The organism is Paraburkholderia strydomiana, from assembly GCF_046030495.1.
Lineage (GTDB): Bacteria > Pseudomonadota > Gammaproteobacteria > Burkholderiales > Burkholderiaceae > Paraburkholderia > Paraburkholderia strydomiana_A.
In genome coordinates, this window is sequence record NZ_JAQQCJ010000002.1 from 287,696 (window position 1) to 403,038 (window position 115,343).

The following is a 115,343-nucleotide window of genomic DNA, read 5'->3' on the forward strand; positions in this document are numbered from 1 at the left end:
GGGAAGTCAGCGGGCGCGGCGTTCAGGTCCTCGCCCAGGGTGCGTCCGGTCACGGTGAGCGCGTCGAGATGCAGCAGACGGCGCATGCGCCGCATCACAGTTGGCAGGCCGCCCGAGCATCGCCTAATGAGCAAGATTGCCGAATCGTTGTATGCAGCACCATTGAATTTTGCTTTATTTCTAAGTGATTACCCTCGTAAACATCGATAAAATGCGCGCTAATGCTTGATGATCCAATTTGTCTGTATACAATTGACTCGTGCAAGTTACTGAATTCCACTCATGACCCAGCGCCGCTCAATACCGGTTCCCCCGCCTGACCTCGATGCAGATGCAGCCATCGGCGACGCCGCGGCAAGAGAATCTGCCGGCGAGGATGGGCCGGACGAGGCGAACGCACATCGCGCCCGAGCGCCCGGCACCGCGTCGCAAACGGAACGCGCGCTGCTCGGCTTGCGCGAACTGATCGTCGAAGGTCACCTGCTCGCTGGTGCGCGGATTTCCGAACTGTGGGTGGTCGACCGTCTTGGCGTGTCGCGCACGCCGGTGCGCGCCGCATTGAATCGGCTGGAAGAAGAAGGCCTGCTCGAACCGATCGCGTCGGGCGGCTTCGCGGTTCGTTCGTTCACGGTCGACGACATCGGCGATTCGATCGAATTGCGCGGGACGCTGGAAGGCCTGGCCGCGCGGCTCGCGGCCGAACGCGGCGTGGACGCCGCCCACCTGCAAGAACTGCATGCCTGTATCGATGAAATCGACGTGATCCTCGCCGGCGAACTCACCGACGACGCGTTCTCGGCCTACGTCGATGCGAACCGGCGCCTGCACGCGCTACTCGCCGCGGCGAGCAACAGCAGCGTGATCGAACGTCAGATCGAGCGCGTGATGACGATGCCGTTCGCCTCGCCGAGCGCATTCGTCATGGCGCAATCGATCGATGCCGGCGCGCGCGACATGCTGCGAATCGCGCAGTCGCAGCATCGCGCGGTCGTCGAATCGATCGAACGGCGTGAGGGCGCCCGTGCCGAGGCGCTCATGCGCGAGCATGCCCGCATTGCACAGCGCAACCTGCATGCGGCGCTGGAAAACCAGAATGTGATGACACAGGTTCCTGGCGGGAAGTTGATCCGCCTGCCGATCGCGCGTTAAGACGGTCCGCCGGAACACGCCGGATAGATTGCATGTCCGGATCATGAAATCAGTATAACTAAGGAGATAAGAATGTTTTTGAAGAACGCGTGGTACGTTGCCTGCACGCCTGATGAAATCGACGGCAAGCCGCTGGGCCGCACGATCTGCAACGAGAAAATGGTGCTGTTCCGCGGCGACGAAGGCAAGGTCGCGGCACTCGAAGACTTCTGCCCGCATCGCGGCGCGGCGCTGTCGCTGGGGTTTCTGCGCGACGGCCAGCTCGTGTGCGGCTACCACGGTCTCGTGATGGGCACCGATGGCAAATGCAAAGCGATGACCGCGCAGCGTGTGGGTGGCATTCCGGCGATTCGCCGCTATCCGGCCGTCGAGCGCTACGGCTTCATCTGGGTTTGGCCGGGCGACGAGGCGCTCGCCGATCCGGCGAAGATCCATCATCTCGAATGGGCCGACAATCCCGAGTGGGCCTATGGCGGCGGCCTGTATCACATCAACTGCGATTACCGGCTGATGATCGATAACCTGATGGACCTGACGCACGAAACCTATGTGCACGCGAGCAGCATCGGTCAGCCCGAGATCGAGGAAGCGCCGCCCGCCACACGCGTGGAAGGCGATATGGTCATCACCGGACGCCACATGAACAACATCATGCCGCCGCCGTTCTGGGCTGCGGCTCTACGCGGCAACGGTCTCGCGGACAACGTGCCGTGCGACCGCTGGCAGATCTGCCGCTTCACACCGCCGAGTCATGTGCTGATCGAAGTCGGCGTCGCGCACGCGGGGCACGGCGGTTACGATGCGCCGGCCGAGTATCGCGCCGGCAGTATCGTCGTCGATTTCATCACGCCGGAAACCGACACGTCGATCTGGTATTTCTGGGGTATGGCGCGCAACTTCGCGCCACAGGACGCAACGCTCACCGATACGATTCGCGAAGGGCAGGGCAAGATTTTCTCGGAAGACCTCGCCGTGCTCGAAGCGCAGCAGCGCAATCTGCTTGCCAATCCGCATCGAAAGATTCTCAGTCTGAACATCGACGCGGGTGGCGTGCAGTCGCGCAAGATCATCGAACGTTTGCTGAAAGAAGAGCGTGACGCCACTCAGGAGGTGACCGCGTCATGAAGGTTCAGCTTATTCGCAAGACTGAAGTGGCGCGCGACATCCTGTCGTTCGAATTCGCCGATCCCGCCGGCGCGGCCTTGCCCGCGTTTTCGGCCGGCGCGCACATTGACGTGATGCCTGCCGATGGCATCGTGCGCCAGTATTCGCTGTGCAACGATCCGCGCGAAACGCACCGCTACGTGTTGGGCGTGCTGCATGAACCGTCCTCGCGTGGCGGCTCCACGGCGATGCATGCATTGCGCGAAGGCGCGCTCCTCGATATCAGCGAGCCCAGAAACCACTTCCCGCTCGCGCACGATGCCGCCCATTCGATTCTGCTGGCGGGCGGCATCGGCGTGACGCCGATTCTGTGCATGGCCGAGCGGCTCGCGCATGCGGGCGCTTCGTTCGAGCTGCACTACTGCACGCGCGAGCCTGAACGAGCGGCGTTTCGCGAGCGTTTCGCCGCACCACATCTGAAGCCGCACAGCCGGTTGTACTTCGATACTGCGTCGGCCGACGGACGGCTCGATCTCAAACGCGTGCTGGCGGCGCCCGCCGCCGACCGGCATGTCTACGTGTGCGGTCCTGCGGGGTTCATCGACTTCGTGCTCGATGCGGCGCGCCAGCTTGGCTGGCACAGCGAGAACGTGCATCGCGAGTATTTCGGCGCGCCGGCGGCGAATGCGGTGGCGCACGACAGCGACGGTCCGTTTCAGGTGCGGCTTGCTAGCAGCGGCCGTATCGTCGATGTGGCCGCGACACAAACCATCGCGGCGGCGTTGGAGAAGGCCGGCGTCGCCATCGCGACTTCGTGCGAGCAGGGTGTCTGCGGCACGTGTCTGACACGCGTGCTGGCGGGCGAGCCGGATCATCGCGACGTGTATCTGACCGACGAAGAACGCGCCGCGAACGATCAACTGCTGCCCTGCTGTTCGCGTTCGAAGTCGCCGTTGCTGGTGCTCGACCTGTAACGCCGCTTCAACGTATGGCGGCCCCACGGCCGCCAACCGTCACGCTTCGCGCGCAGTCCGGCCCGCACGTTTCGTATTGCGCAGCGGCTCGTGCTGCTGCGGCCCATTGATCAGTTCGCTCATGGTGCCGCGCATCCAGCGGTTCGCCGGCTCATGATGAAAGCGCGAATGCCAGTGCAGATGCAGGTCATATCGCGGCCCGGGAAACGGCAGCGGCAATAGCTTGATATTGACGAACTCGGCAAAGCGCCGGCCGACGGCCAGCGGCACGGTCGCGATCGTGTCCGAGCCGGCGACGATGAACGGAATGCCCATGAAACGCGGCAGGTTGAAGCGCACGTTCACGCGAATCCCGAGGCGCTCATGCGCGCGCTCGAGGATGTCCTGCGCGCGTCCTTCCGGATGCACCATCGCATGAGGCGCCTCAAGGTACTGGTCAAGCGATAGCGTGTCGTGGATGGTCGGATGATCCTCACGCACGATGCACACGAACGAATGCTGGTAGAGCGCCTTGCGCCGCAGCGCCGCGCCCTCGAGACCCGGAAAATAGCCGACCGCCACATCCACGTCCCCCGATGTCAGCGCCTCTTCGAGCTCCGGTGTGCTGAGCGCGACCGTCTTGATCTTCACGTTCGGCGCATGCGCGTCGAGATGCTTCAGCAGGCGCGGCAGGAACACCATCTCACCAATATCGGACATGCACAGGACAAACGTGCGTGTGGATTCGCCCGGCCGGAATTCCGGCATCGGCAGAATTTCGTTCTGCACCAGTTCGAGCATGCGCGCGACCGGCTCGCTCAACGCCTGCGCGCGCGGCGTCGGCTCCATACCGCGGCCGGTACGCACGAACAGCGGATCTTCAAATAACTCACGTAGTTTCGCGAGCGCGTAACTCATCGCAGGCTGACTGAGCCCGATACTGATGCCGGCCTGGGTAACGTGGCGTTTTTTCAATAACGCGTCGAACACTTTCAGCAGATTGAGGTCAACCTGGCGGATATCCATGGATTGGATGATGCCTATCTACGTTGCATGATTGACGGATTTTAGTCCCGTTTTTACCATCAGTTGCATTAAAAAAAGGAGTGAGACGAATGTCCGAAGGACGCAAACCGCAACGCCCGTTGCGCAGCAATCTTCCTCGCGGTTCCTATCTCGGCGCTGTGCGCGCCGCCCAGTGGCTCAATCTCGGCATCGCCGAAGACGATCTCGACAAACCGAAGATCGCGATCGTCAATTCATCGTCCGAACTGGCGAGCTGCTTCAGCCATCTCGATGGCATCGCGGCCGAACTGAAGCAGGCGATTCGCGCGGCCGGCGCGCTGCCGTTCGAGATTCGCACGGCGGCGCCCAGCGACTTCATCACCGGTGTGGGCGCGCGTGGTGCATATATGCTGGCGGCGCGCGATCTCGTGACCAATGACATCGAAGTCGCGGTCGAAGGCGCGCAGCTCGACGGCATGGTGTGCCTCGCATCGTGCGACAAGACGGTGCCCGGCCAGTTGATGGCGGCCGCGCGCCTGAACATTCCGACGATCGTCGTTGCGTGCGGGTATCAGCCGAGCGGCGAGTATCGCGGCGAACATGTCGATATCGAAGACGTGTTCGTCGGCGCGATGCATACGCTGACGGGCAAGCTGCCTGTCGACGATCTGATCGGGATGAGCCGTAACGCGATCCGCGGGCCCGGCGTGTGTTCCGGACTCGGCACCGCGAACTCGATGCACATGGTGAGCGAGGCACTCGGCATGTCGTTGCCGGGCAGCACGCCGATCGCCGCCAACAGCGACAGAATGTTCGCCTATGTACGCGCGGCGGGCAAACGGATCGTACAGATGGTGCTCGACGATCTGAAGCCGCGCGACATCCTCACGCCCGACGCTTTCGCGAACGCGGTGATGACGGTGCTCGCGGTCGGAGGCTCGATCAATACCGTCAAGCATATGCAGGCGGTGGCGACGGAAGGGCAGATCGACGTCGACGTATATGGGCTTTTCGAGCGTTACGCGTCGCAGATTCCGGTGTTGACCGCGGTGCGCCCGGTGGGCCACGACACGATCGAGCAACTCGAAGCCGCAGGGGGCGGCCGCGCGGTGATGAAGCGGCTGGAGCCCTGGCTCAAACCCGGTGCATTGACGGTGACGGGCGCCAGCGTGGCGGACAATCTGCGCGACGCGCTCGTCACGGACGACGAGGTGGTGCGCACGCCGGAGCGCGCATTCGCGCGGCAGCCGGCCATCGTGCTGGTGCGCGGCAATCTCGCACCGCAAGCGGGCATCGTCAAGTTCGGCATTGCGCCCGACAAGCAGCGATCGTTCAGCGGGCGCGCGCTGTGCTATTCGACCTCCGACGCCGCGATCAAGGCGATCCAGGACGGCACGATTCAACCGGGCGCGGTGGTCGTTATGCGAGGCGCGGGCGTGTGCGGCGGCCCGGCAATGGGCGGCGGCGCGTCTCGCGTGGTGTTTGCGCTGGACGGCGCCGGTCTGTCCGACAAAGTCGCGATGCTGACCGACGGTCATCTGTCCGGACTCGTCTGCAAGGGCATCGTGGTGGCGGAAGTGGCGCCGGAGGCGGCCACCGGCGGACCGCTCGCGCTCGTCGAGGACGGTGACACGATCGAGATCGACCTCGATCGCCGCACCTGCGACCTGCACGTCGACGAAGCCGAACGGCAGCGCCGTCGCGCCGTGTGGCAGCGCCCCGCGCCTGTCAACGACACCGGCTGGCTGAAGATCTACCGTGCGAATGTCGGCTCCATGCCGCAAGGCGCCGTGCTGACCGGGGACAAGGCATCGGCTGCGCCCGGCACGGCCGAGGACGGCAGTCCATCGTCCAGCGCGCGCTCGATCCATGGCGGGGAGGCTTGAGATGAACTCCCCGGCAATCATCGACATCGGCGAGGTGATCGAACGCCAGAAGGGCGGCCGCTTCGCGACGCTGCTGATCGTGGCGATGGGCGTGATGATGCTCACCGAGGGCTACGATCTCGGCGCGATGGCCTTCGCCGCACCGGCGCTCGGCCGCGCGTGGCATATGGGGCGCGGCGCGCTCGGTCCCGTGTTCGGCGCGTTCGTGTTCGGCACGATGGTCGGCGCGTTCGTGCTCGGGTATCTCGGCGATGTGATCGGTCGCAAGCGCACGATCGTGATCGGCAGTCTCGTGCTGTCGCTCTTCTCGTTCGCCGCGGCCGGCGCAACGCGGCTCGATCATCTGCTGATCCTGCGATTCTGCGCGGGCATCGGCATCGGCGGCGTGGTGCCGAACGCCATCACGTACATGAGCGAGTTCGCGCCGCGCCGCTGGCGCGCCACGTGGATCACGCTGATGTACACCGGCTACACGATCGGCACGGGCCTGGGCGGCGTGGTGTCGGCGTGGCTGATTCCTTCGTTCGGCTGGCAGGTCGTGTTCGTGATCGGCGGCATCGCGCCGCTCGTGACCGGGCTGATGCTGCTTGTCGGCGCGCCGGAATCGATCCGTTTCCTGACGCTCAAGGGGAACCGCAACGCGGAGATCGCACGCATCGTGCGGCGGCTCGCGCCCGATATCGTCCTGACACCGGACACGACGTTCGTCATCGGCAACAGCCGCGAGGCGGCGCCGCATGCGCGTCAGAACGCGCCGCTGCGGCTGCTGTTCGCGGGCCGTCTTCGAATGGTCACGCCGGTGCTGTGGGCCGTGTACATCGCCAACTCGATGGCGCTCTTCTTTCTCAACAGCTGGCTGCCGATGTTGATCGAAAGCATTGGCTTGCCGGCGCAGCGAGCGGCGCTCGTGTCAGCGATGTTCCAGGTCGGCGGCACGCTCGGCGGCCTTGCGCTGATGCGCCTGGTCGATACGCGCGGCGCCGTGATCATCACCGTGCTGCCATTGCTCGGTACGCCGCTGGTCGCGTTGCTCGGCATCGGTCTGCCGGAACCGATGCTGATCGCCGTGGTGTTTCTGATCGGCTTCGCGGTGGTCGGCACGCAGTTTGGCCTGAATGCGGTCGCGCCGCTCGTGTACCCGACGGCGTTGCGCGCGAAGGGAACCGGCGCGGCCGTCGGCATTCAGAAGATCGGCGCGATCGCCGGACCCGTGATCGGCGGCATGCTGCTTGCCGGGCATCTGCCGGTGCGGGAGCTTTTCTATCTCGGCGCGGTACCCGTCGCGGTCGTCGCGCTGCTGGCTTTCGTGCTCGGCCGTCTGCATCGTCGCGACGATGAAGCCGGCGACGACGCGAACGACCGTGCCGACGAAAGCGCCAACCACGCCACGACCCACGCCGTCATCCAGGCGGCCGCGCAGACCAACACCGGAAAAGGAGCCGCCCATGCCGCTTGAAGTCACTCCCTTTGATCCCAGCCACCCCGATTTCGTCGGGCTCGCGAGCGGGATCGCGCTTGCCGCGCCGCTCGCGCCCGACACCGCGCGTGCAATCGATGAAGCGATGAACCAGTACGCAGTCCTCGTTTTTCGCGGACAACCGCTCACGCAGGACGAGCAGCTCGCGTTCGCGCGTGCGCTCGGTCCGCTCGATCTCGGCTTCAAGCGTGTCGCCCGTCCGCACGCGCGGCTTGCCTATCAGGAACTGGCCGATATTTCGAACGTCGACGAAAGCGGACAGATCGCGGATCGGGCGCACCGGCGCATCGTCGGCAATCTGGCCAATCAGCTATGGCATAGCGACAGTTCGTTTCAGCAGCCGTCCGCCCGTTATTCGATGCTGCACGCGGTCGTCGTGCCCGAGTGGGGCGGCGCCACCGAATTCGCCGACATGCGCGCGGCCTGGGACGCGCTGCCGGCGCGCGATAAGCAGGATCTCGAAGGCTTGCACGCGGAGCACTACGCGCTTTATTCGCGCTTCCTGCTCGGCGACACCGACTACAACGAAGACCAGCGCAACGCGTTGCCGCCGGTGCAGTGGCCCGTCGTCCGCACGCATGCGGGGTCGGGGCGCCGGCATCTGTTCATCGGCGCCCACGCGACGCATGTGGTCGAGCAGACGGTCGCCGAGGGCCGCATGTTGCTGATGGACCTGCTCGAGCATGCGACCCAGCGCGCGTTCGTCTACTCGCACGAGTGGCAGCCGGGCGACCTCGTGATCTGGGACAACCGCTGCACGTTGCATCGCGGCCGGCGCCACGATCTGTCGGCGCGGCGCGAATTGCGGCGCGCGACCACGCTCGACATCGACGCGGCCGACGCATTCGTCGAAGAGCCGGTGCGGGGAGCGGCATGACGATGCGACTGAACGACGACGAACAGGCGATGCTCGACGGCCGCGACGGCCCCGCCGTGCAACGCGCGATGGATCTGCTGGTGCGCTACGGCACAGCGCTGGGCGCGCAGCGGATGGTCGACACAAACAACGTGTGCGGGACGGTGGGCGCGACGATGCCGTTCCTGCGCGATTACGCGACACGCAAGGACGGCGGTCTCGACGCGGTCTTTTCCGAATTCAACCTCGACAGCCCGGACGTCCTGGCGATTCCGAAGGTGAAGGCGTATAGCAGTCATCTGCAGCAGGGGCTCGATCCAGAACATGCGGAACGGCAGAACGTCGGCAGCGAGATCGTGAAGATCTACCGGGCGGGCGCGGCGTACACGGCGAAGCTGGGCATCCAGCCGCTGAACACCTGCGCGCCCTATCAGGTCGGCAACGTGCCCGTGAAGGGCGAGCATTGCGCATGGATGGAATCGTCGGCGGTGATCTACATCAACTCGGTGCTCGGCGCGCGCACGAATGCGGAAGGCCGCGAGAGCGCGGGCGCGGCGATGCTGACCGGCAAGATCCCCTACTGGGGTCTGCACCTCGACGAGAATCGCGGCGGCACACACCGCATCGAACTCGAGATCGACGTCGTGAGCGTCGCCGATTGGGGGCTGCTCGGCTACTACGTCGGCGAAGCGGTGCAGGACCGGATTCCCGTCATCGACGGTCTGCACAGCGTGCCGAACCTGCCGAAGCTCAAGCATTTCGGCGCGGCTGCGGCTTCGTCGGGTGGCGTCGAGATGTACCACATCGTCGGACAGACGCCCGAAGCGCCGACCTACGAAGCGGCGATGCGCGGCCGCCGGCCGGTCGAAACGATCCGCTACGGCGCGGCCGAACGGCGTCTTGCGTACGAGCGGGTCAACACGACCGCGAAGGACGCCCAGGTCGATTTCGTGATGCTCGGCTGCCCGCATTACTCGATCGAGCAGATCTGGGAAGTCTGCCAGTTGCTCGATCAGCAGCGCCTGAGCGCAAACACCGAATTGTGGATCTTCACCGCGAAAGCAACCAAGCAACTCGCCGACCAGGCGGGCTACACGAAGATCATCGAAGACGCGGGCGGTGTGCTGATGACCGACACCTGCTCGTCGGTTGGGCGCGTGATGCCGAAAGGCACGCGCGTGGCGGCCGTCGATTCCGCGAAACAGGCGCACTACCTGCCCGCGATCATGAACGTGCAGGCATGGTTCGGGACCACGGCTGAATGCATCGCCGCCGCTGTGACAGGCCGCTGGAACGGAGGCTACGCATGACGAGCACGACAGCCATGAACAGCGCAGAGAAAAAAATCATCGTGCTGCGCGGCCGGAAAGTGGTGGGCGGGCTCGCCCAAGGGGAAGCGCTCGTCACGCGCGATCGCATCTCTGGCTGGGGCGGTATCGATCCGCGCACCGGCACGATCATCGAAACGCGGCACGAACTGCGCGGACAGAGCTTCGCGAACAAGGTGCTGGTGTTTCCGGGAGCCAAGGGATCGTCGGGGTGGTCGAGCCAGTTTCACATCGCGCGGCTCGCCGGCAGCGCGCCCGCCGCGATGCTCTTCAACGAGATGACCACGAAGATTGCCCTCGGCGCAGTGGTTGTACACGCGCCGGCCTTGACCGACTTCGATGCCGATCCGCTCGACATCATCGAAAGCGGCGACTGGGTCAAGGTCGATGCCGAGCGCGGCATCGTCGAAATCACCAAGGCCCGCGACCGGACGTGAACCACGAAGCGCCGCGCAAATCAGCGTGGCGCGCGGTACCCGGCGATGGCCGCCGGATCATCATCGATTCGCTCGTTGTCACTTTTTACGGAGAACTGTTTTGGAAACCAGCACCCGCACCGTTCGTCGCGACGTCAGCACGACCGGCTGGAAACTCGATGCCGACATCTGCATCGTCGGCGCCGGCATCGCCGGTACTTCGGCTGCTCTCGAAGCGGCCGCCCTCGGCCGCAAGGTGGTTCTGGTGGACAGCATGCCCGCGCTCGGCGGCCAGGCGGTCAATTCGATCATCGGCACTTTCTGTGGTTTGTTTTCGAACGGCCCGAAGCGCTATCAGGTGACACACGGCATCGCCGACGGCATTCTGCGCGATCTCGGCGCCAAAGGGGCATTGCACTACAAGGAAGGTCCGTTGACAACCGTCGTGCTGTACGACGAAGTCGCGCTGGCCCGCTGGATCGAACAGAAGATTCTCGAGGCTGGAATCACCGTGGTGCTCGGCGCGGTATTGCGCGACGTGGTGCGCGAAGGCCGCCAGTTGCGCGAACTCGAAGTCGCCACGCGCTACGGCGATGTGCGTATTGCGGCGGACGGCTTCGTCGACGCAAGCGGTGACGCGGCGCTCACGTGGCTGGCTGGGCTGGAATGCCAGGAGCCGCTCAAGCCGGTGCAGGGCACGCAGATGATCGTGCTCGAGAATCTCGACGAAACCGACATTCCGACACCGCCGGTGTTTCGCGAGCGCGTCGAGGCCAAGGCGGCGGACTACGGCATCGAGCGCAAGGACGGCCTCGTTTTCTACTTTCGAGGCCGCAATATTGGCATCGTGAACATGACGCATATTGAAACGCCGCTGGAGCCGATGGCGGCCTCGCGTGTCGCGCTCGCCGGCCGCGATCAGGCCGATCGCGCATTCGACTTTCTGCGCGGCGAGTATCCGCACATCTACCGCAACGCGCGCATCCGCAGCTACGGCTTGCCGGGCATCCGGCAGACACGCTGGATTGTCGGCACCCATCATTTGCGCTCGGAGGAAGTGATCGCCGCGACGAAGTTCTCGGATGCGGTGCTGCGCACGTCGTGGCCGATCGAACTGCATGACCGCGCGGAAGGCTACGAATGGAAGCCGTTCGGCGACGACCATCTGCATACGGTGCCGCTCGGCAGCCTGCTCGCGAAGGGCGCGGACAATCTGATCGCGGTGGGCCGCTGCATCGACGGCGATGCGACCGCGCTGTCGAGCGTGCGCGTGATGGGACCTTGCATCGCAATGGGTGCCGCGGCCGCGCATGCGTTCGATCTCGCCGATGGTGGCAACGTTCACGAGATCGACCGCGCGATGCTGCGCGAACGTTTGTACGACAACATCGAGCGGATCGATCCGCCGCATCTGCCGCAATAGCCTTTCGCCGTGCAAAGCAGCGCTCGCGCCAGCGGCCCGTTCAAAGAGGCTCGCGGCGCGCAGCCACCGCGTTGAACCCGTTGCCCGTCACAGGTAACGGTCGAACCGTCGCCGCGCTGCGTCAAGCGCACGTGCGACGGACATAAGGAGGAGACATGCTTGATCAGAAGGTTCTCAGCGGCGAGCCGATCGACGTATCGCGTCTGATCGACGGACAGAAGGTCGGCTGGTTCGCCGTCGTGCTGATTTTTTCGACGTGGCTCGTGATGCTCACCGACGGCTACGAGCTCAGTGCGCTCGCGTTCGCCGCACCTGCGCTCATCAAGGCGTGGCACATCGAACGCGGCGCGCTGGGGCCGGTGTTCGGCGCGAACATCTTCGGCATCATGGTCGGCTCGATTCTGTTCGGCTATATCGGCGACCGCATCGGGCGCAAGCGCGCGATCCTGTTCGGCGCCTGTTGGTATGGGCTGCTGACGCTCGCGACGATTTGGACCACGCAGGTCCATGAACTGCTGTGGCTGCGCTTCGCGGCGGGCATCGGCATTGGTGGCGCGGTGCCGAATGCGTTCGTGCTCGTCTCCGAGTTCGCGCCGAAACGGCTGCGCGCGACCTGGGTCACGGTGATGTTCACCGGCTATACGCTCGGCGCGGGCTTCGGCGGCGCGGTCGCCGTCTGGCTCGTTCCGCACTTCGGCTGGCCGGCAGTGTTCGTCGTGGGCGGGCTAGCGCCGCTCGTCGTCGCGGCGTCGCTGGCGGTGGTGATGCCGGAATCTCTGCGCTTTCAGGTGCTCAGGCAGTGGCCGCAATGCGGCATCGTCGCGACCGCGCGGCGCCTGCGGCCCGAGCTCTCGCTCGAAGCGAATGTCTCGTTCACCGTCGCCGACGAGCGCGCGTTCCGCACTTTCACGCCGCGCCTGCTGTTCGCGGGACGCCTGCGCTACATCACGCCGGCGTTGTGGCTCGCGTACATCGCCAACTCGATGGCGCTGTTCTTTCTGCAGAACTGGCTGCCGGTGCTGATCGAAGCTGTCGGCGTGCCGCCGCGCCAGGCCGCATTGATGGGCACGCTCTTCTCGATCGGCGGCACCGCGGGCGGCCTCGCGCTGATGCGTTTCGTCGACCGGCGCGGCGTGCTGCTGATCACGTGCCTGCCGGTGCTCGGCTTTCCGCTCGTCGCGGCGCTCGGCATGGGTCTCGAGGCCGGCTGGCTGATGGCGGCGGTGTTCGGCGTCGGCTTTTGCGTGGCCGGTACGCAGTCCGGCCTGAATGCGGTCGCGTCGATGGTCTATCCGACGAGCTATCGCTCGAAAGGAACCGGCACCGCGATCGGCATTGCGAAGATCGGCTCGATCTCCGGGCCGGTGATCGGCGGCATGCTGTTGGGCGCGCATCTGCCGGTGCCCGAGCTCTTTCGCGTCGCGTCGATTCCGGTGATCGCGGTCGCGGTGCTGTCGTTCATTCTCGGCAAGGTGTACCGGCCGAACGTTGACAGCATGGATGAGAGCGTCCGCGAGACGACACCGTTTTCCCGCGCCGGACCCGCCACTGAACATTGAAGCAGTGGCCGCGCCGGCGGCCTATACAAGGCTGCGTGCGGACACCGGCGACGAAGTGCGTGCCGCACCGCAGCCGTCATAACAACCACATCAATCCAGCCTGGAGAAGACAAATGAGGACAGCAGTCTGCGCTGCTGCGGTTTTGTGCGCCTGTCTCGCACCCGCCGCTCACGCACAGAGTTCGATCACGCTTTATGGGATCATCGATAACGGTATCGCCTATACCAATTCGGTGGCTTCGTCGATTCACGCAAAGGGCGCTTCGCGTTGGTCGATGGCGACAGGCTTCGGCAGCGGCGATCGCTGGGGTTTCTATGGCCGCGAAGACCTGGGCGGCGGGATGGCGGCGGTCTTCCGCCTCGAAAGCGGTTTTAGCGGCATCAACGGCACGTCGTCGCAAGGTGGGCGGCTGTTCGGCCGGCAAGCCTACGTCGGACTTTCCAGCGACCGGTACGGCACGGTGACGTTGGGGCGTCAGTATGATTTCACGTTCGACTATGTCGCGGTGCTGATGTCGTGGTTGCAGTTCGGCAGCATCTACGGCGCGCATATCGGCGATGTCGACGATTCGTTCCAAACCTTTCGCCTGAATAACACAGTCAAATACGAAGTCTCGCCGTTCAGCGGATTGAAGCTCGGTGCGTTGTACGGGTTCAGCAATCAGGCGGCGGGCGAGAACGGCGCGGGTTTTGCGAACAACCGCGCGTATGCGTTCGGGCTCGACTATCTACGTGGGCCGATGCATATCGTGGCGAGCTATCTCGAACTGAGCAATCCGTCCGCGGGACTGGCGACGTCGACGAATCCGGGAGGCACCGTCGGCGACGAATACAGCGGGTCGACCAGCATCTTCTACAACGCGGGCTTCGTCGAACGTCAGCGCATCTACGCGCTCGGCGGCGGCTATGCGTTCGGCCCCGCGACGCTGAATGTGATCGTAACCGACACCCATCTCGACTATCGCGGCGCGCATCATCTGCGTGTCGACAACTACGAAATCAACGGACGCTATCAGGTGACGCCGGCGCTGACCGCCGGCCTCGGCTATATCTTCACGAATGGTGACGGTTATACCGGCAGCGGCGCGGCGTCGTTCGCGACGGGTGACCATCCGAAGTGGCACCAGGTGAATGCGGGCGTTTCGTACCTGCTGTCGAAGCGTACCGATCTGCATTTTTCAGCGGTCTATCAGCGCCTGGCCGGCGATGCCAGCGTAGTTGCGATTAACGTGTTCGGGCCGGCGGGAGAGGGAAGAAATAGCCAGCTCGCGCTGCTCGCTGGGTTCAGGCATCGCTTCTGATGCGTTAAAAGAACTTGCAACGATGACGTGCCGTTGTCTGCCGCCACCGGTCACTTCGTCTCTGTACTCGACAAGTCTGCTTGCGACCCGTGAGGTGTCGCTCTCCTCGTATGGCGTCGCTCTTCTTGCGCGACGCTGTCGGTCTTTTTTCATTCCTGCCACGATGCGATAGGTGCGCTGATAGCCGGCGTATCCAACATGGGAATCAACATCGGTCGTTCACAGACTCACCTGCCGCATGGCGATGCGCAGCGCCTGCGCGAGCGCGTGGCACTGGTAGAGAGTAAGCGCGAATTGCAGGTCGAACGGCTGCGCCCAGTTCGGTCCGTGCTCATGGGAACGGCGTTCGGATCGACCGGGCGCGCCGACCGCGTAGAGGTCATCGGTCCATGGGGACACCGCGTGGCCGCTGGTGAACCGGAATCCGGATCAAAGTAACCGGTTGGCCGGGAGGTCAAGTCAGAAATGCGCTTCCAGCCGCGAGCGTGATCGTGCATTCGACCGTGTGCTGTTCTGGCGCACGAGGGTAAACTCCACGCCACACCATGTCATGCGCTGCCGATTCACGCCCCTGCGCGTCAAGTTCGGCGTTCTCCCGAACTGCACACATGGCGTTAACCCTATCAAGACAAGGCGCCTTTTCGCGCCTATTCTTTGGATACAGAGTTCGGAACACGAAATTCAGAGGTCGGCGTGCAGCAATGAACAGCCTGACCGGGCGTCCCTATCAATCACTGGAGGAAACCAGACATGAGCGTCAAGTCAGAGAAGATGGATGAGCAGAAGCGCACGGGTGGCTCCGCCCCGGTTGCGAAAAAGCTGATTCCTTTTGGCGGGTACTACACGAACAAGGTACCGGACCACGACCCCGAACTGACCGAGACGGGTCCCGGTACGCCGATGGGCGAATTCATGCGCCGCTTCTGGCATCCCGTGTGCATGTCGCTGGAACTGACCGATACGCCGCGTTTCCTCAAGATTCTGAACGAGGAACTCGTCGCGTTCCGCGACAAGAGCGGCAACGTCGGGGTGCTGCATGCCCACTGCGTGCACCGTGGCGCTTCGCTCGAATATGGCGCCATCCAGGAGCACGGCATCATGTGCTGCTACCACGGTATGGTTTTCGACGTCGACGGCACGTGTCTGCACGTTCCTTTCCCGAAAGGCGAGGAGAAGGAAGCCGAAAAATTCGCCTGCTCGATTCGTCAGGGTGCATACAAGGCGGTCGAGCGCAACGGACTGGTGTTCGCCTACATGGGCCCACCCGACGACGAGCCGCCGTTCCCCGAATGGGAAGGCGACTTCACGGTGGCCCAGGGAGACGAACTCGTTCCATACAGCAACTTCCAGCACTGCAACTGGCTGCAGGTTCAGGACAACGCCGCCGATAACTATCATCCGACAGCGCTGCATGCGGGCAAGAACGTCGTGGATGGGCACTATCAAGGTACGACGTTCGACGAAGTCGGCGCCGCGTCGATGGAAGTCGCGCCTGACATGAATTTCGTGCCGGTGCAGGGCGGCCGCAGCCTGGCTTGCGCAGGCGCCCGCCGGGTCGACAAGGACAAGCTCTTTGTGCGCGTCCAGCATCAAGTGCTGCCGAACCTGAGCCTGCATGCCTACACATCCGAAGACGGCTCGAAGAAAAAGCTGTTCAGCCGGTTTCACATCATCCGCTGGACAGTTCCGGTCGACGACGAAAACAGCAAGATGATCGGCTGGCGCGTGATGGGCCCGGGCATAGACACGCGCGGCATCGGCAATAAAGAACTGGTCGGCTACGAGTCCATCGACTTTCTGGAAGGGCAGGTCGCGATGCGCCGCCCCGAGCGCTTCGGCCAGTACAAGCTGGAAGACTTGCCGCCCATTCCGCCGAATCACCGTGAGCGCGCGAACTATAAGGCAGCGCAATATGCGCCGGGCGACTATGAAGCCATCATCAGCCAGCGTCCGATCGCCGTCCATGCGCTAGAAAATCCGACCCGGTTCGACGCGGGTCTCTATCAGTTCCGCAAGATGTTGCGCGACGCGGTTCGCGGCACGAATGCAGCTGCCTCCGCGCAGGGCTTCGCCGAATGGCTCCGCGAACTGGGAGGCGCGCCCAACAGCTATTGCACCGGCAACGTGTTCGAGATTGCCGAGGGAGAAACGCTCGAGGATGAAGTCGCCCGCCGCCGGAAAGTCTTGAAGACCGTCGTCGCGATTCTCACCGAGAGTGACCCTCTCAAGGGCAGTGCGCGTGCGGAGTTCGTTCGCGAGAAGTTCGACGAACTCGAGCAGTCGCTCAAGCGCTGAAATCGTTCGTCATATTGACCAGATTGCGTAGATATCAGCCGGGCCGGCCACTGCGTCGACGAGTGGCCGGCGACGAGCGAGGAAGGGAGATAACGATGGAAACCTCACTGGAAACGGACACGGAAGAGGCCATTCAGGATATCGAAGCCGGCACGCTGGATGTCCGCGTGAAGCAGGTGCGGTATGAAGGCAAAGGTATCAACTCGTATGAGCTGACCAGCCCGGCAGGTGCAGCGCTGCCGCCTTTCGAAGCCGGCTCGCACATCGACATCCACCTGAAAAACGGCGTGATTCGTCAGTATTCGCTGTGCAATCCGCCGGCCGAGCGTCACCGCTACGTCATCGCGGTCCTGAAGGATGAAGCCGGTCGCGGCGGCTCGCGCTCCATGCATGACGACGTGGCGGCGGGCGACGTCGTCACCATCAGCAGGCCGCGCAATCACTTCGCGCTGGACGGCAATGCGAAGAAAGTCATTCTCATCGCCGGCGGCATCGGCGTCACGCCGCTGAAGGCGATGGCGCATGAACTTGAAGCGCATCACGTCGACTTCGACATGCATTATTGCGCGCGCAGTCGCGAAGCGGCGGCATTCAGCGAGCAACTCGCGAACATGGAGCGCGCCGGCAAGTTGCACTATCACTTCGACGATGGTGACGAAAGCAACCGGCTGGATCTGACGAAGCTGCTGGCGCATCCCTCTGCCGGAACGCATGTCTACTACTGCGGCCCCGCCGGTTTCATGAAGGCGTGTGCCGACGCGGCCAGCCACTGGCCAAAGGGTACGGTGCACTTCGAGCACTTCAAGGCGCCCGAGCAGCCGAAGCGCGCGCCTGCCAGCGTGGAATCCGCGCACGGATGCGACGTGACCATCGCCAGCACGGGACAGGTCGTGCATGTCGGCGCGGATCAGAACTTCGCAGAAGTACTCAATGCCGCGGGCGTCGAACTCCCGACGTCGTGCTGCGCGGGTTTGTGCGCAACCTGCAAGGTCCGTTACCGCGACGGTGAAGTCGAGCACAACGACTTCATCCTTGGCGAGGAAGAGCGGCAGGAGTATCTGACCGCGTGCGTGTCTCGCCCGGTAAGCACGACGCTGGTTCTCGAGTTGTGAGAGAGACGGTCGAATCGCTTTGGTCGACCGCACGCGGAAAAGGGCCCCTAACGAAGCCGGCGCTGGATATCACCAGGATATGTCCACGCCGTCGACAAGGACGCTGAAACCATGACATCGAAGCTGCTCAAACTTCAACCGCGCCCGGATTACGTCGAAGAGGTCTATGAGGTCCTTCTCGACGCAATCTGTGATGGTTCGCTCGCACCGGGAACACGCCTGACGCAGGAAGACATTGCGGAGCAACTCTGCGTGTCGCGCTCGCCGGTGCTGCAGGCGCTGCGACTGCTCAAGAAGGACGGGCTTGTCCGGGACGCGCCGGGGCGTGGGCTGCTCGTCGCGCCGCTGGAACCAGCAGCGCTCGCCGACCTCTACGAAATACGCGGTGCGCTCGATGTGCTCGCGGCGAAGCTGGCTGCCGCAACCAGAGCAAAACTCGACCCGAAACTCATCGAGCGCGGCCGGAAAGCGGCGCAGACAGGCAACGTCCACGCCATGATCGACGCGGATATGACGTTCCATTTCGCCGTCTACACAGCGTCGGGAAACCGTCTGATTGCGCAAACGGCGCATGGTCATTGGGTGCATATCCGGCGTGTGATGGGTGCCGTCCTTCAGGCGCCGGATCAGCGTCCTTCGATCTGGGACGAACACGCAGCAATCGCCCACGCGATAGAGCAGGGCGATGGCGCGCTCGCAGCACGTCTCGCGGAGGCTCACTCTAAACGCGCAAGTCAGTTGGTCGTCGGCCGGATCGGTGCGTTGCCCGGTGTGCTCGATCCGTGCGCCGAGCCCGCTACCTCGGTCGCCTGATCAGCGAATTGCAGGTCATGCCGGCGGTGATGACTTCATTGCCGGAATCAAAGGTGCAGTGTCGGCAGCAGCGCGACTGTTGCCGACGTACTTCGTCAGTTCCCATTCAATACGTAGGAGATCGAACATGTCTACTGCAGTTGCCGAATCCAGAACAGAATCCATCGTCAAACCGGGGAAGGTTTCGATTTATCAGCCAGACCAGGAAGGGTTGATTTTCCCCGAGGTTCCCGAGTTCACTTCGGCGCAAGCGCACCGTCAGCATCTCAAGGAACGACTGGTCGCGGCATGCCGTGCGTTTGCATTGCAGGGCTTTGACTACGGATTCGCGGGTCACCTGACCATTCGCGACCCCGAACATCCCAGCCTCTACTGGACGAATCCGATGTGCGTGCATTTTGCGCAGGTCAAGCTCTCGAATCTCATCTGCGCCGACCACAAGGGGAATGTCGTCGAGGGCAATTACGCGATCAATCGTGCCGGCTTCGTGTTGCACGCGGCGGTCCACGAGCAGCATCAGGACATCGTTGCGATGTGCCATGCGCATACCACGTACGGTACCGCCTTCTCTTCGCTAGGCAGGCCGCTCGCGCCCATCTCGCAGGACGCCGCGGCGTTCTACGAGGACCACGTCGTCATCGGCGACGAGGCTGGCAAGGTGGCAGTGGAAGTGAAGGGCGGCAACAAGGTTGCCAATGCTTTCGCAGGGGTCAAGGCGGCGATTCACCAGAACCACGGCCTGCTGACGGCGAGCCGTCACAGCATCGATTCGGCGGCGTTCTGGTTCATCGCACTCGAGCGCTGCTGCCAGCAGCAACTGATGATCGAGGCCACGGGCATTACGCCGAAGGAAGTGACGCCCGAGCGTGCGCGCTATAGCCGTGAGCACGTCGGTAGCGACTACATCGGCTGGTTGCACTTCCAGACCATCTGGAATGACCTCGTTGCCACGCAGCCGGACATGTTCGACTAAACGCAACGGCGAACGCAGGCTCGCGGCGGGGCTTCTTCGGCTGCCGTCGCGAGTCACTACCGGTGGGCATAAGAAAGAGAGCAACCACCGTCATCGGAAGGCCCCTCAGGAGACAACAATGAGTTCCCACAGTCCGGCCGTATATCTGGAAGAGAGCGAATCATCCGCGTTTGCGAAAGCCGCGTGGCGCCTTATTCCATTTCTTTTTCTCTGCTATCTGTCTGCTTACCTCGACCGAATCAACGTTGCATTTGCCAAACTGCAGATGCTCAACGACCTCGGTTTCAGCGAGGCGGTTTATGGATTTGGTGCGAGTGTGTTTTTTGTCGGTTACCTGCTTTTCGAGGTGCCAAGCAACCTGATTCTGCTACGCGTGGGTCCCCGCCGCTGGATTGCCCGGATCATGGTCACATGGGGCATCGTTTCGGTCGGCATGATGTTCGTGAGGACGCCGACGACGTTCTACATCATGCGCTTCCTGCTCGGTGTCGCAGAGGCGGGGTTCTTCCCCGCCATCGTCCTGTACCTCACGTACTGGTTTCCGTCTTCCCGGCGTTCGAAAATGACAGCGCTTTTCATGACGGGTATCCCGATGTCCGGCGTGATCGGCGGGCCCCTGTCAGGCTGGCTGATGACGGCGCTCAGCGGCGCACATGGATGGGCCGGCTGGCAATGGCTGTTCCTCGTCGAGGGCGTGCCCACGGTCTTGCTCGGTGTGATCGCCTATTTCTATCTGGACGACAAGGTGCAGGACGCGAAGTGGCTGACCGACGAACAGAAAGCCGTCATCGAGCGCAAGCTCGTCGAGGAGAAGCCTGATGGCCTGCTGCACTCGGTCAAGGACGGTCTTCTCAATCCAAAGATTCTCCTCGTCAGCGCCATTTATTTTTTCTACACGATGGGCCTTTACGGCGTGAGCTTCTGGCTGCCCTCGCTCATCAAATCGAGCGGCGTAGCCGATCCGCTTCACGTGGGTCTGCTGACTGCCATTCCGTACGCGGTCGGCGCGCTCGCCATGGTCGTGGTCAGCGTGAGTTCGGACCGGATGGGCGAGCGGCGTTGGCACCTGATCGTGCCGGGCCTCGTCGGCGCGTTCGGGCTCGCGATGAGCGTCTGGTTCTCTGACTCGACCGTGCCGGCGATGATTGCGTTGACCATCGGAACAATGGGCGTGATGACGACCATCTCGCAGTTCTGGGTGCTGCCACCGGCATTCCTCGGCGGTGCCGCAGCCGCAGCGGGTCTCGCCTTCGCGAATTCTGTCGGCAGTATCTCGGGCGTGGTCAGCCCGTCACTGATCGGTCTCGTCAAGACCGCGACGGGCTCGGCTGGCGCCGGCGTAATCGTGCTCTCGGTTAGCCTCGTCATAGCGGGTCTGCTGGTGCTATGCGTGCCGCCGGCTCTCGTCAACCGCCGCCGCTAGTTGTCTGCCTATGACGCAATCGCCGCCGCGGGCCATGGGTCCGCGCGGCGGCTATCGCTTCGGAAGTCAATTGAAAATGCGCCTAGCGTGCGGAGCGAGCGGGGGTATCTGTTTCCGCCATCGCCTGGCTCATGTGGCGCACCAGGTTTTCGCGGGCGACTTCGGTGTGTTGCAGGCTGAGCTTCGCGGCGAGCTCCTCATCGCCCTGTGCGATCGCGTCTGCAATCGCCGCATGTTCGTCCCACACGGATTTGCGCTGGCCCACTACCTGATGAACCGCTCCCATCACTCGCCGCAGATGCATCCAGTGCAAGCGCGCGCTGTCGACGATGAGCGGGTTGCCCGCAGCCGTGTAAATGGCGGTGTGAAACGCCATGTCGGCCTCGATCATCGCCTTGATGTCATCGCCCTTCGAAAGTTTGCGCCCGGTCGCCACGAGCGCTTTGTCCAGCTTCACTTTCTTCCTTGCGGCCAGACGCGCGGCCTGGCTGTCCAGCGCGCCGCGAAGCTCGTAGAGGTGACCGATGCGTGTTCCATCGAGTGGCGTGACCTGCAATCCCCGGCCGGGCGCATCTTCCACCAGTCCATCTTTTTTCAGCAGCCGGAAGGCCTGCAGGACGGGCGAGCGCGAGACGGCCAACTGCTCGGCGATTTCTTCCTGGACGATTCGAGTCCCTGGGGCAATTGAGCCCTCGCTGATCGCATCGAGCAGGACTCGATAGACCTCGTCGACGTAGTCTGTACGCGCCTGGATTTTCAGGAGTTTTGCTGGCATGGCTGCAGTCGCTGTGGATACAGAATACTAGTAGCTTACCAGCATTGATTAAGGCTGTTCAGGTGGATATGCGCTCGATTTGATGTGATGCAAGCCGTTGATGGAGTGGGACGAGGGCGATGCCGGGATAGTCAGCTTTTGCCCGACAGACTGGCGATCCAGACAGGGGGGCTGGACCGCCTGCTGAGATAGAGCCGGTTCAGTTCAGGGACGTCTGTCCCAAAGGTCTTTTCCAACGCTTTGCGCCCGATTTCTGCCTCCTTGTCGGTCGCTGCCTGCACGAGAATGACGACGGTCTCTGCGGCGAAGCGCTGCGCCGCCTCAGTCGCGAACTGTGCATCGTCTGCAAGGCGGCCTGCAGTGCAATCGCGGGCATCGCGAATCGCAACGGAAACTAGCCCGGATGAAGCACGCGCAAGAATCCAGCCCGCGAAGAGAGGGCGTTGCTTATGTGACCCGGTTGGCACGCCGACAAGACCCACGATATCCACAAATTGCGGGTTTTTCGCGAGTACGTCGCGGGCGCCGGCAGGCAGACCCGTGCCGCTCGTCCAGGTATCCATGACTGATGGCGGTCTGTCCGAGCCGCTGAACGAAAACCCCGTTTCGCCAAGTACGAAACGCTGTGATTTGCCGTCGCTTGCGGGGCGCGCTATCAGGAAGTCCGCTTCTTTCATGCCGTCTCCGTTCTTCATCGTGGGGAGAGCCTGGCTTATCCGCTGGCGGTTTTTTTGGGGTATTGTGTTCGCGGAACTCAGAACTCTGTATACAAATAGAGTAGTGGGTGCGACGTTGGCGGCCTATCAGTGGAAGTACTGAGCCGAGCCCGTCGTTCAGGAGGCGACACCGCATGCCTTACCTGCGTGTTGACGGATTCCATATCTCTGACTAAAGTCAGAGATATGGAATCCGACATTCTTCAGATCCGTCGCTTTAACCGCATAGTCGCCGAAAGCATTGGCGCTATCGATGACCATTTCCTCGGACGTGGCCGCCCGATGGGCGAATCACGCCTGCTATGGGAGATCGGCGTCGAAGGTGCGGATATTCGTACGCTTCGCGCGCGGCTAAATCTTGATTCAGGCTATGTCAGCCGTACGTTGGCGTCTCTTGAACGGCAAAAGCTTGTCGCTGTCCTCGCTCATTCGGGCGACCGGCGGGTACGCCGGGCTTGCCTGACTCAGAAAGGCCTCACGGAAAGGGCCGAACTCGAACGGCTCTCTGATGAGGTTGCTTTGCGCGCGCTCGAACCGCTCGGCGATGAGCAGCGTCGGAGACTGCTCGCCGCCATGTCTGAGGTTGAGCGTTTGCTACAGGCATCCCTCGTGAATTTCGCGCTGGAGGATCCAGATGCTGACGACGCGCGATGGTGCTTTGAACAATATTTTGGCGAGCTTGATCAGCGCTTTAAAGGAGGATTCGACCCGTCCAGCAGTCTGCCGGCGGATGCGCATGAACTGAAGGCACCGGCGGGCGCGTTGATCGTCGCGAGACTGCATGGAAGCCCGATCGGCTGCGTCGCATTGAAATTTCATAAGAAGTCCCCGGCCGAGCTCAAAAGAATGTGGGTGAGCCCTTCCGCTCGCGGTATGGGTGTAGGCCGCCGGTTGATTGTCGAGGCGGAGAAACGTGCCCGGCAGGCCAAAGTGCGCATTATTCACCTTGAGACAAATCGAACGCTGGTCGAGGCGATTTCGCTATACCGGCAATCGGGATACGTGGAAGTCGATGCGTTCAGCGCGGAACCGTATGCCCACCACTGGTTTGAAAAGCGGCTGGTCTGAACAGCCGAAACTCGCTGCTCTGCGGACGTTCGACTGTCGCTGATGTTCGTCTCATGTGGCGCTTTCCCCCGCTGTCCAAGTTCGCTCGTCACGCCTCTTGAAGCAGTCGAGTCATCGTGCGCGGCGGTTTCGCCCGTGTGCGTGCTTCGATCGGGGCGTCTGCACTCACATCACAATTCGCACCTCCTATCTCCGGGCCGCGCAAAAAGGCGGGCGTGGCTTGAAGCGTCCTATTTTCAGACATCCTCGCGACGCCCTCCAGCGCAAAACGTCCGATTTTGCGACAGCGAACGGGAACGGCCACGGGCTCGCCGGGCCTTATCGCGCTAGCGCTTCATGCCTGCATGCCGACTGAGCCAGGTGTGTTCGTTTCCGCTTTCTTGGCATAAGCATTGCTTTATCAGCGTTCGCCGCGCGCAAAGGCGCCGCTCGTACGGTACGTGTATTTCGCGGCCATATCTGAACGGAGGAGACAAAAGTGAAAGCTGCTGTGCTGCACCAGTACGACGAGTCGTTGACTCGAGAAGAATTCGTGCGCTATGAAGACGTCGACGATCCGAGGATCGAGCGACCCACCGATGTGATCGTCCGGATTGGTGGCGCCGGTGTGTGCCGCACCGATCTGCATGTAGTGGAAGGCATCTGGCGCAGCAAGGTCGATGTGGCGTTGCCCTACATCATGGGCCACGAAAACGCCGGCTGGGTCGAGGCGGTGGGCCGCGGTGTCGAGAGCGTCAAGGTGGGTGATCCTGTCATCTGCCATCCGCTCGTGACAAGTGGACATTGCCTTGCCTGTCGGCGCGGCGACGATATGCACGCGACGGACAGCCGGTTTCCCGGCATCAACGCCAACGGCGGCTACGCTCAATATCTGCTGACCGGCGAACGCTCACTGATCCAGTTGCCGAAATCGCTCGCGCCGAAGGATGTTGCTCCTTACACCGACGCGGGCCTTACCGCGTATCGCGCTGCAAAAAAGGCTTCGCGTCATTTGCTCCCCGGTCAGTTTGCCGTCGTGATTGGTGCCGGTGGCCTCGGGCACATAGGCATTCAAGTCCTGAATGCGCTCTGCGCGGCGGAAATCATCGTCGTTGACCGCGCTGATGTTGCGTTGCAACTTGCAAAGGAATGCGGCGCACATCACACGGTCAAGGGCGACGGCAACGAGGTAGAGCGGGTGCTCGAACTGACGGGCGGCAACGGCGCAGAAGCGGTGATCGATTTTGTCGGTGAAGGTGACGCAATCGCAAAGGGTCTCGCAATGACGCGCAACGCGGGCTTTTACTACATCGTCGGCTATGGCGGAAAGATCGAGTTACCGACCATCGACATGATCACTAGCGAGAAGACCATCGTCGGCAATCTCGTGGGCACCTATCCGGAACTGGTCGAACTCATGGCGCTCGCCGACCGTGGTCTCGTTCATCTGGCGACACGGGAATACCGTCTTGGCGAGGCGAACCAGGCGCTCAAGGACCTGCATCACGGGAAGGTCAAGGGCCGGGCGGTGTTGATTCCGTAGACGCCAGGACGGGCGGGTCTGAACAGGGAGATCGCCATGACTGTGGAGCGTGACGCAGCCTCAGCCTCAGAGCGCATGCGTCTGGTTATCGCATTGACTGAAGTCAACTCCCGTCACTTGCGAGGTGAAAGCAGACGCGCCGGCGCGGAGATCGAACTGGCGTGCGCATTGGCTTGCGAGGAGCGCGACGGCGTCTCGCAAACAGGAACGGCAGATGTCGAACAGTTACGCGAGCGCCTCAGCGAGGCCGAGCGCACTTTACTGGCGATCGAATCCGAACAGCAGGGACTCGTGGACGAACTTGCCCGTTTGGACAGTAGCGCGTCAACCGGTTCACAGGGAGACTGGCAATGAATCGGATCCCGGTTACGGTGCTCACGGGCTTTCTTGGCGCAGGCAAAACCACGCTGCTCAATCGAATTCTGGGCGAGCAGCATGGGCGGCGCTATGCGGTGGTCGTGAACGAATACGGCGCGATCGGCATTGACGGTGGCCTCGTCGTTGGCGCGCAAGACGAGGTTATCGAGTTGAACAACGGCTGCGTATGCTGCAAGGTGCGTGGCGATCTGATTCGAGTCGTGTCTGCGCTAGTGAAGCGTAAGGATGGTTTCGACGGGATACTGATCGAAACTTCCGGCCTGGCCGACCCCGCACCGGTGGTGCAGACCTTCTTCATCGATGACGAGATCCGGCAACGCACGCGGCTCGATAGCGTGATCTGCGTGGCCGATGCGGTGCATTTGCCGGCGCGTCTCGCGGATAGCCGCGAGGCGGCGGAGCAACTCGCGCAAGCCGACATCGTGCTGATCAACAAGACCGACCTCGTCGATCCGGCCGCCCTCGCTTCGGTTCAGGATGCCGTGCGACGCATCAACCCGACAGCGGAATGGCTGACCAGTGTGCGATGCGAAACTCCGCTTGCCGCGTTGCTCGATCGCGGCGCGTTCGATCTCAAGCGCATGAAGCTGGCCACGTCGCCGTGTGAGAACGGCGAATTATCGCGCGGTGCGCGGACGTACCGCTATGTATCTGCTGGGACGGGCGCACGAGTCGATCAGGGACGTCATAGTCACGGAATAGATAGCGTGTCGTTGTGCGTCCGGCGTCCGCTCGAGCGCACGCGCTTCCTCTCGTGGTTGCAGCAACTGATAGTCGAACAAGGTCAGGATCTACTGCGCACAAAAGGTATCGTCGATCTCGCTGGATCGGCGCATCGCTTTGTTTTTCAGGGTGTGCACATGACGATGGATACGGATTTCGACCGACCATGGAGAGCCGGCGAACACCGCGAAAGCCGCCTTGTGTTTATCGGCCGCAACCTCCATCGGCGGGAATTGCGGGAGAGCGTCAGGCATTGCGAGATCGACTCATGAACGCGCCACCCGCTCTCGTGGAGCTGCTTGGAGCCCGGTGGGTCGCCGAGGCGTCCGTCATCGAAGTCGTTTGGGATACATCGGGTCAATGGGCTGGCTTCGCGCTCGGTGACGGTACGCTTGCGCTCGCTACCGGTGTCTGGGACGGCGGCCCCCGACTCAAATTGCGCGAGGGTGGCAGCGTCGAATTCCAGCAGGCACAGGCGCCGCCGGCGCCACTTGCTCGCTTCAGCGTGCATGAAAACACGTGTCTGGCTCTTGCCACCGACCCTGCAGGGGGATTTCTCAGCGCTGGCGACGATGGCCGTCTCGTTCATCTGCGCCTCGACGGTTCGAGCGAACTGATTGCGCACGAAGACGGCGCATGGATCGACCGCGTGGCTGCCAGTCCTGCGGGTGGGCGAGCCTATGCGTGCGGCCGAAAAGTTCATTGGCTGGGGCCGAAGCCAGCCTGCCTGATGCTGTCCGGCTCGGCGACATCGCTGGTATTCGACCCGTCCGGTACCCAACTGGCGATCTCGCATCACGGCGGTGTGACTATCTGGGCGGCCGATACGCTCAGAGAGCGTCAGCTTACGTGGCCGGGCTATCACCGTGACGTCGCGTGGAGCCCTGACGGCCGCTATCTCGTGAGCGGGATGGAGGAGAACGCGTTGCACGGCTGGCGGCTCCCGGACGGCGGTGACATCGAGATGGGCGGGTATCCCGGTCAGCCGCGCTCACTATCGTTTTCCGCTGATGGCCGTTTTATTGCGACGAGCGGCGGCATGCGCGCGGTGTGCTGGAGCTTTGATTCACTCGGGCCCAATGACGGGCCGCACGAATGCGGCATTGCCGGCAAGTCGCCGGTGAGCCGGGTGGCGTGTCATCCGGCTCACTCACTGATCGCGGTGGGATATCACGGCGGCGCGGTGTTGTTATGCCAGCCGGGCAGCAGCGACATATTACTCATCCAAGGTTCCGGCAACAGCGCTGTAACCGCGATGGCCTGGTCGCCGGATGGCCGCCGGCTCGCGCTAGGAACGGATGCTGGCGAACTGGCAATCGTATTTCTCCCTAACGAATTGTTCCGCTTCGGAGCTCGCAGGTAAGTCGGCCATGTGGCCACCCCAATTCAAATCGGAGGCGACTATGAGTAATGGAAGCACACCCAAGGAGCAGTTCTTCGAGCGCCTGGGCGCCGTAGCAGACGAGATGATCGAAGCGTACGGCAAGGACTTTGCGGTGGGCGCGCTGATTCTCACTGCCCGCTTCGTTGCCGAAGGGAAGACGCCTGATGATGCAGCCCACGGCGTGATCCTTACGCGCGAAAGCCACGGCAGTGTGGCGACGTAGAAAGCGTCACGCGGGTTCGTGATTGTTTGCTCGATAAATAGGGCGCGGAAGCGCTAGTGTTGACCAGTCCGGCATCTTCGCTCTGACTCAAATGTCCCAATATCGGACAAGCCTGCGAATCGGAGTTGTCGCAGAACACGACATGGTGTAGTGAGCGTTTTTTAACAGAAGGCTGTGCGCCTTGGCAGGCTTGACGTAGGAAAAATTAGCATTTCTGGCACGCTTATCGCTCTATCGGTACAGGTCAATCGGGAGCGTCGACGTCACGAAGTACAAAGTGAATACGACAGGAAACTCGATCGTCAAGACTGGTTAATCCAGTCTGCAACGCGATTCGGTATCCTAAGTTATTAAAATTCTGATGAGACGAATCGCCCCATGTTTTTGACTCCGGTCCTGGCACTGGCCGGCCCGCCCGAAGCGTCGCCTTGCGACGGTAATCGAAACGGAACTAGGAGATCTCAATGTCTGATGGATTAACGCTTAACAAGATCACGTCCCAGCGCGGGATCAGTATCGGCGAAGCGGCACGCCGCGTTGCCGATCTCGGCTGGACTCCCAGCTACGTCCAGGAGGCGATGACCTTCCCGACGGACTACAAGATCAGCAAGGCGCCGCGTGACCCGATGAAACAGGTGCTGCGCTCCTATTTCCCGATGCAGGAGGAAAAGGACAATCGAGTCTACGGCGCACTCGACGCGGCATTGCGCGGCGACATGTTCCGCAACGTCGAGCCTCGCTGGGTGGAATGGATGAAGCTATTCCTCGCGATCATTCCGTTCCCGGAAATCTCGGCAGCGCGCTCGATGGCGATGCTTGGCCGCCTCGCCCCCGGTGAAGAGTTGCGTACCGGCTTTACGATGCAGATGGTCGACGAGTTCCGGCACTCCACGATCCAGATGAATCTGAAAAAGTGGTATATGGAAAACTATATCGATCCAGCCGGATTCGATATCACCGAAGCCGCGTTTGGCAAGTGCTATGCGACCACGATCGGCCGTCAGTTTGCCGAGGGCTTTCTCACCGGCGATGCAGTGACTGCCGCGAACGTGTTCCTGCAGGTGGTGGCTGAAACGGCTTTCACCAACACGTTGTTTGTCGCGATGCCGTCGGAAGCCGCCCGCAATGGTGACTACGCCCTACCGACAGTCTTCCTTTCCGTGCAGTCGGATGAGAGCCGCCATATCGGCAACGGCCACTCGCTTGTGATGTCGATCATCAACGATCCGGACAATCATCTTTTGCTGGAGCGTGACCTACGCTACGCGTTCTGGCAGAACCACGCGATCGTCGACGCGGCGATCGGTACCTTCATTGAATACGGCACCACGGACCGCGACAAGAACAAGGAGTCATATGCGGAACTCTGGCACCGTTGGATCTACGAGGATTACTACCGGACCTACATGCTGCCGCTGGAGAAGTACGGCATCAAGATTCACCACGACGACATCGCCGCCGCGTGGGACCGCATTGTCAAGCAAAACTATGTCCATAAGGTCGCACAGTTCTTCTCGGTAGGCTGGCCCGTCAACTTCTGGCGCATCGAAGCGCAGACCGAGAAAGACTTCGAGTGGTTCGAGCACAAATATCCTGGCTGGTACGCCGAGTTCGGTGACTTCTGGAAGTGGTATGCGAAAAAGAGCGTGCCTGGCGAAACCAACATGCTGTTCGATCAGGAAAACGGCTACGTGTATCCGCATCGTTGCTGGAGCTGTCTCGTGCCCTGTCTGATTCGTGAAGACTTCGTCGTGGACGAGGTTGACGGCCAACTGTACACGTATTGCTCGGAGCTATGCCGCTGGACGCATAAGGTGGCGTTCGCACCGGAATACGAAGGCCGGCCAACTCCGGCAATGGGGCGCTTCAGCGGACGCCGTCAGTGGGAAGAGTGCTACCACGGCTGGGACCTGGCCGATTGCATCAAGGATCTCGGCTTCGTGCGCAGCGACGGCAAGACACTTGTGCCGCAACCGCATCTGCGCTTTGACGACAGGCAGATGTGGACGCTCGACCACGTGCGCGGTTACAAGATTCAAAGCCCGATTGTGCTGTTGCGCGGCATGACACCGGAACAGCGCGAGAAACACATTGCTGAGTATCGCGCCGGCTTCAAGATCAATCCGGTGACTTGACCAGGTTATCGGAACCGGCGGCGCCGATACCGCCGCCGGATGCGATCGGGAGCAAGAGATGAGCGACACGCAAGAGACGAGGCGCGCGATGGCGGACAAACGTGACGACAAGGTATTCCATACAGTGTACTTCGAGCCGGTCGGTGTGCAGATGTCGGTGGCGGAGGGCGAGACGGTGCTCGACGCCGCGTTTCGCCAGGGTATTGCGGTGATGCACGGGTGCAAGGAGGGGCAATGCAGCAGCTGCAAGTCGCTGCTGATCGAAGGCGATGTGGAACTCAAGAAGTATTCGACGTTCGCGCTGCCCGACTACGAACGCGAGTCCGGCCATATTCTGCTATGCCGCACGCTTGCCTATAGCGATTTGACCGTCGAGTTGTTGAACTATGACGAAGACCTGATGCGCCGATCGATCGCAGTGAGCGAATATGACGCGACGCTCACGAAGATCACCGCGCTGACACACGACATCAGGCTACTGGAAGTGAAGTTGTCGAGGCCGCTGCGATTTTGGGCCGGGCAGTACGTGGACCTGACAATTCCGGGTGTTGGCATCACGAGATCGTTCTCGATGGCGAATACCCCTGTCGGCGAATCGACGCTGCAGTTCATCATCAAGAAGTATCCCAACGGCGCGTTCTCTTCGCAGCTGGATGGCGGACTCAAACCCGGCGACAGGCTGATCGCGAAGGGGCCGTATGGTACGTGCTTTCGGCGCGAGGACCAGCCTGGGCCGATGGTGCTGGTCGGCGGCGGGTCAGGCATGTCACCGCTGTGGTCGATCCTCAACGATCACGTGCAAAGCGGTGAAGAGCGACCGGTCCGGTTTTTCTATGGCGCACGTAGTCGTCGCGACCTGTTCTATCTGGACGAATTCGAAGAGCTGGAAGAAAAGCTGCCGGATTTCCGCTTTATTCCGGCGCTCTCGAACGCCGAACCGGACGACGGCTGGACGGGCGAAACCGGCCTGATCCACGAGGTGCTTGGCCGACGCTTGCGCGAGGAATCGCTCGCAGGCGAGATCGATGGCTACGCGTGCGGGCCCACTCCGATGATCGAGGCGGTGATGCCGGTGCTTCAGGTGGCGGGTGTTGCGCCGGAGCGGCTCTATTTCGACAAGTTTACGCAGGCGGTTCGCTAACCGGATCTGGCAAAGCGCCTATTCGAAGTGCCTATAACCGAAACAGGAAGGAGGACTAACATGAGCACATTGGCAGAGCAGTCGCCGGCTAAGTCGTCGGGCGCGGCGGGCGCGGCCCAGTTCGCCGGCTGGGACAGCCGCAAGTACAACTACTTCGAGCCGAAGGGGCGCAAGGCTAGCCACTACGAGGACATGACGGTGGATGTCCAGCCCGACCCGAACCGTTATCTGCTGCAGGATTGGATTCTGTCGTTTGCTGACGGCACGCCGACGTATTCGCAAACCTGGACGGCGGCCAAAAGCTCGGACTGGCATCAGTTCCGCGCGGTCGATGAGGAATGGGAGCGCACCCATTATCAGCGTCAATCGACCATCGTCGGCATGGTTACCGGCGCGATCCAGAACGGACGGCGCTCGGGTGCTGTGAAGCGCTTCGATAAGACCTGGATAAAGGTTCTGGAACAGCATCTCGGCGCATACAAGCATGCGGAGTTCGGTTTGGGCACGGCCACGATGCACGCGCAGCGATACGGCTACACCCAGATGATCAATAGCGCCATCCTCACCAATGCATCGTACAAACTGCGCTTCGCTCAGGACTTGACCCTCTACCTTGGCGAGATCGCGCTTGACTTGCCCAATCTCGACCTCGATGCGGGCAAAGCCCACTGGCTGACCGATCCGATCTGGCAGGACACACGTCGGGCGATAGAGACGATTGGCGGCGCCACGGACTTTCTCGAGAAGTACTTTGCCGTGAATGTCGTATTCGAGCCGCTCGTGGCGGATCTGTTTCGCAGCGGTTTCATCATGCAGATCGCCGCCGCGCAAAACGATTTTCTGACGCCGACGGTGGTGTCCGCGGCAGAAGGCGATTATGAGCGCAACCTGGCCAACGCGGTCGAGTTGTTTCATATGCTCGCGAACGACCCGCAGCACGGCGAAGCCAACCGTCAACTGTTCGGCGAATGGCTGGAAAAGCACGGTGCGCTGGCTTCGGCCGCGGCAAAGCAGCTGCAGCCGATCTGGTCGATTCCGCATGTGAAGACTGCCCAGTTCAACGATTGCCTGAACAGCGCGGTCGAGCGCGCGGAGATGATCGCCAAAGAGATCGGCGTCGCCTTTCCCTCGTCGATCCGCGCCTGAACGCGTCTCGATTCATTCGAACCAACTGCAAGAGGAGTACGCAATGTCAGTGCATACCGACAATATTTTCAAATCGATGAAGGATGTTCGCTTCGAACAGACCATCTCGCACCAATGTGGCGTCACGATGAACGACAGTGTCGAGGCTCGGGCGATTGCCGAATTGATGTCCACCAAGCCCGGTATTACGGTGACCTATCTGCCCGCAATGATCCGCATTGATGGGCAAGGCAAGATCGAGTTCAAGATGGGCGAGATCAGCGAAGTGCTCGGCCGTGAAATGACGCCGCATCTGTTCGAGATATCCACCTCGACCCACTATGGACGGATGGTGATGATCGACGACGAGACAGTGGTGCTGTTCGGCAATATGGACGATGCGATGGCTTACGAGTGAGCGGAAAACCCCAGCAGCCAATCGGGCGTCCCGCTGGCCACGAGGAGGACGGGCCGCTCATGCAACCAAGGAGACGAAAGCCATGTATCGAACCACGGACGGCGAGGAAATCTTCATCATCGACGGGCACGTTCATCTATGGGATGGCAGCAAGGCCAATCTGAAGAACGTGCACGGCCAGCAGTTTATCGATTGCTTCTACGCGTATCACTCGAACCTGAGCCCCAAGGAATATCTGTGGCCCAAGGAAAAGTTCGACAAGTACGGTGAAGAGGCGATGTATCGCGACCTGTTTGTCACCGGTTACGACGACATGGCGATCTGTCAGCCGACCTATCTGACGGACTTCTACAAGAACGGCTTCAACACGACCGAGGGCAACTACGTGCTGAAGCAGAAGTACCCGCACCGGTTTATCGTCAATGGCGCGTTCGATCCGCGCGATGGGGAGGCGGGGCTCGATCGTCTCGAGGAGTTGGCGTCACTCTACAAGATTCAGGGGGTCAAGCTCTACACGGCGGAATGGCGCGGCGACAGCAAGGGATACAAGCTATCGGACCCCGGCGTGCAGCGTTATCTCGAGCGTTGCGAGAAGCTCGGTATCAGGAACATCCATGTCCACAAGGGACCGACTATCCTGCCTCTGAATCGCGACGCCTTCGACGTGGCCGATGTCGACGATGTCGCCACAAGCTTCCAGAACCTGAACTTCATCGTCGAGCACTGCGGTTTGCCGCGTCTTGACGACTTTTGCTGGATCGCCACGCAGGAAACGAATGTCTACGGTGGTCTCGCCGTGGTGCTTCCATTTATCCATACACGTCCTGAGTACTTCGCGCATGTGATCTCGGAACTGCTGTTCTGGATCGGAGAGGACAAAATCCTTTACGGCAGTGACTACGGCATATGGTCGCCGAAATGGTTGATCGAGAAGTTTATGGCTTTTGAACTGCCCGAATCGATCAGCAAGGAAACCGGCGTGCAGTTGTCGCTCACGGCCAAGAAAAAGATCCTCGGGCTCAATGCCGCGCGGCTGTATGGAATCGATATCGAGGCGCAAAAGGCTCTGCTGGAGGACGTTCGGCAGCCGGCGGCGGCTGGCGCATGAGCACCGTGCCTGTTTTTAAGGCGCTAGCCGCCATCGCGTCGAGGATCGCTTCGGAGCGTGTCGCTGAGGTCTGGGCCCGGCTCGAGACGGTCGCTGACCCGGAACTCGACGAGTCGGTGACAGAGCTTGGTTTCGTCTCCGGTCTGGAAGTCGACGGCGGTTGCGTGTCGATCGGCTTTCGCCTGCCGACTTACTGGTGCGCGGCCAACTTCGCCTACCTGATGGCGGACGACATGAGGCGGTCGATCGCGGACTTGTCATGGGTGACCAGCGTCACGATCACACTCGACGAGCACATGTATGCCACTGAAATCAATCGGGGCATGGCCGCTGGACTATCGTTCCAGGGGACCTTTGGCAATGATGCCAACGGCGACGTGGAGGACGTACGCCGCATTTTTCAGGTCAAGGCTTTTCAGCGGCGGCAGGAAGCGCTTCTAACCTGGTTGCTCGCACAAGGCAACGAGCCCTCCCTGCTGGTGCGATGGCGCATGGCGGAACTATCGGCGGTTGCAATCACGTGCACGGATGATGCCAATGCTCAGAGGCTGATCGCGCGATATTGCGAGCGGCGTTTTGTGGTGGGGCGGAGCGTCGACGAAGCGGATCATGGCGGCGAGCTCGCTTTCGTCGACACGGACGGTACGCCGCTGAATCCCGATGAGTTGGAGGCATATGTGCGTGCATTGCGAAGAGTCGGCATCAATGCCGAATTCAACGGTGCGCTATGCCGCGGTCTTCTTGCTGCCCGCTATGGCAAGACCGGTGACGCCGCGCCAAATGTCGAGATCAAACCGGTGCATTTCGTCCGTACTGGCGGGCCGAAGCCAGGAAGCGCGTTCGCGTTATCGCGAGGAGCGTGCGGAGCAGCAGAGTAAAAAAATCAGCAATTCGAACTAACCGGATCAGGAGAAGCAGGATCATGCCAAACATCATGTTGCATGACGACGACGCCCGCATGGCACTTGGTCGAGGCGTTGCGAAACTGGCCAAGGCGGTGCGGGGTACGCTCGGCCCGCGCGGAATGAATGCAATCATCGATCGACCGATCGGCACGCCAATCATCTCGCGCGACGGGGTCAGCATCGCCAATGAAATCGAACTCGAAGACCCGTTCGAGAATATCGGCGCGCAAGTCGTTCGCGAAGTGTCCAGGCAGACCAACGAAGTCGCCGGCGACGGCACGACCACGGCCACCGTTCTGGCCGATGCGCTAGTTCAGGACGGTCTCGCCTGCCTCGCGCAAGGGGCTAACCCCGTTGAACTCGTGCAAGGTCTGGAAATGGCCGTCAACGAGGCGATCGACGTGCTCAAGCGTCATGCTACGCCTCTACGCCGTGGCGACGAGGTCCGCGCCGTGGCGGTGGTGGCGGCCAATGACGAATTCACAGGGAAGCTGGTGGCCGAAGCCTTGGAGCGGGTGGGCGCGGACGGGATTGTCGATGTGGAATATGGCACCACGGTTGAGACTCGCCTGGAGGTGGTCGATGGCATGGCTTTCGACCGTGGATACCTGTCGCATCACATGGTGACCGACATCGAGAGAATGCAGGTGGTACTGGACAATCCGCTTATTCTGATGACAGACCAGCGGCTGCAATCTCTGGAGGAGGTCACAGCGCTTCAGACGCTGGCCGCTCGCAGCAAACGTCCACTGCTGATCATTGCCGAGGAGGTAGCGCCTGCCTGTGTGATTGCGCTCCTCGCATGGCGCGACAATGGCGGCCTGCCTGTGGCCGCTATTCACCCGCCAGAGTATGGACATTGGCGTAAGGCGATGCTCGAGGATATCGCGATCGCCACGGGCGGTAAGGTGGTCGCCCGCGATCTGGGCGGGAAGCTGGAAGCCACTGAATTGCGCGACCTCGGCAGCGCGCGGCAAGTCCGCATCTCGTCGAACCAGACGATCATCACGGCCGGAGGCGGCGATCCGGCGGCCGTGGCAGCGCGCCGTCAGCAAGTGGCCCGGCAGTACGAGATGGCGCCGGAGAACGTCGAGCGGGACAAATTTCAGGTGCGCCTTGCGAAACTGTCCGGCGGCACCGCACTGATTCTCGCGGGCGGGGCGACACCAGTCGAACAGAAGCGCCGACTGCATCTGATCGACGATGCGATTCACGCGGCGCGTGCGGCGATTGCCGAAGGTGTCGTGCCCGGCGGAGGGACGGCGTTGTTGCGGGCGTCATCCGAACTTGAGGGCGTCATTGCCCGCAGCGAGGGAAGCGTGCAGCAAGGCGCGCGGCTCTTGCAGCGTGCTTTGGCGAAGCCGCTCTTTCACATTGCGACGAATTGCGGCCTCGACGGTGCGGCTGTTGTAAGCGAAGCGATGCGGGCGAAACCCGGCATGGGGCTCGACGCGCGCAGCGGCGCCTTCGTCGATCTCGTCGAGGCCGGCATCATCGATCCGGTAAAGGTCAGCTACAGTGCGGTGCGCAACGCCGCGTCGGTAGCTGGGCTGATTCTCACCACCCAGACGCTGATCGCCAAGAAGCCCGAGACGATCGATCCAACCGCCGGGCCGGCGCTTGGGGCGGGCGCGGAACTGCTTGGCCGCCAATAGACACGTGAGACGGACAAAATAGCCGGCCCCTGTAATCGGGGACCGGCATAAAGGCTGATGGCGCAGACCAGGCAGCCGACAGTAAAAGGAGACGAACAATGACTACAGGAACGGCCCGCCGCTTCAACGCAATTGGGAAGACTGCCGAACATCTCGCCGCGATGCCTTCTACGCGACTCATCAAGCTCACCCTGGGCTGGGGCATCACACTGTGTGGGACGCTTGTTCTGGTAAGCCGTGCGAGCGCATCGATCGCTCCTTTTTATCATCATGTTGCCAGTGTGATTACTCAGGCGATGATGTGACTATCACGCCTGCATATCTGGACGGCCGCTTTCTCGATTTCCGTAGGCAAGGGGAACGCAAGCATGGATGATCGCGTTCGGCCGACCGGTTTCACGAATCCGGTAGCGAGCACCGCCCACACTGCGCGCGCAGTGCGTGAGGTACTGGAAGGGCGCCGCCGCGGTGCGTTGATTCTGCTACCGCTTGCCGGTCCGGCGGTCGTCGTATCCGTCGCCTATGTGGACCCCGGCAACTTCGCGACGAATATACAGGCGGGCGCCAGGTATGGTTATGCGCTGCTGTGGGTAGTCCTGTTGGCGAACCTTGTGGCTATGATGTTTCAGGCGCTGTCGGCGAAACTCGGCATCGTGACCGGGCGCAACCTCGCGCAACTGTGCCGGGAGAGGCTACCAAAGCCGCTGGTGTTGGTCATGTTGGGCGTGAGCGAGATCGCAGCGATGGCGACCGATCTGGCCGAGTTCATTGGCGGAGCAATCGGGCTCGCGTTGCTGTTTCACATACCATTGCTGGCCGGTATGACGATCACAGCAGTGATCACGTATGGTGTCCTGTTGTTCGAGAACGCGGGCTTCCGGCCTCTTGAACTGGCTATTGGCGCGCTGGTGGGCATCATTGGCCTTTCTTATCTCGCCGAGCTATTCATTGCCCCCGTGGATTGGCCGCAGGTATTGGTCCACACACTTTCCCCGCGACTGCCGGACTCGGATGCATTGATGATCTCGGTCGGTATCGTAGGTGCGACGGTAATGCCGCATGCACTTTTCCTGCATTCGGGACTCACGCAGGCTCGCGTGTCGGCGCGGACCGGGGAGGAGCGCAGAAAGCTGCTGAAGTTTTCGAATATTGAAGTGGTTATCGCGCTAAGCATCGCCGGATTGATCAATATGGCGATGGTGATCATGGCTGCGGGCGCATTTCATCACGGCCATCCAGAAGTTGCGGAAATCGAAGAGGCGTATCGCACGCTTGCACCGCTTCTCGGCGCGGGCGCCGCCGGCATCTTTCTGTTGTCCCTGATCGCCTCGGGCATATCCAGTTCGGTGGTTGGCACGATGGCGGGCCAGATGATCATGCAGGGGTTCGTCGGTTTTCGAATTCCTCTGTGGTTGCGCAGAGCCGTCACACTGGTCCCGAGTTTCGTGGTGGTGGCGCTTGGCGCCGACACGACGCACGCGCTTATCTTGAGCCAGGTGGTATTGAGTCTCGCGTTACCGTTGCCGATGGCAGCGCTGTTGTGGTTCACGAGTTGCGAAGATGTGATGGGCGGTTACACGAATCGCATGTGGGTGACGGTTGTCGCAACGCTGGCCGCGCTGGTGGTCTTGTCGTTCAACGTCATTCTTGTCCTGCAAACGTTCGGCGTTGCCATTCCCGGCCTGGCGGGGTAACGAATTGTTGACGAAGGGACAACAAAAGGAGACTAACGCGATCTGTCGAGCCGACCGTGTTTTCCCCAAAAGACGTGTTCAGGAAATAGGCCCATACTAGAGCGCGCGTTCGCTGCTGGGTTTGAAAAATCGAAAGAAACAGGCTAAGCCCAGACGTAACATTGTAGCTAGTCAAGACGAAGCCCGCCGCAGAGTTTGGTTCCGCGTTGACCCATCGCCCTGGAGGAGAGCTGTGGCGAGGAGACATCAGATTGGCAGCACGTTGGGTCTAGGTGATCAAGCCGCGATGCGCAGCATTGTGGCCAACGCACAGCGCGCTAATCTCCGTCATTCCGACCGGGGCACGATGCTTGCGTGGGAGCGCTTTCTGGCAGGCGAATCGTCGACGTCTGCACCCCCGGCGCTCATCGATTCATGGCAGCGCAGCCTGCAGTCCGGCGTTAGCCCGACGGCCGTCTCGGCGCCCATCGCGGTCCATGGCGACGCGCTTGCGGCGCTATGCTGGCGCCATCGGGACCTGCTGGCAGCGGCCGAGCGCCTGTTCGCCGTCACGGCTGATCTTTTCGCCGATTCACATTCGGTCCTGCTACTGACGAACCAGGACGGTGTGATCCTTAGAGCGGCCGGCGATCTGCGCACGCAAGAAGCAGGCGAAAAGATCCATTTGTCGATCGGCGGCGACTGGGGAGAAGGCAGGGCAGGCACCAATGGCATCGGCACCGCCATCGCAACCCGTGAGCCGACGTATATCCACGGCTCCGAGCATTTCTGCGAAGGCATCAAGTCGTGGAGTTGCGCGGCCGCACCTATTTGTGAGCCGGGCACCGGCGCGGTGATCGGTGTACTCGATATTTCTGGACCGCCTTCCACGTATCAGATCAACAACCTCACCTTGGCGGTGACGGCTGCGCGCCAGATCGAAATGGTGCTTGCCGAGCAGGCCGCTCGCGAGCACATGCGTTTGTTGGCCTTCTGTTTGCAACGCTTATCGCCGTCGGATGCTTCCGGGATGGTCGCGATAGACCGCACCGGCCGGCTTGTGCACACCACAGGCAGACTCGCATTGCCGGTCGGAATCGGCGAGCGTTTCCCGGGGATGAACGAGGCTTCGGCAGTGGAGGACTGGGTGCAACATTTGCCCACAGGACTGAACGCCGAATGGTTCAATCCCGTCGTTGTCGACGGCAATACGATTGGGGCCATGCTGGTTGTTCCTGCGCGAGCCCGATCCGTCAACGTGCGAGCAGTGGATCGGAGTAGCGAGGCTGATCCGCAGCGCAACTGTTTCGCGCAGATTCAGGGGCAAAGTGAGGCGATGCAGGCCGCCGTCACTCGCGGACGCCAACTTGCCAGCAGGCGCGTTCCAGTACTGATCGAAGGCGAAACCGGCGTGGGCAAGGAACTGTTCGCTCGCGCAATTCATGGTGAAGAGGGCGGAGGCGGCCCATTTATCGCGTATAACTGCGGGGCCGCGTCGAAAGAACTGATTGCCAGCGAGTTGTTTGGCCATGTGCGTGGCGCTTTTACTGGCGCGACGACAGAAGGGCGGCCCGGCCGTTTCGAGTTGGCTCATGGCGGAACGCTTTGCCTCGACGAAATTGGTGAGATGCCGCTGGAGCTTCAACCGGTTTTGTTGCGTGTGTTGGAAGAAGGCGTCATCTACCGTCTCGGAGATACGCAGCCGCGGCGGGTCGATGTGCGCCTGCTGGCGATGACCAACCGCAATCTGCTCGAAGAGGTCGAGTCCAGGCACTTCCGCCGCGACCTGTATTACCGGATCAGTGTTACGCGCATACGCATTCCGCCGCTGCGTGAGCGAGATATAGACATTGATCTGCTCGCCGGGCATTTCAATCAGAAGCTCGCCTTGCGGCACGGGGTGCCCGAGCGGCGACTGAGTGCCGAGATCATCGCGGCGCTGCGCGTCTATTCGTGGCCTGGCAACGTCAGGGAAATGCGCAACCTGATTGAGAATCTGCTTTTGACGTCAAGAGAGCCCGCTGTGTCACTCGACGAATTGCCACGCGAGTTGCTCGACGAAATCGCGACGTCTGGCGCCATGCCCTCGCTGCGCGACGAGGAGCCGAGTCTCGAGAAAACGGAACGTTTAGCCATTGCACGCGCAGTGCACAATGCGCATGGCAATCTTGCGCAGGCCGCGCGCGCTCTCGGTGTGTCGCGGAGTACGCTGTATCGCAAGATTGAACTCTATCAACTGGAAGGCATCGTCAAATCATCAGTCAGGGAATGACGTGTGAGCAGTCGGCACTATCGGTCATCCGCGCGTTGCCACGTTGCTGTGGTGGTCACAGAAAATCGGGGATAAAAAATTATGCTCGCCGCAGCGGATGGTTGGGCGGATTCAACCGGTGGATGCAACACACCGAAGACTGCGCATGCAGTGGGAGTGTTGCAGATGAAACAGCGACGGATGCTGCCGCGACCCATTCGGGCGTAGATGGAGGATACTTCGTAGCAGCAAGCCAACGCGTCCAGCCAGGACTCTGCACATGAAGACACTTTCTCTACTGACTCTTTGCGCAGCGTTGTTCTCGTTCGGCGGTACGGCGTACGCGCAAGTCGACCAATCGGAGCCTCAGCTTCTGATCAAGACCGCGACGCAACAGATACTCGACGAGGTGCGGACCCGAGCGATCGCGCCAGACGATATTCCTCGCATTATTGATATCGTCAACCGGGACATTATTCCCTACACCGATTTTCACCGCACCACGTCACTGGCGATGGGCCGTTACTGGCGCACGGCTACGCCCGCGCAACAGCAGCAACTGGTCGAACAGTTCAAGATGCTCCTGATCCACACTTATTCGGGTGCTATCGGTCAGCTCCGTCCAGACCAACGGATCGACTACCCGCCGATACATATCGCTCCAACCGATACGGACGTGGTGGTGCGCACGGTTGCAACCAGGAACGGCGAACCAGCGGAGATCGACTACCGGCTGTACAGCACGCCGCAGGGCTGGCGGTTGTATGACCTGAATGTGCTCGGCGTCTGGCTAATCCAGACATATCGGCAGCAGTTCAGTGACAAGATCAAGGAAAGCGGCGTTGACGGTCTGATCCAGTTTCTTGCTGAGCGCAACCAGCAGCTCGCTTCCGGCAAGCAGTAGGTGACCGCTGGGTGATGGCGCGGACGCTTACCGGCCGACTACCGACGTTCGCCCACGCTTGCGCGTGGATGCTCGAACGTCGGCTATATTCGGAATATCAGACTTCTGGGTACGGGTTAATCACGGCTTTCGTGGATGACAATGCGCTTGTCGAAGCGAATCGTCGTCCGTTAAACCAGCACGTGGCCACCGTCGACGATGACGACCTGTCCCGTGCTAAAGCCCTGTTGCATCAGGTAAAGATACGCTTGAGCAACGTCGCTTGCCTCCCCGACCCTTCGTACCGGCATTTTTTCCGCAATATAGTCATAAAGACCTTCGCGATCGACTTCGCTCATGTTGTCCCACAAGGCCGTGCGCAGGACGCCGGGCGCCACGGCATTTACACGCAGCGGCGCAAGCTCGACAGCCAATGTGCGAGTCAGAGACTCGATCGCACCAAGGATGCTGGACGGAATCGTCCAGGCAGGTAGAGGACGCGACGATGCCACCCCGCTTGTCAGGGTGATGGAGCCGCCCGTGCGAATGAGGGGAGCCCCATATTTGACGGCCTTGAGCGCGCCCCAGTAGCGCACCTCGAAGGCTCGCTGCGCGGCTTCAATGCTGAGCTCGGCAAGGTTTTGCAGGAGCAGTGTTTCGCCGGCGGTGTAGACGAGATGGTCGAACGCGCCGACGCGCGTGAAAAACGCGCTCACTTGTGCCTCGTCGGTAAAATCAAGCGGCTCGCCGCGAGTACCTTGAGGTAGTCGCTCCAGGGCCGCTGCGACGCGTTCCGGACTGCTCGATGCGATGATGACCTCAGCTCCGGAATGCGCTGCAGCTTCGGCCACTGCGAAGCCAATTCCTGACGTGCCGCCGGCTACGACGACTCTGCTTTGTTCAAGCGTGATACCCGAAAGGTGATTGTTTCCCATGTTTGACGATTTAGTAAGAAAGAAGTCCACACGGTGACGTCGAACGTCAGGCAGCACGTGCTGCCTGACCTGAATCGATGCGCTACCGCGGCTGCGGCAGAGTGTACGTGGTTTGCGGTAATCGAGTCGGAGGCGCTGCACCCGCAAACTTTATGTATCGGGAGATCACCTATGTTGGATCATGGTTACGAACGTTTGAGAGACACGGTGAAATTGACGGATGTCCTGTCTGAGAATTTTGACGACCGACCCGAAGGAACGAACGGCCGCAGCACCTCGGAGGCGGCCATCGACAAACTGTTTGGTCCGATGGCCGCCTTGGGTCCGACAGGCGCCAAGCGCATCGCCTGAACGCTTCATCCGTTGGCGGACACTTACCTGCCACGGCAACGAGCGGCAAGGCGTTACTGCTCTATCAATTCTGAGCAGCGGGTCAGATGCGAGACCTGTGCAAAGGCCCGTCAAGCTGTGCGGTGCCTTTCAGCCTCCCCATATTCGCCCTATGTCGCCATTCGCGTAAGTCCCGATAGTGAGAACCTGTTGCTTGACAGGGTCATAGCGAATAACGCCGCACATCACATCTCCAAACTGCGGCCCATAGGCCAAGTAGGAACTGATGAGAGTAAGTTCGACGTCGGTCGCGGTTGGCGGCACCGGGGCGAGGCTAAATTTCAGCTCTGGATTGTTCTTGAGGAATGAGACGATCTGCTCTGACGTAGAAAAGTACCTCGGTATAACGTCACAATTATCAATCAAGTTAAGGAATGCGAGCTTCACTTCGTAAAGCTTATTGTTAATTGCGTGCAGAATCATAACGACCTCGTGGAGAAAACGATCTGATTGGAGTCGCATCGTTGACTCGCGTACCTCAACTGGGCGAGCGACCCGAGGACTGGTGCTTCAAGATGCGCAACAATTTTCGCGTTCACCAGTATTCAAGATTTCTAGGCGGCTACAAGGAGATTTTCAAGGTCGGCACCACGGTGCTCACAGAGAAGGCAGAGCCTTCCCGGGCAGCGTGGACTGTACGAAGCAAATTTATCGTTACCTGCACGCGTGGAATCTGCTCCCTCAGGCGGTCGCGCCCAGTGGTAGCCGTAGCGACAAAGATCGGGTCGGCTGGGGCAGTTGCGCGCCGCGACACAGCCAAACACTCGCAGGACGGTGACGAACTTCTGAACTCGGCCAGGAGCCGCTGTTCACCATAGCCTCCACGTGGTCGTTTGAGCGGCTCTGCGCGCCCGAAACGGCCCCTCGCTCCAGGGAGCCCTGCGGCTTGCACCGCGAGGCGCAGCGTAGTTCCGGTGATAGGCCGCGAATTAGCTGGTCATTCCATTAACGCCAGCGGGAAAAAGAAATAGCCCGTCTTCAATGAAGTACGGGCCTCATCCAACCAGGAACAGCGTGTTTCTGTCAAAACATAGCGCTCTATAGTCCCGACGGTCGCATGCCGGCTTACAGCTTGCCTTCGGCGACGCTACCTGAAGCGCCGTCAGCGCGCGCCGATTGTGGTCCATGCGGATACGGATGAGAGTCCGGTTGACCTTGTTGGTGCGACGTGCATGCTCAGCCAACTTTTGCAGTTGCGCCCACAGGGCCGCAATGCGCGCATCCCTTCGGCTGATGAATTGCCCGGGAAGCGAAGAGCGAATGGCTGCTGTACTTCGGCGTTTATCGAGCGGAAGCAGCCACGAACGCGCCGGGGAATTGAGTCCATCACCCGTCGCTATTTAGTTCGAAAAACCGCATGCCGTCGTGGTAAGCACAAAACGCGGTTGCTCAACATCGCGAAAATCTGCGCATCGGCCAAAAGTTTGCTGTTTCACGCCACGCGGTCCGCAAGCCGCGCTACGGACCACTATGATCCACCACAGACGACGCAAAACGCGTGGCGAGCATGAGAGCGTGCAATGCACCACATGAAGTATGGTGTTTGGCGCTATGCCGCCGATCTACGACGGCCCAGAATTCAGACCCGCGAGAAAGTGCGAGCGTGATTAATTTCGTTCGTAGATATCTGGCGGCTTCGGCAACTTCCGTTCTTGCGGGGAGAACCAATGACCCACAGGGTGATTTTATTTCGAGGGCGCAGTATGCAATTGATTCGGACTACATTTAATCGACGGTCGGCGCTCAGGGCAATTGGAGAGATGAAGAACGCATGCGCAACACGCGGTGATTTACGGGGCTGTCACTTGGACGGAAAAACCGGACTAATTTCTTACTGAACGCCCGGCTCGGCCGGGGAACTACTGCGCTGATAGAAGGCCCGATAAGTCAACCTTAGACGCTCGATCAAGTTTGTTGCTAAGGGAGATGCCTATCGCAGATGCTTCGAGTCAAATTCCCCCTCATACCAGTTAATCGCCGCCTCGCCCCTTCCGGGCTATTTTATTTAGACATACGAATTGAGTCCGTCGAGGCGTAAAACCGTTGCGTCGTCGTACCGCAGTTGCGTTCGTCTCTCACTCGGTCTACCCAGCACGAATCTCGTGAACCGCAGGTTGCCTGGTCTTGTTTGCATTGCTCCCGCGCCTGCCTTTATGGTCAAACGCTTTCATCCATGAATCGCCGGCCGATATAAGCACGTTCATCGACGTAACAGTTGCCCAAGACCGCGACCTCCGCCGGCCCGCCGATGCAAAGGCAATCCCACTCGAAGCAGTGAGCTTCGAGGCCGTGCCGTCCACGCCACGCTTCTCGCCCGACGTTTGCGGCAAGTGCGTTGCTGAATTCGAGAGTTCTCACAATGACTGAATCGGGTTAAGTGCATGCCGACAGCGAAGCTCAATAGTGGTCGTTGGTTCAACGATGCGCATTTCTCTTTTGGCCTGCTATAACTTAACCAGTGCGCTGCGGGTGTCCACTGGCATCGTCGGATAGGGGATGTGCCGGCGAGTCCAGATGCTGGCCACACTAACGTTTACCGTAAGCCGTGCGCCGTGCGACCGGATGGGTGGCTTGCCTTGATTGCTACACGCTCAAGTCGGCTATTGCGTTGCGGAAAGCGCAGCAAGTGGACCACCGCCGGATTCAACGTCCTCATCGAGCCTTCAGGCGTTCGTGTTTTTCTGCACAACCCACGGACAGCCTGACGGCAACAGAACCGGAACAACGCCATGCGCTACATAGCGAGCGCGGAGTCAACCGCAGGCAGATAGGTGTTGCAGCCCGCTTCGACGAGAGCCGCGCGTGCGCGTTCGAGTTCGCGCCGCGCGGTTTCGCCAGAAGGGTCTTGCTGCGCGTAGGCGAGCGCACGGCCACGCATAGCAAACAGATCCGCCCACGGTAGCGGCTCGACGCGCGTGTAATCTTCGAGCGCGCAGACATAGCGCAACGCATTTGCCGGGTCGCCCGCAGCCAACATCGCTTCAATGGCATCGCGGTAAAACCACAAATGGTTGTGGCCGACCGCTCCGCATTGCAACATCGCGGCGCCTTCGGCAAGCAGACGCCTACGCTCGCCGTCGTCATCGACCGCGCGGCTCAGTGCGCTTACAGCCTTCGGCGCGCTGAACTGCGTTCCCACCTCGCGACAAATCGCTAGCGCTTCACGCAACAATTCGGCAGCCTCTCGCCGACGCCCGCTATCGAGCAGCACGCGCGCTCGCATTTCGATGTTCTGCGCTTCGAATCGACGCGCGCCCAGTTGACGGATGATCTGCAACTCACGATCGAGATGGACGAGCACAGATTTCATGTCGCCAATCTCATAGCTTGCAAAAACGCCAAGCGTTTCGCACAGCATCTGCGCACGCGGCTGGCCGACCAGCGCGGCAGCGTGTGCGGCGGCGCTTGCGTCTTCGCGCGCCGCGCGTGCCTCGTTGAGGAAAATCCGGCTGAAACCTGCCATCGAACGATTGGCAACCTCGATGCGGCCGAGGCCGTGTTCTCGACTCAACGTGACACACCGGCTGAAATGCTCGAAAGCGGTGCGCATGCGACCTTGTGCATAGGCGGCATCGGCGAGTCCGCCGAGCGCCCGCGCTTCCGCTTCCGGCAAGCCGAGTCGCTGGGCATGGGCGAGTCCGCGCTCGTGTTCGGCGCGGCAGTCTTCGATTCGGCCGAGCGGAAAGAGAATGTTGCCGCGAAGGTGATGCAGGTGCGCGAGTTCAGGAACCAGGTCCAGCCGTTGTGCGATTTCCTGGGCCGCGTCGAGCAGCGAGAGGGCTTCGACGAGGCCTTCACTGACTCTCAGCCCCTCGGCAAGGCCCAGTTGCGAGCGACAGAGAGCCGCTTCGTCGGGAGCGGCGGTCACGGCTGCCCGGTAGGTCGCGATCGAAGCGGCGATGTCGCCGAGGTCTCCTTGGAGTTCGCCTTTGAAGCAGATCAGCGCGTGACGATCCGTATCCCTTTGCGCGATCTGCAGACCTCGTTCGACTAGCCGGAATGCCGCTTCGGTGACGTAGGCCGCGCGTTGGAAGATCGCGGCGTCGAGGTAGGCGAGGGGGGCTCGCTGGTCTTCGGCGCGATCGAGATGCTGGGCGCGTAAAACCGGGTCAGTCGGGGCAAACCAGTCGGCGGCGAGGCGGTGCAGCTCGCGCCGGCGCGTGCGCAGGAGTGTCGAGTAAGCGCTCTCCTGGATGAGCGCGTGGGCAAACAGGAAATCTTCGCCTTCCGACAAAACGAGCGCGTTGGCGACGAGCGCGTGACAGTCGTACTCGGGTGCATCGATCATGCGCCGCAACAGGGCGAGCCCGAAGCGCTGTCCAATCACTGCAGCAGCCTGGAATGCCTCGCGATCACGTGTGCTGAGCCGGTCCATGCGCGCCAGCACGAGGCTCTGGATGGTCGCGGGGACCCCATCCTCGCTGCCTTCCTCGGCGTTGTGCAAAAGTTGTTCGAGGAAAAGCGGATTGCCGCCGGCTCGCTCGATGCAGGCACGCGCGATACGCCCGGTCGCTTCGATAAAGCCGCCGGCGAGACTCACCGCCTCGTCGCCGCGCAGCGGGCCGAGGTCGATCGTGGCGAAAGGCGTGCCGCGGCAACTGGCTCGCCACGCCGTATCGAGCGGATCGCCGTCCACGCGCGACGTCATCACGAGCAGCCCTGGCACGTCAGCCATAGCCGTCGCGAAGACCGCCAGATAACTGAGCGCCTGCGGGTCCGCCCAATGAAGGTCTTCCACGAGAATCAGGGTTGGGACGCGCTGGCACGCATCCTTGACGATCTCTGCGGCGACCGCCCGCTTCCCGCGCGTGCGCGCGGCGTTGTCCATCGCATCGTAAAGCGTGCGCCATTCGCCGGTCTGCGGCAGATCGAGAATGTCGTGGAGAAACATCAACTGATCGGCGCCAATGGCACCGGATGCCGCAGCTTGCGCAGCCGCGTCGCGCCGTTCATCGGCACTGGCTGCGAGCCGCAGTCCCAGCAGGCTGCCGACAACCGTGTGAATGGCATCCTGGCCTTTGCCCACGCCGAAGTCCAGCACGAGGCCTCGGTGGCAAGCAAAGCCCAGTGTTTCGACAAAGCGGCGCATCTCGTCGACGAGCCGCGTTTTGCCGATGCCAGCCTCGCCACGCACATAGACGAGATGGCCGGCCCGCTGATCGAAGCACGCGCGGGCGAGGCCCTTGAACTGTTCGAGTTCGGGCTTGCGGCCGACAAACACACTGCGGCTTGGCATGAGGGAGTCACCAGCGAGACCGCACAGACGCCATACGCGCACCGGTGAGTCGATCCCCTTGAAACGCATTGCACCGACAGCCTCGCTTGTCACGGAGTCTCCGAGCGCACGATGCACGCTGTCGGACAGCAACGTTTCTCCGGGGCCGGCCGCGGCGACCAGCCGGGCGGCAAGATTCACGGAGTCGCCGAGCACCGTATAGTCGCGAGCGTCGGCACGCTCCAACGAACCCGCGACCACCTCGCCGCAGGCAATGCCCACGTGCGCCCTCAGCGGCGGCGCTGCGGGTTCGTTCAGTCCGTTAAGCGCCTCATGAATTTCCAGCGCGGCGCGTGCCGCGCGTAGTGGATCGGTGTCGTGCGCGCGTGGCGCGCCGAAGATTGCCATCACGGCATCGCCGATGTGCTTGTCGATTGTGCCGCCGTAGCCGAGCACGATCCCATCGACGAGCGCCGTGTAACGCCCCGTCAACTCGCGCAACTCTTCAGGATCGAGCGTTTGGGACAGCGCGGTGAAGCCGCATAGGTCAGCGAACAGAATCGTGGCTTGCCGGCGCTCGCTCACAGGCGCATTCCCAGCGTGCGGCGGGACGCACGGAGCGGCGGCACGTTCATCGGCAATTGCCGCCAGCAGGCGCTTGCGATGGCCGAGCGAGGCGACGCCAAGCTCTTTGAGATCTGCGTCGTCGAGCTGCTTCAGCATGGCGAGATCGATGTCGTTCGCGGCAAATGCCGGCGCGTATTGTTCAAGGTCAAATGCATGCAGCCACTCATCGATATCCATCGCCGCCGCCCTATCCAGTCAATCGCGCCATCCGCTGCATTGACGCACGTGCTCCATCGCCGCTCGTTGTCGCGCAGCCTGTCGAGCCTGATGTCCGGAGCGCGCCGCCTGTACCAACAGATCATACGAATCGATGTGCAGCCCTTTGCCAGGCTGCGACTGTCTCAACGAACCCGTCTTCGAGCGCTCCAGACACAAAATACAGTGTAGATCCGGGGTTAAGCAAAGGGATGCTGGTTGTGAGCGGCGAGGCCAGATGCAGGTTAGGCCAACCCGGCGGTGTGCCGCAGTGCGTTTGACACGGCCAGCGGCCACGACGGATACTCATGTGGCAAGTCGGGCGCGATGCTGGGCGAGCAGGCATGCGCTATATGAAATCGTTCGTCATCCGGAACGATGGGCGACGGTCGAACCCGGCACGGCTCCAGCAATGCACGAATCGCGCGACCCAGGCGAGACTGCATCTGCCCTCATGGGGAAACACTGTGAAGCCCGCTACGACAGGTTCCTCACCCAATGTCCGCTCCGGGTCACGCATCACGGGCCTGGCCGGCGACCTGACGGCCGGCATGGTGTCGATGCTACTCATGCTCTGCTACGCAATGAGCTTGGGCACCATGATCTTTAGCGCGGATCTTGCCCGTTACGCCGAGCTTGGCGTGCCCACCGCCTTCATCAGCTGCGTAGTGACGGCACTCGTGATCGCCTTGATGAGTTCGATGCGCATGAACATCGCCGGACCCGACGGCAATGCGACGGCGTTTCTTGCCGGTGTTGCGGCCGGCGTCGCGAGCAGTGTGCGAGCCGACGGCGGTACGCCACAGACAATCCTGCTGACAGTGCTGATTGCCATCGCGTTGTGTTCGGTGGTGACGGGCATCATTCTGTACGCAGTCGGGTCGTCCAGGCGTAGCCGTTCGCTGCAATTCCTGCCTTTTCCGGTCGTCGGTGGTTTCCTTGCCGGGACTGGCTATCTCCTGCTGGCCGGTGCGTTTCGGGTCGTGACCGGTGAGCCGTTGAACGGGCACGCATGGGCATTGTTGACGCAGTTGAACTGGCTGACATGGTCACCTGCGCTGCTGGTGTGCGGGTTGGCCACGCTCCTGTCGCACACCTCGAAACACGCCGCTGTGCTGCCTGTCACGCTTGCACTCGGCGTTGCATTGTTCTACGTGCTCCTGTTTGCCGAAGGCCTGTCGATCGACGATGCACGCGACACGCGATTATTGCTTCCGCGCGTGGCACTGCATCCCATCAGGCTTCCCGACCTGCATCTGCCGGCGTTGCTGGCGCACGGAAGCATCGACTGGTCCGCCATTGTCGCGCACCTGCCGGAGACGCTCGTCGTCACGTCTATTTCGGCCATCACGATTCTCATGAATTCCACTGCGATCGGCGCAGCCAGCGGCGAAGACGTCGACCTGAACCGCGAGATGCGGGCGGCCGGCGTCGCCAACATCGCGAGCGGCATGCTGGGCGGCATGGTGGGTTACCAGTCGTTCAACCGCTCGATGCTCAACGCACGCGCAGGCGCGACAAGTCGTCTGGCGGGCGTGTTCGCGGCCCTAGGCTGTCTGTTCGTGCTGGCCGTCTCGCCGGACCTGGTCGCACTCTTCCCGGTGCCGGTGCTGGTCGGGCTCCAGCTCTTCATGGGGCTGCGTCTGCTGATCCAATGGCTGGTCGGTGCGTATCGCAAGCTCAACTGGCATGAGTACCTGCTTGTCCCGCTCATACTGTGTGCTATCGCGTTCTATGGTGTCGTCACGGGCGTCGTGGCCGGCGTGATTGCCGCCTGTGTGATGTTCGCGTTGCTATACGGTCGCGTCAGCTGCGTTCGTATGGAATTTGACGGCGGCACGCGCACGTCGAATGTCGAGCGCAGTATCGAGGCAACCGAACGACTTCGCGAACTAGGTGCACAGGTGTGCGGAGCGTGTCTGCAAGGCTTTCTCTTCTTTGGCACGGCCAATTCGATTTTGCAGCGCATGCGCGAACGGCTGGCCACGCGAGGGCCGGCACCCATTCGCTTCGTCATCCTTGATTTCGCGTCAACCAACGGCATGGACGCGTCGGTATCGGTCAGCTTTGTCAAGCTCAGGCAGTTGTGCGCGGCGAATGATGCGGATCTGGTGTTGACCGGGCTGCCCGCGCGATCGCGCGAACTGCTAGTGAAGACCGGCACGCTGAACCTGCGGATTCACGAGTTTGCGACGCTGGATGCCGGGCTGGAGTGGGTCGAAGACACGCTTCTCGCGTCGGATTCACGCGCGCTGTCTTGTGAAGAGGAAGACTTCCAGACGATGCTCGCGCCGCATTTCACTCCAGACGCGCTCGCAAGACTGCTGGCTCTTCTGGATGTTCTCGACCTGGGCGCAGGTCAGGCCGTGTTCCGGCGCGGCGACCCAGGGGACGCCATGTACTTTGTCGAGCACGGCCGTGTCGCCGTATTGTTGCCGCTGGCGGGCGGCGGGTTCCTCAGGCTGCGCTCGTTCGGGCCGGGTACAGTCATCGGCGAAATGGCGGTGTACACGCAGCACACGCGTAGTGCGGATGTTCTCGCCGAGGGGCCCGCGCGGGTCCGGCGTTTGACGCTCGAGTCGCTGCATGTGCTCGAACGCGACGATGCCGCGACCGCGCAGCAGTTTCATCGTTTTGTGGTCAAGGTCATGGCGTCGCGGCTTGCTGTCGCGGACGAGGCCTTGCGCGCGGCTCATTGACAGGCAGGGTGATCAGTGAGAACCGACAGCCACATCGTGTCCACGGGCGAAGGCGCGATCGGCGAGCCCGCGACTGCCCTTCAAGTGCTTTGGACCGGCCGGTTGAATCCGCCCCGGAAAGCTGACGTAGAAGTTGCGCCGCCTCGACGGGCCGCAACGGGTCCAGCTTGTGTGGAAACGGGTTTTTCACCGCTAAGCGAGCGATTGCCAATCAGGTCAATCTAGTTCGGCACAGACGCGTTGCACGATCGACCGTCGCATGCGCAACAAAGCCTCCTGGGGCTTTAGCTTTCGAGCATCTTCATGGCCTTCAATGTTCCCTGAACGCCGAGTATGTTCATGACCCGCTTGATGTTGTAAGCCAACACCTGAAGGCTCATTTCCGTACTTACCCGCTTGAGCGTCCTGGTCAGGAAGTGTGCAGGCCCCATCCAGTGCTTGAGCGTGCCGAAGACATGCTCCACGGTACTTCTGCGGATGGTCATGGCGTCTGGCTTCCGGTCGAGCCGGCGCTGCATCATTTCCAGCGTATTCTCGTGTTCCCACCGCCGAATTCGACGATAGTCAGAGGGTGAACATCGTTCCTTGAGATGGCAACGCGGGCACGCGCTGGGCCAGTAGACTTGCAGATTCATATCATGCTCGACAGTGGTGAATCGATGGATCGCCCGCTCGCCAGCAGGGCATCGATACGTGTCGCTTTTCGCTATGTAAATAAAGTCGGCCTTCGTAAACAGACCTTTTTTCCGGGATGCCGACGTGAGCGGTTTGGGAACATACGCGCTAATTTCATTCAGATCGCATGCTCTTATTTCTGGTCCGCTAAAGTACCCGCGGTCTGCAACAACCTTCAGCCTCGATCTGCCCATCGCGTGCTTCGCAGCTATCGCGACTTTGCTGAGTTGTCCATGATCGTTGCCGACATTGGTTACTTCGTGCTCGACGATCAGATGATGTTTCGTATCAACTGCTGCCTGAACGTTGTAGCCGACTATGCCGGAACCTCTCCCACTTGTCGCCATTGAGCGTGCATCCGGATCTGTCATTGACAACTGCTTGTCCGGCTGCTTTTCCAGCTGTTTGCTGATCTGCTTGAGCTCGCGCATCTGCTGGCGTAGCGCGGCGATCTTCTCGTACAGCCGGACAGTCTTCACATCGAATCCGGTAGGACTGGTGCGGTCCGCGGTTTCAATCAGGTCGAGATATCGCTGCACACTTTCCTCGATCTGCTTCTGGCGCTTGTCGATCTTGCCTGGCGTGTAGTTCCTGTCGCGGGTGTTTGATGCCTTGAATTTGCTACCGTCGATAGCCACCATGTCACTGGATAGCAGCTTGAGCCCGCGACACAGTTCAACGAAACGCCGACATACATTGCGGATCGCCGCGCCGCTGTCACGGCGGAAGTCCGCGATCGTCTTGAAGTCCGAAGCGAGCCTCCCTGTCAGCCACATCAGCTCGACATTACGTTGGCATTCGCGCTCAAGTCTCCGGCTCGACGGTATCCGGTTCAGATAGCCGTAGATATAGATCTTCAGCATCACGCCAGGATGGTAAGACGGCCGGCCCGTGAGCGCCGGAATGGAACCGTTGAAACCTAGCTCCACGAGATCAAGTTCGTCGACGAAGGCATCGATTACTCTCACCGGATTGTCCTGCCCGACATAGTCATCGACACATTCGGGAAGTAGTGCGACCTGCTTGCGGTCATCGCCTTCAACGAATCGCTTCATGAGTCACCCGGTCTCAGTGCGTTGATTCAGTTTAGGCGATCGATGTGTTTTCACACAGGCTGGGTCGCCTGCCGACGATCGACGTCACGCAGACCGGCTCGAAACGACATTCACGATTTTAGAAGCACGCCTGGATCGTGCGGAAACCGGGGCGTGAATGCATCCGGAATCGGAAGCCCGATGTTTTGCTTCCCGCGCTACACGCTGTTGCGCTCCGCACGCTGTGGCTCGACATCTTATGCGGCGCTCCTTAGCGAAGTGCAGCCGCCACGGCCTCGTCAATCTGCAGCGCAAAGCGCGCTTCGACATTGGGCACCGCGTAGCCAATCGACAATTCCAGATACGCGTCACCGAGCACCAACTGAACGAACGTCGCTGCCCGCATTACAGCAGTCGATTCGTCAAATCGCTTTCGCAGAATTTTCCCGGCGAAGGCACGCACGACCTTTGCACCATTTTCGTAAAACACCTGGCCAAGTTCCGGAAGACGCTCGGCCTCCGCAACGATGGCGCGGTAAAGCCGCAGATTTTCCAGCGTGATAAGGCTTCGTGCCAACACCCATCCCAACTCGCGCAACTCGACTTCGGGTGCGCCACCGGTTTGCTCGCCCTGAGCGCTGGCAAGCAGCACGCCCACCTGAGCGCACATCTCGCTGACGAGACCAGTGAAGAGTGCCTCCTTCGACTTGAAGTGACGGTAGACCGTCTGTTTTCCGACGCCAGCGGCCGCGGCGACATCGTCCATCGTTGCCAGGCCGAAACCCTGGCTTAAAAAAACGGCTTTCGCGCCGTCGAGAATGGCGGACCGCTTACGGCGTTGCAGCGGGCTCAGGTCGGGGAGAGGGGACGTATTCATGGCCGATAAATAACAGATCGTCGCGCAGTTGACAAGACTGGTCAGTCTCGTTTAGATTTGTCAAAACGAGACTGACAAGTCTCGTTTGTATGACTATTCAACTTCGCAGTCAATCAATGGAGAACGCTTTGAAACTGTTCATTACAGGTGGTACTGGCTTCATCGGGCAAGCGGTCGCGCGCAAGGCAATCAGCCTCGGGTATCAGGTGACGGCGCTGGTGCGAGACGACAGCTCGGCGGCTGCCGGCGCGCTGGCACGTCTCGGTGTGACACTGCATTCCGGCGACCTGCGCGAGCCACAGTCTTTCGCTGCGACTGCCGGTGGCGCTGATGGCGTGGTGCACACCGCGTCGACCAACGATGCTTGCGCCGCTGCTGCCGATGAGGCCGCAGCTGTAGCGATGCTTTCGCATTTGCGTCCGGGCGCAGCGTTTGTCTATACGTCGGGCACCTGGGTCTACGGCAGTACGGAAGGGGAGCCCGCGACTGAAGCATCGGCGCTGAACCCAACACCACTGATCGCCTGGCGGCCCGCAGTGGAGCACCAGGTGCTGGCGCTGGCAGCACGCCGCTCGATTGCCTCGATGATCCTCAGGCCGGGTATGGTGCACGGCCATGGCGGCGGCATCTTCGGCATGCTTGCCGGCATGGTCCGTCAGACGGGCAGTGTGAGAGTCGTCGGCGATGGTCGTAACCATTGGCCTGCCGTGCACGTCGATGATCTCGCCACGGCGTATCTGAGCGCGGTGGAGCGGTTGGCAAGCGGGGACGTCCGAGTCACCGGACAGATCTTCAACGTGGTTGCGGAAGAGGCCGTTGGCGTTGCCGAAATGGGCGAAGCGATCCGGGCCTCGGTGGGCGCCGACCGCGTCGAATTTTGGCCGCTCGACGATGCTCGCAAATCGCTTGGGCCATTTGCTGACGCATTGGCGCTCGACCAGGCGGTAAGCGGCCGGCATGCCCGGCGAGCTCTTGCGTGGGAACCCCACGGCCCTGGCCTGATTGCGGACCTCTCTGTACGGAATCACTTTCAGCAAAGCAACGGAGCATGACCATGACATGGAACGGTGTATCTTTCGAATCGATTCTCACGACGATCGTAGCGGTTCTGTTCGCGGTTGCTGGGGCGGTCAATCTCGCAGGACGCGGCGCGGTGAAGCGCGACTTCGCACGCTGGGGTTACCCGGCATGGTTCCGGTTGCTCTGTGGCGCGCTCGAACTGCTCAGTGCCGCACTTCTTCTTGGACAACAAACCAGAGTTTTAGGCCTAACGCTGGCCGGTGCGATCATGATTGGCGCGCTCATCACGTTGCTACGAAACCGGGAGCCGTTCCGGCATTTGGCGCCGGCGCTGATCTTCTCGGCTCTCATTGTGGTTACTATGGCGGTCCGCAGTTGAAGCCTCTCGCCATCAGGCGCGTGAGCCCGGTACGCGAAGCCTGGAACCCACATTGCCCTTGGCGAAGGTCCGTTGTTGAGAGCGGCGACCGTCGCTTGCGGGTCGCGTGCCGTCGGTCAATATCTCGGCGTAGGCGGCACGCTCATGCCGATCGAATGAGGCGATGATCGGCCATGAGCCGTCATTCGCCCGCCCGTCGCTCGGACGCTCAGATGTCAGCTCCGCCCCACCAAACGGCCATTCCGCTTAACCTGCCGCCGAGACGGGTCCGCAGAAATCCCCCTCCTATCTGTGCGTAATTCGCCTCACCGTACTGGTAATCAGGTCTACATAGAAAAGGTCCCCGTTCTGTCCAACTTTCAAATCCACTGGCCCTCCCTGCAGACCCTTTGCAAATGTCCGAGGCGTGGTATCCGGAGGCTGCATTGTCCAGATGCATTTCCGGAGAAGGTCGCCAAAGTACAGAGCGCTCTTGAACGGATGAGGATAGGTCGTGCTGGTGCCGTCAGTGAACCCGATGGCGGAGATCACACTGCCGTTCTGATCCGGGCCCCCGCCGGACGGCTTGGCGCCGCAACCCTTTCCTCGGCTGTCCTCGGGTGTAATGTAACTCTGATGAGCATACGCAAAGAACGGCGCGGTGACACCCCCCACGCTCCCACAATAGGCACTGCTCTGGTACTCGCTCTCAGGAGCCGGACCGAAGTTGTTATTGGGATCCCATCCTTCGAAGCACGGCCAGCCAAAGTTCTGCCCGGCGACGCTGACGTGATCAATGGCCTCCCAGGTGTTCCAACCCACATTGCCGACATACAGGTCATCCGTGTCGGGCATCCGGGCGAAACGGAAAGGATTGCGCAAGCCGTTTGCGACAACGGAAACTCTTTGGCTTGTGGTACTTGGGTTCGTTATCCGGAGAATAACGCCATCGCTGAAAGGCGAAACGCTCTGACTGCGAAATGCCCCCTGCGGCAGATTTGTACCATCGCCGCAAGCGCTATCTAACTGCCCGTAATCCACCTGGTCGAAGCTGGCGCCGTCGCCGGCACTGACATACAGGGTTCTGTTATCGGCTCCGAAGACTAAGGCCCCGATACTGTGAGACGTGTAGTAAAAGCACCACGTCTGATGGGTGGACCCGGCGGGGGGAAGGAGCTTCGTTTCGCCCGACACCGTCAAAAGCGAAAGTTGGCCGCGGGTCAGAACGTTTCCGCTACACGCTCCTGTAGCAGGAGCCGTAGTGTAAAGAACGTAGACATTGCCATCATTCTGAGGATCGATTGCAAGTCCAAGAAGTCCCCGGTCGCTATCGTTGCAGATTTCACTGCCAAGGTCGGCAAATAACGTGCAGGTAGGCCTCGCCAAATCACAATTCCAAACCTTGCCGCCCTTCTCGGCAACGAAAACCCTGGTCTTATTTCCGTTGAAACTTATCGCGGTCGGCTGATTAAGGCAGCCACGGTACATAATCTGCTCGGTAAAACCCCTTGGGAGGTTCGGTTGCGGCCTGGTGACGGAAGTGGGTTGACACGTAACCGACTGCGCAACAGCCGTGGCTTCGGGCGGAGCAGCACCCGGGCGAGCCGCGTGCGCCGCATTGGTCAAAAATGGCAACGTCAGCAGCAGTGCCAGCGCGGCAATTACGCGGCTTTGGAATAACCACTTTTCCATATGGCGCGACATTTTATCCTCCCGCACGGATCGAACCGCGAGGCAGCGCCACGCAACACGCGTGAATCGTTGGTTTTGACGCCGCAGATCATTCAATATTGGACCGTCCGCTCGCGGGCGGCGGACAAAAGACTGTCACCGCTCGCCACGCAAGTAACCTGAAGGGGCCGATGAGATGCAGCGCGGCACGCGCGCCCCTGGCAAAAACGCTGGATGCCCAAACCTGGTTTGTCGGTGGCGAGAAAAGCAACGCCGGCACTTGAGTCATTGCCCCACCACTGCGCTTTATTCACAAGGATGCGCGGCAGTGCGATCCTCTCGAACCAAACCGAAAGTTGTCGTGGCGCAGAGCAATGTCCGAATGGCCGCAGTGGGTCGAGACGACTCTTCGTCAATGACGAAAGCTGAGCTTCGCCGGCATCTAGTCGCGAATGTCGGCAAAGCGATCTGGAACGGCCGCACGTTTCCTGATCGGCCGCCGTCGGCTTTGGCCGAACAACGGTCCATGAATCGCTTGCGGGCGCGTTCGGCTTAGTCGTCTTCTCTGGGCGTCGACCTCAGTCGTGCATTGCGGCGGGTGGGCCCAGCGAGTACGACGGTCTCAGGGGGAGTTTCTGTTTGATGGCGTGTTGTCCCCAACCCCGAGTCCTCGTCACAAAGGCATCAAGGCGCGCCTGTATAGCCTGGGGAGAATCATCGATGGTTCGCGCGCGAGGTTTCTTTCGGCGCGCTGAGAGCGTTTCATATGTCGATCTTGCAAATTAACCCGATTTGGCGGCGGCGGAGCGTGCCGCGCGAGAACCGGTGACATGGGCAGCGAAAGCGCCAGCGATCAATGAGGTCGGCGGCCCTTTTATCCCGAGCGCCGCACGCATCGATCATGCAGCGTTCAGCAGACGTGCCTGATTATCTATTTCGCTGGTGCGAACCACTTCCCGTAGATCTGCTCATAGGTTCCATCCTCGTACATCGCGAGCAGCGCCTCGTTGATTCTCTTGCGCAACGGACTACCCTCGGCCACGGCAATACCGTATTTTTCCGGCCGGAATATTGGCCCGACAACCTGGAAAAAGCCATTGCCGCGCTTGGCAGCCCAGTACTGAAGGGTAGGCGCATCGTAGACGATGGCCTGCACGTCGCCTTGCGTGAGCATACGCATTCCTTCGTCGGCGGTCGTCACGTTGACAAAGGGCAAGCCGCGTTGAGTCAGGTAGTTTGCCGCGACGGTACCCGGCACCGTACCGATGGTTTTGCCGGGAAGATCGTCCGGACCCCGAATGGACGATTGCAGACGCGCGACGGTCTGCGAAGACGTGACCGTTGCCGTCAATTGGGCAATCAGCACGACGCCGATCAACCACATCGAGGGCACCAATATGCGTCGCCACATGTTGGCTGCGTCGCGTTCGCCGTGCTCTCCGGTTGCGATGATCAACATGGTCACCCGTAGACCTTCGCCGATTGCGCGCACATACGGCTTCTGAAAATTACGGTCCTGTCGGCGCTCGATCAACCAGACCAGATTGGCGAGAAGGAAGACGATGGCGATCGCCACGCCCAGAAGCTCACCGATGAGCCGCCACGGAATTGACCAGAAAGTCGTCAGAAAACTGCTTTCGTTCTTCGTGCGGACGATGATCTGCAGGCCGGAGTCGAAATAGGGAAGCGAAAAGTCCACGATCTTTTCGCGCTCCGGCGTCATGGTGACAGCAGATATCGCGACATCCGCCTGACCGCGCTGCAAGGTGGGCAGCACATCGGCCCGCGCCGAAATCACTACCCATGTGAAGTCCACGCGCATGCGGCGCGCCACTTCGGTCCATAGGTCGATGCTGAAGCCTGCCGGCGTCGTGGTTTGCGGCAACACGAAGGGCGCGATCGGCGCAATCACGACCCGCAACGGACTGTCCGCGACCGAGGCCGTGATAGCCGCGCGCTCCACGGCGTAGCTGGGGTCCATCGCGGACGAAGCGAGCACGAGGGCACTCAATGTGAACGACCATTTCGACGGCGCGTGCATCCGTTCCCTCCCGAATTCGTATGGCGCGACATGTGCGAGCACGTGAATGGCCACGTCGAACATCGTCCATGCACGCCTGATCGATGTCGGGGCGATTCGAAACGGGACCGCGCGGCGACCCCATGACCAGACGCGGAAATCCGCCGCCATGTCGACGTCGGTGCGGGCTTCGAGCCAGCCTGAGCGGCGAGCTTCGACAAACACCTCGTAATCATGCTCCATCTGATCGGCGTATGCATCCGCGTACTTGACGAGCGCATCGACCATCTGTTCGCCACGTCCAATGTATCCGCCGATCTCCCCAGAGTTCGGTGCACCCGCCAGCGTGAGATTCGCTCACTCAAGCGTCGCTCGTTGCGCTCCTTTAGATATGCGAAGGACGTCACGCCTGTGGTGCCATTCACTTCAGCCCAGGCGGATTGGCGATCCGCAGCCTCCAGCCACCGTCGCGGCCCTTTTCCATAACCTGCGTAGCGGTGCCGCACTCTTCGTGCTCCCGGCCGTCCGGTAGCGTCACGTTCAGGGTCCAGTCGAGCAGGACGAGGGCTAGGTCGCCGCTCGTCAGTACACGACGCACGTCGTTACGGATGTGTGGGCGCAGTGCCAGCAAGTGAGCGAGGCCCATGCGCAAGTCGGCGGGGCTCTCCTGTACCACCTCGCCATTCGTCATCCGCATCGTGGCTCGATTGCAAAACATACCGAGCAGGGCATCGAGATCGCCGGCGTTCAGAGCGGCATCGAAAGCGGCCGGGACCTGCTCGGGCGAACTGCACACGACTGACTTGTTCTCGATGGCTGCGACGAATCGCGCGATGATCCGCGCCACCTCGGCCGGCGCCTCTAGCGGCGACAAGTGTCCCGTTCCGGCCAGGACGTGCATCGCCGCGTGCGGGATGCGAGGCAGCAGTTCCGCCTGCAGTGTCGCGACGCGATCCACCTGGTCGAGTTCGCCGGAGATGACGATGGTCGGCGCGTCGATTGACGCCACCGCGGCGGTGATGTCTTCGCGCATGGCCACATCTGGCCAGGCCGCTTTAGCCTGCGGTGCGGCCCTCAGGCTGTCCTCGATGACCTGCTCGCGGCGAGCGGCGTCGAGCGGTTTTGCGGTCAAGACGTGATCGATAACGAATTCGACCGATTCGCGCGACTGATACGCGCCGCTCAACGTCGCACGTTGCTCGTCGGAGAGGAACATCGGTGACGGAGGCGACGGCGCGACGAGCACAAGACCGTCGAGCCCGCCCGGCCGGCGCGATGCGATAAGTTGGGCAACCTTCCCACCCATCGAATGACCGACCAGCACGTAACGCCGCAGCCCCAGTGCTTCGATGACACCTTCGGCATCGGCGGCAAGATCGGCAATGCGGTAGCCGTCGGCGGGCGCCTCGGAATCGCCCCAGCCACGGTGATCGGTGGCAACGATTCGATACCGGTCGGGCAATGCGCTCGCTACCGCGTTCCATGTGCGCGACGAGCCGCCGTAGTAGTGCAGGAACACCAGCGCCAACTCGCCGCTGCCCCGCTGCATGACGTGAATCCGCGTACCGTTCGACCTGATTTCCATTTCCGTGCCCCTGTCCGTTAGCTGGTGCCCGAATAGTAGATTCAAGTTGTCAGCTTGATAATTGCCGGATTGGTGTGTTCAATCGATAATCATGTTATCGAATGGGGAAATCAAAATGGACCGGCTTACGAGCCTCGGCGTATTCGTCGCCGCTGTCGAGGAGGGTAGCTTTGCCGCGGCCGCACGCCGCTTCGGGTTATCGGCAGCGATGGCCGGCAAGCACGTGAGCGCTCTCGAGGCCGAACTGAATGCACGGCTACTCCAGCGCACCACCCGGCGCTTGAGTCTGACCGACACGGGTCAGACTTACTACGAACGCTGCAAGCGGATTCTCGAAGCCTTCGACGAAGCGAGGCGGGAAGCGAGCGACTCGCAAGGCACGGCGCGCGGTGTGCTGCGCGTCGCGGCGCCGGTCACGTTCGGGGCGATGCATTTGGGCGAGGTTGTGGCGCGCTATCTGGATGACCATCCGCACGTCAACGTGGAAGTGCTGCTCGGAGACCGCTACGTGGATCTCATCGATGCGGGCGTTGATGTCGCAATCCGGATCGGACGGCTGGAGGACCCGGGGCTTGTGACGCGCCGGCTTGCGCCGTGCCGAATGGTCGTGTGTGCGTCTCCCGCCTACCTCGAGCGCCATGGAACGCCGCGCAAGCCGGACGACCTGGTGCATGCGCAACGGCTTGCTTTCAGCGAGGCCGTCTCGGCAGGCGACTGGACGTTGCGCGACGGGAAAAACCGCGCGCACGTCATCAACGGACCTTGCCGGATGACGGCCAACAATACGCAGATGCTGCTCGCCTCCGCGCTTGCCGGAGCAGGCATCGTGTACGGTCCGACCTTCGTGTTCGGCGCGCACATCCGGCGCGGCGAGCTCGTAGCGCTGCTGCCGGCCTATCGCGCGGCTGATCTGACCATTCAGGCGGTTTATCCGAGCGCGCGGCGCATACCGCTCAAAGTGCGCCGGTTTGTCGACTACCTCGCCGGGGCGTTTGGCGATGAACCGCCTTGGGATCGACCACCGTCCGCTTAGGCCGATGAGCGGTACTTGTATCGCCACAGCCGAAGTGGGGCAAACGGCAGGTCGTGAAATCGCATCGATTCATGGCTATATAGACAACGAGGCCTTTCCAGAATGCTTCGCTGTCGACGCCGGTCCCGCTCAACGATCAATCAATCGATCAGCCGTTGAGACTGTTTGCTGCGGTTCTGGCCACTTGCGAATCCTGATCCGGCTTGACACCGGACACGCCCACCGCGCCCACGACGTGCCCGTCGATCAGAACGGGGACGCCGCCTTCCAGTGTGCCGGCCAGCGGTGCGCTCAGAAACGCGGTCCGCCCGCCGTTGATCATGTCTTCGTACTGCTTCGATTCACGTCGGCCGAGCGCTGAGGTACGCGCTTTTTCGGTCGCGATGTAAGCGCCTATCGGCGCACAGCCGTCGAGACGGAGCAGGCTCAGCAGATGACCTCCGTCATCCACGACCGCGATGGTGACGGCCCACTGGTTTTTCTCGGCTTCCGCGCGCGCGGCTTCGAGGATTCTGGTCGCTTCTACAACGGTCAATACGGGTTTGCTTTGCATGTCGGGGTTATCAGTCAGTGTTTCGAAGTGAGTGTCGCCACCGGCGCATGCCGGTGGCCGGGATACGTTTCGCGGCCAACCGGGTCATCCACCCAAGGCGCCCTGCGTGTTGACGTGCACCGCGTAAATGGACTGCGACGATGCCATGAACAGCCGGTTACGCGCGCGTCCGCCAAAACACAAATTCGCGCAGCGCTCGGGCAGGGCGATTCGGCCAATCATTTTTCCTTGCGGCGAAATGACCATGACGCCATCGAGTTCGTCATTGCCCATGCCCCAGCCGCACCACAAATTGCCGTCGATGTCCGCGCGCATTCCGTCGATCGTGCCGGCCCCCGCGTCATAGAACATTCGTCCTTTACCGATTCCGCGGCCGTCCGCGTCCATTTCATAAACGTGGATCATCCGGTTGGGCACACCGCGCGATTCGATGATGTAAAGCAGCTTCTCGTCGGGTGAAAAGCACAGGCCGTTCGGCCCTTTCAAGTCGCGAGTGACGATGGACGCTTCGCCCGTCACGCCATCGATCCGATACACGGAGTGCGGCAGTTCCTGCTCTGCCTTGATTCCTTCGTAGTGCCCGGAAATGCCCATCGGCGGATCAGTGAACCAGATAGAACCGTCCGACTTCACCACCAGATCGTTGGGGGAATTAAGCGGCTTGCCTTCAAAGGATTCGAGAAGGACGGTGATGCTGCCGTCGTATTCGGTGCGTGTAACACGGCGGCCGTGCTCGCATGTAACGAGCCGCCCTTGCCTGTCGCGAGTGTTGCCGTTCGCGTAGTTGGAGGGTTTTCGGAACACGCTGACCACGCCCGTTTCCTCCTCCCATTTCAGCATCTGGTTGTTCGGAATGTCGCTCCAGAGCAGGTAGCGCCCATCGCCGAACCATACCGGACCTTCAGTCCACCGGTAGCCGGTAGCCAGCCGCTCGACAGCCGAAAAGGCCACGCGGTATTTATCGAAGGAAGGGTCTAGCGAAATCACCCGGGGGTCGGGGTATCGCTCAGCTTGTTGCCACATCTCAATCTCCTGTTCGGGGGCCCGGCATTTCCGCCTCTGCGGCGGCACGACAGGTAGTATAAAGCGAAATGAGTAAGCGCTTTCTCTTGAATTCGAACTTGAAGTACCATAAGATGCCTGAAATGTTGATGTTTCTAGCAGTGGCGCATTGACTGTAGTGGCTATACGAGAAAGCGATTACTCGTCTTCCGCTATTTTTTGAGCGCCCGCGCGAATTTCTGGAAGGGCAATGCCTGATGACTGAGATGACGAGCAAGAATGTGACCGGGCCGGTGATCAGGTTGCATCCCGCTGACAATGTGGTAATCGCGCGCATCGACGTCGCAATCGGCACGCCGGTTCCGGCGGAAGATTTTGTTTGCCGCAGCCAGGTGGCCGCAGGCTATAAGATCGCGGCGACGCTCATCAAGAAAGGCGAGCCGGTTCGCAAATACAACGTGGTGATTGGTTTTGCGGCGACGGATATTGCGCCCGGCACGATGGTCCATAGCCACAACGTCGAGTTCCGCGAGTTCGACCGGGACTACGCATTCGGCGCGGACTACCGGCCCGTCGAGATGGTGCCCGAAGCCGCGCGCGCTACGTTCCAGGGGATCGTGCGAGATAACGGCGAGGTTGCTACGCGCAACTACATTGGCGTGCTGTCGACCGTCAATTGTTCGGCCACGGTCGCACACAAGATCGCCGAATGGTTCACGCCGGAACGGCTAGCGGACTACCCGAACGTAGACGGAGTGGTTGCATTTACGCACTCGATCGGTTGCGGCATGGAAATGAGCGGTGAACCGATGGCGCTGCTGCGCCGGACGATGGCGGGTTATGCGCGCCATCCCAATCTCGCCGCGGCGCTGATTGTCGGGCTGGGATGCGAACGTAACCAGCTGGCGGGACTGATGGATCAGGAAGGCCTGAAGGCTGATTCGCGGCTGCACACGTTCATCATGCAGGAGAGCGGTGGCACGCGCCGGACCATCGAGGCCGGCGTGGCCGCGGTCCGGGCGCTGTTACCCGATGCCAATCGCGTGAAGCGCACGACGGTTCCCGCCAGCCACCTGAAGATCGGTCTGCAATGTGGCGGCTCGGACGGCTTTTCGTCGATCACCGCCAATCCTTCGCTCGGCGCGGCGATGGACTTGCTGGTCCGTCATGGCGGCACGGCCATCCTTTCCGAAACACCCGAAATCTACGGCGTGGAACATACGCTTACGCGGCGTGCGGTCAGCCGCGAAGTCGGCGAAAAGCTGATCGAGCGGATCCGCTGGTGGAAAGACGTGTATTCGGTCGGCCGAGACGTTCAGATCAACGGTCAGGTCAGTCCTGGCAATCAGGTGGGCGGACTGGCGAACATCTTCGAAAAGTCGATTGGATCGGCGATGAAAGGCGGCACCGGGCCGCTGATGGATGTATATCGATACGCCGAGCTGGTAAAGCAACCGGGACTCGTATTCATGGACACGCCCGGTTTCGACCCCGTCTCCGCAACGGGTCAGATTGCAGGCGGTGCAAATCTTATTGCCTTCACCACAGGCCGCGGTTCGATGTTCGGCGCCAAGCCCGTGCCGTCGCTGAAGCTCGCCACCAACACGCCGATGTACACGCGTCTGACCGAAGACATGGATCTGAACTGCGGGGGGATCCTGGATGGCATTGCGTCGATTCAGAGCACGGGCCAGAAAATCTTCGACGCTATTCTTGCAGCCGCATCGGGCGAGCGCACAAAGAGCGAAATGCTTGGGTTAGGCGATCACGAGTTCGTGCCGTGGCAGATCGGCATCATGAGTTGAGTCCCCAGTGGCTCGGCGTGTCGCAAGGGCGAACGGCCATTTTCACCCATAAGAAAAACCGCCGCCCCTAGCTAGTCCAACCAAACAGTGGAGACAGCCCTTGAGTACCCAAACCCCGGCAATACGAATACCTGACAGCGCGGCAAGCAACTCCATCTACACGCGAGTGACCTGGCGCTTCATGCCCTTGCTGTTCGTCTGCTACGTGGTCGCGTATCTGGATCGGGTCAACGTGGGCTTCGCCAAGCTCCAGATGCTCAACGATCTGAACTTCAGCGAGGCGATGTACGGCTTCGGCGCCGGCATCTTCTTCATCGGGTATTTCTTCTTCGAGGTGCCGAGCAATCTGCTGCTGCACCGGCTCGGCGCACGCCGCTGGATCGCCCGGATCATGCTCACCTGGGCCGTGCTCTCGGCTGCGACCGCGTGGGTCACGACGCCCACGATGTTTTACGTATTGCGTTTCTTTCTGGGCGTGGCCGAAGCGGGCTTTTTTCCGGGGTTGGTGCTGTATCTCACCTACTGGTTTCCATCGCATCGGCGCGGCAAGATGATCGCGTTCCTGATGGCGGGCAACCCGGTGGCGGGCATTGTCGGCGGGCCGATCTCGGGCTTCATCATGCAGCGCCTGGCGGGGCATGCGGGGCTTGCCGGTTGGCAGTGGCTGTTCATTCTGGAAGCGGTCCCCGCCGTGGTCCTGGCAGCCGTCATTTTCTGGTTCCTCGACGACCGGGTGAAGGACGCAAAGTGGCTGCCGGTTCAGGACCGCGATTTCATTGCATCGGAAATCGAAGCGGAAGCACGCACCAAAAGTCACGGCTCCGTACGCGAGGTCTTCACGTCGCTCAAAGTCTGGACCTTGTGCACGATTCTCTTCGGCATTGTGATGGGCTCTTATGCCGTTGGCTTCTGGCAGCCAACCATCATAAAGAGTTCCGGAATCACGGACGCTTTCACCATCGGCCTGCTGACGGTCGTGCCTTATCTTGCCGCCTTGATTCTCATGATAGTGGTCGGCCGCCACGCGGACCGTACACGTGAGCGCCGCTGGCACGTCGTCGTGCCGCAATGCATGGCGGCTGCGGGCTTCGTGATGTGCGCCTACGCGGGCAACAATACATATATTGCGTTGCTTGGTCTGACGCTTGCCGCTTCGGGCGTGATTACGGCCTTACCCATGTTCTGGGCCTTGCCCACGTCCTTTCTCGGCGGCACCGGTGCGGCCGCGGGCATTGCCTTGATCAATTCGACTGGCAATCTCGCAGGATTCGTCAGTCCTGCGCTTGTGGGGTGGCTAAAGACGGTCACGCATTCACTTGATTCGAGTCTGTTCCTGATTGCGGGGTCGCTGATCGTCTCCGCATGTCTCATCTTGACGCAGCTTCCCGCAAGACTTGTCAACAAGTAGGACTTCCATGGCACTCGACAGAAGTGCCAGATAACAGAATTCGGTATCCTAAATTACATGGAATAGAGACAAAATGAAGACAGGGAAGTATCGCTATGTTGTCGCCTTGCTGCTGTTTATTGCGGGCGCGATCAATTATATGGACCGCGCGGCGCTTGGTGTAGTCGCACCTGTCCTCAACAAGGAGCTGAGTCTTTCGCCGTCGCAACTCGGCGTGGTGTTCAGCAGTTTTTTCTTCGGCTATTCCATCTTCGCATTCGTCGGCGGACAACTTGCCGACAAGTACGGACCGCGCAGGGTGTTTTCCTGGGCGATGGGCACCTGGTCCATTCTTTGCGGGTTGACTGCGGCCGCGACGGGATTCGGCACGCTGCTGATCTTCCGGGCATTGTTCGGTTTCGGCGAGGGTCCGATGAATTCGACGACCAACCGGACCATCACCAACTGGTTTCCCCGGCATGAAACCGCGACGATGGTCGGCTTTACCTTTTCCGGCCAGACGGTAGGCAGCGCGATCGCGGGGCCGGTGGTCGGACTGATTGCCATTGCTTACGGCTGGCGCACGTCGTTTGTCATTATCGCGGCGTTCGGCCTGGCGTGGATCGTCGCCTGGCGCATATTCGCGACCGACAAGCCGGCGCAAAGCGCGTGGGTCGGTCAGGCCGAACGCGAGATGGTCGAAGCGAGCCGCAACGCGGCACATCCGGCAGAAGGCGGCGACGAAAGCACGCCGCTGCGCAGCTACCTGTTTCGTCCGAGCACGCTCGCGCTCGGCGTCGGCCTGTTCGCGGTGAACTACACGCTGTTCGTGTTCATCTCCTGGATGCCGAGCTATTTCACCAATGCGCTGCATCTGGACATGAAGCACATGAGCATTCTGAGCGCAGTGCCATGGGCATGCGGCGGGATCGGATACTTCGGCGGCGGCCTCGTCGCCGACGCGTATTTCAAGCGCGCGAGCAACAAACTGCTGGCGCGCAAGGTCTCGGCGATCGTGCCGCTCGCGCTCTCGGGTCTCGCCCTCGTGGGCGTGAGCATGGTCGATTCCGTAACACCCGCAGTACTGCTGGTCGCGTTCGCCGTGCTGTTCCTGACGGCTTCGTCGCAAGCGTGCTGGGCCATCATGCACGAACTTGTGCCGGGCAGGCATCTTGGGGGCGTAAGCGGCTTTGTTCACCTGATGAGCAACATTTCGGGCATCGTCGGTCCGACCATGATGGGTTTAGCGGTCCAGTACCTTGGCGGTTACAGCAGCGGCTTCATGCTCGGCGCTGCGGTCGATCTGGTTGGCGTGCTGGCAATGCTGCTGGTCATCGGCCGGCGCGCGGCAGCCGGGACAGTCGAGACGCACACCACCGCGGCATAAGCGGCCCGCCCTGCCACGCGAGCCGTCAGGGCGACACGCGGCCAACCTACTGCGACCGTGCGCGCGGCTGCACGATCGGTCCCGTGAGCATCGTTATTTTTTCGAGTCGATCTATTGCTATGAAACACGTCATCGTTGAACCTGAGCATACCGACTATCAGGCCCCTGCGCGGATCGTTTCGGTGGAGGCGCGCACCATCCGGGTGCCGCTTGACCGTCACACAGCATTCTCGACCCGTCTCGTCACTGCCCGCGACTACACGGTCGTGCGCGTCAGGACAGCCGACGACCACTACGGCATCGGCTTTTGCTACAGCGGCAATCGCGCCGGCATGCTGGTCACGTATGCCGTGCGCGAATTGTTCGCGCCGCTGTTGCGCGGGCGCGCCGCACTCGATGTCGAAGGCCTGTGGTGCGCCATGTACGACGAGTCATTGCTGCAAGGGCGTGCCGGCTCGGTCATGCGCGCGCTGTCCATCATCGACATCGCCTTGTGGGATCGCAATGCACGCGCGACCGGCCTGCCGTTGAGCCGCTATCTCGGCGGCACATGTAGCGCCACCGTGCCGGCCTATGCCAGCGGTGGCTATTACCTCGAAGGCAAGACGCCAGAGCATCTCGGCGAAGAGATGGCGGGTTACGTGGCGCTGGGGTTTCGCGCCGTGAAGATGAAGGTGGGGCGGCTCGATCCGCGCAGCGAGGAAGCGCGGATCAGGGCGGCGCGAGAAGCGATCGGCGACGACGTGCTGCTGATGCTCGATGCCAACAACGCCTGGTCCGACGTTCCGACCGCGCTCGAATACATGCGCCGGTACGAGCCATTCAATCCGTACTGGATAGAAGAGCCCTTCAGTCCGGATGACGTGGAAAGCCATGCGCAACTGAGTCGGCGCACGCCGGTGACCGTTGCGACCGGTGAGATAGAAGCGGGGCGCTGGCGGCATCAGGCGCTGCTCGACAAGCGCGCGGCCATGATCCTTCAGTCGGACGCGGCGGTATGCGGCGGGATCAGCGAATGGCGACGGATTGCGGCGTCGGCCGCGGCCGTGGGCGTGACGATGTGCCCGCACTGGTTTCACGATCTGCACGTGCATCTGGTGGCGTCGACGCCGAACGCGCGCTATGTCGAATTTTTTCCTGACGATCAGGTGCTGAATTTCCGTCGGCTGGTGGATACGCAACTGTCGTTCGCGGACGGCAAGCTGACCGTGCCGACTCGTCCCGGCTTGGGATTCGACTTCGATGAAGCCGCGCTGAACGAATACGCGCTCGACGATTGGGCGTGAAGCCGAAATAACGAATAGCAGGTGAAACCGCCGGTTGTACGTGCAGCCGGCGGGTGTTTCTGCGCGACATCAGGCGACGACTTCGACCCCCGGCATCGAGAAGCCGATTTCGCGGAGGGCGGCGGCGAGCGCATCGCACTGCGCTGGCGTCAGATCGACGAGGGGAGGACGTACGACGCCCCACTCGGGGTCGTTCGAATACACGCCGATCGCTGCCTTGAGCGCGGGGATCATCGGAAACCTGGCGAACACCGCGCGCGTGGCATCCAGTGCTGCCTGACGGGCATCGGCGTCGGCCGATTGCCAGTGACGATACAACTGCACGATCGCCGCTGGATTGACGTTGCCGGTTGCCGTGATACAGCCGACGCCCCCCGCGCGCATGGTGGCCAGCAAAAAGGTTTCACTGCCGGCGAACACATCGAAGCCATGCGGCTGGAAGCGCTCGAGCATGGCCTGGGTGTTGCTCCAGTCGCCCGAACTGTCCTTCACGCCGGCGATTACGCCCGGGAAAGCAGCTAGCAGCCGCTCGATCAGCGCCAGGCTGAGCGGCACCTGGGACACCGGCGGGATGTGATACAGGTAAATGCGCAATGCGTCGGAGCCCACGCGCTCGATGATCTGCGCATAGCTGCGGAACAGGCCTTCGTCGGTGACGCCCTTGTAGTAGAACGGCGGTAGCATCAGCACATTGTTCACGCCCAGCGAAAGCGCATGGCGTGTCAGTTCGACGGTGTCGGTGAGTGCGGAACTGCCGGTGCCTGGCATCAGGCGATCGACCGGAATGTCCGCGCCAACCAACGTTTCGAGCAGTTTCATTTTCTCGCTGACGGCCAGCGAATTCGCTTCCGAGTTGGTGCCGAAAACAGCGAGTCCGACGTCCTGTTCGATCAGCCATCGGCAATGACGGACATAGCGCTCGTGATCGGGAAGAAGGTCTCTCGTGAACGGCGTGACCACGGGCGAGTAGACGCCGCGGGGCCGGTTGACTGAGGTCATCACGTGTTCCTTTTGATTGAAGTGACAGTATTTCGCGCCATTCAGCCGGCGATCTGTTGCGCAGACGAGCGGGCGTGGAGCGCTTCAGGATTGACACAGGTCGACGAGAGCTGGCCGTCGAGTGCATCGATGAGATTGCGCACCGCGCGCATGGCCATGTTCTCGCGCGTTTGTCGCGTAGCGGAACCGATATGCGGCACCGCTACCACGTTCGGTAACTGGAGCAGCGGCGAGTCCGGCGCCACCGGTTCGCGTTCGAACACATCGAGACCGGCGCCGAGAATGCGGCCTTCACGAAGATGCGCAATGAGGGCGGCCTCGTCGACGACCTGTCCGCGAGCGCAGTTGATGAGGATGGTCGAAGGCTTCATGGTCCCGAGTTCCGCGCTACCGATCAGGCGCTCGGTGGCGGGCGATAGCGGCACAAGCACGCAGACGAAATCCGCAGTCGCGAGCAGTTCGGGAAGCGGGCGCCATTGCGCGCCGTAGCGTTCCTCTGCTTCGGGGTTGCGCGAGCGGTTGGAATAGATCACGTCCATGCCGAAGCCGAGGGCGGCCCGCCTGGCAACCGCGCTGCCAATGCGCCCAAGCCCGACGATTCCCAGCGTTTTGTGATGCACGTCGACACCGAATTGCGCCTCGCCGACAGTACGCGTCCACTGGCCGCGCCGGGTCCAGTCGGCGAGTTCGGAGATGCGCCGGGCGGTCGCGAGAATCAAACTGAACACGAGGTCGGCGGTGGTTTCTGTGACTTCTTCCGGCGTATTCGTCAGAACGATGCCGCGGCGCGAGAGTTCGGGGACATCGAATGCATCGAAGCCGGCCGAAATGGTGGACGCGACCTGAAGCACAGGCGCTGCATCGAGGATCTCAGGCGTAATCTTGAGATTGTTGCCGACCATGCCGTGAGCCGTGCCCAGGGCGCGCCTGAACGGCGCGAGGTCGCCGGAGGATACGTCGACCAGTTCGACGGAACAGTGCTCACGGAGTAGCCCCAGCACGGCAGGAGGCAACGGACGATAGGCCACGACATGCTTCATGAAGACCTCGCGGAATGCTGTTGGAGAGAGTTGCCAGGCGGCATCGAGCGCGATCAAAAAGAATCGCTTGCAGACAGACTATAAGTATCGGTAACATTCCCGTCAAGATTATTGATAATCTCATTGACGATCTAGGAGCGATAATGAGCGAGAAGAAAAGCGGCTTGCGGCAGGGCCTGACGAACTACGGCGACGAAGGTTTCTCGCTTTTTCTACGCAAGGCGTTCATCAAGGGCGCGGGTTATACCGACGACGCGCTATCGCGTCCCATCGTCGCCATCGCGAACACGGGCAGCGCCTACAACCCGTGCCACGGCAACGCGCCGCAATTGATCGAGGCGGTCAAGCGCGGCGTGATGCTGGCTGGCGGGCTGCCGGTCGAATTTCCGACGATTTCGATTGCCGAGAGCTTTTCGCATCCGACCAGCATGTACCTGCGCAACCTGATGTCGATGGACACGGAGGAGATGATCAGGGCCCAGCCAATGGATGCGGTGGTGCTGATCGGTGGCTGCGACAAGACCGTCCCGGCCCAGTTGATGGGTGCGGCGGCGGCGGGCGTTCCGGCCATTCAACTGGTGACGGGTGCCATGCTCACGGGCTCGCATCGCGGTGAACGGGTGGGGGCATGTACGGACTGCCGTCGTTTCTGGGCGAGTTTCCGCGGCGACCAGATCGACGAAGCCGAGATCGAAGCGGTCAACAATCAGCTCGTGGCAACGGTCGGAACCTGTTCGGTGATGGGAACCGCGAGCACGATGGCTTGCATCGCGGAAGCCTTGGGCATGATGCTTCCGGGCGGTGCGTCCGCGCCTGCCGTGACCGCCGACCGCATCCGCATTGCGGAGCGCACCGGCGCGCAGGCCGTGGCCATGATCGGGCGGGACCTGAGTCCGGCGACCATCCTGACGCCCAAGGCGATCGAAAACGCGTTGCGGGTGCTGCTCGCAATCGGCGGCTCGACCAACGGCATCATTCACCTCACGGCAATCGCGGGCCGGCTCGGGATTCGCATCGACCTTCAGCAGCTCGACCGGATGGCGCGTGAAACGCCGGTGCTCGTCGATTTGAAGCCGTCTGGGCAGCACTACATGGAAGACCTGCATCGCGCCGGTGGGTTGACCACGGTGATGCGCGAGATAAGAGGGCTGCTGCATCTCGATGCGCTCACTGTGACCGGCCGTACGCTCGGCGAGGAACTGGATGCCGCTCCGGCGAGCTTCGCGCAAGAAGTCGTCCGCCCGTTTGACCGCCCGATCTTTCCGCAAGGCGGCATTGCGGTGCTGCGTGGCAACCTCGCGCCGGGCGGCGCGATCATCAAGCAGTCCGCGGCAAGCGCCAGCCTGATGGAGCACGAAGGGCGGGCCGTTGTTTTCGAGGACGCGGAGGACCTGGCTCTTCGCATCGACGATCCGGAACTGGACGTGGAGGCGGACGACGTCCTCGTGCTCAAGCGGATCGGTCCGGTCGGTGCGCCCGGAATGCCGGAAGCGGGCTACATTCCGATTCCGCGCAAGCTCGGCCGCCTGGGTGTGAAGGACATGGTGCGCATTTCGGACGGCCGCATGAGCGGAACGGCGTCCGGCACAGTGGTCTTGCACGTCACACCCGAAGCGGCTATCGGCGGTCCCCTCGCGATCGTGCAAACGGGCGACCGGATTCGCCTGAGCGTGGCCGAGCGGTCGATCGAACTTGCCCTTGGTGACGAAGAAATTGCAACTCGTCTCGCGGCGTTGCCGACGCGCGAGGTCAATCCTGACGAGCGTGGTTATCGCAAGCTCTTCCTGACGACGATCACGCAGGCAGACGAGGGCTGCGACTTCGACTTTCTGCAAGCTGCCCGGATGACTGCAACCGTGCCCGGCAACGGAAAGAAGGATTAAGGTCATTTTTTCGTATAGGCTCGCGGCTTGGATCATTTTGCGGACCCTTTTATGAGCAACGCTGCCACGCCCAAACGCTCCGATGCACCCACTGCGAAGACGGTCGAACGCGACCGCAATGTCGACGAGACGCTGCGCAGCGTCTCGGACGAGCTCGAGGAACAGATCGTTCTGGGCGTTCTGCATCCGCGCGAACGGCTCGTGGAAGACGATCTGTGCGAGCGCTTCAACCTGAAACGCCACGTTGCACGTCAGGTGCTGGCGGAGGTGGAGCGGCGCGGCCTGGTGGAGCGCCGCAAGAATGTGGGCGCGGTGGTCAAGTCGTTTACACCGCGCGAGGTCACTGAACTGTATGCGCTGCGCGAACTGCTGGAAGCCGACGCGGCGAGGCGTATTGTTTTTCCGGTCAGTAGCGAGGCGCTCGATGCGTTGACGGCAATTCAGGCAGAGCACGACGAAGCAGCCATCGCAGGCGATCTGCGGCGCGTGTTCCGCGCGAACATGGCCTTTCACCATGCGTTCTTTGCGTTGTCGGAAAGCCAGGTTCTAACCGAGGCGATTCGCGAATATGAACGCCGCACGCATGCCATCCGTTCGGTGTCTATCGTGTTTCCTCAGTATCTGGAGAAGGCGCGCGCCGAGCACCACCAGATGATCGAGGCGCTTCGAACCGGCGACCGGGAATCGTTGATCAAGCTGTGCCGGGAACACCTGGTGCCATCGCGCGACGCGTATCTTGAAGCGCACCATCGCCGCTCGGCCGGCTACGCGGTACAGAAGGGCGCAACCGATTAACCGTATTTGCTGAATCACAGAGAGGGTATCAATGACTCGAGTACTGATTACCGGCGCGGCCGGTCACATTGGACGTGTGCTCCGCGCCGGTTTCCAGGGGCACTATGCACTGCGCCTCGCCGATATTGCGCCGCAGGCGCCGGCGCAGGCAGGCGAGGAAATCGTGACCGCGGACATCACGCGGCTCGAGGATCTTCTCCCGGCCATGGAGGGTGTCGACGTCGTCGTGCATCTTGCCGGCATTCCTGACGAGGCTCGCTGGGAGCGCATCCGCGATATGAACATCGAGGGTTGCTACAACGTGTTCGAAGCGGCGCGGCAAGCGGGCGTCAAGCGCGTGGTGTTTGCGAGTTCAAACCATGCGGTGGGCTTTCATCGTCGCGACCGGATGATCGACAACAGCGTCGAGCCGCGCCCTGATAGCCGCTACGGCATCTCGAAGGTGTTCGGCGAGGCGCTTGGCCGGATGTACGCCGACAAGCACGGCATGTCGGTTGCATGCATTCGCATCGGCTCGTTCCGCCCGGACGACCGGCCAACCGCACCGCGTCACCTCTTCACATGGATCAGCCATCGCGACATGGTGCAGGTGGCGCGCCGCTGTATCGACTATCCGGAATTTCACTTCGCGGTCGTGTATGGCGTATCCAATAACGCGCGCAATCGCTGGGACAACGCCAATGTACGCTATCTCGGGTTCGTGCCGGAAGACGATGCCGAACTGTACGCGGCTGAGATCGCGGCAACGGGAAAGGCGGAAGATGCGCGTGAAGCGCTGTTTCATGGCGGCTTCGGCTGCCTGGTCGAATTCGACGGTGATCCGCTGCGGATCGATTGACAGCGGCAGCCAATGAGCTTCGGCGTGATGGACGGCGACATGCAAATGGCTCGCTCTGGACAGGGTGTGCGTGCGCTCAAGGGTCTCGGCCGTACTCGGCCTGAAGGCCACAATGGGTTCACCGAAACCAGGACGCGTATCGAGGATCGCGTGCAATTCGCGCGATTCGCGATCGCCCTCGTCATCGATGACGGAGAGCAGCAGCCCTGTCGTTCAGCTGATCGCCGGAGCGAAAGCGCTGCCGGTATTCGGCGGGACTGATCTGAAGCCGGCGGCTAAACGTACGCCGAAGTGTGTCCGCGCTCTCGAAGCCGCAACGCTTCGCGATTTCGCCAATCGGGTGGCGGGTGCTTTCGAGGTAGCGACGCGCGGCGTCGATGCGCGCGTCGTTCAGGAATGCGATCAAACTGACGCCGCATTCCTTGGTGAAGATGCGGGACAGATTGCGCGGACTCATTTTTAACCGGTGCGCAAGCGACGCGGTCGTATGGTTCAGATGAAGATTGTCGAGCAGGTACTCCTGAATTGACTGGATCTGGGAATCGCTGGCGGCTTGAGTTTCCAGCAGCGGGCTGAACTGCGATTGGCCGCCCGCGCGACGCACGTACACGATCAGATATTTCGCGACGTCGAGCGCCATTTTCTTGCCGAAGTCCTCTTCGATCATGACCAGTGCGAGATCGATGCCGGCGGTCACGCCCGCAGTCGTGTAGAGGCCGCTGTCTTTTACATAGATCTGGTCGGGTTCGACCTTCACCTTCGGAAACATCGCCGAAAGACGCGTGGCGTCCATCCAGTGTGTCGTGACCGTACGGTTATCGATCATGCCGGCGGCGCCGAAAGCAAAAACGCCGTTACAGATAGCGGCGATCCGCCTGCAACTCTTGTGCTGCTTCACGAGCCATTCGCTAAGCGTCGAGTCTTCGAGTACTTCGAATACACCGAGGCCGCCGGGCACGATTACCGTGTCGAAATGCGGACACGGATCGAAGATGGTCCGGTCCGGCATGACCGTCAGTCCGCTGGAAGACAGCACACTGCCCCGCGTCGTGCCGACTGTCAGCATCTCGTATTCGCACGCCCCCTGACTGAGAATGCGGACTTCCGCAAAGGCGTCCTTGGGGCCCGCGATATCGAGCAGCTGGAATCCTGGGAACAGGACCATTCCGACGGTGATCTTGCGCATAGGTGTCAGTCAAATGGAGCCGAGGCTGGCGCGGCGCGTGCCGCATGCGCTCGCCTAGCGGCTTGTCCCGAGTTCGTCGAAGCGCCGGGCCCGGTAAAGCACCATCGATACGATCCAGCTCGCGGCGAAGACGCCGATGATGACGTAGCCCAGCGTACCGAAGTTGTCGTTCAACGTACCGATAGCATCCCACAGCTTGCCTTCGAGCTTCAAGTGGTCAGAAATCAGGCCCAGCGCCTCGATCGTGCCGACCAGCAGCGCAACCGCGACCGACACCAGCGTGATCGTCATGTTGTAGTAGATCTTACGAATCGGCTTTAGATACGCCCAGCCGTAGGCGCCGAGCATCAGGTGGCCGTCGAGCGTATCGACCAGCGACATCCCCGCGCTGAAGAGCGCCGGGAACACCATCACCGCCCATGGCGAAATGCCGTGCGAAGCCTGCGACGCCGACATGCCGAGCAGGCTCACTTCGGTCGCGGTATCGAAACCCAGTCCGAACAGAAAGCCAAGCGGGAACATGTGCCAGCTGCGTCCGACGAGCCGGAACATAGGCCGGAAGATCCGCGCGAGGAAGCCGCGATCGGCTAGCAACATGTCGAAGTCGTCGTCGACGTAGGCGCCGCCTGCGCGTATGTGACGCCATGCCTGGAAGATCGATTTCATAATCAGCAGGTTCAGGAACGCGATGGCGAACATGAAGAGGGTCGATACCGATGTGCTGATCAGTCCACCCAATTCCTTGTATTGGACAAAGCGCGTGCTCAACACGCCTGCGACTGCCGCGACCGCGAGCGAGGCGACGACGATGATGGTCGAGTGACCGAGCGAGAAGAAAAAGCCCACGGCGACAGGACGCTTTTTATCCTGCATCAACTTACGGGTCACGTTGTCGATCGCGGCAATGTGATCGGCATCGACCGCGTGGCGCAAGCCGAGTCCGTAGGCAATCAACGCGGTGCCGAGCAGGACCGGGTGGTCCCGGAACGACACGAACGCCCAGATCCACGCGGCGGCATTAGTCACCAACAGCAGGCTGTAGATGCCGAGGAGCTTGCGCTGGACCTGCGGATCGGATCCGCTGAGTACATTGGACAGTTGCTTGAGCATGATAGGTATCCTGATGAAACGGCGTTGCGCGATATGGCGCGCGCTTCGCGCCCCTGCCTGAACGCCGGAAGCAAGGGCACGGCTCAGTTGCCGGACGGACGCAATGCGCGCAGATCCAGCGATGCCATGTCGGTGGCCGACAGCACCCCGGCCTGCGTCACGGTCTTTTCGAGGGCGAGCAGAAAGCGCTCGTAGTAATCCCACGGCGGCTGCCCCGCGCAGTATCCGTCTTCCCATTCGGCGATGGACGCCATGAGATTCTGACGGAAGTCTTCCCACTCGAAGTGCCCCGCCTTCGACAACGAAAGCGCGAGCCCGAATGCCTGCCGTTCCCATGGCTTGTCGAACAGCAGTTTGCCTTGCATGCGCGGCGGAGAGTCCGGACTACCAAGCATGCTGGAAGCGGCATATTCCTCGAAACGGGTAAACATGATCAGACCGCCTGCCACGGCGAGGCGGAAGGCGAGGGCACCAGCGCCACACCCATCATCGCTTCCGGCGTGACGAGCGCCGCCAGTTCCACTTCGCTCATGCCTTCGGTGCCGGCGGGCCGCTCCGGGATGACGAACCAGCGGATTTGCGCGCTGCTGTCCCATACCTTGACTTCCGTATCGTCCGAAACCGGCACGCCAAACTCCTTCAGCACGGCGCGCGGTTCGCGCACGCCGCGCGCGCGGAACACCGGGTCCTTGTACCAGTAGGGCGGCAGACCCAGCACCGGCCAGGGATAGCAGGAGCAAAGCGTGCAGATGATGAGGTTGTGAACACCGTCGCCGTTGGCGACTGCGGCCATGTGTTCGCCTTCCGCGCCTTCCATTCCGGCCGGGAAGTCCATTTCCGCAATCGCCTTTGGTGTGTCTTCGACAAGGCGTGCCTTGAACGCCGGATCGATCCATGCGCGCGCCACGATTTTCGCGCCATTGAACGGGCCGGCCATCGTTTCGAAATGACTGAGCACGGTATCGACCGAGTCGCTGCCCAGCACCCCTTTCTCGATCAGAAGCGCTTCGAGCGCCCGTACTTTGGCTGCGCTCGCGGCCTCGCGTTCGTCGTCGTATTTGAATAGTTCACTCATGGTGGTTCTGTATCAGATGATAGGTGTAGAGATTCAGTTCGATGCGTCGAGATACGCTTCGTATAGATCGGCGTAGATCGTCGTGTTCGGTTCGCTCTTGTCCTTGCCCCAGATGTCCTCGGCTTTGAACGCAATGCGATAGACGGGCATCGGCTCGCCGATGCCGTCGGGTCCGGTCGAAACGAAGTAGGAGTAGGCACCCGGATAGACGAAGTCGATCACGCCGCGCTTGTTGCGCAGATAGCCGGGCAAACGCGTGTGATCGACGGCGGCCGGATCGGCTATGCACACCTCGGCGCCGGATTCGAAACGCGGTGCCTGCTTCAGTGCGTTCAGTCCCGAATCGCCTTTTGCAAGGTAGTCGCTGATCTGCGAGGCGATTGCCGGACTCGGCTGTTCCGGCAGCGGCGCTTCCGGATGGGCGCGGTAATGCGCGGTCTTCTGCGCAAGTTCGTCGGCCGATACGTAACCCTGATCGATGAAGAATTGCGAAATCCCCATCAGCCACTTTTCGTAGTACCGGTATTTGAAGTATTCGAACGGCTGCATGCCTTCGGCGCCGGTGCGCAGCGACGCCCAGGTCCACGTATTCCTGAACGCGGTAGGCAACGTTGCTACCGGGTACTTTGGCAGCGCGTCCGACAGATGCGTGCTTTCCGCCATCATCACCGTATGAATGCCGAAAATGCGCTTCTCCCACGGCTCGACGAAAACTCGTGTCTCGACATTGACGGGGCCGAGGTTTTCGAGCCCCCCAAGGCTGTGCTGTAGTTTCATGGTGTGCGGTTCGTGAAGTGTGAGATCAGTTGAGTTGATGCTGAGGCTTGTGGCTCAGCGCGTCGCCGAACGCTTCGGAGACGATGCCGAATACGGCGCCGGTGACGAGCGCGGCGGCAGCCACCAGCGCGGGGTTCTGAATGCTGAGTGTGGTAATCGCCTTGCCCGTGGCGACGGTGGTGCCGACCGTCGAAGCAAAGCCCCACACGACGGCCGGCAGCACATTCAGCAGCTTCAGTTTCGATACCTGCACCATCGCCGCACTCCCGACACCGACGCAAATCGCTGCGACGAGCGGCGTCGGGCCGGCATTGGCGACGGCCAGCAGCGAGAGCGACGCGATGACGAGGCCGGTGAGGTTGGATGCGACGCTCTGCACGAAGCCGCGCGGACCGCCGCCGACCACGAAGAACGAAGCCCACGCGATAAAGGTGACCCAAACCGGGACTGGAAACACCGTTGCCGTGACGTAGGTGTCGACGACGGCGAGCAAGCCGATACTGACGGTAAGCGCATCAGTCTTCTTCATTGCAGAATCCTCGAGGTAAGTTGGGCTAGTGGATACAGCTGAGAAACGATTCACGTAGTTGCGAAAAATTCAGATTGCGACCGATGAACACGAACCTGTTCTCGCGCGGCTCGTCCTTCAGCCATGCGCGTCCTGGTTCGGCCTCCAGCAACATGTGCACGCTATGGAAATGAAACTGCCGCGCTTCGGCGTGGAAGTTGAGAACCCCTTTCATCCGCATCAGTTGCTGGCCTTGCTGTTGCACGAGTTCGTTGATCCAACGGCTAAAGCGCGTCGCATCGAGGTCGCCCTTTTCGACCAGCGCGCACGATTGAATCGACGCGTCGTGTTCGTGGTCGTGAGCGCCTTCGTCGAGCAGATCGGGCTCGATCGCAAGCAGCGTGGGGAGCGAGAAGCGGCGCATACCCAGCAGAGCGTCCGCGCGGATTGGCGAACGGGTCGAGGTGATGATGGCGGCGGTTGGATTCAATGAACGGATCGTTCGCTCGACAGCGATAAGCTCGTCTTCCGTGATCAGGTCGAGCTTGTTGATCAGAATGACGTCGGCGAAGGCCACCTGTTCGCGCGCAATGTCGTCGTCGAGTTGGCGGCGCAGATGCAGTGCGTCGACCACGGTGACGACCGATTCGAGATCCACGGCTTCGCGTAGGTCGGGATCGGCCAGGAACGTTTGCAGGACCGGCGCCGGATCGGCGAGTCCGGATGTCTCGACGATCAGCCGGTGCATGGGCGCAGCAGCGGTCCGCGGGCGCGCCAGCAGCGCTTTCACACTGCTGACGAGGTCCGCGCGCACCGTGCAGCACACGCAGCCGTTATTGATTTCGACCATCGCCTGTTCTTCGGCGAGGATCAATTGTCCGTCGATGCCGACTTCGCCGAATTCGTTGACGACCACGCCGATCGAACCCGGCGCGCGCTGCTGCAGCAACTGATTGACGAGCGTGGTCTTACCCGCGCCGAGAAACCCGGAGATGACGGTGACGGGAAGCTTGCGCAGTGTGGGTGTGCGATTCATGAGGAGTCCATTGCTGATCGAGACTGGCTCAATAGAGCGAGTACCGGACCTGTCGCCGTCATCCGTCTGCGCCGGAAATCAGCTTGTCTCGAATGCGCTGAAAATGTGGCGGCTTTTGTCCGAGTCGGACAATCAGGACAAAATGGCACGACGACGCGGCATGATTCCGATGCCAAGCGCTGGTGCAGGTGAGAGATTCGATGCTCCGCGACGGTGCGCAATGCTCCGCGAATATGCGGCGGGATGGACGACCACCTCGACAGAGCGCGATCCTGTTGAGCGCGGGCACCGCCGGTTCACGTGCTGACCGCTTGGGCGACGGTGGGCCGTATCGTCAACATGGCGGCGCTGCTGGAGCTCGCCCGGGCGTGACGCGCTGGGTAGTCTGCCGGTTCGGTGGATCCACCAGGCCAGCGCCCATCACTTTCTAATCGCCTCGGTCGCCATGCGACTCACGTGCGTCCATCCTGGGCGGCCTTTTGCGCGTGCCCGCTCCGTGCAGAATTCCCACCACGTTGCTCTCCTGCGGCGCCCCAGTGTCAAGATTCTTGCAGTCATTCGTCGGTTGACGACCATAATTTCTGCGATTGAATCGGAAGCTCAATCGGATAAATGGGGAGAAACCGCGAAAAACGGGTCGAATGTGCTCAGCGTGTCTGAGACGTTCGCTAACCAGATTTTTTTGCATATTCCGTATGTCGTCAATTGACGATTTATTTTCTCGGAGATATCTTCGCGTCTCAAGAGGTAGCCGAAGCAGCGGCTACGCCACGTGTGAACAGTGCCGCGCAAACGGTCGGAGCGAGCCATGAGTAACGTCGTCAATAGATCCGGGAACAGTCGTCGTCGATTTCTACAGGTGTCGGCGGGTGCGGGGCTCGCTGCTTCTGGTTTGATGGGTGGGATGTCCCGGGCCTTCGCTGCCGACAGCGTGAATCTGCATACCTGGTCGGCCGGCGTCGATACGGTGAAGCGCATGCTCGTGCCGTTTCAGAAGGAAACGGGGCTGAACGTCAACTACAACAACCTCCCGTTCGCACAGTATCGCGAGGCGATGGTGACGAAATTCGTAGGCCAGGCGCCGATCGACGTGCTGTGGGTGTCCGACGGCTGGCTGCCCGAGTGGGCCGACGCGGGCTGGCTTGCGCCGCTCGACGGCTATCCGCAACTGCTCAGGTACAACGGCGAGGTGCAGGATTTCTGCACCCAATCGATGCGCTACAAGGGTCGTCAGTACGGTCTCACCTACTACACCGACTACATGGCGTTTCTGTACGACGCCGACAAGCTCGCCAAGGCGGGCATCGCGGCGCCGCCTGCAACGTGGGACGAACTGGTCGCGCAATCCCTGAAGATCAAGAATGCGGGTCTCTCGCAATACCCGCTGATGCTCTCGATGGCACGCGAAAGCTGGCTGATCGAGTTCATGTCGTCACTGGTGTTTTCGAATGGCGGCCGCTTTGTCGACGACAGCGGCAAGGCGGTGATGGACGATCCGAAGCACGGCGCGGTGACTTCGCTGCAATGGGTTGCCGATGCGGTCAACAAGCACCACATCGTTTCGCCTGCGTGCGTCGAGTTGGGAGAATTGAACGGCTTCAAGGCCGTGGCGTCGGGCAATCACGCGTTCGCATTATTGCCTCGCTACCGGGTTCAGGCGCTTAACGATCCGCGCCAGTCGCGCGTCGCGGGCCATATCAGGCAGGCGTTGATGCCGGCCGGCCCGAACGGTTCGCACGCCACGGTTGCGTGGATGCGTATGCACGCGATGAGCGCCGCGGCCGGCGCCAACAAGACGCGGGCCGCTGAGGCGACGCGTCTGATCGAAGCGTTCGGTGGACGATTCGATGGCCAGTACGCGTTTCAGAAAGCGATGTTCATGGACACCGGCACGGCATTCGGCGTGAAGCCGCTCTTTAACGACCCCGAAGTCCGCACCGCGTATGAAAAGTACGGCGACTTCTCGATGTTTCAGAAGCAACAGGATCTGGCTCGCAAGAAGGATGTGATCACGCGCTGGTTCGGCGAATGGGACGAGACCAACGGGACGGCATGGCAAGCGGCGATCCTCGGTCAAGCAAGCGTGGCCGACGCGCTGAAACGGTCCGCGCAGAAGTGGACCGCGTTGAGCAAAGCCTGAGGTCGATATGAGCGTTCATGCCTTGGGCCGCCGCTGGCTTGCCAGACATTCCGTGGCGTCTTCCGATCAGCGTAGCGCAATGCTGCTGCTGACGCCGATGATGCTGGTGCTGCTCGCAGTCGCCGTGTTTCCGGTCCTTTACTCGTTCTGGACGAGCCTGTTCGACATTCATTTGACGCGCATGAACAGGGTGTCGTTCGTCGGCCTGGGCAACTACATCCAGACCTTTCGCGATCCGATGTTCTGGGCTGCGGTCGAGCGCACCGCATGGTTCACCGTCGTGTCGGTCCTTGCGATCATGATCATTGCGACGCTGATGGCGCTATTGCTGAATCAGGAGTTTCGCGGCCGGCGCATCCTGTCGACCGCCCTGCTGATTCCATGGGCCATTCCCTATGTGGTCGACGGTCTGATGTGGAAGTGGATCTACGACTCAGGGTACGGTGCGCTCAACGGACTGCTATTGCAGCTTGGCGTGATCGGCCAGTACATGGTATGGCTGGGCGACACGCACAAGACGCTGGCGTTGATCTCCAACGCATTCGTGTGGAAGGAAGTGCCGCTCGCGACCATTCTGCTGCTTGTGACGATGAAGTCCATTCCGTCGGACCTTTACGCGGCGGCGAGAGTGGACGGCGCCAACGTGTGGAGCCGATTCGTGCACGTGACGCTGCCGGCGATGCGTCCCGGCTTCATGCTCGTGATGATCTACGAAGCGATGATGGCGGTCCGGCACTTCGACCTCTTCTTCATTCTGACGGAGGGCGGCCCGGCCGACGCGTCTCATGTGCTCTCCTGGCACATCTACGTCGAGACGTTCCGCAACCTGTCGTTCGGCACCGGTGCGGCGGTCGCGTATGTGCTCGCGCTCGCCACGTTTGCGATGTCGTACGCGATCATTCGTCTACTCGGCAAGAGGCTTTAAGCGATGTCTTCTTCTGTTGTGAAGCGCCTTGCGCTGCTGGCCGGTTCAATCGTGATGTTGCTGTATGTGCTGGCACCGGTTGCGTGGCTGCTGTCGTCCTCGTTGCAGCGCGAAGCGGATATCACGTCCATTCCGCCACACTGGATTCCCCATCCGCCGACGCTGTCCAGCTTCAAGGCGATCGTCGCGGCAAGCACCGGCACGGCGTCGGACGACGGCAACGCCGCATTCGTTCCGTCCACCGCGCAGTATCTGTTGCCGGCGCTGCGCAATAGCCTCGAGGTCGCCGCTGCGGTGGTGCTGCTGAATCTGCTCGTCAGCGTTCCCGCCGCTTATGCGATGGCGAAGATCCGGTATATCGGCCGCGATCTGTCGGTGTATTTCATGCTGGCTACCCGCGTGATTCCCGATATCGCACTCGTCGTGCCGTTCTTTCTGTTCGTGCGCAAGCTCGGCCTGCTCGACAGCGTCGGGTCGCTGATCATCACTTATCTGGCGATCACGGTGCCGTTCAGCGTCTTCATGTTGCTTAGTTATTTCGAATCGCTACCCGACGAGCTCGACAAGGCGGCTCGGGTCGATGGCTGCTCGCGGATTCAGGCTTTGCTGAAGGTGTTTTTGCCACTCGCGGTGCCATCGCTCGTCGCCGTCATCATGTTCACGTTCCTGACTAGCTGGAACGAGTTCCTGTTCGCCTTGATGTTTACGCAGACCGCCGCGTCGCAGACCGTCCCGATCATCGTTGCGTCTTTCACGTCGGATTTCACGACGAGCTTTTCGTTCATCAACGCAGCGGGCGTGGTCGCGATCGTGCCGCCTGTGATCATCGCCGTGGTGTTCGAGCGTTACATCGTGTCTGGTCTGACTGCCGGCGCGGTAAAGGGATAAAGGGAAAGATCATGGCTCAAATCGAATTTCAGCAGGTGGGCAAGCGATATGCGAACGGACATGTCGCATTGGACAACCTGAATCTGCAGATCAGGGACAAGGAGTTTCTCGTTCTGCTCGGACCGTCCGGCTGCGGCAAGTCGACGACGCTCAACATGATCGCGGGACTGGAAGAGGTCACGCAGGGCAGCTTGCGGTTCGACGACGTCGAAGTCAACGGCTTGCCGGCGCACCGGCGCGACGTGGCGATGGTGTTTCAAAGCTACGCGCTCTACCCGCACAAGAACGTGTACGACAACATCGCCTTCGGCCTGCGGATGCGCAAATATCCGCAACAGGAGATCGATGCGCGGGTGCGCGCGGCCGCGCAGTCGCTCGAAATCGCGCATCTGCTGGACCGGCGGCCCGGGCAACTGTCGGGCGGGCAGCGCCAGCGCGTCGCGCTCGGCCGCGCCATGGTGCGCCAGCCCGCGGTCTTTCTGATGGACGAACCGCTGTCGAACCTCGACGCGGCGCTGCGTGTATCGATGCGCGCGAGCATCAAGGCATTGCATCAGTCGATGCAGACGACTTTCGTGTACGTGACGCACGATCAGGCCGAAGCGCTGACGCTCGCCGACCGCATCGTCGTGATGCGCCAGGGCGTCGTGCAGCAGATCGGCTCGCCCGATGATATCTACGAGCGGCCAGCCAATAAGTTCGTCGCCAATTTTCTCGGCAGCCCGCCGATCAACTTTATCGATGGCGTCCTCACGCAAGGCGACCATGGTTTGCATTTTCGCAGAGGTGATTTTTCGCTCGCCCTCGATGACGAGACGCGGCGCCTCCTCGCGGGATGCAGCGGCCGGGCCGTGTCGGCCGGCATTCGTGCCGAGGACATCGACGAGCATGACGACTCGACCGATTGTTCGCTGACAGGCGACATCGCCTCGTTGCTGCCGGTAGGCTCCGATCAGTTTATCGGCCTGCAATGTCTGGGGCAGTCAATGTTTTTTCGTGTCGGCAAGGAGCGTTCCTGCAAGGTCGGTGAACGCGTGACCCTGTCGATCAACCGCCGCCGTCTGCACCTTTTCGATCAGGCGAGCGGCGTGAACCTGAAGGTGCAGAACGCATGAAACCCGCGGTATTTTCGTATCACCGGCCTCGCACGCTTGAAGAGGCGCTGTCGCTGCTCGCGCTGCACGGCTTCGACGCCAAAGTCATCGCGGGAGGGCAAAGCCTCGCGCCGATGATGAACATGCGCTTTGCGCAGCCGGCACACCTGATCGACCTCAACGCATTGCCGCAACTCAGCGGTGTGACGCTTGCGGGTGAGTTGCTCTCCATTGGCGCGATGACGCGCCATCACGAGGTGGCCGTCAGCGGCACGGTGCGCGCCGTTTGCCCGCTGCTCGCGGAAGCGGCGGCGACCATTGGGCACTACGCGATTCGCCAGCGCGGCACGCTTGGGGGCAGCCTTGCGCATGCGGACCCTGCTGCGCAAATGCCGCTCATTGCAAGCACGCTGGGTGCGAGCATCGAGATTGCCGGACCGGACGGCAGCCGCGAGATGCCGGCCACGGAGTTCCTGATTGCAGTGATGACGACCGATCTCGCCGCCGAAGAAATCATTCGAGCGGTGCATTTCCCGGTTGCACGCCCGGGCGAGCGGCACGCATTTGAAATCTTTAGCAGGCGGCACGGCGACTTCGCGATTGCTGCTTGCGCACTGACCGTCATGCTCCACGGCAACAGATTTGCCAGCCTGCGCATTGGACTCGGCGGCGTGGCGGACACTCCGCTTGTGCTGGACGAACTCGCTGCGGGCTTCGTCGGCGCTCCGGTGGATGCGCCGACGCTTGCTGCAATCGCCGACGCGGTGGCTGGCGCTATCGATCCATACGATCAACCGGACATCAGCGCCGCTTACCGGCGCGATCTCGTCAAGGCGCTCACGGCGCGAGCGTTGCGACGCGTGACGCATTCGGCCAACACGACCGCCCATTGAGCCATGGAAAAGAGAACAATTTATCTCGATGTGAACGGTAGCCGTCACGAAGTGCACTGCGAGCCTCGCAAGCTCCTTTCCGATGTGCTTCGTGAAGACTGCCGTCTGACCGGCACGCACGTCGGCTGCGAGCACGGTGTATGTGGCGCATGCACCGTGCTGATCGACGGCCGTCCGGCGCGCTCGTGCCTTGCGTACGCCGTTCAGATGGACGAAGTGCGGATTACCACGATCGAAGCTGTCGCGCAGGATGGCCGCCTCTCGCCGCTGCAGCAGGCGCTGCATGAGTGTCATGGCCTGCAGTGCGGCTTTTGCACGCCGGGCATCGTGATGACCTTCGAGGCCTATCTGCGCGAGCACCCGAGCCCATCCGAGTCCGAGGTGCGCGAGGCGCTTTCCGGCAACCTGTGCCGCTGCACGGGGTACCAGAACATCGTCCGGGCGATCCTGCGCGCGGCCGCGCGGATGCGGGGGGAGAGCGCCGATGTCTGAGCAGACGTTTCGCTACCTCAACAAGGCGGTGCCGCGCACCGAGGACTATCGCCTGCTGACGGGCTATGGCCGGTATCTCGACGATATCGAAATCGCGGGCGCCCTGCACGTGAGCTTCGTGCGCTCGCCCCATGCGCATGCGCGGATCGTCTCGGTAGATACCGCCGCGGCTATCGGCATGCCTGGCGTCGTGACCATCGTTACCGGACGGGAGCTGGCTCAGTGGACCACGCCGATGCGTGTCGCTGCGCCGGTCGAGGGCTTGTTGCCGGTCGAGTTCGCGACGATGCCGACCGACGTCGTGCGCTTTCAGGGCGATCTGGTCGCGTGTGTGGTTGCGACCGACCGGTACCTCGCAGAAGACGCGGCTGAGCAGGTCATAGTCGAGTTCGAGCCGCTGCCTGTGGTGACCGATATGTGGCAAGCACTCGAAGCCCATGCCGCGCAAGTCGACCCAGGCGTGCCCGGCAACCTGGTGTCGCACCAGCGCTACTCGAACGGCGACCCGCAGAGCGTCGCCCAGCGAGCTTACCGCGTGGTCGAATCGACCTTCCAGCAGCAGCGGCAGACCCATGTGCCCATCGAAACACGCGGTTGCGCAGCAGTCTGGGACGCCGGGCGCCACCACCTGACGTTTCACATCGGAACCCAGGTGCCGCATCCTTTGCGCACTCAGCTCGCGCAACGGCTCAGACTCAGCGAGTCGCAGGTGACGGTGATTTCGCCTGACGTCGGCGGTTCGTTCGGTCAAAAAATCGCCTTGTACCGCGAGGAGCTGACCGTTGCCGCACTCGCACGTCATTTGAAGCGACCGGTGCGCTGGCGCGAAGACCGTCTCGAGAATCTGACCGCAGCGGCCAATTCCCGTGAAGACTTCTGCCGCACGCGCGCTTCGGTGGATGAGCACGGCACGCTGCTCGCGCTCGATCTGGAGATCCGCGAAGACTTCGGCGCGTATTGCTTCTTTCCGGCGAACTACCTCGCGCGCGTCGTCGCAATGGTGTTGAGTGGACCGTACCGGCTGCAGCACTACGCTTTCGACGTGAAGGTCGTGCTCAGTCACAAATGTGGCAATGCACCCATGCGCGCGCCGATGTCCATCACCAGCTGGGTCATGGAAGGCACGATGGAAGCGATTGCGCGCGAGCTGAAGCTGGATCCGGTCGAAGTGCGCCGCCGCAACCTGTTGACGCCGGAGGAACTGCCGTACCGCACCGCCACCGGCGAATTGCTGGCCGACATTACGCCGTCGCAGACCTTTGAGGCGGTGCTGGCGGCCTTCGACTACGACGCTTTTCGCGCGCGTCAGCAGGCGGCGCGGGCAGCCGGCCGCTATCTCGGGCTTGGCCTGTGCAACGTGGTGGAGCCGACGACGTACGGTTCGCGCTTTTATAAATCGGCCGGCATTCCGGGCTCGGGACACGAGGCCAGCTGGATTCGGATCGAGCCGAGTGGTGTCGTGAACGCGTCGGTGGGGCTCGGCCCCAGCGGGCAGGGCTATGAAAGCGCGATGGCCAATGCGGTGGCCGAAGGCCTGGGTGTGGACCCGTCGAGCGTGCGTATCCATCTGGGCCACACCGATATCGCGCCATACGGAATGGGCAGCCGCGGCGCCCGCAGCGGCACAGCGGGCGGCGGCGCGCTTTATTTATGCGCACTCGATGCGCGCCGCAAGGTGCTCGCCATTGCCGCCGGTTGTCTCGACCTGCCCGACAGCGACTCGCTTCGCCTTGTCGACGCGCGCATCGAGCGCCGCAGCGGCGACGCGTGGGTCGAGACAGGTCTAACGCTCGCCGACGTGGCGCGGCGCGCCTATATGGATCCAACTTCGTTGCCCCAAGGCCTCACGCCCGGCCTCGAGTTTCATTTGACCTATGATCCGCCGCCGATGACCTACTCGAATTCGACGCACGGATGCGAGATCGAGCTGGACGTGGCCACCGGCGCGATCCATATCGCGCGCTACGTGATCGCCGAAGACTGCGGCACGCTGCTCAATCCCACCGTGGTGACAGGGCAGCAACACGGCGCAGTGGCGATGGGACTGTCCGGCGCGTTGTTCGAGCATACGCGCTACGACGAAACGGGACAGAACGTGAGCGGCTCGCTGGCCGACTACCTGATCGCCACTTCGACCGAACTACCCAATTTCGAGATCATTCCGTTGCATACGCCTAGCCGCGCGACGGCGGCGGGCATCAAGGGGATGGCCGAAGGCGGCGTGATGGGCGCGCTCGGCGCCTTGACCAATGCCGTCAACGACGCGCTGGCGCCATTCGGCGTGGTGGCGGACCGTCACCCTTTGACTCCCATGCTGTTGCGCGACCTGCTGCGCGACAAACTCTGACCGGATCAAACAATCATGAATCAATCTGCAAGCAAACCCGCCGTCGGCTTTGTCGGCCTCGGCATCATGGGCGCCTCGATGGCGGCGCGGCTCGCCGCAGCCGGCTATCCGTTACACGTCTATAACCGCACGCGTGCGAAGGCCGAGCCGCTCATCGAAGCGGGCGCGAGCTGGCACGCCACGCCAAAGGCGCTCGCTGAAGCATCCGACGTGGTCATCTCGATCGTCGGCATGCCGGACGACGTGCGTGCGCTGTATCTCGGCGACGACGGTCTGATCGCGAACGCGCGGCGCGATGCCGTGCTGATCGACATGACGACTTCGAGTCCGCAACTGGCCGAGGAGCTGGCCGCGCAAGCCGCGGTTCGCGGCGTGCAGATGCTGGACGCGCCGGTTTCGGGCGGCGATGTCGGCGCGCGCGAGGGGCGGCTGTCCATCATGGTGGGCGGCGCGGCCGATGTGCTCGCGCGCGTCGAGCCGATGCTGCGCTGCCTCGGCACGAACATCGTGCTGCAAGGCGGACCGGGCTCGGGTCAGCACACCAAGCTGTGCAATCAGATCGTGATCGCATCGACGATGATGGGCGTGTGCGAGGGCCTCGCGTATGCGCACAGCGCGGGACTGGATCCGCAGACCGTCCTGAGCGCGATCGGCGGCGGCGCGGCTGGCGGCTTCCAGTTGAACAACCTGGGGCCGCGCATCGCGAAAGGCGATTTCGCGCCTGGCTTTTTTATCGAGCATTTCATCAAGGACATGCGGATTGCGCATGAGGAAGCCGCTCACATGGGACGTGAGTTGCCGGGTCTTGAACTGGTGCGCAGTCTTTATCAGAAGCTCGCCGAGCAAGGCTTCACGCGTAACGGCACTCAGGCGCTCTTCAAACTCTACGAGCGCTGAGGAATGGCGATGAAGTTGGCTGATCAATGCATCCTCCCGGCACGACCCGAGACCGTATGGCGTGCGCTGAACGATCCTGCCGTGCTCGAGGCGTGTCTGCCCGGGTGTAAATCGCTCGCGATGCTGGACGAGCGGCATTTCGAGTCGACCGTGCAGATTCGCGTCGGCCCGGTGGCCGCGACCTTCAAAAGCAATGTGGAGCTGTCGGATCTCGATCCACCCAGGGCCTACACGATCGTCGGCACGGGCAATGCGGGCGCAGTCGGCTTTGCCAGGGTCACCGCGCGCGTGCAACTCGAACCGCAAGCCGAGACGACCGTGCTCGCATACGACGCGGATGTCGAAATCGGTGGAAAGCTGATGAGCGTGGGGTCCCGGCTGATTCAGTCCGCGGCGGGCAAGAATCTCGACGCCTTCTTCGGCGCGCTGAAGGCGCACATCGAAAAGGAGGCGGCGCCTGCGAACGCTGTGCCAGATATCGAGCCGGCGCTGCCGGCTCGGCCGGACAACGTGCCACCGATCGGCGGCGTGCAATCTCAGCCGCACAGCGAGACGAAGCCGTTCACCGTCACAGCCAAACCCGGTCCGACACCCGGTCTGCGGGTCTGGCTGGTCGGTGCAGGTTCGGGTCTGGTCGGTTTGCTGGTTGGATTTTTGATTGGGCACGCGGGCTGACGGTCCGTGTCGCGCTGGCGGTGCCCGGTGAGCGTGCAGACCGGGCACCGTTCCGAAGCGTGAGCAGGCTCGGCGCCGCAATGCGTGAGCGCACTGCGCGTGGATCACATGCCGTTCCAGTGGCAACCTTGTTCGTTCTGTAGTTCAGCGTTTGATCAACTCCATTTTTCATTCGACGGGAATTTTCATGAGCAGAAAAATAGTTGTCCTAATGGCATTGACCTGCCTTGCAGAGGCGGCTCGCGCACAAAGCAGCGTGACCCTCTACGGCGTCGCCGACGATGGCATTACCTACACCAACAATCAGGGCGGACATGCCAATTACCAGACCTTCAGCGGTGGGATGGGCGGCAGCAAGTTCGGCCTGCTGGGCAGCGAGGATCTAGGTGGCGGCACGAGCGCAATCTTCCAGCTCGAGAGCGGCTATGACGTGAATAGCGGCAAGCTCGGCTATAACGGCCGGCTGTTCGGCCGTCAGGCATATGTGGGTTTGTCCGGCAACTACGGCAGCGTGCGCCTCGGGCGGCAGTATGACTTCATGGTGACCAACCTGCAGCCGCTGACCTCTTCGCTGGCGTTCGGCGGCTCGCTGTCGGCGCATGCGGGCGATGTGGACGGAATCTGGGGCACGTATCCCGTCAATAACACGGTCAAGTACGTGAGCCCGACGTATCACGGCGTCACGGCGGGCGCGCTCTATAGCTTTGGCGGCGTGGCCGGCTCGGTCGGCGCGTCGCGGCAGTACGGCTTCGGCCTGAGCTATGCGAACGGCCCGCTGAAGCTGGCGGCCGCCTATCTCTATGTGAACAACCCGGCGGTGACGCGATTTGACGGCGCCACGGGGGCGACAGCGGGCCAGGCGTTCACGAATCCCGTAACGACACCGATTTATAGCGGCTACGCCACCGCGCACAGCATGCAGACGCTCGGTGTGGGCGGCAACTATCAGTTCGGCACCACAACGCTGGGGGCGCTTTACACCAACACGCGCTTCAGCAACGCAGTAGCGACCAGCAGCACCACGTTCCAGGGGGCCGCGACACTCGACTCGTACGAGGCGTTCGTCAGCCACCGCTTTACACCTGCTGTCATGGGGGGTCTGACTTACAACTACACGTCGTCACCGCATGCGCACTACAACCAGCTGGCGGCGGGCTCGCAGTACCTGTTTTCGAAGCGTACGTTCACCTACCTGATCGTTGCCTGGCAACGCGCCAGCGGCGTTGATTCGACGGGACACGCAGCGGTAGCCGATCTGACCTATCTGTCACCTTCGTCGACGCCGAATCAGGTCGCGCTGCGCGTGGGCATACGGCACAGCTTTTGATTTGCGGTGGAGTGCAGGTCTGCCTGGCCGCGTGACGGTGTGCTCGGGCGGACGTCGTTTTGTGAATGTCTGAATGACAACAGGAGGCAATCATGCTGGTTGAAATGCGTGCATACCAGATTACGGCAGGAAAGGTGGGCGAGTTTCTGCAAATTTACGAGCGCGAGGGGCTGGAGATCATCAGTCGGTACGCACGGCTCAAGGGCTGCTGGACTAAAGACTCGGGGACGTTGAATTCGGTCGTGTTCTGCTGGAGCTATGACGACTATGCGCACCGTGCCGCGCAGCGCGCGAAGCTCGCCGCCGATCCGCATTGGCAAGCTTTCACGCCTCGCATCTTGCCGTACCTGGTGCATCAGGAATCAGTGTTCCTTTCGCCGGTGCCGTTTTGCCCGGCTGACTGAAGCAGCCGAGGTGGTGAATTCTTCTGACTGTCGGATGTGCAACGTTGCCTGTCGCGCCGCAGTCGGCCTGTGCTTGTGTGCATTTGAGGTTCGATCTGTTTTTCAGATCCCAAGGTAACGGTCGTAACTGATCTGAGCGGCATCTGGTTTCGATCCGGGCAACCGTCTATTCCGGTTTGAGACGACCGGTCATTTGAATGTAAGGAAGAGAGATTCAATGCAGAACTTTACGTTTCACAACCCCACACGAATCATTTTCGGCGAAGGCCAGATTGCCGCACTCGATGCTCACGTCCCACCGAACGCACGGGTGCTGATTACGTACGGCGGTGGCAGTATCAAGAGCAACGGTGTGCTCGCGCAAGTGCAGGCGGCGCTCGGTGAGCGCGCGTGGCACGTGTTCGGCGGCATCGAGCCGAATCCCACTTACGAAACGCTGATGGAGGCGGTTGCGCTCGCGCGTGAGAAGAACATCGACTTTTTGCTGGCGGTGGGCGGCGGCTCGGTGATCGACGGGACGAAGTTCATTGCGGCGGCGATGAAGTTCGACGGCGAGCCGTGGGACATTCTGGCCAGGCAGGCCCCGGTGCGCGATGCGGTGCCGTTCGGCAGCGTGCTGACGCTACCCGCGACCGGTTCGGAAATGAACAATGGCAGCGTCATCAGCTACCGCGCGAAGGGCGACAAGCTGTTTTTCACGAGCGACGCGACCTATCCGCTCTTCTCGGTACTCGATCCGACGACGACCTATTCGTTGCCGCCGCGGCAGATTGCCAACGGTGTCGTCGATGCGTTCGTTCATATCGTCGAGCAGTATCTGACCTATCCGGTGGACGCGCGAGTACAGGACCGTTTCGCCGAAGGCCTGCTGATCACGCTGACCGAAGTCGGCCCACAAGCGCTTGCCGAGCCGCACAACTATGCGGTGCGAGCCAACCTGATGTGGACCGCGACGTTGGCGCTAAACGGCCTGATCGGCGCCGGCGTGCCGCAGGACTGGGCGACCCACATGCTCGGCCACGAGATCACGGCGCTCCACGGACTCGATCACGCACAGACGCTCGCCATCGTGCTGCCGGCCATGCTGAGCGTGCGCCGCGAGTCGAAGCGCGCGAAGTTGCTGCAGTACGCCGAGCGCGTCTGGAACATCACAGCGGGCAGCGAGGACGAGCGTATCAGTGCGGCGATTACGGCGACCCGCGTGTTCTTCGAACGTATGTCGGTGGGTACCCGCTTGCGCGACTACCGGATTGGCGGACAGTCCATCGCGACGCTGATCGCGAAGCTCGACGAGCACGGGATGACGGCATTGGGCGAACGCGGCGACGTGACGCTCGACGTGAGCCGTCAGGTCTATCAATTCGCAGTCTGAACGGGCCGCGCATTCGCGCGGCTGATCATCTGGAGTGTCACTATGAAAATTGGATTTGTAGGACTGGGCGCGATGGGCGCCGCGATTGCGAAGAACCTGATCGACGCCGGGCATGACGTGCAGGTTTTCAACCGGAGTCCGGCACGCGCCGAACCGTTGCGCGAAGCCGGGGCGCGCGTCGCGTCGAGTCCCGCGCAGGCGGCGCTCGGGGCCGACGTGGTGTTCACGATGTTGGCCGACGATGCCGCGCACGCCGCGGTCACGTTTGGCGAGGAGGGCATCGCCAGCACGCTGAAACCGGGGGCGCTGCACATCTCGATGAGCACGATCAGTGTTGCCACTGCGCAGGATCACGCAGCGAAGTATCGTGAAGCGGGTCTTGCCTTCGTGTCCGCGCCGGTGTTCGGCCGGCCCGATGCCGCGGCGGCGCGCAAGCTGTTCATCATGGCGGCCGGAGCGGACGAGCACCTCAAGGTCGCCGTGCCGCTTCTGGAAACGCTTGGGCAGTCGGTGGGCATTGTCGGCGAGGAGCCTTCGCAGGCCAATCTGGTGAAACTGATCGGCAACTTCATGCTGTCCGTGGTCATCGAAACGCTGGGCGAAGCCTGTGCCGTGGCGGGCAAGGCCGGCATCGATCCGATGCGTCTGGTGGAACTGTTGACGAGCGCAAGCTTCAACGCGCCGCCATACAAAATCTACGGTGCGCTGATTGCGTCGCAACAATTTCAGCCGCCTGGCTTCTCGTTGCCGCTCGGTCAAAAGGACAACCGCCTGATGCTGGCCGCCGCTGAGGCGCTTGGCGTTCCACTGCCGCTGGCAAGTCTCGTGCACGACCGGTTCCTGACGTTGCGCTCGCAAGGGCTCGGCGCTGAGCATGACTGGTCGGCGGTGGCGCTTTGCGCGCTGTCCGATGCCGGCATGAGCAACGCGCTTCGCGGCGGCTGAGCGCAATGGGCACGAATGCCGCTCGTGATGAGCGGCATTCGACGTCTCGAACCGCGCGCGAACCGGGACGTCGAGTACTCGCGGGCCCAGGGTACTATCCTGGGCTCAGCTACGGCCCATATTCGGCTCCGCCGTCGCATCACGCTCACGTCGTGGTCTCGCAGTGTCCTTGATCAACATCACGAACGCGCTTGTGGCAATCAGACAGAAGCCCATTACCAACAGTCCGGCGGAAAACGAGTTGGTCAGCGAGCGCGCGAAGCCGACGAAGTAAGGCCCTCCAAATGCCCCGATCATCCCGATACCGTTGATCATGCCGCTAATTCGGGCCGTCACTTCAGAGGGCACCAGTTCGGTGGCGATCGACCACAGTACCGGCTGCGATCCGTAAAGCGTCGCGCCAGCGATGACGAGCAGCGCCATGTTCGCGACAAACGGATTGGACTCAAAGGTTTCGCCGCCAACCAGAAGGGCCAGGCCGGAAATAGCCAGCGGTATCGCGGAAAAGAGCCGCCGGTCCAGTTTGCGGTCGGACCAGTAAGTCAGGATCGGCATGAGCACGATCGCGAATGCGTAGGGAATCGATGAGAGCCAGCCGATGTCCGTCGGCGAAAGCCCCGGCTGTTGATGAATCACGCTGGGCAGCCAGATCACAAAGCCGAGGAAGCCGGTGTTCCAAAGCAGGATCGCGGTTGCGAAAAGCCATACTGCCGGGCGCCGCAATTGCGAGCCGAAGGATACCGGTATGGGTGACGGCGCTTGCGATGCGTGCCGCCTGTTTTCCGAGTCGAGGCGTTCGATCAGTTGCGCGCGATCGGCGGCTTTCAACCACTTCGCGTTGCGCGGCGAATCGGCTACGCCCCACAACCACACCAGTACCCACACGAGCGGGAAAATGCCCTCGACGATGAACAACGTGCGCCAGTCGCCGAGCTTCAGGATGTAGCCGGCGATGGGGCCGCTCGCCATCGCGGCGAACGGGTAACACAGCTGCCAGATGCCATTTGCGCGAGCACGCTCGGAAGGCGCGAACCAGTTCCTGACGAACAGCAGGAAAGTCGGAAATATACCGCCTTCGAATACGCCGATCGCGAAACGAACCACGACCAGCTGCTGCGCATTGTGCACAAACCCCTGCGCCATTTCGATCGTTCCCCACAGCACCATCAGCACGGCGATCAGCGCCTTGCCGTAGCCCTTGTCGGCGATCCAGCCGCCCACGACCTGCGAAGTGCCATAGCCGATAAACAGCACACCCGACGCGAATCCGAGAATCGAGGCGGTCAGCCCGAGTTCCTTGCCCATCGTCGGAATCGCAAAGCCGATGTTGGTGCGATCCATGAACGCGATGACAAGCGTCATCATCATCACGGGCAGTAAGCGAAACCATCTTTGCTCCATCGTCTGTCTCCATCCATGTTTTGCGTGCATAGCGACAAGGCGGCAAGCAGCCCTGCGCGACAGCACGTGTTTGTCTTTGTATAGCTACGTGTTGCAAACGATCCTGGCACTGCATCGCGACGGTCTTGGCCGCCTCGGCATGCGAGGCACTGCACGAACCTCCGCTCTGGCAACCCAACAATCGAATCCGGTCTGGCACCGCCCTGAGCGTGCGGAGCCGGACCGTCCGTCTCACGTGTAGCGATGCGGCGCCGGTTGCCACTTCTTCCAGAAATCGGGATCGTGGCAGATCACCAGTTCACCGCCGAAGAACTCGCGCAGCAGGCGCAGCCGCGCGATCGATGCGATCGCGAGTTCGGTGTTGTGCGCATTGCCGGGCGGCGAGTCGGGTTCGAGGTTGGCCGGGCAGAACACCGCGTCGCCGGTCATGAACATGAGCGAGCCCGACGGCAGACGCACCATCAGCGATTGATGTCCCGGCGTATGGCCCGGCGTCGTGAGCACGGCCACGCCGGGCTTTATCACCTGATCGCCGCGCAACAGTTCATAGTCGATTTCACAATCGAAGTAGGCGCGCTCGTACGGTCGCGCGGCAAAGCTGTCCGGTTGATACGCAAAGCGATATTCCGAACTCTGCACGAGGAAGCGTGCATGAGGGAATAACAGGTTGCCGCCCGAGTGGTCCCAGTGGAAGTGGCTGTTGATGACAATCTTGACGTCCTCCGGCGTACGGCCGAGCTCGGCCAGCCGTGCGCGAATGTCGTCCTGTCGCTCATAGCGCGCGATCATTTCGGAAAAGCGCTTCATCGACAGACAGAGAGGGGGACGATCATCCCGTTCGCAGTCGTGCGGCAGAAGACCGGTATCGAACAGGATATGTTCGCCGTCCGTCATCTCGATCAATGCGCCGGTCACGGGAACCTCGACCCGCGTACCCATTCCGCGCCGCATCGTCAATGACGACTGGTCGTTGATGAGCGTGCCGAGGTTGAACAGCGCAACGCTTTTGACAAGCGTTCCGATGGTGCCGGATAGGGCGGCTGGCACAGTCATCGTCTCCTTCCTTTCAGGAATCGCCGAGTTCCCGGTCGAATCTCTCGTGGTCCATCAGTCATGCCAACTGATGGCGCTCGCAGAACAAGCGGGCCGGGCGTGATCTTGCCAGCCGATCGCGTCATCGGTGATGCCCCATTTTCCATCAGCCGCCAGATGAACCGGAGGGCGCGTTTGCGAGGAGTATGCTGGTCATCGCCCCTCAGAAGAAGTAGTCTTTGCTTTCTTCAAAACATAAAATTTATTTCGATGGACTCCCGCTTTCTTCAGAGCTTTGTCTACGTGGTCGAATTTGGCTCGATCGCGGAAGCCGCTCGCCGGCTCGATCTGACGCCGGCCGCGGTGGCACAGCGCGTGAAGATGCTGGAGGCGGAGTTGGGCGGCCAACTCGTGCGGCGCTGCGGACGCACGGTCGGTACGACGGAAGCCGGCGAGCGCATCCTCGAACGCGCTCGCAAGGTGTTGCACGAGATCCGCGACCTCAAGTCGGATCTGGAGAATCCGTCGACGCTGGGTGGACAACTGCGCCTCGGCGGCATGGGAACGATGATGACGAGTCTGATCCCCGTCATGCTTGCGGAATTGCTGGCGCGTCATCCCGGAATCGACTTTTATCTCGAGCCCGGCACCTCGCTCGACCTGTATCGGAAGGTCGTCAGTGGTGATCTCGATGCCGCGGTCGTCGCACGGCCACCGTTCAATCTGCCGAAAAGTTGCGACTGGCACACGTTCAGGGAAGAGCCGCTCGTGCTGTTGACGCCTGCCGCGATGAATGTGACCGATCCGCACGTCACATTGCAGACGGAGCCGTTTCTCCGTTACGACCGCAATGCTGTCGGCGGGCAACTTGCCGAGAGCTACCTTCGGCAACATGGCATTACTCCGCATCAACGTTGCGAGCTCGACGGGCTCGGCGCGATTGCCGCGCTGGTGGACCGCGGTCTGGGCGTTTCACTCGTGCCCGACTGGACGGCCAAACCGCTCAGCGATCTATCACTTGCCAAATGGCCGCTGCCGCATCCCTTTCAGAAGCGCGTGGTCGGATTGATATGGCGACGCTCCTCAGTCCGTCTCCGACTGATCAAGGCCTTTCTGCAAGTGGCTTCGGAGTTCAAATATGGCTAATGCACGCAGTGCAAGCGTAATTGACGCGCATGCGGCCTCGGCGATATCGCTATAGAATTGTCGCGCCACAACCGTGAATGTCGACTATTAGCAAACCTGTTCGCAAACCAGTCGGGCCGTCTCGCAACTCTCTCTCTTCGATACACTCTCAATGTCTCATAGTACTCGCCGGCCCACGGGCCGCGCTTCTTCTGGTCGGCGTCATTTGAGCAAGGAAATGCTGCTCCCAATGACGAGGCAAGCCGTCTCTGATATCTCGCTCGCGAATCACCTCGCTCTTGCGGTCTGTCGCAAAGGGCAAGGGAATGCTCATCTGCTCAATGAACTGATCAGAGTCGTATATCTGACGTACTACTTACAAGATGCCGGATTCGGTAATGCGCCTGTCGATTTGTACCGACGTGCGGAGGCTGAATTGGATCAAGCTGTTGACAGGGCGCAGTATGACGGAGTGTGGCAAGTCAGCGCCGAGGTCGCATCCATGCTCGAAGAAATCCTGGCCATTCACGACCAGCAACTGACGGCGGCTGCGACCCGGCACGTGATGGAGGCCAACGCGCGGTTTTCCAGGTTCATCAAAAGCGATCTTCATTCGCCAATGTCGAAACACGCACAGCCGACCGCTCGCCACGACGACATCGAACTCAACGTCACCGCGAGCGCCAACAGGTTGCAATAGGCCTGACAGGGAACGTGCTCCGAAGTAGTCAAAATACTACGGGGCATACCGTTCCCACGCCGTGCAGAGGCGTTCAGTTAGCGCTGCGCTCCGTTGCCGTTGCGATGAGTGCCGGCGCCGCAGCCGCTTGCGCGAGTTCATCGCTCGACCATCCGCCGCCGAGCGCATCCAGGAGTTGCACATTCGCGCTCAGCTGGCGTGTCTGGATATCGAGCACGCTGCGTTGCGCGTCGAGTGCGACCGTCTGCGCCTGCACGACATCGAGGTAACCCACTACGCCCTGGCGATATTGACGTAACGCGAGGTCGACCGAGTACTGAGCGGCGTTTGCTGCATCACGTTGCTCACCAAGCGCGGTGCCGAGATACGACAGCAGGGCAAGGTTGTCTTCAACCTGCTGGAATGCGGACAGGACAACGCTGCGGTAACGTTCTCCCGCTTCTTCGGTTGCCGCCTTGGCGGCGTCGAGTTGCGCACGGCGGTACCCGCCGTCGAACACGTACTGCACCAGTTGCGGGCCGACCGCCCAGAACAGATTGGGCGCGCTGACCAGGCCCGCGTAGGCTGCGCTTTGCACACCCCCCTGCAAGCTGAGCGTGATGTCCGGAAAGTAGGCCGCCCGCGCGACGCCAATTTTTGCGTTAGCCTCGGCCACCCGTCGTTCCGCTGCAGCGACGTCGGGCCGTCGCTGCAGCAGGGTCGAGGGCAGGCCGGTCGGAATCGCCGGCAACGCGATGGCGGCGGTCTGGGACGGCAGGCTGAATTCCGACGCGGAGGTTCCAACCAGTACCGCGATCGCATGTTCAATCAAGGCCCGTTGCGCCAGGTTCTGCGACAGCTGCGACTTCGCCGACGAAAGTTGCGTTTGCGCCCGGGAAACGTCGAGGCCGGACACGATCCCGCTGTTGTGCAACGTTTGTGTGAGTTGCAGGGCCTTCGCAAATGCCACGACGGTCTCGTTCAACAGCTCGGTTTGCTGGTCGAGGCCGCGCAAGCGGACATAACTATCCGCCAGTTCGACCTGCAGGCTCAGCCTGACCGAGGCCAGATCGGCCTTGGTCGCCTGCGCCTCGTCCTTGCCGGCCACCACCGAGTCGCGCACGCGGCCCCAGAGATCGAGGTCGTAGTCGATTTCGCCGCCAAGCGTGACGGAGTTGTAGTTGTTCGGGCCGCCCACGCGCAACGGCCGGTTGTCGGACTGGCGCTCACGCAGCGGCACGGCACTCGCACTGATCGACGGGTACAGCCCCGACTGGACCTGCGCCACGAAAGCCTGCGCTTGCGCATAATGTGCGTACGCCGCGCGCAAGTCGGTGTTGTTGGCCAGCAGCCGTGCTTCGAGATCGTCGAGCTGTGTGTCGCCATACATCTTCCACCAACCGTTGCGGTCTATCCGGTCGGCGGGCTGTGCGGTGGTCCACGGACCAAACGTTTTGTATTGCGCAGCGATCGGCGCCGGCGGGACCTGATATTGCGGCGCGAGCGAGCAGGCACAGAGCGCGACGACGCTCGCGAGAAGCGCCGGAAGTCCATACTTAACCATGTGCAACTGCCTTCTTGTCGGTCGCCGTCGCAATCTGCACGCTGTCGCCGTTAGCGAGTCCGTCGGGCGGCGTATCGATCACGCGATCGGTCGCGGCGAGCCCAGCGCCAATCTCCACCGAATTGCCCAGGTCGCGGTCGATCTTCACCTGCTTGAACAGCACATGACCGCTCGCGCCAAGCGTGGCGACCATGACGCCACGGCCATCGAAGACGAGCGCACTGGCCGGTACACGGAGCGCATCGGCGGAGGCGGGCAACGAGAATTTCAGGCTGGCGAACCCACCCGGCAGCAGCTTGCCGTTGGCGTTGTCCACCAGTAGTTGAACGAGCGTCGTCCCCGAACTCGAATTGACCGAGTCTGACGCTGCCACCACGCGCGCGGTGAACTGCTGGTCGGGATATTCGGGAACGCTCAGGACGGCGGTCGTGCCGTCGTGTATCGCCGGTGCGTAGTTCTGCGGCACCTGGACATACACGCGTAACTGCTTGACATCGGAGACCGCGAACAGCTCCTGGCCTACCCCGCCGCTGCCGGCGTTGACCAACGCGCCGACGTCGGTATCGCGCGCGGTTACCACACCGTCGAATGGCGCGACGATGCGCGCGAAGGCCTTGGTGGCGACGAGGCGGTCAACGTTGGCCTTTGCGGCCGCTACGATCGCCTCCTTGGCGGTGTAGTCGGCGGTGCGCTGATCGACATCCTGCTGGGCGACGGAATCCGTGCCGCTTAGCGCTTCCCAGCGCTTGGCCGTCGTACCCGCCACTAATGCGTTCGCCTGCGCACTCTGGAGATCCGCGCGCGCCTGCAATAGCTGCTGGTCGAGCTCGGGGGTTTCGATTTCGGCAAGGACCTGCCCCGCTTTGACCGGCGCGCCGATATCGACACTCCATGATTTTAGATAGCCGCTGACCTGCGCGAAAATCGGCGCTCGCGTAAACGCTTCGAGGCGGCCGGGCAGTTGCAGCGATGGGCCGTTGGCGTCACGCAAGGGCTGGATCACGTTGACGGTCGGCACGGCCTGGGCGTCGGTCCAGGTTTTCAGCTTGCGGGCGTCGGTGGCTCGCAGCGTAAGGCCGGCAACGACGATGCCGAGGGCGACCAGCAGGCCGACCACCCCCGCTACCAGAAGCGGGCGGCGCGACGGTCTATTGGTGGGAAAAGTGGATTCAGACGACATGAGCAGGACCTCCCGTGACGGATGCCGGGGTAGCCGCGCGCCCGGGGCGCGCGTGCACGATACAAAAAATGACGGGGACGAGGAACAGTGAAGCGGTGGTGGCAAACAGCAGACCGCCGATCACGGCGCGGCCAAGCGGCGCGTTTTGCTCACCGCCTTCGCCGAGGGCGAGCGCCATCGGCATCATGCCGATGATCATGGAGAGCGCGGTCATGAGCACGGGGCGAAAACGCGTAAAGCCCGCTTCGAGTGCGGCCTTGAACGGGTCGCCGTGTGCGGCAAGTCGCTCGCGGCAGAAACTGACAACCAGAATCGAGTTGGCGGTCGCCACCCCCATGCACATGATCGCGCCAGTCAATGCGGGTACGGAGAGCGTCGTGTGGGTCGCGAACAGCATCCAGACGATACCTGCCAACGCGGCAGGCAATGCGGTCACGATCACGAACGGGTCGGCCCACGACTGGAAATTGACCACGATCAGCAGATAGATCAGCGCCACCGCGCCCAGCAGGCCGAACAACATGCCGGCAAAGGCGCTATTCATCGTCTGCACCTGGCCCAGCAGCGCGACGTTCGAGCCCTTGGGCAAGGTGCCGGCATTGTCATGCACGATGCGCTGGATATCGGCTGCCACCGCGCCGAGGTCGCGGCCCTGGGTGGTCGCGAAGATCTCGACCATGGGCTGGATGTTGTACTGGCTGACAACCTCGTTGCTGCCGGTGCGTTCGACTGTCGCCAGACCGCCGAGGATCTGGGCGGTGCTTCCGCCGCTGGCCGTGATCGGCAGATTTTGCAGGGCGGCGAGCGAATCGAGGCTGTATTGCGGCGTTTGCATCACGATCGGATACGATACGCCGTTCGCGTTGTTCAGCCAGAACGTGGGCGCGACCTGGCTGGAACCCGCGAGGTTCACCACCATGCTGTTCGTCACGTCGCGCTCGGTGATGCCGAGCAATTGCGCGCGCGTGCGGTCGACATCGACATTGAAGGTCGGGTTGTCGTGCGACTGTTCGATGCGCGCGTCGACTACGCCCGGCACATCGCGAACCTGGCGCAGCAGACGGTCCGCATAGGCGTAGTTGGCGTTCAGGTCATTGCCGCGAATCTGCAGATCGATCGGCGCCGGCGAGCCGAAGTTCAGGATCTGACTGATGATGTCCGCCGGTGGGAACGAAAACGTGACGCCCGGAAATTCGCGCGGCAGTCTTTCGCGCATGACGCGAACGTATTCGTCGGTGGGACGATGGCCATCATTCAGCGCGATCTGGATGTCGCCGTCTTGCGAGCCGACCGTACCGGTGTTGTTGTACGCGGTATTGATGCCGCTGACGGGCAGACCCATGTTGTCGACCACGGTGCCGAGATCCTCCGGTGGAATGATCCGGCGGATCGCGCCTTCGACATTCGCGAAAATCTGCGCGGTCTTTTCAACGCGAACGCCGACGGGCGCGCGCACATGCATCAGGATCTGTCCGGAATCGACCGAAGGGAAGAAGTTGCGGCCGAGGAACGGCACCAGCGCGAACGAGAGTACTACAAAGCCGAGGAAGCCACTGACGAACGGACGCCGGTGGGTCAGCGCGAGTTCGAGCAAGCCGCGGTAGGCGCTACGCACCTTTTCAAAGCGCGCTTCAAAGCCACGCTGGAAACGCGTGAGCGGACCGGGGCGCTTCGTTTCATGCGCGTGCTCGTCCTGCACATGCTGCTTCAGCAGGTATTTCGCCATCGTCGGCACGAGGGTTCGCGACAGGATGAACGACGAGATCATCGCGAAGATCACGGCTTCAGCCATCGGTACGAACAGGAAGCGCGCGACGCCGCTCAGGAAGAACATCGGCACGAACACGATGCAGATACACAGCAGCGAGACGAATGCCGGCGTGACGATCTGCGCGGCACCGTCGAGAATAGCCGTCTCCACCTCTTTGCCGTGCTCGAGGTGCCAGTTGATGTTTTCAATCGTCACCGTGGCATCGTCGACCAGAATTCCCACCGCTAGTGCGAGACCGCCGAGCGTCATGATGTTCAACGTTTCGCCGAGCGCGGACAGTGTCGCGATGGAGCCGAGGATGGCGAGTGGGATTGAGGTTGCGATGATGATCGTCGAGCGCCAGCTGCCCAGGAACAGCAGGATCATCAGGCTCGTCAGCACGGCCGCGATCACGCCCTCGCGCGCCACGCCGGTGATGGCCGCCCGCACGAACAGCGACTGGTCACCGATGGGTTCGATCTGCAGGTTATCGGGCCACGACGCTTTTCCCGCGGCAAGCCGCTGCTTGATGCCGGAGATGATGCCGAGCGTCGAAACCGAGCCGTTCTTGAGCACGGACATCAGCACCGAGCGCCGGCCGTCGACGTGCACGATATTGGTCTGCGGCGGACTACCGTCGCGCACATTCGCAATGTCACGGATATAGACCGTGGTGCCATTGGCCGCCTTGACCGGCAGATCGCCCAAGGCTTTGATTTCCGATGGCGCATTGTTCAATTGCAACGTGTACTCGTAGTCACCGATCTTTTCAGTGCCTACCGGCGTAATCAGGTTCTGGCCGGCAAGTGCATTCGCTACGTCCTGCGCGGATAAGCCGCGCGCCTGGAGCGCCGCCGGGTCGACGTCGATCTGTACCTGACGTGTCTTGCCGCCGAACGGGTATGGAATGGCTGCGCCTGCGACCGTCGTGAGAACCGGGCGCACCGCATTCAGACCCAGGTCGCCGAGATTCTGCTCGGTGAGTCCCTTGCCAGATAGCGCCAGCTGGATGATCGGTACGGTCGACGCACTGTAGTTCAGGATTAGAGGAGGCGTCGTGCCCGCAGGCAACTGCCGTAATTGAGTTTGCGCGACCGCGGTTACCTGCGCGTTCGCCGTGCTGATATTCACGCCCGGCTGGAAGAAGATCTTGATGATCCCGAAGCCGGCGACCGATTCCGCCTCGATATGCTCGACGTCGTTCACGGTTGTCGTCAACGTGCGTTCGAACGGCGAGGTGATGCGGCCGACCATCTGGTCCGGCGGCAGCCCCGTGTACTGCCACACGACGCTGATGACGGGGATATTGATATCCGGAAAGATGTCGGTTGGCGTCCTCATCGCGGACAACGGGCCGATGATGAGAATGAAGATCGCCAGGACTACGAAGGTATAAGGTCGCCGGAGGGCGATGCGGACTAGGCCGAGCATGAGAATTCCTGAGCTTGGGGTAGAACGTAAGAGTGTCCTGGTAAAGGCTAGCGCGGCGTGCGATGACCCGCAGCCGCGTGCTTGTACCTGACACAAGCACAGGACGAAATTGATCTGACGGTATATTCGACTGTGACGGAATACTGGCTAGGGATTCGCATAATCTGCATTTCTTGAGAACTGCTGTACTGCTTAAGATCAATCAAAAAGCTTGCGCGCATCTTTCAATTGCCCGGCGTTTGACAGAGAAATACAACAGGAAGAACATGCGCAACAAAGAAGGTTGCCTTGGGACGCGTGCCGATGTGCCGCAACGCAACCCAAGCGCGAATGTACACAAAGCCCGGCACTTCTGCTGAAGGACAAAATGAAACGCCAGGCTTGTGGATGTCGGATGGGCTTATCCCGCTTTGTCCGCATGCGCCGGCAATACCTTGTCGTTGTTGACAGAGCAAGGCCTGGCAAGAGCCAGCGCAGAAGTATGAGCGTCGTTTCCCTGAAGGCTAAACCCCCAACGAGTTTTTTATTACCGATTGTTCAAGAGGCGCATTCGCGCTCTGGACGCAGGCTCTAATCGGCAACCAAAAGAACTGACTTCCATGCCCGAGATGAAGTATTCCAGTCACTGTCACATTGTTCACGATGATCATCGCTGGCTAACTGGGACGTATTCTGGTGCGCCGAATTTAGCGGGAACGTAACGGTGAGTTGTAGAAGTGGCTTTTTGCGCAAAACAGTTGTGTGCAAAACCGGTAGACTGGGAAATGGCTTTCATACTGCCGACAGCGTAGGGCAATCGCCATTTGAGGCCGTCCTGGGAACATGATCCACGCGTGCATGGCTTCGACCTTGCGGATATCGAACTGCCATAACCATTCGCAGCAGCTCACAAGGTTCGGCCTTATCGTTTGAGCATCGCATGGTTGTTTTGAAACGCTCGCAATCGAAAACTTATCTACACCTATTTCGTGCGTCGGCCTCGGAGTTCGGAGCCGATGAAAAGCAATCGGTGGCGGTGACCCCCAGGGCTCGACGGCAGCATCGGCCACCGCGAGAAATATCCAGACTTCAATGAAAAGAGGAGCCGCGGGAGCTAGAGTTTCAAAGCAGCGGCCGGCGTGTCGCATTGTCGCCCGCAGGGATATCAAACTTCATTCGCGCAACACCAGATGCCTACGCGTGGCAGCCTACTTCGACATAACCCGGTACACGTCTGGCTGCCGCTTCTTTGGCGGCACGATCATTTCGATTTTGCCGACCAGGAAGATATACGAAAGGATGCCCAGAACCGCGACGATCGAGACGTACCACATCGCATAGTGGAAGCTATGCGTGCGTTGCAGGATCACGCCGAAAACGATGGGCGTGGCAATGCCTGACAGATTGCCGAACAGATTCAGGAAGCCGCCCATCGTACCGATGAAATTGCGAGGAATGACGTCCGTAAATACCACCCAGCCGAGATTCGCGACGTTGTTTCCAAAGAACGCCAGCGAAAGGATCCCGATTGCAATGACAGGCTGGTTCTCGAAGAAATTGACGGTGACGATCATGGCTGTCAACACGAGGCCGACTATCACGGGCACCTTGCGCGCGACAGTGACCGATTTACCTCTTTTCAGGAGGCTGTCGCTGAGGAAGCCACCCGCCAGCATGCCGACCATCGCCATGAGATAAGGAATGGATGCGCCTAGTCCCGCTTTGGAAAGCGTGAGATTCAATGCCTTCTCGAGGTAGACGATGAACCATGTCATGAAGAAGATCAGCGTCGAGTTATAGGCGAACTGCGTGATGAACAGGCCCCAGACAGTTTTGTTCTTGAGGAAGTACAGCACGTCGTCTCTCTGGACCACGGTGCCGACCGTGGATTGATCCTCAGACCCATAGCCACCCCCGGCCTTGATAAGGTCGAGCTCGACCTGAGCGGTTCTGCTGCTGTCTTTAGGGTCGCGATAAACAATCAGCCAGTAGACCCCAAAGACGATCCCTACGCCACCGGTTGCATAGAAAACCATTTGCCAGCCGTAGCGGCTCGTCAGAAAAGTCAGGACCGGGGTGAACAATGCAAGACCGATGTATTGCGAACTGATATAGGTCGCCGTCGCCCGTGCGCGTTCGTTCTTCGGAAACCAGTTCGCGACGATTTTCGTATTCGAGAGGTACGACGGCGCTTCAGCGAGCCCAATCAGGGCCCGGCAGACCAGCAGCACCGCAAACGAGGCGCCCAGGGCCGCGAAAAGATGATGCGAAGCAAAGCCCATCGCGAATGTACATGCGCTCCAGATGACTATTGCACTGCCGTACAGAACTCTCGATCCGATTCGATCCAGGAGATACCCGACGGGAAGCTGGGCGGCCGCATATGTCCACGTGAACATCGAAAAGAGCAGGCCGAGCTGGGTCGGCGAAAGGCCGAAGTCCCCCTGGATCCTGCTACCCGCGATCGATAGGTTCGCACGATCCATGTAGTTGATGGCCGTGACTATGAATAGTAGAAAGACAATGAAATAGCGGGTCTTTGTTGTTTTCATGATTTCGAATTAAAGAAGCTGTCCGGAGGCACGCCCAGACGTACATTGCCTGCCTGGAACACCGGCTTCGTTCTCCTGCTCAGAGTGGGAGCTTTACAACCGCATTGTTCTGCGTGCTGCGATAAATAGCGGTGAACAGTTCCACGGTCTTGCGGCCGTCCAGTCCGTCGATCAAAGGCTTCGTGCCGTTGCCGACGGCAGTCAGAAAATCATCTATCTGCTGCTCGTGATAGAAGTACAGGGAATCCGCGGAATTAAAAAACTCCGCATCCGCTTTTTTCCACTCGGCGAGCATTGCTTCTTCGCTTCTGATCGTCCAGATATCGTTGTAAGGCGGTTCGGTGATGGTCGAGACGCCGGCGATGAACATCGCGCCGCCGTCCGTCTGCACGCCGACCGACGCGCCGTTGTCTCCGTGAATATGGACCTTCCCATACAAAGCAGGATTCTGTGAATTGCTGACCAGGACGTTGGCAATCGCGCCGCTTTTGAACTTGATGATGGCCGCCGCGGTGTCTTCGACTTCGATGTAGTCGTGGTTGACGTTTTTCCACACGCCGTAGACCTCATCGATGTCGCCCAGATACCAGAGAAGCAGATCGAGCTGATGAGGTGCCTGGTTGACGAGCACGCCTCCTCCTTCGCCGGCCCACGAGCCACGCCAGGGATCGCTTTCGTAGTACTGGCGGTCGCGCCATCCGAGCATGACGACGTTGCCGATCACAGGGCGGCCGATCTTGCCCGCATCGATGGCCTGCTTGATTCGCATCGCGGACGGATAAAAGCGCCGTTGGCACACGACGCCGACCGTACGCCGGCACGCTTCGGCACATGAAAGGATGGCATCGCAGTCTTCGAGCGAAGAAGCGAGGGGCTTCTCCACGAGAACGTGACAGCCGCTCTTCAAGGCGGCGATCGCAACGGGGGCATGCTGAGGATGCGGAGTGCAGATGCATACGACGTCGACCTGCGCGGCCTCGATCATCTCTTCGACGTTATCGAACGCACGCACGCCGTATTGGTTGCCGAAGGCGATTGCTCGATCGATAGAGGTGCCGCATACCGCGACGAAGTCCGAGTTCTCGAGATTCGAGAGAGCCCGGGCATGAAAATGACCGACCTTTCCGCAGCCGACAATGGCCGTTCTGAGTTTTATCATGGCAATTCGGTGTTACGTTGCTGGTTTGAGAGCGAGCGAGGCGCCGCCACCAGACCTGGTGGCAGCGCACGATGTTGGTCGTGGATTGCGTGGCGCCTGGCGTGAAGGCGCATCCGTCGGCTTGATGACGTGGCAGGCGGCCCGACGGCGCACGGTCAAGTGAATGAAGTCTCTGCAGACACAAGTCGACTTCACGATGGAGCTACTGCGATCCGGCCGAAGGTGGGCATCGGTGTATGACTTGCGATCTCGCAGGGCGGACCGGGAGCGATCCCGGCCGCATCACACGCTACGCCTTGAGATGGGGCCCCAGCAGCGACAGGTCAGCAATTGAAAGACGATCGTGCGCGGTCTGCACCTGATGCCAGTACGGGTAGAGCAGGGGCGGCGCGCTCACCTTGTCGAGCCGCTCGCGCTGTTCGGCGCTCAGCCTGAGATTCGCCGCGCCGAGGTTGTCGAGCAACTGCTTCTCGTTGCGGCCGCCGATGATGACCGACGTAACGGCGGGGCGACCGAGCGTCCATGCGAGCGCGACTTGAGCGGCCGAGACGTTGTGCTCGCCGGCGATCTCGACAAGCGTGTCGACAATCGACCACAGTCGTTCGGCGTCGCGAATCGGCGGCTCCGTCCAGCCCGCTAGCTGACGCGTGCCCTCGGGCGTCGAGTCGCGGCGGTGCTTACCCGACAGCAGGCCGCCTGCGAGCGGGCTCCAGACGAGAATGCCCAGGCCTTGATCGAGCGCGATAGGCGCGAGTTCGTACTCCGCTTCGCGTGCTTCGAGCGTGTAATGTATCTGCTGGCTCACGAAGCGCGACAGACGATCGCGTTCGCTTACATGCAACGCTTTCATCAGGTGCCAGCCTGAGTAGTTCGAGCAGCCGACATACCGGACCTTGCCATGCCGGACCAGCAGGTCGAGCGCTTCAAGCGTTTCTTCGAGCGGCGTGAGTCCGTCCCATTCGTGCACCTGATAGAGGTCGATCACATCGGTCTTGAGACGGCGCAGGCTCGCCTCGCAGGCTTCTATCAAATGATGCCGCGACAGGCCCCGGTCGTTCGGGCCGTCACCCATGGGAAAGCGGGCTTTCGTCGCGATCAGCACGCCGCCTTTGCGCTTGCCGCCGAGCGCCTGGCCGACGATTTCCTCCGATGCACCGTTCGAATAGACGTCCGCGGTATCGATCAGGTTGACGCCCGCGTCGATGCATATGTCGATCTGCCGGCGCGCGTCGTCGAGGCCGACCTCGCCGACGCTCGCGAATTTGCCTTTGCCTCCCATCGTCATCGTGCCTAGCGTGATGGTCGACACCTTGAGGCCCGAACGGCCCAGTTGACGGTAATCCATGATGAAGCAATCTCCATGTATGTTGCGAGGATTCGCAGCCGGCGTGCGGTCGTTAAGGTTTATTGCGCCCGAATTTCGTGCCCAGTGTTCCTTGACGTCCCCGGAGGTCCGACGATAGCGGAGATTGACTTACCATTCCAATAGAAAGATATGATTCAATTGTGCGGTTTTCGTGATTAATCGTCTCTTTGAGAAAGAGTGTCAACGTGGATTTGAAGCAGTTGGAGCATTTTATGGCGGTCGCGGAAGAGCGGCATTTCACGCGCGCGGCGCGCCGCCTCAACCTCGTGCAGTCCGGCTTGTCTGCGTCGATCCGCTCACTGGAAGAAGACCTGGGCGGACCGTTGTTCAATCGCAGCACGAGGCGAGTCGCTTTGACGCCTGCCGGCGAAGTGCTGTTCGCAGAGGCGCGGCGGGTACTGGCCGCCGCGCGTGACGCGCGCCATGCCGTCACGCAGGTTCACGGGCTCGCACGCGGCCGGCTGAGTATCGGTGCGATTCACGGGCTCGCGCCTTTCGTCGACTTGCCCGCTTCGCTAGGGCAGTTTCGGGCTGCGTTTGGTGGGATCGATATCGAATTGACTCTGGACGGATCGCGCGCATTGATCGACGAGGTGCGGGAAGGACGCCTCGACCTCGCGTTCACACAGCCCCCGGATACGCTGCTCGACGATCTCGGATCGCACATGTTCGCATGCGAGGCAATGGTCGTCGTCTGCGCGACGCATCATCGTCTTGCTGGCGCCCGCGAGCTGGCGCTAGCCGATCTCGTCGACGAAACATTCGCCGACCTACGCCCGGAGTGGAGCGTGCGGCGGCTTGTCGATCGATCTTTTGAGGCGGCAGGGCTGCAGCGCCGGACCAGCTTCGAGGTCAACGACATGCCGATGTTGCTTGAACTGACCGCACAGGGGCTTGCGATCAGTATGGTGCCCGAATCTGTGGCCGCCACAAGGGGAATCAACACGCGCGGCGCGCCGGTCGCAACGGCGAGCCTGCGCGAGGCCGAGGAACCCTGCTGGGAACTCGCGGCCGTTTTTAAGGGAAGCGCGGGAGAGCCGCTCATACCTGTCGCCCGTGCTTTCCTGGGTTTGCTCAAATTGCCCGTCGTGGCGACTTGACGCTCGCCATATGCATGCGCGATTGTTCGAGGCGTAAAAGATCCGGCACGATGTCCGGCGCCCCGGGGGAAATGGACATCCTGCGAACCTGGCCGGATGGTCGCCAGAAGGTCGCAGCCTTCCGCACTATACTTAGGGTCGCTAACCAACGAGAGCCCTGTCGGTCGCGCTAAATAGTTCATGCTAGGATCGCTAACTCACTGTTCCAACAGATCGGAATCGCGGTCGTTTGTTGGCGTCGCGATTCCTGCACCAACGAGGATTCTGATGACTCATTCTGCGATGACCCCGGGCGGCGTCGCCGTGATCACCGGCGGCGCCGCCGGCATTGGCCTGGCTGCTGCCAAACGCTTTGCGCGGCTTGGGCTGCGCATCTGCATTGCCGATCTCGGCACCGACCGCATTGCGCAAGCCGTAGAGGAAATCGCGGCGCTGACCGCAAACGGCACACAAGACGTCTTCGGGGTTGAGACCGACGTCAGCGTCGCCGACGATGTTCGCCGCCTGCATGCATCCGTCGTCGAACGGTTCGGTGGAACAGATGTGCTGATGAACAACGCCGGCATTCAGCCCGGCAGCGGGATGTTCGGTCCAACCGGGAACTGGGAGCGCGTGCTGGGCGTCAACCTGTGGGGCGTGATCCACGGTACGCAGATCTTCGTACCGGACATGATCAAGCACGGCCGTCCGGGGCTCGTGATCAATACCGGTTCAAAGCAAGGCATCACGACGCCGCCGGGCGACCCCGCATACAATGTTGCGAAGGCCGGTCTGAAAACGTTCACTGAAGCGCTGCAACATGAATTGCGCAACACCGCCGACTGCCGGATTAGCGCTCATCTGCTGATTCCCGGTTTCGTGTTCACGGACCTGACACGGAAAGGCCGCGCGGAAAAGCCCGTCGCCGCATGGACGCCCGAGCAGACCGTCGATTTCATGTTCGAGCGTCTCGATGCCGGCGACTTCTACATACTGTGTCCCGACAACGACGTGCCGCGTTCGCTCGACGAACTGCGCATTCTATGGGCGGCAGGCGATATCGTAGAGAACCGGCCCGCGTTGTCGCGCTGGCATCCGGACTACGCCAGGGCGTTCGATGCGTTCATCAAGCAGCCCCGTTGACTCAAGCGTCGGCGCCAAGCGGCAACAAAGAGAAACGTATCCCGATCCGGCCGTGGATGTACTCGATCCGCGCTTCCTGAAATACCGGATCACGAACGCGGCAGTCGAACGGCTTGCGACGGGCATGCGCTTCGGCGAGGGACCGGTGACGGCCGCTTCCCGCTATGGTGCGACATTCCGAACACAATCGCAGCCTGTCGCCTCATTCCGCCACGCCGAAGACGTCACACGTTTTGCCGGCAGTTCAGCAGGCCGGCCGTCTGTGGGTCGTATACGTTGATCTTCGAGCGCAGCAGCGCTCTTTCCGTGAGATGCCGGAATAGGGTACGGGTAAATCGATAGAGGACACCTGTCCATATAGTCCGGAATTACCGCTACGGGTGGACTCACCGGATGCGAAGGCAAACCACGTTGATCATGGACGCAGTGACTGGCTAGCCACAACGCGAATTTCAAGATTGATAGCGCGCGGATGCGACTGCGAGAGGAAGCAGCCAGAAGTGCGCGTGGTGCCGATTTGTCGTCAAGATAACAAAAACGTAATCCCAAGGTCAGATTTCGGTCGAGGTGCGTCTACAACAATAGGAATGGCAAGACGCTTCGCGCCTAACACCGGAATGTGACACAGGACGACGCCGTGAATCAATTAGCTGCAATTCGTATATTCGCCAAGGTCGCCGAGTGTTTGAACTTCGCGGAAGCGGCCAAACAGCTTGGCATTTCGAACTCGGCCGTTACGCGTAGCGTGGCAGTACTGGAGCAACACCTCCGTGTTCGCCTGGTTAACAGGACGACTCGCCGCGTGTCACTGACGGCTGCGGGTCAATCGTACTCAAAACATTGCGAAGAGCTGCTAAGGCAGATTTCCGTGATGGACGAGTTCATGGCAACGGCCGCGGGCCAGACGGGCGGATCTCTACGTATTGCGTCGTCTTCTTCTTATGCCTCCATCGATTTGCTGGAGCTACTGGCGGCTTATCGGCTGCAAGAGCCACGTATGCAGTTCGAGTTGACGGTATTCGATAACATGACGGATGACATCATGGCGAATTCCGATGTTTGCTTCAGCGCTGAGCGCGGCGTGCGCGATTCGTCGCTGGTTTGCCGTCCGCTCGCGCAGACGCGGGATGTGATTGTCGCGTGTCCCGCATACCTGTCTCGCCGAGGCCTACCGCGAACACCATTGGAGCTCTCTTCGCATGATGTACTCGTGACATCGGACGCGCCTGGCCGTTACTGGGATTTCCGCGACAAGCACGGCACACAACGCGTGGAGGTTCGACCTATCCTGAACACGCAGAGTCCGCTTCTGGTAAAGCGCGCGGTGCAGGCGGGCCTCGGTATAGCGCGCCTGTCAATGTCGCTCATTCAAAGTGAGTTGTCGGATGGCACATTACGGCCGCTACTGACGCATGTCGAATTGTGCGGCGATGAGCGGCCTGTATGGCTTTTTTACTCCGGACAACCGCGTATGGCGCTGACGCTCAGAAGATTTATCGACTTCGTCGTCGAACGCTACCGTCAAAGTGAGGCTGAAGAAAACAAGGAGGCCGTTATCCCCGTGTGATCGACCGGGTCTCCAGTTCACGCAAGCTGTCGTGCAGAACTTCGACGCGCTGCAAATGACTGTTACCGCGCTCAAGCAGGCGTTCCGCGACCAGCGAGCAAATCAGGTTGACCACTGACGTCATGCCCGACTTGCTGTCGAACAGCATCAAGCCATCGGTATGGCATCGGATCACCCAGCGCGCCAGCCGCGCAGGTTTGCCCGCGATCACATCCGACATATACAGAACCGGCACGCCTGCCTCGGCCAGCGCGGTGGCAGCCAGGCCCACCGCCGGCACGCGGCGCCGCAAGCCAATGATGATCGCGAGATCCTTCGCGTTCAGATCGGCCAGGTACTCGCCGATGGTGTCGCCGGGCGCGGGCAATAGCATCACGTCCGAACGCACCTGAATCAGTTCGCGCCGGATCATCGTGGCGACCGTGTGGCTATGTCGATAGCCGATGATCGCCACGCGTCGTGCTTGCGCGATTGCGTCGACCACCTCGCTTAGCACTTGCGTATCGAGCGAACGATAGGTGTTCGCCATGTTTTCGACTTCGTGCTGCAGATGGGCCTGGATGATGTCGTCGAGTTTCGAGCCTGCCGTCTTGCGCCCCCTGTCCTGTAGATATAACGGCGAACCGCCGACCTGTGCCGCTCGTGCAATCGCTCGGGCATCGTCATAAGACGCATACCCTAGTTTCTGAAAGAACCGTGTGGCGGTTGCCTTCGACACTTGCGCGGTCGCCGCCAGTTCGGTGGCGGTTTGCATCGCCAGTTGTCCCGGTGAACTCAGAATCACATCGGCAAGCCGCTGATCGATTTCAGACAGTTCGTCATAGCATTCCGCAATCCGACTTTCGATCGATGGTAGGGGTCGCTTCTCTTTTTTTGCCTGAGCGTTTGACATTTGGCTTGTGGATAAATTGGTTGCCCGTGATGGTGCGATGCCAGCACCGGAAGCGTGCATCTAGGCTTGTCCGCACGAGACAAGTGCAGATAAGCGCCATCTCGCATGAACTTCATTATAGGTCCGGCATCGAAAACGTGAAATCAATGTTTCTCTCAAGTCCATATGGAAACACATGTTTTCATCCAATAATTCTTGAAACGAACGTTTCAGATATCCCGCTGGTACGGATCATGCATTGCATCCGGCATCGTCCACCTGTCTACAGGAGTTCTACTGATGTCGAAGCACCGCCTCTCCAGCATTGCCCTTGCCGCGTTGTTGCCGTTTGCCGCGTTGATTCACTCGGTCGCCGCGAGCGCCGATACGCTCGACGACATCAAGAGTCGCGGCACGATGACGGTCGGCATCGATCCGACCTTCGCGCCATACGAATACACAGATGCCAGCAGCAACATCGTCGGCTTCGATCCGGCCATCCTGGCGGCTGTCGCGAAACATCTCGGCGTGAAGATCGAATATCAGCGCATGGCGTTTAGCGGCATCATTCCCGGCCTGCTCGCGCATTCGTTCGATATCGAGGGTTCGGCGCTGAACGTGACCGCCGAACGCGCGAAGCGTCTCGCGTATGTCGTCCCGACCAGCAAGACCGTCAACGGCGCACTCGTACGTGCCGATTTCAAGAAGATTCCGGCGAACGCCACCATCGAATCGCTCGCGGGCCTGACCGCGGCGGTCAAGAGCGCAAGCGCGCCCGAGCAGATCCTCAAGCAGTTCAACGAAACGCTGAAGGCCAAGGGTCTTGCGCCAATCACGCTGATCAGCGTGGATAGCGTCGATCAGACGGTGGCCGCATTGATGACGCGCCGCGCCGATTTCGTGTTCGAC

The 115,343-nt window shown here is 61.3% G+C and carries 97 protein-coding genes and 2 pseudogenes (2 of these 99 running past the window's edge); 65 read left to right on the forward strand and 34 right to left on the reverse strand.

Annotation, left to right across the window (positions count from 1 at the left end; translation table 11 throughout):
• A pseudogene (locus PQQ53_RS04445) lies at nt 1-116 on the reverse strand (IlvD/Edd family dehydratase); its annotated part reaches 645 nt to the left of the window's first position; the annotation flags it as partial.
• 166 nt (nt 117-282) lie between these two features.
• On the opposite strand from PQQ53_RS04445, the gene PQQ53_RS04450 reads away from it, so the two are divergent.
• The 3 genes from PQQ53_RS04450 (at nt 283) to PQQ53_RS04460 (ending at nt 3,227) form a co-directional block, all read left to right on the forward strand.
• Nucleotides 283-1,149, forward strand: a complete 867-nt coding sequence (locus tag PQQ53_RS04450) for a GntR family transcriptional regulator (RefSeq protein WP_408152248.1) — start codon at nt 283-285, stop codon at nt 1,147-1,149.
• A 72-nt stretch (nt 1,150-1,221) separates the two neighbouring features.
• Entirely contained in the window at nt 1,222-2,274 is a 1,053-nt protein-coding gene (locus PQQ53_RS04455; RefSeq protein ID WP_408141215.1) for an aromatic ring-hydroxylating dioxygenase subunit alpha, read from the forward strand.
• On the forward strand, nt 2,271-3,227 hold the full coding sequence (locus tag PQQ53_RS04460) for a PDR/VanB family oxidoreductase (RefSeq protein WP_408152249.1): 957 nt from the start codon (nt 2,271-2,273) through the stop codon (nt 3,225-3,227). The genes PQQ53_RS04455 and PQQ53_RS04460 overlap by 4 nt, the downstream gene beginning before the upstream one ends.
• A gap of 39 nt (nt 3,228-3,266) precedes the next feature.
• Here the strand turns inward: PQQ53_RS04460 and PQQ53_RS04465 are convergent, their stop codons facing one another.
• On the reverse strand, nt 3,267-4,232 hold the full coding sequence (locus tag PQQ53_RS04465; RefSeq protein ID WP_408141217.1) for a LysR family transcriptional regulator: 966 nt from the start codon (nt 4,230-4,232) through the stop codon (nt 3,267-3,269).
• Between the two features lie 89 nt (nt 4,233-4,321).
• On the opposite strand from PQQ53_RS04465, the gene ilvD reads away from it, so the two are divergent.
• The 14 genes from ilvD (at nt 4,322) to PQQ53_RS04535 (ending at nt 21,073) form a co-directional block, all read left to right on the forward strand.
• Nucleotides 4,322-6,097, forward strand: a complete 1,776-nt coding sequence (gene ilvD, locus PQQ53_RS04470; protein WP_408152250.1) for a dihydroxy-acid dehydratase — start codon at nt 4,322-4,324, stop codon at nt 6,095-6,097.
• Nucleotide 6,098: 1 nt separating this feature from the next.
• On the forward strand, nt 6,099-7,553 hold the full coding sequence (locus tag PQQ53_RS04475) for an MFS transporter (protein WP_408152251.1): 1,455 nt from the start codon (nt 6,099-6,101) through the stop codon (nt 7,551-7,553).
• On the forward strand, nt 7,543-8,451 hold the full coding sequence (locus PQQ53_RS04480) for a TauD/TfdA dioxygenase family protein (RefSeq protein ID WP_408152252.1): 909 nt from the start codon (nt 7,543-7,545) through the stop codon (nt 8,449-8,451). Before PQQ53_RS04475 ends, PQQ53_RS04480 begins: the two co-directional genes overlap by 11 nt.
• Before the next feature lie 2 nt (nt 8,452-8,453).
• Nucleotides 8,454-9,740: an aconitase X gene (locus PQQ53_RS04485; protein ID WP_408152359.1), complete on the forward strand. Its 1,287-nt coding sequence runs from the start codon at nt 8,454-8,456 to the stop codon at nt 9,738-9,740.
• Complete coding sequence (locus PQQ53_RS04490; protein WP_408141221.1) at nt 9,737-10,195, forward strand: aconitase X swivel domain-containing protein; 459 nt, start codon at nt 9,737-9,739, stop codon at nt 10,193-10,195. Before PQQ53_RS04485 ends, PQQ53_RS04490 begins: the two co-directional genes overlap by 4 nt.
• A 100-nt stretch (nt 10,196-10,295) precedes the next feature.
• A complete protein-coding gene (locus tag PQQ53_RS04495; protein ID WP_408141222.1) occupies nt 10,296-11,597 on the forward strand; it encodes an FAD-dependent oxidoreductase in 1,302 nt (433 codons plus the stop codon).
• A 155-nt stretch (nt 11,598-11,752) separates the two neighbouring features.
• Nucleotides 11,753-13,156: an MFS transporter gene (locus tag PQQ53_RS04500; RefSeq protein ID WP_408152253.1), complete on the forward strand. Its 1,404-nt coding sequence runs from the start codon at nt 11,753-11,755 to the stop codon at nt 13,154-13,156.
• Between the two features lie 113 nt (nt 13,157-13,269).
• Nucleotides 13,270-14,457 carry a porin gene (locus PQQ53_RS04505; protein ID WP_408141224.1) on the forward strand — a complete coding sequence of 396 codons (1,188 nt, stop codon included), beginning with the start codon at nt 13,270-13,272 and terminating at the stop codon, nt 14,455-14,457.
• Between the two features lie 198 nt (nt 14,458-14,655).
• The gene (locus PQQ53_RS04510) at nt 14,656-14,895 is read left to right on the forward strand and encodes a hypothetical protein (RefSeq protein WP_408152254.1); all 240 of its coding nucleotides are present in this window, start codon (nt 14,656-14,658) and stop codon (nt 14,893-14,895) included.
• Between the two features lie 312 nt (nt 14,896-15,207).
• Nucleotides 15,208-16,752: a Rieske 2Fe-2S domain-containing protein gene (locus PQQ53_RS04515; protein ID WP_408141226.1), complete on the forward strand. Its 1,545-nt coding sequence runs from the start codon at nt 15,208-15,210 to the stop codon at nt 16,750-16,752.
• Between the two features lie 95 nt (nt 16,753-16,847).
• The gene (locus tag PQQ53_RS04520; protein WP_408152255.1) at nt 16,848-17,864 is read left to right on the forward strand and encodes a PDR/VanB family oxidoreductase; all 1,017 of its coding nucleotides are present in this window, start codon (nt 16,848-16,850) and stop codon (nt 17,862-17,864) included.
• 111 nt (nt 17,865-17,975) lie between these two features.
• Nucleotides 17,976-18,677, forward strand: coding sequence for a GntR family transcriptional regulator (locus PQQ53_RS04525; protein WP_408152256.1), 702 nt, complete (start codon nt 17,976-17,978; stop codon nt 18,675-18,677).
• Between the two features lie 127 nt (nt 18,678-18,804).
• Nucleotides 18,805-19,650, forward strand: a complete 846-nt coding sequence (locus PQQ53_RS04530; protein WP_408152257.1) for a class II aldolase/adducin family protein — start codon at nt 18,805-18,807, stop codon at nt 19,648-19,650.
• A gap of 118 nt (nt 19,651-19,768) precedes the next feature.
• Nucleotides 19,769-21,073 carry an MFS transporter gene (locus tag PQQ53_RS04535; RefSeq protein WP_408152258.1) on the forward strand — a complete coding sequence of 435 codons (1,305 nt, stop codon included), beginning with the start codon at nt 19,769-19,771 and terminating at the stop codon, nt 21,071-21,073.
• 82 nt (nt 21,074-21,155) lie between these two features.
• On the opposite strand, the gene PQQ53_RS04540 is transcribed toward PQQ53_RS04535, so the two are convergent.
• Both PQQ53_RS04540 and PQQ53_RS04545 read right to left on the reverse strand, forming a co-directional pair.
• Complete coding sequence (locus PQQ53_RS04540) at nt 21,156-21,848, reverse strand: GntR family transcriptional regulator (RefSeq protein ID WP_408141231.1); 693 nt, start codon at nt 21,846-21,848, stop codon at nt 21,156-21,158.
• A 131-nt stretch (nt 21,849-21,979) separates the two neighbouring features.
• Nucleotides 21,980-22,525: a hypothetical protein gene (locus PQQ53_RS04545; RefSeq protein ID WP_408152259.1), complete on the reverse strand. Its 546-nt coding sequence runs from the start codon at nt 22,523-22,525 to the stop codon at nt 21,980-21,982.
• A gap of 225 nt (nt 22,526-22,750) precedes the next feature.
• Here PQQ53_RS04545 and PQQ53_RS04550 point away from each other — a divergent pair, with 225 nt between their 5' ends.
• The 17 genes from PQQ53_RS04550 (at nt 22,751) to PQQ53_RS04630 (ending at nt 41,177) form a co-directional block, all read left to right on the forward strand.
• A complete protein-coding gene (locus tag PQQ53_RS04550; RefSeq protein WP_408152260.1) occupies nt 22,751-23,632 on the forward strand; it encodes a bifunctional helix-turn-helix transcriptional regulator/GNAT family N-acetyltransferase in 882 nt (293 codons plus the stop codon).
• Between the two features lie 478 nt (nt 23,633-24,110).
• Nucleotides 24,111-25,154 (forward strand): NAD(P)-dependent alcohol dehydrogenase, encoded by a 1,044-nt coding sequence (locus PQQ53_RS04555; protein ID WP_408141234.1) that lies wholly within the window; start codon nt 24,111-24,113, stop codon nt 25,152-25,154.
• A 36-nt stretch (nt 25,155-25,190) separates the two neighbouring features.
• Nucleotides 25,191-25,508, forward strand: a complete 318-nt coding sequence (locus PQQ53_RS04560) for a hypothetical protein (protein ID WP_408152261.1) — start codon at nt 25,191-25,193, stop codon at nt 25,506-25,508.
• On the forward strand, nt 25,505-26,527 hold the full coding sequence (locus PQQ53_RS04565; protein ID WP_408152262.1) for a CobW family GTP-binding protein: 1,023 nt from the start codon (nt 25,505-25,507) through the stop codon (nt 26,525-26,527). The genes PQQ53_RS04560 and PQQ53_RS04565 overlap by 4 nt, the downstream gene beginning before the upstream one ends.
• Complete coding sequence (locus tag PQQ53_RS04570; protein WP_408152263.1) at nt 26,524-27,618, forward strand: WD40 repeat domain-containing protein; 1,095 nt, start codon at nt 26,524-26,526, stop codon at nt 27,616-27,618. Before PQQ53_RS04565 ends, PQQ53_RS04570 begins: the two co-directional genes overlap by 4 nt.
• Nucleotides 27,619-27,658: 40 nt before the next feature.
• A complete protein-coding gene (locus tag PQQ53_RS04575; RefSeq protein ID WP_408141238.1) occupies nt 27,659-27,862 on the forward strand; it encodes a hypothetical protein in 204 nt (67 codons plus the stop codon).
• Nucleotides 27,863-28,326: 464 nt separating this feature from the next.
• A complete protein-coding gene (locus tag PQQ53_RS04580; protein ID WP_408152264.1) occupies nt 28,327-29,997 on the forward strand; it encodes an aromatic/alkene/methane monooxygenase hydroxylase/oxygenase subunit alpha in 1,671 nt (556 codons plus the stop codon).
• A 58-nt stretch (nt 29,998-30,055) separates the two neighbouring features.
• Complete coding sequence (locus PQQ53_RS04585) at nt 30,056-31,138, forward strand: NADH:ubiquinone reductase (Na(+)-transporting) subunit F (protein WP_408152265.1); 1,083 nt, start codon at nt 30,056-30,058, stop codon at nt 31,136-31,138.
• 60 nt (nt 31,139-31,198) lie between these two features.
• Nucleotides 31,199-32,284 carry an aromatic/alkene monooxygenase hydroxylase subunit beta gene (locus PQQ53_RS04590; RefSeq protein ID WP_408141241.1) on the forward strand — a complete coding sequence of 362 codons (1,086 nt, stop codon included), beginning with the start codon at nt 31,199-31,201 and terminating at the stop codon, nt 32,282-32,284.
• Nucleotides 32,285-32,327: 43 nt separating this feature from the next.
• Nucleotides 32,328-32,681 carry an MmoB/DmpM family protein gene (locus tag PQQ53_RS04595; protein WP_062137265.1) on the forward strand — a complete coding sequence of 118 codons (354 nt, stop codon included), beginning with the start codon at nt 32,328-32,330 and terminating at the stop codon, nt 32,679-32,681.
• 82 nt (nt 32,682-32,763) lie between these two features.
• Nucleotides 32,764-33,789: an amidohydrolase family protein gene (locus PQQ53_RS04600; protein WP_408152266.1), complete on the forward strand. Its 1,026-nt coding sequence runs from the start codon at nt 32,764-32,766 to the stop codon at nt 33,787-33,789.
• Complete coding sequence (locus tag PQQ53_RS04605) at nt 33,786-34,667, forward strand: iron-sulfur cluster assembly protein (protein ID WP_408152267.1); 882 nt, start codon at nt 33,786-33,788, stop codon at nt 34,665-34,667. The genes PQQ53_RS04600 and PQQ53_RS04605 overlap by 4 nt, the downstream gene beginning before the upstream one ends.
• Nucleotides 34,668-34,711: 44 nt before the next feature.
• A complete protein-coding gene (locus tag PQQ53_RS04610) occupies nt 34,712-36,349 on the forward strand; it encodes a molecular chaperone GroEL (protein ID WP_408152268.1) in 1,638 nt (545 codons plus the stop codon).
• A gap of 98 nt (nt 36,350-36,447) precedes the next feature.
• Nucleotides 36,448-36,654, forward strand: coding sequence for a hypothetical protein (locus tag PQQ53_RS04615; RefSeq protein WP_408152269.1), 207 nt, complete (start codon nt 36,448-36,450; stop codon nt 36,652-36,654).
• A gap of 63 nt (nt 36,655-36,717) precedes the next feature.
• Nucleotides 36,718-38,043 (forward strand): Nramp family divalent metal transporter, encoded by a 1,326-nt coding sequence (locus PQQ53_RS04620; protein ID WP_408152270.1) that lies wholly within the window; start codon nt 36,718-36,720, stop codon nt 38,041-38,043.
• A 286-nt stretch (nt 38,044-38,329) separates the two neighbouring features.
• Nucleotides 38,330-40,294: a sigma-54-dependent Fis family transcriptional regulator gene (locus PQQ53_RS04625; protein ID WP_408141247.1), complete on the forward strand. Its 1,965-nt coding sequence runs from the start codon at nt 38,330-38,332 to the stop codon at nt 40,292-40,294.
• A 259-nt stretch (nt 40,295-40,553) separates the two neighbouring features.
• Complete coding sequence (locus tag PQQ53_RS04630; protein WP_408141248.1) at nt 40,554-41,177, forward strand: MlaC/ttg2D family ABC transporter substrate-binding protein; 624 nt, start codon at nt 40,554-40,556, stop codon at nt 41,175-41,177.
• Nucleotides 41,178-41,347: 170 nt separating this feature from the next.
• Here PQQ53_RS04630 and PQQ53_RS04635 read toward each other — a convergent pair whose 3' ends face one another.
• A complete protein-coding gene (locus PQQ53_RS04635; protein WP_408152271.1) occupies nt 41,348-42,091 on the reverse strand; it encodes an SDR family oxidoreductase in 744 nt (247 codons plus the stop codon).
• A 171-nt stretch (nt 42,092-42,262) separates the two neighbouring features.
• On the opposite strand from PQQ53_RS04635, the gene PQQ53_RS04640 reads away from it, so the two are divergent.
• A complete protein-coding gene (locus tag PQQ53_RS04640) occupies nt 42,263-42,442 on the forward strand; it encodes a hypothetical protein (RefSeq protein ID WP_408141250.1) in 180 nt (59 codons plus the stop codon).
• Nucleotides 42,443-42,571: 129 nt separating this feature from the next.
• Here the strand turns inward: PQQ53_RS04640 and PQQ53_RS04645 are convergent, their stop codons facing one another.
• The 3 genes from PQQ53_RS04645 to PQQ53_RS04655 all read right to left on the reverse strand — a co-directional run bounded on the left by PQQ53_RS04645 (nt 42,572) and on the right by PQQ53_RS04655 (nt 48,500).
• Complete coding sequence (locus PQQ53_RS04645; protein WP_408141251.1) at nt 42,572-42,904, reverse strand: hypothetical protein; 333 nt, start codon at nt 42,902-42,904, stop codon at nt 42,572-42,574.
• Between the two features lie 572 nt (nt 42,905-43,476).
• Nucleotides 43,477-43,821 (reverse strand): flagellar export chaperone FlgN, encoded by a 345-nt coding sequence (flgN, locus tag PQQ53_RS04650; RefSeq protein ID WP_408152361.1) that lies wholly within the window; start codon nt 43,819-43,821, stop codon nt 43,477-43,479.
• 1,394 nt (nt 43,822-45,215) lie between these two features.
• Nucleotides 45,216-48,500 (reverse strand): adenylate/guanylate cyclase domain-containing protein, encoded by a 3,285-nt coding sequence (locus PQQ53_RS04655; RefSeq protein WP_408152272.1) that lies wholly within the window; start codon nt 48,498-48,500, stop codon nt 45,216-45,218.
• A gap of 485 nt (nt 48,501-48,985) precedes the next feature.
• On the opposite strand from PQQ53_RS04655, the gene PQQ53_RS04660 reads away from it, so the two are divergent.
• Nucleotides 48,986-51,217, forward strand: a complete 2,232-nt coding sequence (locus PQQ53_RS04660; protein ID WP_408152273.1) for a SulP family inorganic anion transporter — start codon at nt 48,986-48,988, stop codon at nt 51,215-51,217.
• A 284-nt stretch (nt 51,218-51,501) separates the two neighbouring features.
• Here the strand turns inward: PQQ53_RS04660 and PQQ53_RS04665 are convergent, their stop codons facing one another.
• Nucleotides 51,502-52,947, reverse strand: coding sequence for an IS1182 family transposase (locus tag PQQ53_RS04665; RefSeq protein WP_408152274.1), 1,446 nt, complete (start codon nt 52,945-52,947; stop codon nt 51,502-51,504).
• A gap of 250 nt (nt 52,948-53,197) precedes the next feature.
• Nucleotides 53,198-53,803, reverse strand: a complete 606-nt coding sequence (locus tag PQQ53_RS04670; RefSeq protein WP_408141255.1) for a TetR/AcrR family transcriptional regulator — start codon at nt 53,801-53,803, stop codon at nt 53,198-53,200.
• Between the two features lie 128 nt (nt 53,804-53,931).
• Between PQQ53_RS04670 and PQQ53_RS04675 the strand changes: the two genes are divergently transcribed.
• The gene (locus tag PQQ53_RS04675) at nt 53,932-54,855 is read left to right on the forward strand and encodes an NAD-dependent epimerase/dehydratase family protein (protein ID WP_408152275.1); all 924 of its coding nucleotides are present in this window, start codon (nt 53,932-53,934) and stop codon (nt 54,853-54,855) included.
• Entirely contained in the window at nt 54,852-55,202 is a 351-nt protein-coding gene (locus PQQ53_RS04680) for a DoxX family protein (protein WP_408323334.1), read from the forward strand. Before PQQ53_RS04675 ends, PQQ53_RS04680 begins: the two co-directional genes overlap by 4 nt.
• Before the next feature lie 285 nt (nt 55,203-55,487).
• On the opposite strand, the gene PQQ53_RS04685 is transcribed toward PQQ53_RS04680, so the two are convergent.
• The 4 genes and pseudogenes from PQQ53_RS04685 to PQQ53_RS04700 form a co-directional block, all read right to left on the reverse strand.
• Complete coding sequence (locus tag PQQ53_RS04685) at nt 55,488-56,885, reverse strand: PQQ-dependent sugar dehydrogenase (protein ID WP_408152277.1); 1,398 nt, start codon at nt 56,883-56,885, stop codon at nt 55,488-55,490.
• 898 nt (nt 56,886-57,783) lie between these two features.
• The gene (locus tag PQQ53_RS04690; protein WP_408323335.1) at nt 57,784-59,043 is read right to left on the reverse strand and encodes a transporter substrate-binding domain-containing protein; all 1,260 of its coding nucleotides are present in this window, start codon (nt 59,041-59,043) and stop codon (nt 57,784-57,786) included.
• Nucleotides 59,023-59,193: pseudogene (locus tag PQQ53_RS04695) on the reverse strand (DUF2252 family protein); the annotation flags it as partial. The pseudogene PQQ53_RS04695 and the gene PQQ53_RS04690, both read right to left, overlap by 21 nt.
• Before the next feature lie 100 nt (nt 59,194-59,293).
• Nucleotides 59,294-60,457, reverse strand: a complete 1,164-nt coding sequence (locus PQQ53_RS04700; protein ID WP_408152278.1) for an alpha/beta fold hydrolase — start codon at nt 60,455-60,457, stop codon at nt 59,294-59,296.
• Between the two features lie 115 nt (nt 60,458-60,572).
• Between PQQ53_RS04700 and PQQ53_RS04705 the strand changes: the two genes are divergently transcribed.
• A complete protein-coding gene (locus PQQ53_RS04705; RefSeq protein ID WP_408152279.1) occupies nt 60,573-61,490 on the forward strand; it encodes a LysR family transcriptional regulator in 918 nt (305 codons plus the stop codon).
• Between the two features lie 148 nt (nt 61,491-61,638).
• Here the strand turns inward: PQQ53_RS04705 and PQQ53_RS04710 are convergent, their stop codons facing one another.
• Both PQQ53_RS04710 and PQQ53_RS04715 read right to left on the reverse strand, forming a co-directional pair.
• The gene (locus PQQ53_RS04710; RefSeq protein ID WP_408152280.1) at nt 61,639-62,043 is read right to left on the reverse strand and encodes a heme-binding protein; all 405 of its coding nucleotides are present in this window, start codon (nt 62,041-62,043) and stop codon (nt 61,639-61,641) included.
• An 84-nt stretch (nt 62,044-62,127) separates the two neighbouring features.
• Nucleotides 62,128-63,066, reverse strand: coding sequence for an SMP-30/gluconolactonase/LRE family protein (locus tag PQQ53_RS04715; protein ID WP_408152281.1), 939 nt, complete (start codon nt 63,064-63,066; stop codon nt 62,128-62,130).
• A 236-nt stretch (nt 63,067-63,302) separates the two neighbouring features.
• On the opposite strand from PQQ53_RS04715, the gene PQQ53_RS04720 reads away from it, so the two are divergent.
• From PQQ53_RS04720 to PQQ53_RS04735, 4 genes are all read left to right on the forward strand, one after another.
• The gene (locus PQQ53_RS04720) at nt 63,303-64,850 is read left to right on the forward strand and encodes a D-arabinonate dehydratase (protein WP_408147186.1); all 1,548 of its coding nucleotides are present in this window, start codon (nt 63,303-63,305) and stop codon (nt 64,848-64,850) included.
• Nucleotides 64,851-64,950: 100 nt separating this feature from the next.
• Nucleotides 64,951-66,258, forward strand: a complete 1,308-nt coding sequence (locus PQQ53_RS04725; RefSeq protein ID WP_408152282.1) for an MFS transporter — start codon at nt 64,951-64,953, stop codon at nt 66,256-66,258.
• 73 nt (nt 66,259-66,331) lie between these two features.
• Nucleotides 66,332-67,624: an MFS transporter gene (locus tag PQQ53_RS04730; protein WP_408147190.1), complete on the forward strand. Its 1,293-nt coding sequence runs from the start codon at nt 66,332-66,334 to the stop codon at nt 67,622-67,624.
• A 119-nt stretch (nt 67,625-67,743) separates the two neighbouring features.
• Nucleotides 67,744-68,910, forward strand: a complete 1,167-nt coding sequence (locus tag PQQ53_RS04735) for a mandelate racemase/muconate lactonizing enzyme family protein (protein WP_408152283.1) — start codon at nt 67,744-67,746, stop codon at nt 68,908-68,910.
• A 69-nt stretch (nt 68,911-68,979) separates the two neighbouring features.
• On the opposite strand, the gene PQQ53_RS04740 is transcribed toward PQQ53_RS04735, so the two are convergent.
• The gene (locus PQQ53_RS04740) at nt 68,980-69,909 is read right to left on the reverse strand and encodes a dihydrodipicolinate synthase family protein (protein ID WP_408152284.1); all 930 of its coding nucleotides are present in this window, start codon (nt 69,907-69,909) and stop codon (nt 68,980-68,982) included.
• A gap of 41 nt (nt 69,910-69,950) precedes the next feature.
• Nucleotides 69,951-70,949: a 2-hydroxyacid dehydrogenase gene (locus PQQ53_RS04745; RefSeq protein WP_408152285.1), complete on the reverse strand. Its 999-nt coding sequence runs from the start codon at nt 70,947-70,949 to the stop codon at nt 69,951-69,953.
• A 143-nt stretch (nt 70,950-71,092) separates the two neighbouring features.
• Between PQQ53_RS04745 and PQQ53_RS04750 the strand changes: the two genes are divergently transcribed.
• From PQQ53_RS04750 to PQQ53_RS04760, 3 genes are read left to right on the forward strand one after another with little or no spacing between them, the layout of a single operon-like run.
• Entirely contained in the window at nt 71,093-72,832 is a 1,740-nt protein-coding gene (locus tag PQQ53_RS04750) for an IlvD/Edd family dehydratase (protein ID WP_408147364.1), read from the forward strand.
• A gap of 51 nt (nt 72,833-72,883) precedes the next feature.
• On the forward strand, nt 72,884-73,627 hold the full coding sequence (locus tag PQQ53_RS04755; protein ID WP_408147197.1) for a GntR family transcriptional regulator: 744 nt from the start codon (nt 72,884-72,886) through the stop codon (nt 73,625-73,627).
• Between the two features lie 31 nt (nt 73,628-73,658).
• Nucleotides 73,659-74,465: an NAD-dependent epimerase/dehydratase family protein gene (locus PQQ53_RS04760; protein ID WP_408147199.1), complete on the forward strand. Its 807-nt coding sequence runs from the start codon at nt 73,659-73,661 to the stop codon at nt 74,463-74,465.
• A gap of 181 nt (nt 74,466-74,646) precedes the next feature.
• Here the strand turns inward: PQQ53_RS04760 and PQQ53_RS04765 are convergent, their stop codons facing one another.
• The 7 genes from PQQ53_RS04765 to PQQ53_RS04795 all read right to left on the reverse strand — a co-directional run bounded on the left by PQQ53_RS04765 (nt 74,647) and on the right by PQQ53_RS04795 (nt 80,157).
• Entirely contained in the window at nt 74,647-75,651 is a 1,005-nt protein-coding gene (locus tag PQQ53_RS04765) for a GlxA family transcriptional regulator (protein ID WP_408147201.1), read from the reverse strand.
• 54 nt (nt 75,652-75,705) lie between these two features.
• Nucleotides 75,706-76,761, reverse strand: coding sequence for a HoxN/HupN/NixA family nickel/cobalt transporter (locus PQQ53_RS04770; protein ID WP_408152286.1), 1,056 nt, complete (start codon nt 76,759-76,761; stop codon nt 75,706-75,708).
• Nucleotides 76,762-76,844: 83 nt separating this feature from the next.
• Complete coding sequence (locus PQQ53_RS04775; RefSeq protein ID WP_408152287.1) at nt 76,845-77,192, reverse strand: nitrile hydratase accessory protein; 348 nt, start codon at nt 77,190-77,192, stop codon at nt 76,845-76,847.
• A gap of 2 nt (nt 77,193-77,194) precedes the next feature.
• Nucleotides 77,195-77,836: a nitrile hydratase subunit alpha gene (nthA, locus tag PQQ53_RS04780; protein ID WP_408152288.1), complete on the reverse strand. Its 642-nt coding sequence runs from the start codon at nt 77,834-77,836 to the stop codon at nt 77,195-77,197.
• A 33-nt stretch (nt 77,837-77,869) separates the two neighbouring features.
• Entirely contained in the window at nt 77,870-78,613 is a 744-nt protein-coding gene (nthB, locus tag PQQ53_RS04785; RefSeq protein ID WP_408152289.1) for a nitrile hydratase subunit beta, read from the reverse strand.
• Nucleotides 78,614-78,638: 25 nt separating this feature from the next.
• The gene (locus PQQ53_RS04790; RefSeq protein ID WP_408152290.1) at nt 78,639-79,142 is read right to left on the reverse strand and encodes a DUF1097 domain-containing protein; all 504 of its coding nucleotides are present in this window, start codon (nt 79,140-79,142) and stop codon (nt 78,639-78,641) included.
• A 25-nt stretch (nt 79,143-79,167) separates the two neighbouring features.
• Nucleotides 79,168-80,157 carry a CobW family GTP-binding protein gene (locus PQQ53_RS04795; RefSeq protein ID WP_408152291.1) on the reverse strand — a complete coding sequence of 330 codons (990 nt, stop codon included), beginning with the start codon at nt 80,155-80,157 and terminating at the stop codon, nt 79,168-79,170.
• A 904-nt stretch (nt 80,158-81,061) separates the two neighbouring features.
• Here PQQ53_RS04795 and PQQ53_RS04800 point away from each other — a divergent pair.
• The 13 genes from PQQ53_RS04800 (at nt 81,062) to PQQ53_RS04860 (ending at nt 94,556) form a co-directional block, all read left to right on the forward strand.
• Nucleotides 81,062-82,297, forward strand: a complete 1,236-nt coding sequence (locus PQQ53_RS04800) for an extracellular solute-binding protein (RefSeq protein ID WP_408147213.1) — start codon at nt 81,062-81,064, stop codon at nt 82,295-82,297.
• Nucleotides 82,298-82,304: 7 nt separating this feature from the next.
• A complete protein-coding gene (locus PQQ53_RS04805; RefSeq protein WP_408147215.1) occupies nt 82,305-83,222 on the forward strand; it encodes a carbohydrate ABC transporter permease in 918 nt (305 codons plus the stop codon).
• Nucleotides 83,223-83,225: 3 nt separating this feature from the next.
• Complete coding sequence (locus PQQ53_RS04810; protein ID WP_408147217.1) at nt 83,226-84,110, forward strand: carbohydrate ABC transporter permease; 885 nt, start codon at nt 83,226-83,228, stop codon at nt 84,108-84,110.
• Between the two features lie 11 nt (nt 84,111-84,121).
• The gene (locus PQQ53_RS04815; RefSeq protein WP_408147219.1) at nt 84,122-85,225 is read left to right on the forward strand and encodes an ABC transporter ATP-binding protein; all 1,104 of its coding nucleotides are present in this window, start codon (nt 84,122-84,124) and stop codon (nt 85,223-85,225) included.
• Nucleotides 85,222-86,097, forward strand: a complete 876-nt coding sequence (locus tag PQQ53_RS04820; RefSeq protein ID WP_408147221.1) for an FAD binding domain-containing protein — start codon at nt 85,222-85,224, stop codon at nt 86,095-86,097. The genes PQQ53_RS04815 and PQQ53_RS04820 overlap by 4 nt, the downstream gene beginning before the upstream one ends.
• Before the next feature lie 3 nt (nt 86,098-86,100).
• On the forward strand, nt 86,101-86,589 hold the full coding sequence (locus PQQ53_RS04825) for a (2Fe-2S)-binding protein (protein WP_408147223.1): 489 nt from the start codon (nt 86,101-86,103) through the stop codon (nt 86,587-86,589).
• Nucleotides 86,582-88,936, forward strand: a complete 2,355-nt coding sequence (locus PQQ53_RS04830; RefSeq protein ID WP_408152292.1) for a xanthine dehydrogenase family protein molybdopterin-binding subunit — start codon at nt 86,582-86,584, stop codon at nt 88,934-88,936. Before PQQ53_RS04825 ends, PQQ53_RS04830 begins: the two co-directional genes overlap by 8 nt.
• 15 nt (nt 88,937-88,951) lie before the next feature.
• Nucleotides 88,952-89,833: an NAD(P)-dependent oxidoreductase gene (locus PQQ53_RS04835; protein WP_408147227.1), complete on the forward strand. Its 882-nt coding sequence runs from the start codon at nt 88,952-88,954 to the stop codon at nt 89,831-89,833.
• 9 nt (nt 89,834-89,842) lie between these two features.
• A complete protein-coding gene (locus PQQ53_RS04840) occupies nt 89,843-90,508 on the forward strand; it encodes an SRPBCC family protein (RefSeq protein WP_408152293.1) in 666 nt (221 codons plus the stop codon).
• A 211-nt stretch (nt 90,509-90,719) separates the two neighbouring features.
• The gene (locus tag PQQ53_RS04845) at nt 90,720-91,835 is read left to right on the forward strand and encodes a porin (protein ID WP_408323336.1); all 1,116 of its coding nucleotides are present in this window, start codon (nt 90,720-90,722) and stop codon (nt 91,833-91,835) included.
• A gap of 92 nt (nt 91,836-91,927) precedes the next feature.
• Nucleotides 91,928-92,239, forward strand: a complete 312-nt coding sequence (locus tag PQQ53_RS04850; RefSeq protein ID WP_408152295.1) for an NIPSNAP family protein — start codon at nt 91,928-91,930, stop codon at nt 92,237-92,239.
• 217 nt (nt 92,240-92,456) lie between these two features.
• Nucleotides 92,457-93,611: an alcohol dehydrogenase gene (gene yqhD, locus PQQ53_RS04855; RefSeq protein ID WP_408152296.1), complete on the forward strand. Its 1,155-nt coding sequence runs from the start codon at nt 92,457-92,459 to the stop codon at nt 93,609-93,611.
• A gap of 42 nt (nt 93,612-93,653) precedes the next feature.
• On the forward strand, nt 93,654-94,556 hold the full coding sequence (locus PQQ53_RS04860) for an NAD(P)-dependent oxidoreductase (RefSeq protein WP_408152297.1): 903 nt from the start codon (nt 93,654-93,656) through the stop codon (nt 94,554-94,556).
• Between the two features lie 105 nt (nt 94,557-94,661).
• Here the strand turns inward: PQQ53_RS04860 and PQQ53_RS04865 are convergent, their stop codons facing one another.
• Nucleotides 94,662-95,957, reverse strand: a complete 1,296-nt coding sequence (locus tag PQQ53_RS04865) for an MFS transporter (protein WP_408152298.1) — start codon at nt 95,955-95,957, stop codon at nt 94,662-94,664.
• Nucleotides 95,958-96,188: 231 nt separating this feature from the next.
• On the reverse strand, nt 96,189-97,010 hold the full coding sequence (locus PQQ53_RS04870; protein WP_408147241.1) for an N-acyl homoserine lactonase family protein: 822 nt from the start codon (nt 97,008-97,010) through the stop codon (nt 96,189-96,191).
• Between the two features lie 249 nt (nt 97,011-97,259).
• Here PQQ53_RS04870 and PQQ53_RS04875 point away from each other — a divergent pair, with 249 nt between their 5' ends.
• Complete coding sequence (locus tag PQQ53_RS04875; RefSeq protein ID WP_408147243.1) at nt 97,260-98,135, forward strand: LysR substrate-binding domain-containing protein; 876 nt, start codon at nt 97,260-97,262, stop codon at nt 98,133-98,135.
• Nucleotides 98,136-98,364: 229 nt separating this feature from the next.
• A complete protein-coding gene (locus PQQ53_RS04880) occupies nt 98,365-98,814 on the forward strand; it encodes a hypothetical protein (protein ID WP_408323337.1) in 450 nt (149 codons plus the stop codon).
• A gap of 73 nt (nt 98,815-98,887) precedes the next feature.
• On the opposite strand, the gene PQQ53_RS04885 is transcribed toward PQQ53_RS04880, so the two are convergent.
• From PQQ53_RS04885 to PQQ53_RS04910, 6 genes are all read right to left on the reverse strand, one after another.
• Nucleotides 98,888-100,357, reverse strand: coding sequence for an efflux transporter outer membrane subunit (locus PQQ53_RS04885; RefSeq protein WP_408323338.1), 1,470 nt, complete (start codon nt 100,355-100,357; stop codon nt 98,888-98,890).
• Entirely contained in the window at nt 100,350-101,537 is a 1,188-nt protein-coding gene (locus PQQ53_RS04890) for an efflux RND transporter periplasmic adaptor subunit (RefSeq protein ID WP_408147249.1), read from the reverse strand. Before PQQ53_RS04890 ends, PQQ53_RS04885 begins: the two co-directional genes overlap by 8 nt.
• Complete coding sequence (locus tag PQQ53_RS04895; protein ID WP_408152302.1) at nt 101,527-104,718, reverse strand: efflux RND transporter permease subunit; 3,192 nt, start codon at nt 104,716-104,718, stop codon at nt 101,527-101,529. Before PQQ53_RS04895 ends, PQQ53_RS04890 begins: the two co-directional genes overlap by 11 nt.
• Before the next feature lie 1,187 nt (nt 104,719-105,905).
• Nucleotides 105,906-107,249 carry an MFS transporter gene (locus PQQ53_RS04900; protein WP_408152303.1) on the reverse strand — a complete coding sequence of 448 codons (1,344 nt, stop codon included), beginning with the start codon at nt 107,247-107,249 and terminating at the stop codon, nt 105,906-105,908.
• Nucleotides 107,250-107,328: 79 nt separating this feature from the next.
• Nucleotides 107,329-108,408: a Gfo/Idh/MocA family protein gene (locus tag PQQ53_RS04905; protein WP_408152304.1), complete on the reverse strand. Its 1,080-nt coding sequence runs from the start codon at nt 108,406-108,408 to the stop codon at nt 107,329-107,331.
• Nucleotides 108,409-108,697: 289 nt separating this feature from the next.
• Complete coding sequence (locus PQQ53_RS04910) at nt 108,698-109,753, reverse strand: aldo/keto reductase (RefSeq protein WP_408147257.1); 1,056 nt, start codon at nt 109,751-109,753, stop codon at nt 108,698-108,700.
• Between the two features lie 206 nt (nt 109,754-109,959).
• Between PQQ53_RS04910 and PQQ53_RS04915 the strand changes: the two genes are divergently transcribed.
• The 3 genes from PQQ53_RS04915 (at nt 109,960) to PQQ53_RS04925 (ending at nt 113,563) form a co-directional block, all read left to right on the forward strand.
• Nucleotides 109,960-110,874, forward strand: a complete 915-nt coding sequence (locus PQQ53_RS04915) for a LysR family transcriptional regulator (protein ID WP_408323339.1) — start codon at nt 109,960-109,962, stop codon at nt 110,872-110,874.
• 267 nt (nt 110,875-111,141) lie between these two features.
• Nucleotides 111,142-111,996, forward strand: coding sequence for an SDR family NAD(P)-dependent oxidoreductase (locus PQQ53_RS04920; RefSeq protein WP_408152305.1), 855 nt, complete (start codon nt 111,142-111,144; stop codon nt 111,994-111,996).
• Between the two features lie 637 nt (nt 111,997-112,633).
• A complete protein-coding gene (locus PQQ53_RS04925) occupies nt 112,634-113,563 on the forward strand; it encodes a LysR family transcriptional regulator (RefSeq protein WP_408152307.1) in 930 nt (309 codons plus the stop codon).
• Here the strand turns inward: PQQ53_RS04925 and PQQ53_RS04930 are convergent.
• Entirely contained in the window at nt 113,550-114,515 is a 966-nt protein-coding gene (locus tag PQQ53_RS04930) for a MurR/RpiR family transcriptional regulator (RefSeq protein WP_408152308.1), read from the reverse strand. The genes PQQ53_RS04925 and PQQ53_RS04930 overlap by 14 nt on opposite strands.
• Nucleotides 114,516-114,734: 219 nt before the next feature.
• On the opposite strand from PQQ53_RS04930, the gene PQQ53_RS04935 reads away from it, so the two are divergent.
• On the forward strand, nt 114,735-115,343 hold the 5' portion of the coding sequence (locus PQQ53_RS04935) for a transporter substrate-binding domain-containing protein (protein WP_408147269.1). It continues 240 nt past the right edge of the window; 609 of the gene's 849 nt are visible here — the first part of the coding sequence; it begins with the start codon at nt 114,735-114,737; the stop codon falls past the right edge of the window.

Bases quoted from the DNA above. Each gene is read 5' to 3' on its own strand.
- PQQ53_RS04530 (WP_408152257.1), top strand. From the start codon at position 18,805: ATGTCTACTGCAGTTGCCGAATCCAGAACAGAATCCATCGTCAAACCG.
- PQQ53_RS04755 (WP_408147197.1), top strand. From the start codon at position 72,884: ATGAGCAACGCTGCCACGCCCAAACGCTCCGATGCACCCACTGCGAAG.
- nthA (WP_408152288.1), bottom strand. From the start codon at position 77,836: ATGAGTGAACTATTCAAATACGACGACGAACGCGAGGCCGCGAGCGCA.
- PQQ53_RS04645 (WP_408141251.1), bottom strand. From the start codon at position 42,904: ATGATTCTGCACGCAATTAACAATAAGCTTTACGAAGTGAAGCTCGCA.
- PQQ53_RS04800 (WP_408147213.1), top strand. From the start codon at position 81,062: ATGTCCCGGGCCTTCGCTGCCGACAGCGTGAATCTGCATACCTGGTCG.
- PQQ53_RS04750 (WP_408147364.1), top strand. From the start codon at position 71,093: ATGAGCGAGAAGAAAAGCGGCTTGCGGCAGGGCCTGACGAACTACGGC.
- PQQ53_RS04690 (WP_408323335.1), bottom strand. From the start codon at position 59,043: ATGGCGGCGGATTTCCGCGTCTGGTCATGGGGTCGCCGCGCGGTCCCG.
- PQQ53_RS04595 (WP_062137265.1), top strand. From the start codon at position 32,328: ATGTCAGTGCATACCGACAATATTTTCAAATCGATGAAGGATGTTCGC.
- PQQ53_RS04730 (WP_408147190.1), top strand. From the start codon at position 66,332: ATGAAGACAGGGAAGTATCGCTATGTTGTCGCCTTGCTGCTGTTTATT.
- PQQ53_RS04830 (WP_408152292.1), top strand. From the start codon at position 86,582: ATGTCTGAGCAGACGTTTCGCTACCTCAACAAGGCGGTGCCGCGCACC.
- PQQ53_RS04835 (WP_408147227.1), top strand. From the start codon at position 88,952: ATGAATCAATCTGCAAGCAAACCCGCCGTCGGCTTTGTCGGCCTCGGC.
- PQQ53_RS04615 (WP_408152269.1), top strand. From the start codon at position 36,448: ATGACTACAGGAACGGCCCGCCGCTTCAACGCAATTGGGAAGACTGCC.
- PQQ53_RS04575 (WP_408141238.1), top strand. From the start codon at position 27,659: ATGAGTAATGGAAGCACACCCAAGGAGCAGTTCTTCGAGCGCCTGGGC.
- PQQ53_RS04905 (WP_408152304.1), bottom strand. From the start codon at position 108,408: ATGATAAAACTCAGAACGGCCATTGTCGGCTGCGGAAAGGTCGGTCAT.
- PQQ53_RS04870 (WP_408147241.1), bottom strand. From the start codon at position 97,010: ATGACTGTGCCAGCCGCCCTATCCGGCACCATCGGAACGCTTGTCAAA.
- PQQ53_RS04930 (WP_408152308.1), bottom strand. From the start codon at position 114,515: ATGCACGCTTCCGGTGCTGGCATCGCACCATCACGGGCAACCAATTTA.
- PQQ53_RS04665 (WP_408152274.1), bottom strand. From the start codon at position 52,947: ATGAAGCGATTCGTTGAAGGCGATGACCGCAAGCAGGTCGCACTACTT.
- PQQ53_RS04745 (WP_408152285.1), bottom strand. From the start codon at position 70,949: ATGAAGCATGTCGTGGCCTATCGTCCGTTGCCTCCTGCCGTGCTGGGG.
- PQQ53_RS04545 (WP_408152259.1), bottom strand. From the start codon at position 22,525: ATGAAAGAAGCGGACTTCCTGATAGCGCGCCCCGCAAGCGACGGCAAA.
- PQQ53_RS04610 (WP_408152268.1), top strand. From the start codon at position 34,712: ATGCCAAACATCATGTTGCATGACGACGACGCCCGCATGGCACTTGGT.
- PQQ53_RS04505 (WP_408141224.1), top strand. From the start codon at position 13,270: ATGAGGACAGCAGTCTGCGCTGCTGCGGTTTTGTGCGCCTGTCTCGCA.
- PQQ53_RS04480 (WP_408152252.1), top strand. From the start codon at position 7,543: ATGCCGCTTGAAGTCACTCCCTTTGATCCCAGCCACCCCGATTTCGTC.
- PQQ53_RS04895 (WP_408152302.1), bottom strand. From the start codon at position 104,718: ATGCTCGGCCTAGTCCGCATCGCCCTCCGGCGACCTTATACCTTCGTA.
- PQQ53_RS04525 (WP_408152256.1), top strand. From the start codon at position 17,976: ATGACATCGAAGCTGCTCAAACTTCAACCGCGCCCGGATTACGTCGAA.
- PQQ53_RS04565 (WP_408152262.1), top strand. From the start codon at position 25,505: ATGAATCGGATCCCGGTTACGGTGCTCACGGGCTTTCTTGGCGCAGGC.
- PQQ53_RS04655 (WP_408152272.1), bottom strand. From the start codon at position 48,500: ATGGATATCGATGAGTGGCTGCATGCATTTGACCTTGAACAATACGCG.
- PQQ53_RS04680 (WP_408323334.1), top strand. From the start codon at position 54,852: ATGACCATGACATGGAACGGTGTATCTTTCGAATCGATTCTCACGACG.
- PQQ53_RS04920 (WP_408152305.1), top strand. From the start codon at position 111,142: ATGACTCATTCTGCGATGACCCCGGGCGGCGTCGCCGTGATCACCGGC.
- PQQ53_RS04540 (WP_408141231.1), bottom strand. From the start codon at position 21,848: ATGCCAGCAAAACTCCTGAAAATCCAGGCGCGTACAGACTACGTCGAC.
- PQQ53_RS04840 (WP_408152293.1), top strand. From the start codon at position 89,843: ATGAAGTTGGCTGATCAATGCATCCTCCCGGCACGACCCGAGACCGTA.
- PQQ53_RS04670 (WP_408141255.1), bottom strand. From the start codon at position 53,803: ATGAATACGTCCCCTCTCCCCGACCTGAGCCCGCTGCAACGCCGTAAG.
- PQQ53_RS04455 (WP_408141215.1), top strand. From the start codon at position 1,222: ATGTTTTTGAAGAACGCGTGGTACGTTGCCTGCACGCCTGATGAAATC.
- PQQ53_RS04715 (WP_408152281.1), bottom strand. From the start codon at position 63,066: ATGTGGCAACAAGCTGAGCGATACCCCGACCCCCGGGTGATTTCGCTA.
- PQQ53_RS04560 (WP_408152261.1), top strand. From the start codon at position 25,191: ATGACTGTGGAGCGTGACGCAGCCTCAGCCTCAGAGCGCATGCGTCTG.
- PQQ53_RS04580 (WP_408152264.1), top strand. From the start codon at position 28,327: ATGTCTGATGGATTAACGCTTAACAAGATCACGTCCCAGCGCGGGATC.
- PQQ53_RS04760 (WP_408147199.1), top strand. From the start codon at position 73,659: ATGACTCGAGTACTGATTACCGGCGCGGCCGGTCACATTGGACGTGTG.
- PQQ53_RS04890 (WP_408147249.1), bottom strand. From the start codon at position 101,537: ATGTCGTCTGAATCCACTTTTCCCACCAATAGACCGTCGCGCCGCCCG.
- PQQ53_RS04710 (WP_408152280.1), bottom strand. From the start codon at position 62,043: ATGCAAAGCAAACCCGTATTGACCGTTGTAGAAGCGACCAGAATCCTC.
- PQQ53_RS04825 (WP_408147223.1), top strand. From the start codon at position 86,101: ATGGAAAAGAGAACAATTTATCTCGATGTGAACGGTAGCCGTCACGAA.
- PQQ53_RS04850 (WP_408152295.1), top strand. From the start codon at position 91,928: ATGCTGGTTGAAATGCGTGCATACCAGATTACGGCAGGAAAGGTGGGC.
- ilvD (WP_408152250.1), top strand. From the start codon at position 4,322: ATGTCCGAAGGACGCAAACCGCAACGCCCGTTGCGCAGCAATCTTCCT.
- PQQ53_RS04620 (WP_408152270.1), top strand. From the start codon at position 36,718: ATGGATGATCGCGTTCGGCCGACCGGTTTCACGAATCCGGTAGCGAGC.
- PQQ53_RS04845 (WP_408323336.1), top strand. From the start codon at position 90,720: ATGGCATTGACCTGCCTTGCAGAGGCGGCTCGCGCACAAAGCAGCGTG.
- PQQ53_RS04805 (WP_408147215.1), top strand. From the start codon at position 82,305: ATGAGCGTTCATGCCTTGGGCCGCCGCTGGCTTGCCAGACATTCCGTG.
- PQQ53_RS04880 (WP_408323337.1), top strand. From the start codon at position 98,365: ATGACGAGGCAAGCCGTCTCTGATATCTCGCTCGCGAATCACCTCGCT.
- PQQ53_RS04600 (WP_408152266.1), top strand. From the start codon at position 32,764: ATGTATCGAACCACGGACGGCGAGGAAATCTTCATCATCGACGGGCAC.
- PQQ53_RS04535 (WP_408152258.1), top strand. From the start codon at position 19,769: ATGAGTTCCCACAGTCCGGCCGTATATCTGGAAGAGAGCGAATCATCC.
- PQQ53_RS04820 (WP_408147221.1), top strand. From the start codon at position 85,222: ATGAAACCCGCGGTATTTTCGTATCACCGGCCTCGCACGCTTGAAGAG.
- PQQ53_RS04500 (WP_408152253.1), top strand. From the start codon at position 11,753: ATGCTTGATCAGAAGGTTCTCAGCGGCGAGCCGATCGACGTATCGCGT.
- PQQ53_RS04810 (WP_408147217.1), top strand. From the start codon at position 83,226: ATGTCTTCTTCTGTTGTGAAGCGCCTTGCGCTGCTGGCCGGTTCAATC.
- PQQ53_RS04460 (WP_408152249.1), top strand. From the start codon at position 2,271: ATGAAGGTTCAGCTTATTCGCAAGACTGAAGTGGCGCGCGACATCCTG.
- PQQ53_RS04815 (WP_408147219.1), top strand. From the start codon at position 84,122: ATGGCTCAAATCGAATTTCAGCAGGTGGGCAAGCGATATGCGAACGGA.
- PQQ53_RS04605 (WP_408152267.1), top strand. From the start codon at position 33,786: ATGAGCACCGTGCCTGTTTTTAAGGCGCTAGCCGCCATCGCGTCGAGG.
- PQQ53_RS04585 (WP_408152265.1), top strand. From the start codon at position 30,056: ATGAGCGACACGCAAGAGACGAGGCGCGCGATGGCGGACAAACGTGAC.
- PQQ53_RS04720 (WP_408147186.1), top strand. From the start codon at position 63,303: ATGACTGAGATGACGAGCAAGAATGTGACCGGGCCGGTGATCAGGTTG.
- PQQ53_RS04775 (WP_408152287.1), bottom strand. From the start codon at position 77,192: ATGTTTACCCGTTTCGAGGAATATGCCGCTTCCAGCATGCTTGGTAGT.
- PQQ53_RS04590 (WP_408141241.1), top strand. From the start codon at position 31,199: ATGAGCACATTGGCAGAGCAGTCGCCGGCTAAGTCGTCGGGCGCGGCG.
- PQQ53_RS04570 (WP_408152263.1), top strand. From the start codon at position 26,524: ATGAACGCGCCACCCGCTCTCGTGGAGCTGCTTGGAGCCCGGTGGGTC.
- PQQ53_RS04795 (WP_408152291.1), bottom strand. From the start codon at position 80,157: ATGAATCGCACACCCACACTGCGCAAGCTTCCCGTCACCGTCATCTCC.
- PQQ53_RS04770 (WP_408152286.1), bottom strand. From the start codon at position 76,761: ATGCTCAAGCAACTGTCCAATGTACTCAGCGGATCCGATCCGCAGGTC.
- PQQ53_RS04475 (WP_408152251.1), top strand. From the start codon at position 6,099: ATGAACTCCCCGGCAATCATCGACATCGGCGAGGTGATCGAACGCCAG.
- PQQ53_RS04790 (WP_408152290.1), bottom strand. From the start codon at position 79,142: ATGAAGAAGACTGATGCGCTTACCGTCAGTATCGGCTTGCTCGCCGTC.
- PQQ53_RS04630 (WP_408141248.1), top strand. From the start codon at position 40,554: ATGAAGACACTTTCTCTACTGACTCTTTGCGCAGCGTTGTTCTCGTTC.
- PQQ53_RS04510 (WP_408152254.1), top strand. From the start codon at position 14,656: ATGGGAATCAACATCGGTCGTTCACAGACTCACCTGCCGCATGGCGAT.
- PQQ53_RS04465 (WP_408141217.1), bottom strand. From the start codon at position 4,232: ATGGATATCCGCCAGGTTGACCTCAATCTGCTGAAAGTGTTCGACGCG.
- PQQ53_RS04865 (WP_408152298.1), bottom strand. From the start codon at position 95,957: ATGGAGCAAAGATGGTTTCGCTTACTGCCCGTGATGATGATGACGCTT.
- nthB (WP_408152289.1), bottom strand. From the start codon at position 78,613: ATGAAACTACAGCACAGCCTTGGGGGGCTCGAAAACCTCGGCCCCGTC.
- PQQ53_RS04910 (WP_408147257.1), bottom strand. From the start codon at position 109,753: ATGGATTACCGTCAACTGGGCCGTTCGGGCCTCAAGGTGTCGACCATC.
- PQQ53_RS04700 (WP_408152278.1), bottom strand. From the start codon at position 60,457: ATGGAAATCAGGTCGAACGGTACGCGGATTCACGTCATGCAGCGGGGC.
- PQQ53_RS04490 (WP_408141221.1), top strand. From the start codon at position 9,737: ATGACGAGCACGACAGCCATGAACAGCGCAGAGAAAAAAATCATCGTG.
- PQQ53_RS04875 (WP_408147243.1), top strand. From the start codon at position 97,260: ATGGACTCCCGCTTTCTTCAGAGCTTTGTCTACGTGGTCGAATTTGGC.
- PQQ53_RS04765 (WP_408147201.1), bottom strand. From the start codon at position 75,651: ATGCGCAAGATCACCGTCGGAATGGTCCTGTTCCCAGGATTCCAGCTG.
- PQQ53_RS04640 (WP_408141250.1), top strand. From the start codon at position 42,263: ATGTTGGATCATGGTTACGAACGTTTGAGAGACACGGTGAAATTGACG.
- PQQ53_RS04635 (WP_408152271.1), bottom strand. From the start codon at position 42,091: ATGGGAAACAATCACCTTTCGGGTATCACGCTTGAACAAAGCAGAGTC.
- PQQ53_RS04740 (WP_408152284.1), bottom strand. From the start codon at position 69,909: ATGACCTCAGTCAACCGGCCCCGCGGCGTCTACTCGCCCGTGGTCACG.
- yqhD (WP_408152296.1), top strand. From the start codon at position 92,457: ATGCAGAACTTTACGTTTCACAACCCCACACGAATCATTTTCGGCGAA.
- PQQ53_RS04735 (WP_408152283.1), top strand. From the start codon at position 67,744: ATGAAACACGTCATCGTTGAACCTGAGCATACCGACTATCAGGCCCCT.
- PQQ53_RS04885 (WP_408323338.1), bottom strand. From the start codon at position 100,357: ATGGTTAAGTATGGACTTCCGGCGCTTCTCGCGAGCGTCGTCGCGCTC.
- PQQ53_RS04705 (WP_408152279.1), top strand. From the start codon at position 60,573: ATGGACCGGCTTACGAGCCTCGGCGTATTCGTCGCCGCTGTCGAGGAG.
- PQQ53_RS04515 (WP_408141226.1), top strand. From the start codon at position 15,208: ATGAGCGTCAAGTCAGAGAAGATGGATGAGCAGAAGCGCACGGGTGGC.
- PQQ53_RS04860 (WP_408152297.1), top strand. From the start codon at position 93,654: ATGAAAATTGGATTTGTAGGACTGGGCGCGATGGGCGCCGCGATTGCG.
- PQQ53_RS04485 (WP_408152359.1), top strand. From the start codon at position 8,454: ATGCGACTGAACGACGACGAACAGGCGATGCTCGACGGCCGCGACGGC.
- PQQ53_RS04450 (WP_408152248.1), top strand. From the start codon at position 283: ATGACCCAGCGCCGCTCAATACCGGTTCCCCCGCCTGACCTCGATGCA.
- PQQ53_RS04550 (WP_408152260.1), top strand. From the start codon at position 22,751: ATGGAATCCGACATTCTTCAGATCCGTCGCTTTAACCGCATAGTCGCC.
- PQQ53_RS04625 (WP_408141247.1), top strand. From the start codon at position 38,330: ATGCGCAGCATTGTGGCCAACGCACAGCGCGCTAATCTCCGTCATTCC.
- PQQ53_RS04520 (WP_408152255.1), top strand. From the start codon at position 16,848: ATGGAAACCTCACTGGAAACGGACACGGAAGAGGCCATTCAGGATATC.
- PQQ53_RS04900 (WP_408152303.1), bottom strand. From the start codon at position 107,249: ATGAAAACAACAAAGACCCGCTATTTCATTGTCTTTCTACTATTCATA.
- PQQ53_RS04685 (WP_408152277.1), bottom strand. From the start codon at position 56,885: ATGTCGCGCCATATGGAAAAGTGGTTATTCCAAAGCCGCGTAATTGCC.